At 65.5% G+C, this 111,855-nt stretch carries 112 protein-coding genes and 3 tRNA genes; 52 read left to right on the plus strand and 63 right to left on the minus strand.

The features are described from left to right. Positions 1–584: GTP-binding protein (locus ACLB6G_RS15790; RefSeq protein ID WP_410357172.1), on the minus strand; the 584-nt coding region annotated here is incomplete at its 3' end. A 210-nt stretch (positions 585–794) separates the two neighbouring features. On the opposite strand from ACLB6G_RS15790, the gene ACLB6G_RS15795 reads away from it, so the two are divergent. Beyond that, complete coding sequence (locus ACLB6G_RS15795; protein ID WP_410357173.1) at positions 795–1,610, plus strand: ion transporter; 816 nt, start codon at positions 795–797, stop codon at positions 1,608–1,610. Positions 1,611–1,626: 16 nt separating this feature from the next. Here ACLB6G_RS15795 and ACLB6G_RS15800 read toward each other — a convergent pair. Together ACLB6G_RS15800 and ACLB6G_RS15805 are read right to left on the minus strand one after the other, a co-directional pair. Next, positions 1,627–1,700 (minus strand) — tRNA-Gly (locus ACLB6G_RS15800). Between the two features lie 16 nt (positions 1,701–1,716). After that, positions 1,717–1,801: transfer RNA gene (locus ACLB6G_RS15805), tRNA-Tyr, on the minus strand. Between the two features lie 202 nt (positions 1,802–2,003). On the opposite strand from ACLB6G_RS15805, the gene ACLB6G_RS15810 reads away from it, so the two are divergent. The 7 genes from ACLB6G_RS15810 to ACLB6G_RS15840 all read left to right on the plus strand — a co-directional run bounded on the left by ACLB6G_RS15810 (position 2,004) and on the right by ACLB6G_RS15840 (position 7,761). Next, positions 2,004–2,861: a TrmH family RNA methyltransferase gene (locus ACLB6G_RS15810; RefSeq protein WP_410357174.1), complete on the plus strand. Its 858-nt coding sequence runs from the start codon at positions 2,004–2,006 to the stop codon at positions 2,859–2,861. A gap of 177 nt (positions 2,862–3,038) precedes the next feature. Then, on the plus strand, positions 3,039–4,448 hold the full coding sequence (locus ACLB6G_RS15815; RefSeq protein ID WP_410357175.1) for a circularly permuted type 2 ATP-grasp protein: 1,410 nt from the start codon (positions 3,039–3,041) through the stop codon (positions 4,446–4,448). Position 4,449: 1 nt separating this feature from the next. Beyond that, positions 4,450–5,391 carry an alpha-E domain-containing protein gene (locus ACLB6G_RS15820; protein ID WP_410357176.1) on the plus strand — a complete coding sequence of 314 codons (942 nt, stop codon included), beginning with the start codon at positions 4,450–4,452 and terminating at the stop codon, positions 5,389–5,391. Between the two features lie 5 nt (positions 5,392–5,396). Then, complete coding sequence (locus tag ACLB6G_RS15825; RefSeq protein WP_410357177.1) at positions 5,397–6,191, plus strand: transglutaminase family protein; 795 nt, start codon at positions 5,397–5,399, stop codon at positions 6,189–6,191. Positions 6,192–6,229: 38 nt separating this feature from the next. After that, positions 6,230–6,964: a peptidase gene (locus tag ACLB6G_RS15830; RefSeq protein ID WP_410357178.1), complete on the plus strand. Its 735-nt coding sequence runs from the start codon at positions 6,230–6,232 to the stop codon at positions 6,962–6,964. A gap of 60 nt (positions 6,965–7,024) precedes the next feature. After that, a tRNA-Thr gene (locus tag ACLB6G_RS15835) sits at positions 7,025–7,100 on the plus strand. Positions 7,101–7,611: 511 nt separating this feature from the next. Continuing rightward, positions 7,612–7,761 carry a hypothetical protein gene (locus tag ACLB6G_RS15840; RefSeq protein ID WP_410357179.1) on the plus strand — a complete coding sequence of 50 codons (150 nt, stop codon included), beginning with the start codon at positions 7,612–7,614 and terminating at the stop codon, positions 7,759–7,761. 75 nt (positions 7,762–7,836) lie between these two features. On the opposite strand, the gene ACLB6G_RS15845 is transcribed toward ACLB6G_RS15840, so the two are convergent. Beyond that, positions 7,837–8,151, minus strand: a complete 315-nt coding sequence (locus ACLB6G_RS15845; RefSeq protein ID WP_410357180.1) for an antibiotic biosynthesis monooxygenase family protein — start codon at positions 8,149–8,151, stop codon at positions 7,837–7,839. A gap of 146 nt (positions 8,152–8,297) precedes the next feature. Here ACLB6G_RS15845 and ACLB6G_RS15850 point away from each other — a divergent pair, with 146 nt between their 5' ends. Continuing rightward, positions 8,298–9,989 carry a tetratricopeptide repeat-containing sulfotransferase family protein gene (locus ACLB6G_RS15850; protein WP_410357181.1) on the plus strand — a complete coding sequence of 564 codons (1,692 nt, stop codon included), beginning with the start codon at positions 8,298–8,300 and terminating at the stop codon, positions 9,987–9,989. A 61-nt stretch (positions 9,990–10,050) separates the two neighbouring features. Here the strand turns inward: ACLB6G_RS15850 and ACLB6G_RS15855 are convergent, their stop codons facing one another. The 9 genes from ACLB6G_RS15855 to chvE all read right to left on the minus strand — a co-directional run bounded on the left by ACLB6G_RS15855 (position 10,051) and on the right by chvE (position 20,008). Continuing rightward, entirely contained in the window at positions 10,051–11,556 is a 1,506-nt protein-coding gene (locus ACLB6G_RS15855) for an aldehyde dehydrogenase (NADP(+)) (RefSeq protein WP_410357182.1), read from the minus strand. Between the two features lie 25 nt (positions 11,557–11,581). Then, a complete protein-coding gene (locus ACLB6G_RS15860) occupies positions 11,582–12,478 on the minus strand; it encodes an SMP-30/gluconolactonase/LRE family protein (RefSeq protein WP_410357183.1) in 897 nt (298 codons plus the stop codon). Between the two features lie 17 nt (positions 12,479–12,495). Beyond that, positions 12,496–13,413, minus strand: coding sequence for a dihydrodipicolinate synthase family protein (locus ACLB6G_RS15865; protein ID WP_410357184.1), 918 nt, complete (start codon positions 13,411–13,413; stop codon positions 12,496–12,498). Positions 13,414–13,502: 89 nt separating this feature from the next. After that, complete coding sequence (locus ACLB6G_RS15870; protein ID WP_410357185.1) at positions 13,503–14,105, minus strand: 2-dehydro-3-deoxy-6-phosphogalactonate aldolase; 603 nt, start codon at positions 14,103–14,105, stop codon at positions 13,503–13,505. Continuing rightward, on the minus strand, positions 14,105–15,022 hold the full coding sequence (locus ACLB6G_RS15875; protein ID WP_410357186.1) for a 2-dehydro-3-deoxygalactonokinase: 918 nt from the start codon (positions 15,020–15,022) through the stop codon (positions 14,105–14,107). The genes ACLB6G_RS15870 and ACLB6G_RS15875 overlap by 1 nt, the downstream gene beginning before the upstream one ends. 22 nt (positions 15,023–15,044) lie before the next feature. After that, positions 15,045–16,004 carry a Gfo/Idh/MocA family protein gene (locus tag ACLB6G_RS15880; RefSeq protein WP_410357187.1) on the minus strand — a complete coding sequence of 320 codons (960 nt, stop codon included), beginning with the start codon at positions 16,002–16,004 and terminating at the stop codon, positions 15,045–15,047. 58 nt (positions 16,005–16,062) lie between these two features. Further along, positions 16,063–17,313 (minus strand): multiple monosaccharide ABC transporter permease, encoded by a 1,251-nt coding sequence (gene mmsB / locus ACLB6G_RS15885; protein WP_410357188.1) that lies wholly within the window; start codon positions 17,311–17,313, stop codon positions 16,063–16,065. A gap of 15 nt (positions 17,314–17,328) precedes the next feature. Beyond that, a complete protein-coding gene (gene mmsA, locus ACLB6G_RS15890) occupies positions 17,329–18,849 on the minus strand; it encodes a multiple monosaccharide ABC transporter ATP-binding protein (RefSeq protein WP_410357189.1) in 1,521 nt (506 codons plus the stop codon). A gap of 91 nt (positions 18,850–18,940) precedes the next feature. After that, positions 18,941–20,008 (minus strand): multiple monosaccharide ABC transporter substrate-binding protein, encoded by a 1,068-nt coding sequence (chvE, locus tag ACLB6G_RS15895; protein WP_410357190.1) that lies wholly within the window; start codon positions 20,006–20,008, stop codon positions 18,941–18,943. A gap of 165 nt (positions 20,009–20,173) precedes the next feature. On the opposite strand from chvE, the gene ACLB6G_RS15900 reads away from it, so the two are divergent. The 6 genes from ACLB6G_RS15900 to ACLB6G_RS15925 all read left to right on the plus strand — a co-directional run bounded on the left by ACLB6G_RS15900 (position 20,174) and on the right by ACLB6G_RS15925 (position 26,041). After that, positions 20,174–21,121, plus strand: coding sequence for a LysR family transcriptional regulator (locus ACLB6G_RS15900; RefSeq protein ID WP_410357191.1), 948 nt, complete (start codon positions 20,174–20,176; stop codon positions 21,119–21,121). A gap of 99 nt (positions 21,122–21,220) precedes the next feature. Continuing rightward, positions 21,221–21,658: a type II 3-dehydroquinate dehydratase gene (aroQ, locus tag ACLB6G_RS15905; RefSeq protein ID WP_410357192.1), complete on the plus strand. Its 438-nt coding sequence runs from the start codon at positions 21,221–21,223 to the stop codon at positions 21,656–21,658. A gap of 30 nt (positions 21,659–21,688) precedes the next feature. Next, positions 21,689–22,522 (plus strand): shikimate dehydrogenase family protein, encoded by an 834-nt coding sequence (locus ACLB6G_RS15910; protein WP_410357440.1) that lies wholly within the window; start codon positions 21,689–21,691, stop codon positions 22,520–22,522. Positions 22,523–22,635: 113 nt separating this feature from the next. Beyond that, positions 22,636–24,363 (plus strand): AMP-binding protein, encoded by a 1,728-nt coding sequence (locus ACLB6G_RS15915; RefSeq protein WP_410357193.1) that lies wholly within the window; start codon positions 22,636–22,638, stop codon positions 24,361–24,363. Between the two features lie 161 nt (positions 24,364–24,524). Next, on the plus strand, positions 24,525–24,668 hold the full coding sequence (locus tag ACLB6G_RS15920; RefSeq protein ID WP_410357194.1) for a DUF3563 family protein: 144 nt from the start codon (positions 24,525–24,527) through the stop codon (positions 24,666–24,668). A gap of 350 nt (positions 24,669–25,018) precedes the next feature. Further along, the gene (locus tag ACLB6G_RS15925) at positions 25,019–26,041 is read left to right on the plus strand and encodes a DUF1176 domain-containing protein (RefSeq protein ID WP_410357195.1); all 1,023 of its coding nucleotides are present in this window, start codon (positions 25,019–25,021) and stop codon (positions 26,039–26,041) included. A gap of 48 nt (positions 26,042–26,089) precedes the next feature. Here the strand turns inward: ACLB6G_RS15925 and ACLB6G_RS15930 are convergent, their stop codons facing one another. The 16 genes from ACLB6G_RS15930 to ACLB6G_RS16005 all read right to left on the minus strand — a co-directional run bounded on the left by ACLB6G_RS15930 (position 26,090) and on the right by ACLB6G_RS16005 (position 37,376). Further along, positions 26,090–26,509: a DUF1330 domain-containing protein gene (locus ACLB6G_RS15930; RefSeq protein ID WP_410357196.1), complete on the minus strand. Its 420-nt coding sequence runs from the start codon at positions 26,507–26,509 to the stop codon at positions 26,090–26,092. Between the two features lie 19 nt (positions 26,510–26,528). Continuing rightward, a complete protein-coding gene (locus tag ACLB6G_RS15935) occupies positions 26,529–27,404 on the minus strand; it encodes an alpha/beta hydrolase (RefSeq protein WP_410357197.1) in 876 nt (291 codons plus the stop codon). Positions 27,405–27,456: 52 nt separating this feature from the next. After that, the gene (locus ACLB6G_RS15940; protein ID WP_410357198.1) at positions 27,457–27,957 is read right to left on the minus strand and encodes a hypothetical protein; all 501 of its coding nucleotides are present in this window, start codon (positions 27,955–27,957) and stop codon (positions 27,457–27,459) included. Between the two features lie 25 nt (positions 27,958–27,982). Continuing rightward, positions 27,983–28,558 (minus strand): hypothetical protein, encoded by a 576-nt coding sequence (locus tag ACLB6G_RS15945; protein WP_410357199.1) that lies wholly within the window; start codon positions 28,556–28,558, stop codon positions 27,983–27,985. 5 nt (positions 28,559–28,563) lie between these two features. Next, positions 28,564–29,100, minus strand: a complete 537-nt coding sequence (locus ACLB6G_RS15950; protein WP_410357200.1) for a hypothetical protein — start codon at positions 29,098–29,100, stop codon at positions 28,564–28,566. Further along, positions 29,097–29,492, minus strand: a complete 396-nt coding sequence (locus ACLB6G_RS15955) for a hypothetical protein (protein ID WP_410357201.1) — start codon at positions 29,490–29,492, stop codon at positions 29,097–29,099. The genes ACLB6G_RS15950 and ACLB6G_RS15955 overlap by 4 nt, the downstream gene beginning before the upstream one ends. A 48-nt stretch (positions 29,493–29,540) precedes the next feature. Then, positions 29,541–30,008, minus strand: coding sequence for a hypothetical protein (locus ACLB6G_RS15960; RefSeq protein WP_410357202.1), 468 nt, complete (start codon positions 30,006–30,008; stop codon positions 29,541–29,543). Positions 30,009–30,280: 272 nt separating this feature from the next. Beyond that, positions 30,281–30,790 (minus strand): hypothetical protein, encoded by a 510-nt coding sequence (locus ACLB6G_RS15965; RefSeq protein ID WP_410357203.1) that lies wholly within the window; start codon positions 30,788–30,790, stop codon positions 30,281–30,283. Between the two features lie 20 nt (positions 30,791–30,810). Continuing rightward, the gene (locus ACLB6G_RS15970) at positions 30,811–31,206 is read right to left on the minus strand and encodes a hypothetical protein (protein WP_410357204.1); all 396 of its coding nucleotides are present in this window, start codon (positions 31,204–31,206) and stop codon (positions 30,811–30,813) included. 46 nt (positions 31,207–31,252) lie between these two features. Then, entirely contained in the window at positions 31,253–31,720 is a 468-nt protein-coding gene (locus tag ACLB6G_RS15975) for a hypothetical protein (RefSeq protein ID WP_410357205.1), read from the minus strand. Between the two features lie 255 nt (positions 31,721–31,975). Further along, positions 31,976–33,586, minus strand: a complete 1,611-nt coding sequence (locus tag ACLB6G_RS15980; RefSeq protein WP_410357206.1) for an NTP transferase domain-containing protein — start codon at positions 33,584–33,586, stop codon at positions 31,976–31,978. Further along, positions 33,583–34,299, minus strand: coding sequence for an XdhC family protein (locus ACLB6G_RS15985; protein ID WP_410357207.1), 717 nt, complete (start codon positions 34,297–34,299; stop codon positions 33,583–33,585). Before ACLB6G_RS15985 ends, ACLB6G_RS15980 begins: the two co-directional genes overlap by 4 nt. 6 nt (positions 34,300–34,305) lie before the next feature. Beyond that, positions 34,306–34,644: an XdhC family protein gene (locus tag ACLB6G_RS15990; protein ID WP_410357208.1), complete on the minus strand. Its 339-nt coding sequence runs from the start codon at positions 34,642–34,644 to the stop codon at positions 34,306–34,308. A 3-nt stretch (positions 34,645–34,647) separates the two neighbouring features. After that, the gene (locus ACLB6G_RS15995; RefSeq protein ID WP_410357209.1) at positions 34,648–35,925 is read right to left on the minus strand and encodes a vWA domain-containing protein; all 1,278 of its coding nucleotides are present in this window, start codon (positions 35,923–35,925) and stop codon (positions 34,648–34,650) included. 4 nt (positions 35,926–35,929) lie between these two features. Beyond that, positions 35,930–36,850 (minus strand): AAA family ATPase, encoded by a 921-nt coding sequence (locus tag ACLB6G_RS16000; RefSeq protein ID WP_410357210.1) that lies wholly within the window; start codon positions 36,848–36,850, stop codon positions 35,930–35,932. 34 nt (positions 36,851–36,884) lie between these two features. Beyond that, a complete protein-coding gene (locus tag ACLB6G_RS16005) occupies positions 36,885–37,376 on the minus strand; it encodes a flavin reductase (protein WP_410357211.1) in 492 nt (163 codons plus the stop codon). Positions 37,377–37,534: 158 nt separating this feature from the next. On the opposite strand from ACLB6G_RS16005, the gene ACLB6G_RS16010 reads away from it, so the two are divergent. The 5 genes from ACLB6G_RS16010 (at position 37,535) to purB (ending at position 42,296) form a co-directional block, all read left to right on the plus strand. Continuing rightward, positions 37,535–38,605 carry a branched-chain amino acid ABC transporter substrate-binding protein gene (locus ACLB6G_RS16010; RefSeq protein ID WP_410357212.1) on the plus strand — a complete coding sequence of 357 codons (1,071 nt, stop codon included), beginning with the start codon at positions 37,535–37,537 and terminating at the stop codon, positions 38,603–38,605. A 2-nt stretch (positions 38,606–38,607) separates the two neighbouring features. Next, complete coding sequence (locus ACLB6G_RS16015; RefSeq protein WP_410357441.1) at positions 38,608–39,624, plus strand: P1 family peptidase; 1,017 nt, start codon at positions 38,608–38,610, stop codon at positions 39,622–39,624. A gap of 79 nt (positions 39,625–39,703) precedes the next feature. After that, entirely contained in the window at positions 39,704–40,381 is a 678-nt protein-coding gene (rpe, locus tag ACLB6G_RS16020; protein ID WP_410357213.1) for a ribulose-phosphate 3-epimerase, read from the plus strand. Then, positions 40,381–40,965: a hypothetical protein gene (locus ACLB6G_RS16025; RefSeq protein ID WP_410357214.1), complete on the plus strand. Its 585-nt coding sequence runs from the start codon at positions 40,381–40,383 to the stop codon at positions 40,963–40,965. The genes rpe and ACLB6G_RS16025 overlap by 1 nt, the downstream gene beginning before the upstream one ends. Further along, complete coding sequence (gene purB / locus ACLB6G_RS16030; protein WP_410357215.1) at positions 40,962–42,296, plus strand: adenylosuccinate lyase; 1,335 nt, start codon at positions 40,962–40,964, stop codon at positions 42,294–42,296. The genes ACLB6G_RS16025 and purB overlap by 4 nt, the downstream gene beginning before the upstream one ends. A gap of 22 nt (positions 42,297–42,318) precedes the next feature. Here the strand turns inward: purB and ACLB6G_RS16035 are convergent, their stop codons facing one another. Further along, positions 42,319–43,122 (minus strand): DUF2189 domain-containing protein, encoded by an 804-nt coding sequence (locus tag ACLB6G_RS16035; protein WP_410357216.1) that lies wholly within the window; start codon positions 43,120–43,122, stop codon positions 42,319–42,321. Positions 43,123–43,331: 209 nt separating this feature from the next. Here ACLB6G_RS16035 and ACLB6G_RS16040 point away from each other — a divergent pair, with 209 nt between their 5' ends. Beyond that, a complete protein-coding gene (locus tag ACLB6G_RS16040; protein ID WP_410357217.1) occupies positions 43,332–43,886 on the plus strand; it encodes an RBBP9/YdeN family alpha/beta hydrolase in 555 nt (184 codons plus the stop codon). A 30-nt stretch (positions 43,887–43,916) separates the two neighbouring features. Here the strand turns inward: ACLB6G_RS16040 and ACLB6G_RS16045 are convergent, their stop codons facing one another. Then, positions 43,917–44,705 carry an HpcH/HpaI aldolase family protein gene (locus ACLB6G_RS16045; protein ID WP_410357218.1) on the minus strand — a complete coding sequence of 263 codons (789 nt, stop codon included), beginning with the start codon at positions 44,703–44,705 and terminating at the stop codon, positions 43,917–43,919. Between the two features lie 106 nt (positions 44,706–44,811). Further along, positions 44,812–45,132: a DUF1476 domain-containing protein gene (locus ACLB6G_RS16050; protein ID WP_410357219.1), complete on the minus strand. Its 321-nt coding sequence runs from the start codon at positions 45,130–45,132 to the stop codon at positions 44,812–44,814. A gap of 299 nt (positions 45,133–45,431) precedes the next feature. Between ACLB6G_RS16050 and purC the strand changes: the two genes are divergently transcribed. Genes purC through ACLB6G_RS16095 form a run of 9 tightly spaced genes read left to right on the plus strand, consistent with a single transcriptional unit; the run spans position 45,432 to position 51,319 of the window. Next, on the plus strand, positions 45,432–46,229 hold the full coding sequence (gene purC / locus ACLB6G_RS16055) for a phosphoribosylaminoimidazolesuccinocarboxamide synthase (RefSeq protein WP_410357220.1): 798 nt from the start codon (positions 45,432–45,434) through the stop codon (positions 46,227–46,229). A 41-nt stretch (positions 46,230–46,270) separates the two neighbouring features. Beyond that, complete coding sequence (gene purS / locus ACLB6G_RS16060; protein ID WP_410357221.1) at positions 46,271–46,513, plus strand: phosphoribosylformylglycinamidine synthase subunit PurS; 243 nt, start codon at positions 46,271–46,273, stop codon at positions 46,511–46,513. Positions 46,514–46,530: 17 nt separating this feature from the next. Further along, on the plus strand, positions 46,531–46,764 hold the full coding sequence (locus ACLB6G_RS16065; RefSeq protein ID WP_410357222.1) for a hypothetical protein: 234 nt from the start codon (positions 46,531–46,533) through the stop codon (positions 46,762–46,764). Between the two features lie 20 nt (positions 46,765–46,784). Continuing rightward, positions 46,785–47,462 (plus strand): phosphoribosylformylglycinamidine synthase subunit PurQ, encoded by a 678-nt coding sequence (purQ, locus tag ACLB6G_RS16070; RefSeq protein WP_410357223.1) that lies wholly within the window; start codon positions 46,785–46,787, stop codon positions 47,460–47,462. Continuing rightward, positions 47,459–48,121 carry a hypothetical protein gene (locus tag ACLB6G_RS16075; RefSeq protein ID WP_410357224.1) on the plus strand — a complete coding sequence of 221 codons (663 nt, stop codon included), beginning with the start codon at positions 47,459–47,461 and terminating at the stop codon, positions 48,119–48,121. The genes purQ and ACLB6G_RS16075 overlap by 4 nt, the downstream gene beginning before the upstream one ends. 4 nt (positions 48,122–48,125) lie before the next feature. Continuing rightward, a complete protein-coding gene (locus ACLB6G_RS16080; protein WP_410357225.1) occupies positions 48,126–48,548 on the plus strand; it encodes a hypothetical protein in 423 nt (140 codons plus the stop codon). 20 nt (positions 48,549–48,568) lie between these two features. Further along, a complete protein-coding gene (purL, locus tag ACLB6G_RS16085) occupies positions 48,569–50,800 on the plus strand; it encodes a phosphoribosylformylglycinamidine synthase subunit PurL (protein ID WP_410357226.1) in 2,232 nt (743 codons plus the stop codon). Between the two features lie 12 nt (positions 50,801–50,812). Beyond that, complete coding sequence (locus ACLB6G_RS16090) at positions 50,813–51,046, plus strand: BolA/IbaG family iron-sulfur metabolism protein (protein ID WP_410357227.1); 234 nt, start codon at positions 50,813–50,815, stop codon at positions 51,044–51,046. Between the two features lie 12 nt (positions 51,047–51,058). Continuing rightward, positions 51,059–51,319, plus strand: a complete 261-nt coding sequence (locus tag ACLB6G_RS16095) for a hypothetical protein (RefSeq protein WP_410357228.1) — start codon at positions 51,059–51,061, stop codon at positions 51,317–51,319. Positions 51,320–51,344: 25 nt separating this feature from the next. Here ACLB6G_RS16095 and ACLB6G_RS16100 read toward each other — a convergent pair whose 3' ends face one another. Next, positions 51,345–52,169 (minus strand): phosphodiester glycosidase family protein, encoded by an 825-nt coding sequence (locus ACLB6G_RS16100; RefSeq protein WP_410357229.1) that lies wholly within the window; start codon positions 52,167–52,169, stop codon positions 51,345–51,347. Positions 52,170–52,282: 113 nt separating this feature from the next. On the opposite strand from ACLB6G_RS16100, the gene grxD reads away from it, so the two are divergent. The 5 genes from grxD (at position 52,283) to ACLB6G_RS16125 (ending at position 56,116) form a co-directional block, all read left to right on the plus strand. Continuing rightward, positions 52,283–52,618 carry a Grx4 family monothiol glutaredoxin gene (gene grxD, locus ACLB6G_RS16105; protein WP_410357230.1) on the plus strand — a complete coding sequence of 112 codons (336 nt, stop codon included), beginning with the start codon at positions 52,283–52,285 and terminating at the stop codon, positions 52,616–52,618. 95 nt (positions 52,619–52,713) lie between these two features. Beyond that, positions 52,714–53,961, plus strand: a complete 1,248-nt coding sequence (locus tag ACLB6G_RS16110; RefSeq protein ID WP_410357231.1) for a multidrug effflux MFS transporter — start codon at positions 52,714–52,716, stop codon at positions 53,959–53,961. Positions 53,962–54,113: 152 nt separating this feature from the next. Then, positions 54,114–54,380 carry a BufA2 family periplasmic bufferin-type metallophore gene (bufA2, locus tag ACLB6G_RS16115; protein ID WP_410357232.1) on the plus strand — a complete coding sequence of 89 codons (267 nt, stop codon included), beginning with the start codon at positions 54,114–54,116 and terminating at the stop codon, positions 54,378–54,380. Positions 54,381–54,461: 81 nt separating this feature from the next. Next, positions 54,462–55,322, plus strand: coding sequence for an MNIO family bufferin maturase (gene bufB, locus ACLB6G_RS16120; protein WP_410357233.1), 861 nt, complete (start codon positions 54,462–54,464; stop codon positions 55,320–55,322). Beyond that, positions 55,319–56,116: an HvfC/BufC family peptide modification chaperone gene (locus tag ACLB6G_RS16125; RefSeq protein WP_410357234.1), complete on the plus strand. Its 798-nt coding sequence runs from the start codon at positions 55,319–55,321 to the stop codon at positions 56,114–56,116. Before bufB ends, ACLB6G_RS16125 begins: the two co-directional genes overlap by 4 nt. 10 nt (positions 56,117–56,126) lie before the next feature. On the opposite strand, the gene ACLB6G_RS16130 is transcribed toward ACLB6G_RS16125, so the two are convergent. The 4 genes from ACLB6G_RS16130 to rpsD form a co-directional block, all read right to left on the minus strand. Further along, positions 56,127–56,954 carry an inositol monophosphatase family protein gene (locus ACLB6G_RS16130; RefSeq protein WP_410357235.1) on the minus strand — a complete coding sequence of 276 codons (828 nt, stop codon included), beginning with the start codon at positions 56,952–56,954 and terminating at the stop codon, positions 56,127–56,129. Further along, positions 56,954–57,814 (minus strand): tRNA 2-thiocytidine(32) synthetase TtcA, encoded by an 861-nt coding sequence (gene ttcA, locus ACLB6G_RS16135; protein WP_410357236.1) that lies wholly within the window; start codon positions 57,812–57,814, stop codon positions 56,954–56,956. The genes ACLB6G_RS16130 and ttcA overlap by 1 nt, the downstream gene beginning before the upstream one ends. Before the next feature lie 11 nt (positions 57,815–57,825). Next, positions 57,826–58,785: a class I SAM-dependent methyltransferase gene (locus tag ACLB6G_RS16140; RefSeq protein ID WP_410357237.1), complete on the minus strand. Its 960-nt coding sequence runs from the start codon at positions 58,783–58,785 to the stop codon at positions 57,826–57,828. A 158-nt stretch (positions 58,786–58,943) separates the two neighbouring features. Beyond that, positions 58,944–59,561 (minus strand): 30S ribosomal protein S4, encoded by a 618-nt coding sequence (rpsD, locus tag ACLB6G_RS16145; RefSeq protein ID WP_410357238.1) that lies wholly within the window; start codon positions 59,559–59,561, stop codon positions 58,944–58,946. A gap of 308 nt (positions 59,562–59,869) precedes the next feature. Between rpsD and ACLB6G_RS16150 the strand changes: the two genes are divergently transcribed. Then, positions 59,870–60,760, plus strand: a complete 891-nt coding sequence (locus tag ACLB6G_RS16150; RefSeq protein WP_410357239.1) for a DMT family transporter — start codon at positions 59,870–59,872, stop codon at positions 60,758–60,760. Between the two features lie 58 nt (positions 60,761–60,818). Here ACLB6G_RS16150 and ACLB6G_RS16155 read toward each other — a convergent pair whose 3' ends face one another. The 4 genes from ACLB6G_RS16155 to ACLB6G_RS16170 form a co-directional block, all read right to left on the minus strand. Then, complete coding sequence (locus tag ACLB6G_RS16155; protein WP_410357240.1) at positions 60,819–62,795, minus strand: PhoX family protein; 1,977 nt, start codon at positions 62,793–62,795, stop codon at positions 60,819–60,821. Positions 62,796–62,909: 114 nt separating this feature from the next. After that, positions 62,910–63,707, minus strand: a complete 798-nt coding sequence (murI, locus tag ACLB6G_RS16160; protein WP_410357241.1) for a glutamate racemase — start codon at positions 63,705–63,707, stop codon at positions 62,910–62,912. A gap of 27 nt (positions 63,708–63,734) precedes the next feature. Continuing rightward, complete coding sequence (locus ACLB6G_RS16165; protein ID WP_410357242.1) at positions 63,735–64,529, minus strand: RNA methyltransferase; 795 nt, start codon at positions 64,527–64,529, stop codon at positions 63,735–63,737. A gap of 41 nt (positions 64,530–64,570) precedes the next feature. Next, complete coding sequence (locus tag ACLB6G_RS16170) at positions 64,571–65,470, minus strand: alpha/beta fold hydrolase (protein WP_410357243.1); 900 nt, start codon at positions 65,468–65,470, stop codon at positions 64,571–64,573. Between the two features lie 155 nt (positions 65,471–65,625). Between ACLB6G_RS16170 and ACLB6G_RS16175 the strand changes: the two genes are divergently transcribed. Then, the gene (locus ACLB6G_RS16175) at positions 65,626–66,837 is read left to right on the plus strand and encodes an NADP-dependent isocitrate dehydrogenase (RefSeq protein ID WP_410357244.1); all 1,212 of its coding nucleotides are present in this window, start codon (positions 65,626–65,628) and stop codon (positions 66,835–66,837) included. A gap of 500 nt (positions 66,838–67,337) precedes the next feature. On the opposite strand, the gene alaS is transcribed toward ACLB6G_RS16175, so the two are convergent. Together alaS and recA are read right to left on the minus strand one after the other, a co-directional pair. Then, on the minus strand, positions 67,338–69,992 hold the full coding sequence (gene alaS, locus ACLB6G_RS16180; RefSeq protein ID WP_410357245.1) for an alanine--tRNA ligase: 2,655 nt from the start codon (positions 69,990–69,992) through the stop codon (positions 67,338–67,340). Positions 69,993–70,170: 178 nt separating this feature from the next. Then, positions 70,171–71,253, minus strand: a complete 1,083-nt coding sequence (gene recA / locus ACLB6G_RS16185; protein ID WP_410357246.1) for a recombinase RecA — start codon at positions 71,251–71,253, stop codon at positions 70,171–70,173. Between the two features lie 261 nt (positions 71,254–71,514). On the opposite strand from recA, the gene ACLB6G_RS16190 reads away from it, so the two are divergent. Both ACLB6G_RS16190 and ACLB6G_RS16195 read left to right on the plus strand, forming a co-directional pair. Then, positions 71,515–72,456 carry a PfkB family carbohydrate kinase gene (locus ACLB6G_RS16190; RefSeq protein WP_410357247.1) on the plus strand — a complete coding sequence of 314 codons (942 nt, stop codon included), beginning with the start codon at positions 71,515–71,517 and terminating at the stop codon, positions 72,454–72,456. After that, the gene (locus ACLB6G_RS16195; protein ID WP_410357248.1) at positions 72,453–73,370 is read left to right on the plus strand and encodes a pseudouridine-5'-phosphate glycosidase; all 918 of its coding nucleotides are present in this window, start codon (positions 72,453–72,455) and stop codon (positions 73,368–73,370) included. The genes ACLB6G_RS16190 and ACLB6G_RS16195 overlap by 4 nt, the downstream gene beginning before the upstream one ends. 19 nt (positions 73,371–73,389) lie before the next feature. On the opposite strand, the gene ACLB6G_RS16200 is transcribed toward ACLB6G_RS16195, so the two are convergent. Next, complete coding sequence (locus ACLB6G_RS16200; RefSeq protein WP_410357249.1) at positions 73,390–73,596, minus strand: LuxR C-terminal-related transcriptional regulator; 207 nt, start codon at positions 73,594–73,596, stop codon at positions 73,390–73,392. Positions 73,597–73,875: 279 nt separating this feature from the next. Between ACLB6G_RS16200 and ACLB6G_RS16205 the strand changes: the two genes are divergently transcribed. Further along, the gene (locus ACLB6G_RS16205) at positions 73,876–74,160 is read left to right on the plus strand and encodes a hypothetical protein (protein ID WP_410357250.1); all 285 of its coding nucleotides are present in this window, start codon (positions 73,876–73,878) and stop codon (positions 74,158–74,160) included. A 61-nt stretch (positions 74,161–74,221) separates the two neighbouring features. Here the strand turns inward: ACLB6G_RS16205 and ACLB6G_RS16210 are convergent, their stop codons facing one another. Together ACLB6G_RS16210 and cckA are read right to left on the minus strand one after the other, a co-directional pair. After that, on the minus strand, positions 74,222–74,998 hold the full coding sequence (locus tag ACLB6G_RS16210; protein ID WP_410357251.1) for a LuxR C-terminal-related transcriptional regulator: 777 nt from the start codon (positions 74,996–74,998) through the stop codon (positions 74,222–74,224). Between the two features lie 171 nt (positions 74,999–75,169). Next, complete coding sequence (cckA, locus tag ACLB6G_RS16215) at positions 75,170–77,773, minus strand: cell cycle histidine kinase CckA (RefSeq protein WP_410357252.1); 2,604 nt, start codon at positions 77,771–77,773, stop codon at positions 75,170–75,172. 242 nt (positions 77,774–78,015) lie between these two features. Here cckA and ACLB6G_RS16220 point away from each other — a divergent pair, with 242 nt between their 5' ends. Then, a complete protein-coding gene (locus ACLB6G_RS16220) occupies positions 78,016–78,948 on the plus strand; it encodes a hypothetical protein (protein WP_410357253.1) in 933 nt (310 codons plus the stop codon). Positions 78,949–79,080: 132 nt separating this feature from the next. Here ACLB6G_RS16220 and dksA read toward each other — a convergent pair whose 3' ends face one another. Next, positions 79,081–79,497, minus strand: a complete 417-nt coding sequence (gene dksA, locus ACLB6G_RS16225) for an RNA polymerase-binding protein DksA (RefSeq protein ID WP_410357254.1) — start codon at positions 79,495–79,497, stop codon at positions 79,081–79,083. A 539-nt stretch (positions 79,498–80,036) separates the two neighbouring features. On the opposite strand from dksA, the gene ACLB6G_RS16230 reads away from it, so the two are divergent. The 4 genes from ACLB6G_RS16230 (at position 80,037) to ACLB6G_RS16245 (ending at position 83,865) form a co-directional block, all read left to right on the plus strand. Continuing rightward, the gene (locus tag ACLB6G_RS16230) at positions 80,037–80,546 is read left to right on the plus strand and encodes a SixA phosphatase family protein (RefSeq protein ID WP_410357255.1); all 510 of its coding nucleotides are present in this window, start codon (positions 80,037–80,039) and stop codon (positions 80,544–80,546) included. Between the two features lie 93 nt (positions 80,547–80,639). Continuing rightward, positions 80,640–82,115: a YcjX family GTP-binding protein gene (locus tag ACLB6G_RS16235; protein WP_410357256.1), complete on the plus strand. Its 1,476-nt coding sequence runs from the start codon at positions 80,640–80,642 to the stop codon at positions 82,113–82,115. Beyond that, entirely contained in the window at positions 82,112–83,212 is a 1,101-nt protein-coding gene (locus ACLB6G_RS16240) for a YcjF family protein (protein WP_410357257.1), read from the plus strand. Before ACLB6G_RS16235 ends, ACLB6G_RS16240 begins: the two co-directional genes overlap by 4 nt. Before the next feature lie 98 nt (positions 83,213–83,310). Continuing rightward, the gene (locus tag ACLB6G_RS16245; protein WP_410357258.1) at positions 83,311–83,865 is read left to right on the plus strand and encodes a hypothetical protein; all 555 of its coding nucleotides are present in this window, start codon (positions 83,311–83,313) and stop codon (positions 83,863–83,865) included. A gap of 36 nt (positions 83,866–83,901) precedes the next feature. Here ACLB6G_RS16245 and folK read toward each other — a convergent pair whose 3' ends face one another. From folK to folP, 3 genes are read right to left on the minus strand one after another with little or no spacing between them, the layout of a single operon-like run. Further along, the gene (gene folK, locus ACLB6G_RS16250) at positions 83,902–84,453 is read right to left on the minus strand and encodes a 2-amino-4-hydroxy-6-hydroxymethyldihydropteridine diphosphokinase (protein ID WP_410357259.1); all 552 of its coding nucleotides are present in this window, start codon (positions 84,451–84,453) and stop codon (positions 83,902–83,904) included. After that, positions 84,434–84,802 carry a dihydroneopterin aldolase gene (gene folB, locus ACLB6G_RS16255; RefSeq protein WP_410357260.1) on the minus strand — a complete coding sequence of 123 codons (369 nt, stop codon included), beginning with the start codon at positions 84,800–84,802 and terminating at the stop codon, positions 84,434–84,436. Before folB ends, folK begins: the two co-directional genes overlap by 20 nt. Continuing rightward, complete coding sequence (gene folP / locus ACLB6G_RS16260; RefSeq protein ID WP_410357261.1) at positions 84,799–85,656, minus strand: dihydropteroate synthase; 858 nt, start codon at positions 85,654–85,656, stop codon at positions 84,799–84,801. The genes folB and folP overlap by 4 nt, the downstream gene beginning before the upstream one ends. A gap of 173 nt (positions 85,657–85,829) precedes the next feature. On the opposite strand from folP, the gene ACLB6G_RS16265 reads away from it, so the two are divergent. Together ACLB6G_RS16265 and ACLB6G_RS16270 are read left to right on the plus strand one after the other, a co-directional pair. Next, positions 85,830–86,429: a DUF922 domain-containing Zn-dependent protease gene (locus tag ACLB6G_RS16265; RefSeq protein WP_410357262.1), complete on the plus strand. Its 600-nt coding sequence runs from the start codon at positions 85,830–85,832 to the stop codon at positions 86,427–86,429. Positions 86,430–86,566: 137 nt separating this feature from the next. Continuing rightward, complete coding sequence (locus ACLB6G_RS16270) at positions 86,567–88,087, plus strand: AAA family ATPase (RefSeq protein WP_410357442.1); 1,521 nt, start codon at positions 86,567–86,569, stop codon at positions 88,085–88,087. A 16-nt stretch (positions 88,088–88,103) separates the two neighbouring features. Here ACLB6G_RS16270 and ACLB6G_RS16275 read toward each other — a convergent pair whose 3' ends face one another. Beyond that, positions 88,104–88,424: a 2Fe-2S iron-sulfur cluster-binding protein gene (locus tag ACLB6G_RS16275; protein ID WP_410357263.1), complete on the minus strand. Its 321-nt coding sequence runs from the start codon at positions 88,422–88,424 to the stop codon at positions 88,104–88,106. 100 nt (positions 88,425–88,524) lie between these two features. Continuing rightward, a complete protein-coding gene (locus tag ACLB6G_RS16280; protein ID WP_410357264.1) occupies positions 88,525–88,899 on the minus strand; it encodes an Hpt domain-containing protein in 375 nt (124 codons plus the stop codon). 323 nt (positions 88,900–89,222) lie between these two features. Here ACLB6G_RS16280 and ACLB6G_RS16285 point away from each other — a divergent pair, with 323 nt between their 5' ends. After that, positions 89,223–94,604, plus strand: coding sequence for an apolipoprotein A-IV repeat region-like domain-containing protein (locus ACLB6G_RS16285; protein ID WP_410357265.1), 5,382 nt, complete (start codon positions 89,223–89,225; stop codon positions 94,602–94,604). Between the two features lie 107 nt (positions 94,605–94,711). Here ACLB6G_RS16285 and ACLB6G_RS16290 read toward each other — a convergent pair whose 3' ends face one another. The 4 genes from ACLB6G_RS16290 to ACLB6G_RS16305 all read right to left on the minus strand — a co-directional run bounded on the left by ACLB6G_RS16290 (position 94,712) and on the right by ACLB6G_RS16305 (position 98,833). Beyond that, positions 94,712–95,293 (minus strand): ABC-type transport auxiliary lipoprotein family protein, encoded by a 582-nt coding sequence (locus tag ACLB6G_RS16290; RefSeq protein ID WP_410357266.1) that lies wholly within the window; start codon positions 95,291–95,293, stop codon positions 94,712–94,714. 169 nt (positions 95,294–95,462) lie between these two features. Beyond that, the gene (locus ACLB6G_RS16295) at positions 95,463–96,815 is read right to left on the minus strand and encodes an MCE family protein (protein WP_410357267.1); all 1,353 of its coding nucleotides are present in this window, start codon (positions 96,813–96,815) and stop codon (positions 95,463–95,465) included. 4 nt (positions 96,816–96,819) lie between these two features. Next, positions 96,820–97,614 (minus strand): ABC transporter ATP-binding protein, encoded by a 795-nt coding sequence (locus tag ACLB6G_RS16300; protein ID WP_410357268.1) that lies wholly within the window; start codon positions 97,612–97,614, stop codon positions 96,820–96,822. Positions 97,615–97,651: 37 nt separating this feature from the next. After that, complete coding sequence (locus tag ACLB6G_RS16305) at positions 97,652–98,833, minus strand: ABC transporter permease (protein ID WP_410357269.1); 1,182 nt, start codon at positions 98,831–98,833, stop codon at positions 97,652–97,654. 77 nt (positions 98,834–98,910) lie between these two features. Between ACLB6G_RS16305 and dgcA the strand changes: the two genes are divergently transcribed. From dgcA to ACLB6G_RS16325, 4 genes are all read left to right on the plus strand, one after another. Further along, complete coding sequence (dgcA, locus tag ACLB6G_RS16310) at positions 98,911–99,894, plus strand: N-acetyl-D-Glu racemase DgcA (RefSeq protein ID WP_410357270.1); 984 nt, start codon at positions 98,911–98,913, stop codon at positions 99,892–99,894. A gap of 64 nt (positions 99,895–99,958) precedes the next feature. Continuing rightward, entirely contained in the window at positions 99,959–100,738 is a 780-nt protein-coding gene (locus ACLB6G_RS16315) for an SDR family oxidoreductase (RefSeq protein ID WP_410357271.1), read from the plus strand. A gap of 187 nt (positions 100,739–100,925) precedes the next feature. Then, positions 100,926–103,238, plus strand: coding sequence for an NADP-dependent malic enzyme (locus ACLB6G_RS16320; RefSeq protein WP_410357443.1), 2,313 nt, complete (start codon positions 100,926–100,928; stop codon positions 103,236–103,238). A 113-nt stretch (positions 103,239–103,351) separates the two neighbouring features. Further along, positions 103,352–104,521: a DUF2865 domain-containing protein gene (locus tag ACLB6G_RS16325; RefSeq protein WP_410357272.1), complete on the plus strand. Its 1,170-nt coding sequence runs from the start codon at positions 103,352–103,354 to the stop codon at positions 104,519–104,521. Here the strand turns inward: ACLB6G_RS16325 and gltX are convergent. The 7 genes from gltX to ACLB6G_RS16360 form a co-directional block, all read right to left on the minus strand. Further along, entirely contained in the window at positions 104,439–105,812 is a 1,374-nt protein-coding gene (gene gltX / locus ACLB6G_RS16330) for a glutamate--tRNA ligase (RefSeq protein WP_410357273.1), read from the minus strand. The two genes, ACLB6G_RS16325 and gltX, sit on opposite strands and share 83 nt — an antisense overlap. A gap of 40 nt (positions 105,813–105,852) precedes the next feature. Continuing rightward, positions 105,853–107,094: an MFS transporter gene (locus ACLB6G_RS16335; RefSeq protein WP_410357274.1), complete on the minus strand. Its 1,242-nt coding sequence runs from the start codon at positions 107,092–107,094 to the stop codon at positions 105,853–105,855. A gap of 116 nt (positions 107,095–107,210) precedes the next feature. After that, positions 107,211–108,884 carry an NAD+ synthase gene (locus ACLB6G_RS16340; RefSeq protein ID WP_410357275.1) on the minus strand — a complete coding sequence of 558 codons (1,674 nt, stop codon included), beginning with the start codon at positions 108,882–108,884 and terminating at the stop codon, positions 107,211–107,213. 66 nt (positions 108,885–108,950) lie between these two features. After that, entirely contained in the window at positions 108,951–109,529 is a 579-nt protein-coding gene (locus tag ACLB6G_RS16345) for a hemerythrin domain-containing protein (RefSeq protein WP_410357276.1), read from the minus strand. Then, positions 109,529–110,428: a dienelactone hydrolase family protein gene (locus tag ACLB6G_RS16350; protein WP_410357277.1), complete on the minus strand. Its 900-nt coding sequence runs from the start codon at positions 110,426–110,428 to the stop codon at positions 109,529–109,531. The genes ACLB6G_RS16345 and ACLB6G_RS16350 overlap by 1 nt, the downstream gene beginning before the upstream one ends. 55 nt (positions 110,429–110,483) lie before the next feature. Beyond that, on the minus strand, positions 110,484–110,843 hold the full coding sequence (locus ACLB6G_RS16355; RefSeq protein WP_410357278.1) for a diacylglycerol kinase: 360 nt from the start codon (positions 110,841–110,843) through the stop codon (positions 110,484–110,486). A gap of 55 nt (positions 110,844–110,898) precedes the next feature. Then, positions 110,899–111,696 carry a DODA-type extradiol aromatic ring-opening family dioxygenase gene (locus ACLB6G_RS16360; protein WP_410357279.1) on the minus strand — a complete coding sequence of 266 codons (798 nt, stop codon included), beginning with the start codon at positions 111,694–111,696 and terminating at the stop codon, positions 110,899–110,901. Positions 111,697–111,855: the final 159 nt, after the last annotated feature.

The following is a 111,855-nucleotide window of genomic DNA, read 5'->3' on the forward strand; positions in this document are numbered from 1 at the left end:
GCGTCGACGGCGGCCATCAGCTCGCGGATCGCGTCCTCGCCGATCTTCTTGTCGCTGTCTTCAAGAGCGGCAAGCGCAGAACCCTTGATGATCGGAATGTCGTCGCCCGGGAACTCGTAGCTCGAAAGAAGCTCGCGCACTTCCAGCTCGACCAGTTCCAGAAGCTCCTCGTCGTCGACCTGGTCGACCTTGTTCAGGAACACCACGATCGCCGGAACGCCGACCTGGCGGGCCAGAAGGATGTGCTCGCGCGTCTGCGGCATCGGGCCGTCGGCGGCCGAGCACACCAGGATCGCGCCGTCCATCTGCGCCGCGCCCGTGATCATGTTCTTCACGTAGTCGGCGTGGCCGGGGCAGTCGACGTGTGCGTAGTGACGGTTCTCCGTCTCGTACTCGACATGCGCCGTCGAGATCGTGATGCCGCGCGCCTTCTCTTCCGGAGCCGCGTCAATCTGGTCATACGCCTTGAACTCGCCGAAGAACTTCGTGATCGCGGCCGTCAGAGACGTCTTGCCATGGTCAACGTGGCCGATCGTGCCAATGTTCACATGCGGCTTGTTGCGCTCGAATTTACCCTTCGCCATCGATATGTCTTCCCGTGATGATTTGGCTTGCTTACCCGGCGGCCCGGAACGATGAGTGCGCCAAATAAGGCTTTAACGGTTTGGACGCAAGCTTCAATTTGGCTTGGCCCGGGCTCTTTTCGAGCTTTGCCGCGCCGCAGGACCGGCCGGACTTGAAAACCGCCATCGCCGCCTGCATCTGATTGCCGTTCGCATCAATGGAGCCACGCGATGATTGCCGCGATTCGCCGCGCCGTCACCTCCCCCCTCTTCGACCAGGCCATCATGGCCATCATCGTCGTCAACGCCGTGACCCTGGGCCTTGAAACCAGCGCGAGCGCCATGGCTGCCGCCGGCGGGTTGCTGAAGACGCTGGACCAGATCTTTCTCTGGATCTTCACCGTTGAACTGTCGTTGAAGCTGCTCGTCCACGGCCGCCAGTTTCCGCGCGACCCCTGGCGGATCTTCGACCTCGCCGTGGTCGCCATCGCGTGGATTCCCGCCGCCGGGCCATTATCCGTGCTGCGCGCGCTGCGCATCCTGCGCGTCCTGCGGCTTGTCGGCATGGTGCCGTCGCTGCGCCGGGTGATCGGCGGCCTGCTTGCCGCCCTGCCCGGTATGGGCTCGATCATGGGCCTGCTCGCCCTTGTCTTCTACATCTTCTCGGTCATCGCCACGAAGCTGTTCGGCGCGTCATTTCCCGAATGGTTCGGTTCGCTCGGCGCCTCGGCCTACACGCTGTTCCAGGTGATGACGCTGGAAAGCTGGTCGATGGGCATCGTACGCCCCGTCATGGAAGCGTACCCGGCGGCCTGGCTCTTCTTCATCCCGTTCATCGTGGCGACCACCTTCACCGTCCTGAACCTGTTCATCGGTATCATTGTCTCCGCCATGCAGTCCGAGCACGAGCAAAGCGCCGCCGAGCAGCGCGAAACGCTGCATGCCGATCAGGAGCAGATGCTCAATGAAATCCGGATGCTGGCAAGCGAGGTCAAGGCGTTGCGCGAACAGGTTTCGGCGCGGCGATCCGCCGATACGGCCGATTGACGTCCTGGAGGGAGACTGGAGCGGGTAGCGGGAATCGAACCCGCATATTCAGCTTGGAAGGCTGCTGCTCTACCATTGAGCTATACCCGCACATCTGCCAGGCCGGTGGTGGAGGGGGCTGGATTCGAACCAGCGTACGCATAGCGAACGGATTTACAGTCCGTCTCCTTTAACCACTCGGACACCCCTCCGGAACCGGTCCTGAGGCAGAGCCACGAGGCATTTCGCAAGACCAGCAAGCGTCTGGAAAACCTTCGCCGCCGAACCGCGAGTGGCCTTATGGCGATTGCGTCCAAGCCTGTCAACCGGGCCGGATGCATTCTCGTGCGGATTTTTTCCCGGCCGCGGCAAACCCCATAGGCAGCGCCGGCGGGCGCTGATAAAGGAACCCCCATGAGCGATGACGACAAATCTTCCCGCAGCGACCGCGACAGCCATTACGCCAAGCTGCGCCGCGCCCACCGCGATGCCAAGAGGGGCGGCCCGCCGCCCCGCCGCAAGCCGGCGCCGGTGGCAGGCGACATGCCGGACGACGGCCTCGTGCGCCTGTATGGCCTCCATACCGTGCGCGAGGCGCTGGCCAATCCTGCGCGCCGTTGCGAGCGGCTGCTGGCAACGCGCAATGCCCTCTCGCGCCTCGGCGTGGAAGACGAAAAGGCCCTGCCCTTCCCAGTGGAAATCGTGGAGCCGAAAATCATCGACCGCATCACCGGTTCCGAGGCCGTCCACCAGGGCGCATTGCTCGAGGTTCGCCCGCTGGACTCCAAGCCCCTCGACGCCCTTGGCGACACAAGGCTTGTCCTCGTCCTCGACCAGGTCACCGATCCGCACAATGTCGGCGCGATCATGCGCTCGGCGGTCGCCTTCGGCGCGGGTGCGCTCATTACCACGGCGCGCCACAGTCCCGCCGAAAGCGGCGTGCTGGCCAAGTCGGCCTCAGGCGCGCTCGAACACATCGACCATATCACCGTGCGCAACCTTGCTGAGGGACTGGAGACACTGGCCGCGGCCGGCTTCCAGACGATCGGGCTGGATTCGGACGGTCCGCTGGAACTGGAAGCGACGCTCGCGGGCGGGCGCATCGCCCTGGTGCTCGGCGCCGAAGGCAAGGGCTTGCGCCAGAAGACGCGCGACACCGTCACTGCACTGGCACGCCTCGACATGCCGGGAGCCATCCGCTCGCTCAACGTCTCCAACGCCGCCGCGATCGCCCTCTACGCGGCCACGCGGCACCTGTCGGCCACCCCCTGACTGCCTGCCGCGCAGGCACATTGCCCAGGATGCAGGCAGACGCCGCGCAATCGCGATGGTGCGAACCGGCCGCGCCGCAGCGACGCCAACTGGCTTGCCTTTTGCTTTGCAAAATCGTGAAATGGTTCAGCCAAGCCTGATACTTGAAGGCCGGATTGGAAGGAGGGCAGCGTTTCCGTGACAGCGTTCGACGAGATGCGAAAGGACGAGACAACCCGCTGGCCCTACCTGAGCTACGATGACTGGTACGCGCGCCAGACCGCCGAGGACCTGAAGCGCAAGAGCGCCGACGCCGAGCAGGTCTTCCGGCGCACCGGCATCACCTTCAACGTCTACGGCGAGGCGGAAGCAGCCGAACGCCTGATCCCCTTCGATATCGTTCCCCGCATCCTGTCGGGTGCCGAATGGCGCCGCCTGGCCCAGGGCATCGAACAGCGCGTCGTCGCCCTCAACGCCTTTCTCGACGACATCTACAACCGCCAGGAAATCGTCAAGGCCGGCCGCCTGCCGGTCGAACTGATCGCCCGCAACAAGGCCTTCCTGCCCGAAATGCTCGGCATGAAGCCCCCGGGCGGGGTCTATACCCACATCATCGGCACCGACATCGTGCGCACCGGCGAGCATGATTTCTACGTACTGGAGGACAATGCGCGCACGCCGTCCGGCGTCTCCTACATGCTGGAGAACCGCGAGACGATGATGCAGCTTTTCCCCGAACTGTTCCGCGACATCCGCGTGCGCCCGGTTGAGAACTATCCCGAATTGCTGCGCCGCTCGCTGGAGGCGGTCGCCCCGCCGGTCTGCGACGGCCCGCCCACGGTCGCCGTGCTGACGCCCGGGATCTACAATTCGGCCTATTTCGAACACGCCTTCCTTGCCGACCAGATGGGCTGCGAACTGGTGGAAGGCTCGGACCTGCGCATCGAGAACGGACGCGTGGCGATGCGCACGACGGCCGGATACAAGCCGATCGACGTCCTCTACCGCCGCGTCGACGACGATTTCCTCGATCCCCTCACCTTCCGGCCCGATTCCGCGCTCGGCGTCGCCGGCATCATGGATGTCTATCGCGCCGGCGGTATCACCATCGCCAATGCGCCGGGCACCGGCATTTCCGACGACAAGGCGATCTACTCCTACATGCCGGAGATCGTCGAATTCTATACCGGCCGCAAGGCGATCCTTCCCAACGTGCCGACCTGGCGCTGTTCGGAGGCCGACAGCCTGTCCTATGTGCTGGAGCATCTGGGCAGCCTCGTGGTCAAGGAGGTGCACGGTTCCGGCGGTTACGGCATGCTGGTCGGCCCGGCTGCCAGCAAGAAGGAACGCGAGGCGTTCGCCGCCAAGCTGAAGGCCAATCCCGCCAACTACATCGCGCAGCCGACCCTGGCGCTGTCCACCTGTCCCATCCTGACCGAAAAGGGCCTTGCGCCGCGCCATGTGGACCTGCGCCCCTTCGTGCTCGTCTCCGACCAGGTGCGCATCGTGCCGGGCGGACTGACGCGCGTGGCGCTGAAGGAGGGCTCGCTCGTGGTCAATTCCAGCCAGGGCGGCGGCACCAAGGACACCTGGGTACTGGACGACTGACATGCTATTGGGACGCACCGCCAACGGCCTCTACTGGATGCACCGCTACATCGAGCGGGCCGAGAACATCGCCCGCCTTGTCGATACCGGCCATCACGTCGCCCTGACCGGCGACGGCGACCAGATCGATTCGTGGACATCCATCCTGCAAAGCGCCGGCGCTGCAGGCGCCTTCCAGGCGGTGCACGGCCAGGTCGACGCGCAGAAGGCGATCGACTTCATGCTGCGCGACGAATCGAACTCCTCCTCGGTGCTGCAATGCTTCGAGACCGCGCGCAGCAATGGGCGCATGGTGCGCACCGCGCTGACCCGCGAGGTGTGGGAGAACATCAACACCGCCTGGATGAACCTGAAGGCGGCCCTGTCCAGTCCTGTCGACGAGAAGCGGCTTCCCGAACTGCTGAACCTGATCAAGCGGGAAACCGCGCTCATCCGCGGCGCCTTCGTCGGCACCATGCTGCGCGACGAGCGCTTCGATTTCGCCCGCCTCGGCACGTTCATCGAGCGGGCCGACAACACCGCGCGCATCCTCGACGTGAAATACTACGTGCTGCTGCCCGGTACTTCCTGGGTCGGATCGGCGCTGGATACCCAGCAGTGGGAATCGATCCTGCGCTCGGTCTCCGCCCACCGCTCCTACCGCTGGGTCTATGACGTGCGCTACAAGCCGGCCAACATCATCGACTTCCTTGTCCTCAATCCGCGCATGCCGCGCTCGCTGGCCTTCTGCGCCACGAACATCGTCGACAACCTGGACTATCTCGAACGCGACTACGGTGTGCGCCATGCCTGCCACGACACCGCCGGGGAAACGCTTGCCCGGCTCAAGGCGACATCGGCGGCCGACATCATCGACAAGGGACTTCACGAATTCCTCATCGAATTCATTTCCGGCAACAACAAGCTCGGCAACGACATCGCCGACGCCTACCGTTTCTATTGACCGCCATGCGACTGACGATCCGCCATCACACGGAATACCTCTACGACCGGGCAGTGCCCTATGCGCTGCAGCGTCTGCGCCTTGTCCCGCGTGACGACGCGGCCCAGACGGTCGCGTCCTGGACGCTGGACATAACCGGCGGCCTGGTCGAGGCGCGCTATGTCGACGGCTACGGCAACGAAACCTGGCTGGTCAGCGCCCGCGACGGCACCGACCACCTGTCGATCGAGGCCACGGGCGTGATCGAGACCCGCGACACTTCCGGCGTGCTCGGGATCAACAGGGGCCCCGCGCCACTCTGGCTTTACGTCGGCCCCACCACGCTGACGGAACCCGACGAGGCCATCCTCGCGCTGGCCGCCGAGACAGGCGGGCGCGGCGATCTCGACGGCCTTCACAGGCTGATGCACCTGATCGCCGACCGGGTCGCCTACCAATCCGGCCGGACGAGTTCCGTCACGACCGCGGCCGAGGCGCTCGCCGGCGGCCAGGGCGTCTGCCAGGACCACGCCCATGTGTTCTGCGCCGCGGCCCGGACCATGGGCGTGCCCGCGCGTTACGTGTCGGGCTATCTCTACATGGAAGGCAGCGAGCAGCAGGTCGCCAGCCATGCCTGGGCCGATGCCCATGTCGACGGGCTGGGCTGGGTCGGTTTCGACTGCGCCAACCGGATGTGCCCGGACGAGCGCTATGCGCGCATCGCCCATGGCCGCGACTACACCGAGGCCGGCCCCGTCTCGGGCATTCGCTTCGGCCACGCCGAAGAAACGCTTGCGGTCAACATAAACGTGGAGCAGTAATCGCAGCGTGTGCAATCACGCACGGACCGATTCCCGCCATGACCTATTGCGTCGCCCTGAAGATGAAACGCGGCCTGGCCTTCATGTCCGACACGCGGACAAACGCCGGCGTCGACAACGTGTCAGTCATGCGCAAGATGTTCTCCTGGGAGGTCGAGGGCGAACGCTCCATCGTGCTCCTGTCGGCCGGCAACCTGGCCACGACCCAGGCCGTTGTGAGCCTGCTGGACGAGCGCTCCAAGGCACCCGGCGAGCGCCGCTCCACCCTGCTCGACACGCCCTCGATGTTCCAGACCGCCCGCCTTGTCGGCGATACGCTGAAGGAGGTGATCGCCTCCACGGCCCAGGGCGGCCAGAAGGCGGAATCGACGTTTCATGCCAATTTCATTGTCGGCGGACAGATCCGGGGCAGCGAACCGCGCCTGTTCATGATCTACCCGGAGGGCAATTTCATCGAGACGAGCGACGAGACGCCCTTCTTCCAGATTGGCGAGCACAAGTATGGCCGGCCCATCATCGTGCGCGCCTATGATCCGGAGATGACCTTCGCGGAAGCCGCGAAGCTGCTGATCGTGTCCTTCGATTCGACCCTGCGCTCCAATCTTTCCGTGGGCATGCCGCTCGACCTGATGTTCTATGACAGGGACAGTTTCCGGCTTCGCCAGCGCCACCGCTTCACCGCCGACGACCCCTACTACCGGACGATTTCGGAAGGCTGGTCGGAAGCGCTGCGCGCAGCCTTCGCCCGCTTGCCCGATTACGACCAGGCGTGACAGCGCTGCCCCACCAAAATGCTTGCAGCCCGCGCCGATTGTGGTAGGCATGGCGCCAGCGCCCTTGTAGCTCAGTTGGTAGAGCACCTGATTTGTAATCAGGGGGTCGGCGGTTCGAGTCCGTCCGGGGGCACCAAGGCTTTCAATGACTTGAGCGTGCTTCGAACCGATCCGGCCGGGTTCCGGAGTCCAGATGCGTGGCGGGATCCGCCACTCGAACTCCGGCCGATATCCGCTTTCCGGATGTGACGTCGCCAGGCCGGCAGCCCCTTCGGCCACAATCCGGTTCCTCACTGCCCACCGGTTACACACTCCACCGCTTTGGCAAAGGCGCGCGGAGCGTTTTTTCCAAGAACCGTCCGCTTCAGCCGGAACTGTTCGCACCGGTTTCAAGTTGTCTGTCAGCAAAGGCCATCGGACGCAGGGATCCTCGAAGTGCGGGAGCCATCAAGCACGACAGATGCCGGCCACACCTCCGCGTCGGGGTCGCTCCAAAGTGTACCGGTTTTGCGTCCGGAACGACGCGGAGATGACGAGACAGGGCATTGGACCGATCCAAGGAAAACCGGAAATGCCCCGGCGCAGGCCATCTCGCCATCTCATGGCGGTGCTGCGCCGCTGACCATCAGGCCTCGACAGGAGAACCCATGACCAAGACATCCAAGCCCATTACCGAGGAACAGCCTTCACCTGGCGAACACGGCGACACCCAAACGCGAAAAAAGCCAAACCCGTCCAAGCCGGTCACGGAAGAGCAACCGCGTACCGACACACGAAGGGAAAGCCGGGATAGCTGAGTTGCATAACTCGCCGGTCTGCGCCGTGAACTTCACGGATGTGAATTGCGCGCGGACGGGTCCGCAACCCGCCCCTCAGACGCCTTCGATGGCGGTGAACCCCTCGAACTGGGGCGGCCCCTTGTACATCACCTTGTGCTGGCCGGCATTCTTGTGGGCATTGCGGAAGTTTTCCGATTTCGTCCAGGCAAGGAAATCCGCCTCGCTCTTCCAGATCGTGTGCGACGCGTAGAGGCGATAGCCCTCCGCCTCGTTTTCCGGGCCACGCAAGAGGTTGAAATCGACGAATCCGTCCATCTCGTGAAGCGTGGACTTGCGGTTCTTCCAGATGGCCTCGAAGGCGTCCTCGCAACCCTTTTCGACCTTGAACCGGTTCATGGCGATGAACATGGGGTGGTTTCTCCTTTCAGATGCGCAGCGGTGAGAGAACCTTTGCTTGACCACGCCGCAAGACGCAACAACCGGCCTCGGGCAAGGTTGGTCCGTCACCATGGCGGTCAGACCACCGGAACGTCCAGACAGACGCGACACTTGCCATGACGATTCCCATCCGCTCCGCCGATCAGGCACTCAAGAAGGCAGCCGGGCTGATCCGGAAGGGCGACCGTCCCGGCGCGGAAGCCCTCTATGCGGCAATCCTGGAGCGCTTTCCGGAAAACCGGCGGGCCGCCGATGCCCTCGCCGCCCTGCGGACCGTCCGGCCGAAAACGCCGGTGCTTGATCGCGCCACCGCCGAATCCGTGCTGGCGTTATGGCGCGCCGGACGCACAGGCGACGCACTGGCGCGCGCGCAGGCACTCCTCGTCCGGTTCCCGGACACAGCCTTCCTGCACACGTTGTGCGGGGCCTGCCACGCCGCTGCGGGGGCGCCCTTGCTGGCACTGGAAGCCCATCGCCAGGCTCTTGCGCTGGCGCCGGGTGTGGCCGGCCATCACAACAATGTCGGCGATGCGCTCAACACGCTCGGCCATCATGGTGAAGCCGTTGCGCATGTGCAAAGGGCACTCGCCCTGCAGCCGGATTTCCCCGAGGCGCTGAACAACCTCGGCAACGCCATGATCGGCTTGAACAAACCGCTGCAAGCCATTGCCTTTCTGGAGAAAGCCCTGGTACTGCGGCCCGGTTTCGCCGAAGCCCTGAACAACCTCGGCATTGCCTTGTCCGCACTCGGTCGCCATGAGGAGGCCATCGCCCGGTACAGGGCCGCCTTGCAGGCCAGGCCGGACTATGCGCAGGCCTGGCGCAACCTTGCCAACGAGATCCGCTTCGGCGCGGGAGATCCGTCGATCGCGGTCATGGAAGAGGCGCTCGCCGCCGCGACCAGCGACAGCGACCGCATGCACCTCACCTTTGCCCTCGGCAAGGCGCTGGATGACAGCGGCGACCCTGCGCGCGCCTTCGCATTCTTTGCCGAGGGCAACCGGATCGCCCGCATTGGCGCCGGAGACGTGATGGCGGAACACCACGCCCTGTTTGCCCGTATCCGCGGCCAGTTCGCGCAGGGCATGCCCGCACCGCTCGATGTGCCGCCCGGCCCGCGCCGGCCCGTTTTCATCGTCGGAATGCCGCGGTCGGGAACGTCGCTGGCAGAGCAGATCCTCGCCAGCCACGCGGACGTGTACGGCGCCGGTGAATTGCAGGCCCTGAGGCTGGCCGTCGCGCCGGCGCTTGCGCAAGGCAGCATCAGCCAGGACGGGATCGCAGCGATCCGGCGAAGCTACCTTGACCAACTCGCGGCACTTGACACGGACCGGCCCGTCATCGTCGACAAGATGCCGCTCAATTTCCGCTGGATCGGCCATGCCGCCGCCGCCCTGCCCGAGGCCGTCTTCATCCACACCCGCCGCGATGCCGTGGCGACAGGCTGGTCAGTCTTCCGGACCTTCTTCCCGGCCCGCGGGCTGGAATTCTCGTTCGATCTCGCCGATATAGCGGCCTATACGCGCCTTCACGACGATCTCATGGCGTTCTGGAAGGAGCTCCTCCCCGGCCGCATTCACGAATTGGACTACGAGGCGCTGACCGAAAACCAGGAGGCGCAAACCCGCCGCCTGCTGGATATCTGCGCCCTGCCCTGGGACGACGCATGCCTGCGCTTCCACGAAACCGGGCGCAGCGTGCGCACCGCGAGTGCGGCACAGGTACGCCAACCGCTCTACAGGGGCAGTTCACAGGCCTGGCGGAAATACGAGCCCTGGCTGGGTCCGCTCATTGACGGTCTTGCCTGATCGGGCGGGTCTTCCCCGCGGGCAACCGGCCCGGCAGCGTTCTGCCGGGCCGGGAGCTTTCTTACTTCAGGTCGCCCGGCAACAGGGCTTCCGGCATGTTCTGGTAGCTGACGGGGCGCAGGAAACGCCGGATCGACAGCGTGCCGACCGAGGTGGCGCCGAAATTCGTCGAGGCCGGGTAAGGTCCGCCATGCACCATGGCGTCGCACACCTCCACCCCCGTCGGGAAGCCGTTGGCGAGGATGCGGCCGGCCTTGCGTTCCAGCACCGGCATCAGCGCCTGGCCATGCGCCGTGTCGCCCTCATCCATGTGGATGGTGCAGGTCAGCTGGCCATGCAGCGAGCGCGCGATCTTGAGCATCTCGTCGAAATCGGAAACGCGCACGATCAGGCCGAGCGGGCCGAACACTTCCTCGCCCAGCGCCTCGTTCTCCAGCCATTCCTTGCCCGTGGTGGCGAACAGGTAGGGCGTGGCGTTGCGCAGGTCGCACATGCTGGTGAGCACTTCCTGAACGCCCGCCGTCCCGGCGATCCGGTCGCGGCCGGCGCGATAGGCCGCGGCAATGCCGTCGGTCAGCATGGTTTGCGCGCCGACGGGCTCCAGCGCCGCCGTCGCCGCCTCGATGAAACCATCCGCCTCCGGTCCGTCGAGGACAACGCAGATGCCGGGATTGGTGCAGAACTGCCCGGCGCCCATGGTCAGCGAACCGGCCCAGCCCCTGGCGATCTCGCCGCCGCGCGCCTTCATGGCTTCTGGCAGCAGGAACATCGGGTTGACCGAGCCCAGTTCGCCAAAGAAGGGGATCGGCTCGGGCCGCTGGGCGCACAGGTCGAACAGCGCCCGCCCGCCGGCCAGCGATCCTGTGAAGCCCACCGCCTTGATCAGCGGATGCTGGACAAGTGCCGTGCCGACGTCGCGCTTGCCGCCCTGGATGAGCGAGAAGACGCCCGGATGGAGGCCGCAGGCCTTGATCGCCGCGTCAATGGCCTGGGCGACGATCTCGCCCGTGCCCGGATGCGCCGAATGGCCCTTGACCACCACGGGACAACCGGCCGCCAGTGCCGCCGCCGTGTCGCCGCCCGCCGTCGAGAAGGCCAGCGGGAAGTTGGAGGCGCCAAACACGGCCACAGGGCCGATCGGCCGCTGCACCAGCCTGATGTCGGGCCGCGGCAGCGGCTGGCGGTCTGGCAGCGCCTCGTCATGGCGCCGGTCGAGATAATCGCCCTTCAGGATATGGCTTGCGAAAAGGCGAAGCTGGCCGGTCGTGCGCCCCCGCTCGCCGTTGAGGCGCGCTTCCGGCAGGCCGGTTTCCTGCGTGCCGATTTCCGTGATGGCCTCTCCCCGCGCCTCGATCTCGTCGGCGATGGCGTTGAGGAAGGCGGCGCGCTCTTCGCGCGAGGAGTAGCCGTAGGACCAGAAGGCTTCTTCCGCCGCCTTCGCCGCCCGGTCCACCAGATCCGGCGTGCCCACGGCGAAATCGTGCGCCGGCCCGTGCGCCGGTTCCGAGGTGAACGTGGTTTGCGTGGCGACCCAGTCGCCGGCAACGAGGTGCTTGCCTGTCAGCATTTCAAAGTGTCCCTGTGTTTGCGTTTCAGGCGTCGAGACGGAAATCGGTATCCGCGATGCCCTTGAACTGTCCGTCGACCAGATAGGTGTAACCCGCTCCGGGATCCGCGGCGCGTTTGGCTTCCGAATACCCCTGCCAGGCCGTTGTCACAAGGAGTCGGTCCAGTCTGCCCCCGACAAAGCACGGACAACTGGTTTGTCCGGCGGGTATTTCATAGGTCGCCACGAGCGAACCGTCGGGCGCGAAGCCGGAGACCGAGCCGCCGCCCCAGGCCGCGTTCCACAAGACCCCCTTGGCATCCATGACGGAACCGTCGAACCATCCGCCCAGCGGCAGGTCGCTGCCTTTGAGGAACAGTTCCGGCTCGCCCCTTGGCATGCCGGTTTCGGGATTGAGCGCGACCCGCCAGACCTTGTTGGCGCCTGTATCGGCGAAATGCCCGACACTGCCGTCGGGCGAGAAGCAGATCGAATTGGGAATGGAGATACCGTCCCAGAGCCGCCGCACCGCGCGCCCGTCCGACCAGTAGATCGCGCCGGCCGCCCGTTCGGCCGTCTTGCTCATCGTGCCGATCCAGAGCCGGCCCGAGGGATGCACCCGCCCGTCATTGGAACGGTTGGAGGGCTTGTCGGCCTCCAGTGCCACCAGCAGGTCCAGTGCGCCCGACTCCACGTCGCGCAGATAGAGCCCGTCCTCCATGGCCAGCATCTGGCGGTGATCGTCGATGCGCGCGATGACCGACCCCATGCGCGGCAGCTCATGGGCGACCGTCTCGCCGGAGGCAAAACGGTGCTCGTGCAGCCGGCAACCCACAATGTCGAACCAGAAGACCTTGTCACGCATCCGGTCGTAATGCGGTCCCTCGCCCAGTTCGCAGCAGTCCGAAGCCAGCTTCACCGTATTCGCCTTGACGATGGTCATCGCGCGTCCCTCCCGCCTTATTTGCCCCACTTGAGCGCAAGGATGTCCAGGTCGCGCGCCAGTTGCAGCAACCGCTCGCGCGTACGCGACGACATGGGCTTGAGCGGGTGGCGCACGTGGTCCGAACCGATCACGCCGCCTTCCTTCATCACCACCTTGGCCGCGCGAAGCCCGCATTGCCGGTTTTCGTGGTTGATGAGCGGCAGGCAGCGCGTCCAGTGCGCCAGCGCGGCATCCTTGTTGCCGGCCAGGTGTTCGGTGACAATCGGCTTGATCCGGTCGGGGAACATGGCCGAGGTCATGCTGCCCGTGCAGCCGGCATCCAGGTCGGCCAGCAGCGTCACCGCCTCCTCGCCGTCGAACGGTCCCGCGATGTGCTCGCCGCCCGCCTCGATCAGCGCCGCCAGCTTGTCGGCGGCAAACGGCACCTCGATCTTGAAATAGGAGACGTTTTCCAGTTCGCGCGCCATGCGCACCAGCAGATCGACCGGCAGCGGCGCACCGGACAAGGGCGCATCCTGCACCATGATGGGTATGGAAATGGCGTCGCTGACCGCCTGGAAATGCTCGAAAATGCCCTGCGCCGCGGGCACCAGTCCGACGCCGTGGTAAGGCGGCATCATCATGACCATGGATGCCCCCATGGCCTGTGCATCGCGCGCGCGGCGCACGACGATATCCGTGTAGAAATGGCTGATCGTCACGATCACCGGCACGCGGCCGGCGGCATGCTCCAGGCTCAGCTTCATCAGCGTTGCCCGTTCATCGTCGGACAGCAGGAACTGCTCGGAATAATTGGCGAGGATGCAGATGGCATCGACACCCTGGTCGATCATGCAGTCGATGACGCGCTTCATGCCTTCCGTGTCGAGGCTGCCGTCGTCGTGGAAGGGTGTCGGCGCGACCGGAAGAATGCCGGAAAGCGGGGTTTTCATCTGTCATGTCCTCTCTGCGAAAAGGTGCCGCCAGCGCATGGAAGCGGCAAGGAGTTGGTCGCGATGCGGCCCTGCCGGCCTGAAAAAAGTCATCGCACCGCACCGTCACAGGCGGCGACAATGGCCTGCGCCCGTTCGCCAACGGTCGCGGCATCGTCGCCCGGCCGGTAGAGCGCCGAACCGATGCCGAACCCGGCAGCGCCTGCAGCCAGCCAGTCACCGAAATTATCTGCCGATGCGCCGCCCACCGCGAAGACCTCGACATCCGGCGGCAGCACCGCCTTGATCGCTTTCAATCCGTCCGGTCCGGCAAGCGATGCAGGGAACAGCTTCAACGCCTTCGCGCCGGCCCGGATCGCGGCAAAGCACTCCGTCGGGGTAAAGACGCCGGGCATGGAGACCATCCCGTGCTCCAGTGTGCGCGCGATCACCGCAGGCTCGCAATTGGGCGAGACGACAAGGCGCCCGCCCGCACCGCGCACATGGTCAACCTGTTCGGGAGTCAGCACGGTCCCCGCACCGATCAGCGCCCGGTCGCCGAAGGCGCCGGCCAGGCGGGCGATGCTGTCCAGCGGATCGGGCGAATTGAGCGGAACCTCGATCATGGAAAAGCCGGCCTCGATGAGCGCCGCGCCGATATCCACCGACTCGTCCGGACGGATACCCCGCAGGATGGCCACAAGTCTTCGCATTATCCCTCACCCCCGCCAAGGGCCGCCCGCACGGCTGTGAGGCCAGCCAGCGTCAACGCCTCTCCGTCTTCCGGCACGGCTTGCGCACCGGCGATATCCATGGCTTGCGCATAGCGCGCGACAAGCGGTCCCGCGCCAACGACATGGACCTTTCCTGTCTTCCGGTAATCGCGCATCGCCGCGAGTTCCGCGCCGATCAGCAAGCCGGAAAGGCGCGCCCGGCACACAGCCGGCGACGCCTCGTCGAGCAGCGCCATGGCCCGCACCGAGAACAGCGCCGCCGTCAACGTTTCGGGTGCGGCGATCATCTCGCGCACCGCAGCGGCAAACGCCGCCTCGTCATGCCCGTCGCCCGCGGCCGAATGGCGCAGCACGGAATGTCCGGCCATGAGCGCGAACATCTCGCCCGTCATCACGGTGGAAAAGGCGGTCACCCGGCCGCCGGCCAGCCGCACCCATTTGCTGTGCGTGCCCGGCATGCAGACGATGCCATCGCTGACACCGATGGCCGAGACGAGGCCTGCCAGTTGCGTTTCCTCGCCGCGCATCACGTCGGCAGGATCGTCCTGGCAGATGCCCGGCACGATCTTGACCGCGATACGCCGGTCACGCGTGGAGACGGCGGTCAGCCCCGTGCCGCTCGCCGGCCTGCATGGCGCCTTGCGGTAGGCAGCTTCCTTCCAGCCCTGGCGTGCGCCGGCCATGCCGCAGACGATCACGGGCACCGGCTTTTCCCGCCCGTCAAGCCAGCCGTCCGCCAGGCGAAGCAGCGCATCCTCGTAGGCGTCCGGCCCGGACAGGGTGCCCATGCCTTCCGGCGACGAGACCCGATCCAGCACCCGGCCCTTTGCATCGAGCGCCCAGACGCGCAGCGCACTGGTGCCCCAGTCCACCGCGATCCAGTCCAGTCCGGCCATTGTCTCTTTCTGCGGCATCGTCCTACTCGATGAACGGTTCGACGGTCACGCGCCGGCCGAGCAGGAAGGCGTCGGCCACATGCGCCATCGGCGTCAGATCCATGTCGATGCCGCCTGCGCGCACCAGCGCGGCCATCCTGGCGTAAAGCCGGGCATATTCGCCGCCCAGCAACGGATTGCTGCCGTCTCCCTTATCCTCTGGTGCCGCCGACGCTGCCTGCAGCGTTCCGTCGACGGAAAGCTCCGCCCCGCCTTCCAAAAGGACCAGCAAGCCTTGATCCGTTTCAATCTCGATGGTCCAGATCTGTTCGCCCTGCTGCCGGAAGTCCATCTCCGCCGTCACTGTCCCCTGCGGGTGATGGAATGCCACATTCGCGGCAATCGGCGTCTCGCAGTTCTCCGGAAAGAACAGCTCTGCGCCGGTCACGTGGATCGGGTCGGCCAGGATCTCTGTGACGATGGACAGCGCGTTGATGCCCGGATCGAACACGCCGAGCCCGCCGGCCTGCCAGATCCACGCCTGGCCCGGATGCCAGCGCCGGACATCCTCCTTCCACACCACGCGCAGGCTCTTCAGCCGCTTGTCCTTGAGCCAGGCCTTGGCTGGCGCCACCATGGCCGCCTCGCGCGAATGCCATGTGGCATAGATCGACACGCCTGCGTCGCGCGCCATGGCTTCCAGCGCGTGCGCCTCCGAAAGCGATGCGCCGGGCGGCTTCTCCAGCATGACGTTGCGCCCGGCCCGGATGGCTTGGGCGGCGAAGTCGAAGCGCGGCACCGGCGGCAGGCAGAGCGACACGGTTTCGATATCCGGCCGCTCGGCCAGAAGCTGCGCGAAATCGCGATAGGAGGGCACGCCCTCGACCTCGCCTTCCCGCGAGAAAGTCGCAGCCAGTTCCCACTCGGGCGATGCAGCGATCATCGGCACATGCTGGTCGCGGGCAATCTTGCCGATGCCCAGGAGGGCGATCTTCATGGTCATGCGATAGCGTCCTTGTCGTTTCAGTGCCGCCGGCCTGCCGTGGCTGGCGGCACGCCGGTCAGCCCTGCTTCTGCTTGTTGTAGACGTCGAAGATGACGGCTGCGAGCAGCACGAGGCCCTTGATCATCTGCTGGTAATCGATGCCGATGCCCATGATCGACATGCCGTTGTTGAGCACACCCATCAGGAAGGCGCCGACCACCGCGCCGATGATCGTGCCGACACCGCCGGACATGGATGCCCCACCGATGAAAACGGCCGCGATCACGTCGAGTTCCAGCGCGAAACCGGCCTTCGGTGTGGCGGTGTTCAGTCGCGCCGCAAAGACGAGGCCGGCGATGGCCGCCAGAACGCCCATGTTGACGAAGGCCAGGAAGGTCAGCCGCTCCGTCTTGATGCCCGACAGCTTGGCCGCCTTCTCATTGCCGCCCAGCGCATAGACCCGCCGGCCGATGACCGTCTTTTCGGTGATGAAGGCGTATATGATGGTCAGCACGCCCATGGTCAGCAGCACGTTCGGCAGGCCGCGGAAGGTCGACAGCTTGTACATGATGAAGATCAGCGCGAAGGCGACGATGGCATTGCGCGCGATGAAGAAGCTGCGCGGTTCGTCCTCGATGCCATAGGCCTTGTTGCGCGCCCGCTGGCGCAGGCCGAGCCAAAGGATGACCGCCACGATGACGGCGCCGGAAAACAGCGCCAGAACATTGACCTTGCGCGCGTCGAAAAGGCCGGCCAGGCTCTCGCCCATTCCCGCGGGGAAGATGTCCGGCACGAAACCGTTGGCGATGACCTGGAACTCGCGCGGGAACGGGCCGACCGACTGGCCTTCCAGCAGCCAGAGCGAGAGCCCGCGAAAGACCAGCATGCCTGCCAGCGTGACGATGAAGGACGGGATCTTCCAGTAGGCCACCCAGTAGCCCTGTGCCGCGCCGATGAGCCCGCCTGCCACGATGCAGGTGATGATGGTGACCGACACCGGCTGATCGAAATTGACGATCATCACCGCGGCCAGCGCGCCGATGAAGCCCATGACCGAGCCGACCGACAGGTCGATATTGCCCGACACGATGACGATCAGCATCCCGAGCGCCATGATGACGATGTAGGAGTTCTGCAGCAGGAGGTTGGTGATGTTGACAGGCTTGAGCAGCGTTCCGTCCGTCACGATCTGGAAGAACACCATGATCGCGATGAGCGCGAACAGAAGGCCGTATTCGCGCATGTGCCTGACAAGATAGGCCCCGATGCCCATGGGTTTTGCCTTTGGTGCGGCAGCTTCGCCGCCGGAGCCGTGAACCGAGTCCATCGATACTGCCTCCCCTTAATCCGTGACGATGAGCGACATGATGCGCTCCTGGCTTGCTTCCGCCGCATCCAGTTCGCCGACGAATTCGCCCTCGTTCATCACATAGATGCGGTCGCACATGCCCAGCATTTCCGGCATTTCCGAAGAGATCATCAGCACGCCCTTGCCCTGCGCCGACAGTGCGTTGATGATGCCGTAGATCTCGAATTTCGCACCCACGTCGATGCCGCGCGTCGGCTCGTCGAGGATCAGCACTTCCGGTCCGGCGAAGAGCCACTTCGAAAGCACCACCTTCTGCTGGTTGCCGCCCGACAGGTTGACCACCTTCTGGAACACCGACGGCGTGCGGATGTTCATGGCGCCACGGTAGTTCTCCGCCACGCGCGTTTCCGCCGATTCCGAGATCACCCCCCGGGCCGAGACCGCCGGAAGGTTGGTCAGCGTGATGTTGCGCTGGATCGTCTCTTCCAGCACCAGGCCGAGCGACTTGCGGTCCTCGGTGACATAGGCAAGCCCGGCCGCGATCGCCCGGTCGACACGCGAGACATCCGCGGGCTTGCCGCGAATGAACACCTCACCGGAAATGTTGCGGCCGTAGGACCGGCCGAAAATGCTCATCGCCAGTTCGGTCCGCCCTGCCCCCATCAGCCCGGCTATGCCGACGACCTCGCCGGCCCGCACAGTCAGGCTCGCGTCGCGGATCACCTGCCGGTCGGCATGTTCGGGATGCCAGACGTTCCAGCCGCGCACCTCGAAGATGACCTCGCCGGCGCGCCGCTCGCGCTCCGGATAGCGGTGCGCCATGTCGCGCCCCACCATGTCGCGCACGATGCGGTCCTCCGTGATCGCCTCGCGGCGGGCGTCGAGGGTGGAGATGGTCGTTCCGTCGCGGATCACCGTGACACGATCGGCGATGCGGCGCACCTCGTTGAGCTTGTGGCTGATGATGATCGAGGTCACGCCCTGGCCTTTCAGTTCCAGCAGCAGGTCGAGCAGCGCCTGGCTGTCGCTCTCCGAAAGCGCTGCCGTCGGCTCGTCGAGGATGAGCAGGCGCACGTCCTTGGACAGCGCCTTGGCGATCTCGACCAGTTGCTGCTTGCCGACGCCCAGCTTGTCGACAAGCGTGCCCGGCGGCTCCGACAGGCCGACCTTCTTCAGAAGACCCTCGGTGAGCCGGAAGGTCTCGCGCCAGTCGATCATGCCGCCCCTGGCGCGTTCGTTGCCGAGGAAGATGTTCTCGGCGATGGACAGCAGCGGGACCAGCGCCAGTTCCTGGTGAATGATGATGATGCCGACGCGCTCGCTGTCGGCGATGCCCGAAAAGGCAGCCACAGCGCCGTCATAGACGATGTCGCCGTCATAGGAGCCGGCGGGATAAACCCCGGAAAGGACCTTCATCAGGGTCGATTTTCCCGCCCCGTTTTCCCCGACGAGCGCGTGGATCTCGCCTTCCTCGACGGTCAGGTTGACCGTGTCCAGCGCCTTGACGCCGGGAAAGGTCTTGGTGATCGACCGCATTTCGAGCAGCGTCGCCATGGTTCGGGCCCCGAATGGATGGATGAAGCCGTGGACGTTGAACCCGCGCGGCAGGGCCGCGCGGGCGTCCGCATTCCTCAGGATGAGGACGTCACTTGATCTGGTCCATCGTGTAGTAGCCGGACCCGATCAGGATCGTCTCCCAGTTCGACGCATCGACCGCCACCGGTTCCAGCAGGTAGGAAGGCACCACCTTGACGCCGTTGTCGTAGGTCGAGGTGTCGTTGATTTCCGGCTCGCCGCCCTGCAGCAGGGCTTCCACCATGCCCACCGTGACGCGGGCCAGTTCGCGGGTGTCCTTGAAGATCGTGGAATACTGCTCGCCCGCGAGGATCGACTTGACCGACGGCACTTCCGCGTCCTGGCCGGTCACGATCGGCATCTTGAGATCGCCGGAACCGTAGCCGACACCCTTCAGCGAGGACAGGATGCCGATGGAGAGGCCGTCATAGGGCGAGAGCACGCCGTGGACCTGCTTGTCGGTGTAGTTGGCCGACAGCAGGTTGTCCATGCGCGCCTGCGCCACCGCGCCGTCCCAGCGCAGCGTGCCGACCGTGTCCATGCCCATCTGGCCCGACACGATCTCGATTTCGCCGGCGTCGATCATCGGTTGCAGCACGCTCATCGCGCCGTTGTAGAAGAAGTAGGCATTGTTGTCGTCCGGCGAACCGCCGAACAGTTCCACGTTCCAGGGCTTGGTGTCGGGGAAGCGCTCCTTCAGGCCCTGGACCAGGGACGACGCCTGCTGCACACCGACCTTGAAGTTGTCGAACGTGGCGTAATAGTCGACGTTCCCGCTGTCGCGGATGAGGCGGTCATAGGCGATGACCTTGATCCCGGAAGCCGCCGCGTTTTCAAGCGCGTTGGAAAGGGTCGTGCCGTCGATGGCCGCGATCACCAGCACGTCCACGCCCTTGGTGATCATGTTCTCGATCTGGGCAAGCTGGTTGGGAATGTCATCTTCGGCATATTGCAGATCGGTCGTGTAGCCCGCCGCCTCGAACTGCTTGACCATCGAATCGCCGTCGGAAATCCAGCGCGCCGACGATTTGGTCGGCATGGCAATGCCGACAGTGCCCTTGTCCTGCGCCACGGCCGGGCTGGCCAGGACGCCGGCGCCGATGACAAGCGACGCCATTGCGGAAATCAGTTTCCTCATCGAATTCCTCCCGAGAGAACGATGCGCGCCGCCGGCAATTTTGGGCTCCGGCATGCGCGCCCTGTTGGCGGACCGTCACGATCCGCCGGCAGGTTACGGAGCGGATGGCTTGCATTTCAATTGCGCAAATTGACATTCTGCATATCAGATTCGATAAGTCACGAAATGCAGAACCTCGCCAACCGCCTCCAGATCCGCGATTTCCGCCTTGTCCGCGCCATTGCGCAGACAGGCCAGCTCGCCCTTGCGGCCGAACAGCTCGGTATGACGCAGCCGGCCGCCTCGCGCCTGCTTGCCGCCATCGAGCGCACCATGGGCGCGCCCGCCTTCCTGCGCCATCCAAGGGGCATGACCATGACGCCGCTGGGCGAAATCCTGGCCCGCAACGCCGTTCCGCTCCTCAACGGAATGGAACAGACCGCACGCGAAGTGGAAGCGGTCGGCGCGGGCCGTGCCGGCACCATCCGCGTCGGCTCGGTCACCGGGGGTGCCGTCGCCCATGTCGTTCCCGCCATCCAGCGGCTCAAGCGCGATGCGGCCCATGCCGACATCCATATCGATGTCGCCCCCAGCGACGTGCTGATCGACGGCCTTTTGCGTGGTGACTATGATTTCGTGCTTTCGCGCGTGCCGCCGGGCACGGACGCCCGCCAGTTCATCGTCCGGCGCGGCCGGGTCGAGGTGATCCACTTCATGATCCGCCGCGATCACCCGCTCAACAACGCGCGGCCCGTGGCTCTCGATGCGCTGGAAGGCTATGAATGGGTGGTTCAGGCGCCGCACACCCCGATGCGCCAGGCCGTCGAGGAAGCCTTCATCGCAAGGGGCATTCCCCTTCCCGGCGAGATCGTAAATTCCACCTCCCTGCTCGTGATGATCGCCTATCTTGCCTCGACGGATGCCATTGCCCCGGTTTCGCGCGAGGTGGCCGACCTCATCGGCGCCGGCGGCGCGGCCAGCGGCTTCGCGCGCCTCGAACCCGCCGAACCCATCATCGTCAATCCCTATCACCTGATCGCCCGCAAGAACCATGCGCCAAGCCCGCTGGCCGCCAGGCTCTGGGACCTGATCCGCGCCGGCCTGGCCGGCGAGACGGAAGAGGACCTTGCCTGACGCGCCGCGCCATATTGGAAATCGCGCCGATTGCGGCTATGCCGTCTGGAACCGCGGCCCTGCCGCGCAACCTGGCCCAAGCGGTGAAAGGCGTCGTCCGTGTCCAAGCTCGTCTACATTCTAAACGGTCCGAACCTGAACCTGCTCGGCAAGCGGCAGCCGGAGATCTACGGCCGCGAGACGCTCGCCGACGTGGAGGCGCGCTGCCGCGAGGTGGCCGCCGGTTTCGGTCTTGAGATCCGCCTCCTGCAGTCCAATGCCGAGCACCAGATCATCGACTGGATCCACGAGGCCCGCGAGCAGGCCGGAGGCATCGTCATCAACCCGGCCGCATTCACCCATACGTCGGTCGCCATCCTCGACGCGCTCAACGCCTTCGACGGCCCCGTGATCGAGATCCACATCTCGCAGGTGCACAAGCGCGAGGCCTTCCGCCACCATTCCTATGTGTCGCACCGCGCCGACGCGGTGATGGCCGGTTTCGGCGTGGAGGGCTACGAACTGGCCGTGCGCCGCATGGGCACGCTGCTCGCCTGAGCACCGGTCGGAAGACGAGCGATCCGGATGATCATTTCAGGCCACACCCGCTTTCTCGCCCATCTCGGCGTTCCCACCGAAAGCTTCAAGGCGCCGATGATCTACAATCCGTGGTTCGAGGCGCGCGGCATCGACGCCGTCGTCGTTCCCATGGGTTGCGAGGCGGAGGATTTCGCGGCCTTCCTGCCGCTCCTGTTCCGCATGCGCAACATCGCCGGAGCGCTCATCACCATGCCGCACAAGGTGTCCGTGGTCAGTCTCCTCGATGACACAAGCACCACCGTGAAGGTCTGTGGCGCCTGCAATGCCGTGAAGCGTGACCGTTCCGGACGCCTTGTCGGCGACATGTTCGACGGCGAGGGTTTCGTACGCGGGGTGCTGGCAAAGGGCCGCGCGATCGAGGGCGTCTCGGCGCTGGTGGTCGGCGCCGGCGGCGTCGGCTCGACCATTGCAGCATCCCTTGCCGGTGCCGGTGCCGCGCGCCTCTGCGTTTTCGACACGCGCGCCGAAAGCGCCGAACGGCTGGCGGCCAGCCTGAAGGCGCACTATCCGGCGATGACCATTGTCACCGGCTCCCGCGATCCTGCGGGCCATGACATCGTGGTCAACGCCACGCCGCTCGGCATGCAGGCAGGCGACCCCCTGCCCATGGACATCGACCGCTTGGCGCCCACCACCTTTGTCGGCGAAGTGGTAATGAAACAGGAGGAAACGCCCTTTCTGGCCGCTGCCCGGGCACGCGGCTGCATGACCCAGGTCGGCACGGACATGCTGTTCGAGCAAATCCCTGCCTATCTGGAATTCTTCGGCTTTCCATCCGCCACCGCCAGTGAACTGCGCGCCCTCGCCACCATCCGCTACTGAAGGGGTTCCGGCTTCAACGGTACTGGACAACACCGCCTCGCGACCGCAACATCCCTGCCAGCCAGAAGCGCGGACCGGAAGCATCCGGCCGCGCAATGCCGGGAGGAAAGCACATGAATCACATCGTTGCGGATGCGACTGAAACCGCGCGCCCCTTCGGCGCGCCGCTGGATGGTCTCTCGCATGTGGTCGGCCCCGTGGACGAACCCCTCTGGGAAAAGACGATCCCGCAGGTGCTCGCCGAGACTGCCACCCGTTTCCCGGACCGCGAGGCCGTGATCTTTCGCGCCCAGGGCATCCGCCGCACCTGGTCGCAATTCGCGGCAGAGGTCGACCGCTTGGCCGCCGGCTTTCTGGCGCTCGGCCTCGAAAAGGGCGACCGCGTCGGCGTCTGGTCGCCCAACCGCCACGAATGGGTGCTGACCCAGTTCGCCACCGCGCGCATCGGCGTCATCCTCGTCAACATCAATCCGGCCTACCGGCTGTCCGAACTGGAGTTCGCCCTCAACAAGGTCGGATGCAAGGCGCTGGTGACAGCGCAAAGCTTCAAGACATCCGATTATATCGGCATGATCCGCACGCTTGCCCCGGAACTGGAGACGAGCGAACCGGGCCGGCTGCAATCGAAGACCTTGCCGCACCTCAAATGGGTCATCGCGATGGCCGAAGAGGCAGGCCCCGGCATCCTGTCCTTTCCCGGTCTGATGGCCAAGGGCGGCGACGCGGAAGCCGCACGCCTCGATGCCATCACCGCGGCGCTGGACCCGAACGATCCCATCAACATCCAGTTCACCTCCGGCACGACGGGCGCGCCCAAGGGCGCCACGCTCACCCATCGCAACATTGTCAACAATGGCCGCTTCGTCACCGGGCGCATCAATTTCACCGAGGCCGACCGGCTCTGCATCCCCGTTCCGCTCTATCATTGCTTCGGCATGGTCATGGGCGTGCTCGGCTGCACCGCCTGGGGTTCGGCGATGATCTTCCCGGGTGAAGGCTTCGACGCCGAACCCACCCTCGACGCCCTCGAGGCCGAAAGCTGCACGGCCTGCTACGGCGTGCCGACCATGTTCATCGCCATGCTCGAAGCTCTGAAGACGCGGCCGCGCGATCTGTCGGCCATGCGCACCGGCGTCATGGCCGGCGCACCTTGCCCCGAACAGGTCATGCGCCGGGTCAACGCCGACATGAACATGCCCGAAGTCACCATCTGTTATGGCATGACGGAAACTTCGCCGGTCTCGTTCCAGAGTTTCGTCGACGATCCGACGGACAAGCGCTGCGCCACGGTCGGGCGCATCCATCCGCATCTGGAAGTGAAGATCGTGGACGAGAAAGGCGACACGCTGCCGGTCGGCGAACAGGGCGAACTGTGCACCAGGGGCTATTCGGTGATGCTCGGCTACTGGGATGAACCGGAACGTACCGCCGAATCCCTGCGCGACGGCTGGATGCATACCGGCGACCTCGCCCGCATCGACGCGGAAGGCTTCTGCTCGATTACCGGACGCGTCAAGGACATGATCATCCGCGGCGGTGAAAACATCTACCCGCGCGAGATCGAGGAGTTCCTCTTTCGCCATCCCAAGGTCAGCGCCGTCCAGGTCTTCGGGGTGCCGGACGAGAAGTATGGCGAAATCGTCTGCGCATGGATCATCCCGGCGCCTGGCGAAGCCGTCGATCCGGAGGAAATCCGCGCCTTCTGCCAGGGCCAGATCGCCCACTACAAGATCCCGGCCCATGTCCGCGTCGTCGAGGAACTGCCGATGACGATCACCGGCAAGCCGCAGAAGTTCATCATGCGCGACCGGATGGCGGACATGCTCTCATCCGGCGGTTGAACTGCGGACCGGTTCCCAGCGACGGCCGGACGGTGAGACGGAACATGGACAGAACCATGCATCGCCATGCGGCATTTGCATGCCTGATGTGCAGAAACCGCTCTTGTTGCAGCGCAGCATAAGGACTATCTCCGCCTCTATCACGAGAAGGAAGAAATCCGATGTTCATGAAACGCATCTCGGCCCTGTTCACCAACGCCCGCGCCCGCTCCACACAGGATGCCTGGCTTGCGCAGTCGAGTTCCATTGAAGATCTGGAGCGCCGCCAGCGCGAGATCCTGCGCGCACGCTTCTGCGGCTGGTAAGGCGTCCGTAACGGCCTGGCCAAGCCATGCACTTCACGCATGGCTGCATTGCACAATCAGCTATTGTTGCAATGCACAACAATGGACATATTCAACATAACAAAGCGGCGGCCAAACGCTGCCGCTTCAGGGTTCTCCTCCGGTCCATCCTCCTCCCAGGACCGGTGAGACCAGACGGCCCGACCTCCTCCCAGGGCCGTGTGCGAAAAGCGGCGTCAGCGAACCTCCTCCCTCGCTGGCGCCGTTTTCGTTTTCCGTCTGCCCGTCATCGGCGAAAGAAAGCGGCCGCCGCTCTTGCAAAGGAGCCGGACAGGTCTGACACTTCGCCGGCCGATGACCGGAGAAGCCCCATGCACCGCCTTCGCAGCCCCCTTCTTGCCGCCACCGTGTCCGTTCTGGCTCTCACTGGCGCCCGGGCAGATTATCTCGACGACCGGTCGACACCTGAACGGCTGGTCGAAAGCCTGTACAATGCCCTTGCCAACAAGGAATTTGCGCGCGCCTGGTCCTATTTCGAAACCAAGCCTTCGGCGGATTTCGAGACCTATGTCGCCGGCTTCGATGAAACCGCAACCGTCGAGGTGCGGACAGCGCCGGCCGAAACCGACGCTGCCGCGGGCACGACGCGCTGGCACGTGCCCGTCGCGATCCGGGCCACCGCGACCGATGGCAGCGAGATGGTCTTCGCCGGTTGCTACGTCGTGCGCCTCGCCAATCCGCAGGTCCAGGGCGAACCCTATCGCCCGATGGCCTTCGAGGGCGCCCGGCTCGCGCTGTCCGATGCTCCCTTCGAGGAGGCCCTGCCCGCCGGCTGCGGCGCCGGCGAGACATTGAGCGAGGACGACAGGCGGCTGCGGACGGTGCGCGATCGCTACCGCGCCGAATGGGCCGGCGATTGCGACATGGAAGCCTCGTCAGACGGTCCGAAGGCCTGGCCGATCGATTTCAACTACATGAGCGACCTGGCCGAAGCCCCCAGGCGCCGCGCATGGCTTTACGGCTTCACCTGCCGGTATGCCGCCTACAATGTCGTTGACGTCTTTTACCTCTGGGAAGAATCGGAAGGCCTGCATCACCTGGCCTTCGCGGAGCCGGAACTCGATATCCGGTATGTGGATGACGATACCGCCAGGCTCGATTCGATGGAGATCATCGGTTTCCAGACCGCAACGCAGCTCATCAATGCGCAATACGATCCGGACACCTACACCATCACGTCCTACTCCAAGTGGCGCGGCTTGGGGGATTCCTGGTCAGCCGGCAAATGGATCTTCCGGAGCGGTTCCTTTTCGCTCGTTCGCTTCGAGGTGGACCCGACCATGGATGAGAAGGACGAGGGCGTGATCGTCTTCGACAAGGATTCCGCTCCCTGAATCGAATTCTTCACGAACGGCTTCATCCAACTGGAAATCAAACGTTTTTCATTCGCCGAAACCGGCGCCGCCCGGCCGCGGCTCAAGCCGGATGAGGCGGGAATCGAGAACGGCGGCCTGCCGGTGGACGACCGCTTTCTGGTAGTCAGGGTTCTTCACCATGTCGACGAAGGCCTGCACGGAAGGGTACTCGGCGATGAAGCAGATGTCCCAGCGCTCCTCCGCCGGCCCGATCAGCATCAGTTCGAAGGATCCGCTCCAGGCGATACGGCCGCCGACGCCGCGGAAGATCGGGCCACTCTCCCGGCCATAGGCCGCATAGGCCTCCGCGCCCGTCGCCTCGCGCCCGTCCGGATAGCCCGCCCTGTCGCGCAGGCGCACGAGATTGAGCATGTGAACCGGTCCTTCGCGGTCCATCCGCCGGAATTCGCCGAATGTCTCGCGCGTCGGATCGATATGGCCAGTCATGGTCTCTCCTTTTCCGGGTTCATTGGTCCAGCATCCAGTTCAGCGTTTCCCGCCAGTCCGTCATGCGGATCGGCGTGCCATGCGTACCGGTCTCGAACCGGGCAAAGCGGACCGGATAATCGGGTGCTGCCTTCAGGATCGAGCGGAAAAAGGCTTCCTGCCGCGCGATGGGGAACACCGTGTCGCGGCTGCCATGCCCGAAGAACAGCGGGATGCGTGCCTTGAATGCCGGGCCTGCGATGTAGCCGTCATCCCACATGGAGCCCAGCAGCAGCATTCCGTCCAGCGTCCGCGCAAAACCCGGATCGTTCGCCAGGCGCCAGCACAACTGGCCGCCCATGGAGCCGCAGGCCAGAATCAGGCGCGCACCGGGCGATGCCGCGCGATAATGGCGCGCCAGCGTTTGCACATGCGCCGCGCCGCGTTCGGTAAAGTCCGGCAGGTCGAGCGAGAGGTAAAGCCCGCCGGCAGCGGCCACAAGGTTCTGCACACGATTGAAATTGCCGCCAAAGGTATAGTCGGACACGCCCTGGATACGGTTGCCGCCCTGCCCGTGCAGGTAGATCACGATCAGGCTTGCCTTCTCGCGCCGGCCTGCCGCCACATGCGCGATCTCCAGCCCCTCGGCCTTCAGCACCAGGTCGGCACGCTGACGGGCGACCGCGAGCGAGACATAATCGTCCTTGACGCGCCGTTCCGGTATCGCGTCACGGCCGTTGATGTCGCGCATTTCACGGTAGTCGACGATTCGATAGACGGGCGGTTCGCTGCCCTCGAGCAAGGCCGGATAGGCAAAGAGCCTGTCCTTGTGGGGCGCGATCTCCAGCGCATTCGCCGCGAAAGCAACCGCGAAGGCGGAACAAAGGACAAGCAGAAAGGAAAATGCGCGCGCCATGGGCCGCCATGTTGACCCGATCGCCGCGCCATGTGCAACCGTCACGAATGCGTTATTCGCAACGCACGATGGTCAGCGCCGTGTAGTCGCCTGCCGCGAACGCGCTGGCCCGCGAGACTTCCAGGTCGATGGTCAGGTCGGTGACGGAATAGCGCCGCGGCAGCGTGACGGCATTGGCTCCGTCTCGTTCGGGAAAATCGATGCCACGGTAGACCGATTGGCCGGAGAAAGACGCCACGAAACTCGAACCCACGCTCATCCCGCCTGGCTCGCTCAGGAAGAAGGGAACATCATCGACGGTGACCTGGTAATTGGTCAGCGCCGTGACACGCGCCTTGCCGGGGGCGCCACCGGCTTCCCTGGAACTGAGCACCTGGTTTGAGGAATCCGGCGCAATGGCGCCCGCCTCCTGCAGCACGATGGAGCAGAAATTGATCCGGGTGATGTTGACCCCGAAATGGACATCCCCGCTTGCTGTCTCTGCCGGTACCGGCGACATCACGGATGCCAGAGTCATGAAAGCCGAGCCGGCAAGGATTTTTCTGCCCGTCATTGTTCCGTCCCCCTGGTTCTTTCGCCTACTCGCATCGCAATACCGCTTCGGCGCGATAATCCCCGGAAGCGAATGTGGACCCGTTCATGGTTGCGGTCAGGTCGAGACTGACCTCAGTCGTTCCCCGCTTGATCCGCACTTCCTGGGAAGCGGGAAAATCCAGGAAGTCCGTGGCTCCGTTGCCCGAGAACGAACCCGTGAAGCTGATGGCCGCGGAATTGCCGGACGGCATGAGCGCGAACCCCGCCGGCACGTCATAGGAAAGCCGGTAAGAACTGTTTGTTGCCAGGACTTGCGCCCTGCCCGGATATCCGCCGATCAGCTTCGAACTCATCCGGTCGCGCCCGATGCTTGGCGCCATGGCCCCCGGGGCGCCGATGATGATCGTACAGCTATGGTTGCGGCTTGCGGCCGGCGGCAGGAATTCCTCATCGAGAAGCGATGGCAGCGGCCGGTGTTTTCCTTCCGCATCCGTTTCTGCGGCGTTCCCCGTCGTGACGGAAAGCAGCAGCGCAAGGACGGACATGACCCGGGCAAAGGCATGCGTACGGTTCGGGACCGTTATGCCGCCGTCGCGCCGGAACGCTGCGAGCCCGGCCACCGGCTTCAGTCCTTGCCCGACGTCGTCCAGCCTTCATCGGCCCAGGACGATCCGCCTGATCGGGATGGTTGCGGCTCATGGCCGCCTTCGCGCGCACCTGCAGCCTGTGCGGCCGGCTGCCCGCCGGCCGTCGAGGCCGTTGTCGTCATGTCCGCCGGGCGTCCCTGCGTCCCGAGCCCCATCTGCATGAGGCGCAGTTCCATCTTAAGCCGCTCCACTTCCAGCGCATAGAGTTGCGAGCAGTCCAGCCGCTTCGGGCTGCGCCCCAGCGGAATGACGATCCGCCCGTAGGCCGAGGCCGTGGACCCGCCAGCGCCGGACGATTTCGGCGTGCCGATCACGCCGACATCGAGATAGGCCCCGTTGCCGGAGACCGCCGACCGGCATGTCGTGCCGTCCGCCGCGCGCACCTCGTCCGCGCCCTGCGGCAATTGCACGCCCGGCAGGTTGAAGCCCTGGATGTTCTGCGAGATGAAATTGACGTCATCGGCCCGCAAGGGCTGCGCACCGAGCGCGAGCAGCCCTGCGGCGATGACCGTCAAAGCCGTTTGCCGAGGAATTTTCCGCATATCTGAGCCTTGATTCTGGTCGTCTGTCCCGGGAACGGCACGGATTCGGTGCAGATGCGCACCTTGCGCTGCGCTTCGCCGTCAAAGGGCACCATCACGGTGACCGGACGGGCGAAACGCGAGCCGAGGGTGAAGACGGCAGGCGAAGCGACAGCACCGGGTATCTCGCGGAAATGCTGGTCATAGACCTTCACCTCGATGCGGATTCGATGCTGGTACGGGTTCGCCGGATAGACGCGCACGGCAAAGGTGTCGGTAAAACTCTGCACCTCGGCGCGCATCGGCGACATGGATTGCGCTACGGCCGCGCACGGCAGCAGCGCCAGCGCGAAGACGCCGGTCGACAGTTTCATTGCGAATTTCATGATGATCCCCGAAAAAGTTCCGGCGTCTTCGCGCCCCTTGCGACCCGCTTACTCGCAGCGCAGCACGACGGTTGCGGCATAGGTGCCGGATTCGTACGTGCCCGACGGGAGCGACGCGGTCAGGTCGATGTTCACACTGGTCGACCCGTGCGAAATCGCCGTCTGCGTGTTGCCGGAGACATTCGTTGCCGAGTTTGCGCCCGAGAGGTCATACTCGGCGGCAAAGGTCGTGGCGGGCGTGGAAGCCGGCGCGGCAGACCAGGCGCTCGGCGCATCGGCGCTGACGGAATAGCCGTTGCCTGTGGCAAGGATCGTGGCCGTACCGGCCGCGCCGCCCGCCTCTTTCGAGCTCAGCACGGTATAGGCGGTGTTCGGCATGATCGTACCGGCGGAACCGACCGTGATGACGCAGGTATCCGTGACGGAACCATTGAACGGAATGTTGCCGGTGGCAGAATAAGCCTGCACCGGTGCGATGAAGGCAACGGCGGCAAGCACTTTGAGAGCGTTCTTCATTGTGTAACTCCTTTGACAGCCCTGTTGGGTTCCCCGGTTATCCCGGGTTTGTTGCTGGCAGAGGAGTGGGCACACGCTGCCCATGCCCGGCCTTGCCGCCGGACCTATGCAAAATTCCCCAATTCCCTGCCGTAAATGAACATATTCGGATGCTCTTAAGTTGGACTTAGGAATCGTGGTTAAGGCAGCCTTAATACAGGCCGCGGCCTTTTATGCTTTACGAACGGTAAACGGGATGCGGGCAACGGCATGCGCCGCTGCTCCGCACCCGGTCATTTCCGCCCGTCGGTCGACCAGCCTTCGTCGGCCCAGGACGAAGGCTTCGATCGCGATGGTGCGGCGTTGGCCCGAACATCGTCAGCCTTTTCCAGGGTTTTTGCCGGGACGGCGGCTGTCGATGCGGTCGTCACCGGATCAGGCGTGACGGCCTGGGCGCCCAGCCCCATCTGCATGAGGCGCAGTTCCATCTTCAGCCGCTCCACTTCGAGCGCATAGAGTTGCGAGCAGTCCAGCCGCTTCGGGCTGCGCCCCAGCGGAATGACGATCCGCCCGTAGGCCGAGGCCGTGGAACCGCCAGCGCCGGTGGATTTCGGCGTGCCGATCACGCCGACATCGAGATAGGCCCCGTTGCCGGAGACCGCCGACCGGCATGTCGTGCCGTCCGCCGCGCGCACCTCGTCCGCGCCCTGCGGCAATTGCACACCCGGCAGGTTGAAGCCCTGGATGTTCTGCGAGATGTAATTGACGTCATCGGCCCGTGACGCCTGCGCACCGAACGCCAACAGTCCGGCGGCGAAGGCGGTCAGAGCCGTTTGCCGAGGAATTTTCCGCATATCTGAGCCTTGATACTTGTCGTCTGTCCCGGGAACGGCACGGATTCGGTGCAGATGCGCACCTTGCGCCGCGCTTCGCCGTCAAAGGGCACCATCACGGTGACCGGACGGGCGAAACGCGAGCCGAGGGTGAAGACGGCAGGCGAAGCGACAGCACCGGGTATCTCGCGGAAATGCTGGTCATAGACCTTCACCTCGATGCGAATTCGATGCCGGTACGGGTTCGCCGGATAGACGCGCACGGCAAAGGTGTCGGTAAAACTCTGCACCTCGGCGCGCATCGGCGACATGGATTGCGCCACCGCCGCGCACGGCGCCAGCGCCAGCGCGAAGACGCCGGTCGAAAGGATGAGTGTATTCTTCATGATGATTGCCCCCAAACAACGCCGGGCGTCTTCGCGCCCAGCCCGATTACTCGCAGCGCAGGACGACGACCGCGCGGTAGGTACCGGCTTCGTAGGTCCCTGACGGAAGCGCCGCGGTCAGGTCGACATCCACATTCGTCGTGCCGTTCGCCAGCGGCGTCGCCGTGGCGCCGGGTACATTGGCCGCCGTGTTGGCACCGGACAGGTCGTATTCGGACGCGAATGTCGCCGCCGAAGCCGAAGCCGGTGCGGTCGACCAGGCCGCCGGCGCTTCGGCGGTGACCGAATAGGCAGTGCCGGTGACAAGCAGTGTCGCCTTGCCTGCCGAACCCGCCGCTTCCTTGGAACTCAGCACGGTGTAGGACCCGTTCGGCGCTATCGTGCCACCGGAACCGACCGTGATCACGCAGGTATCGACGATGGTTCCGTTGAACGGGATGTCACCTGACGCGGCGAACGCCTGCACCGGGGCAAGAATGGCCGCAACAACCGTAAATTTCAGAAAGTTCTTCACTATCATGCTCCTTTGACCGCCCATCAGGGCTCCCCGGTCTTGTCCGGGGTTCATTGACGGCAGAAGAGCAGGCGCGATGAATCAGGTCCGGCCTTGCCGCCGGATACCTCCATTTGCCCCATTCCCTGCCTGCTGGTTTGCTACAGGGTTTATCGTGAACGGGACCTTGAAATTCATGGTGAACGAAAGGTTTATGCAACCGCAAATGGTTTATGCTTTGCCGTTCGTTAACTTTGTTTAGCAATGACTGACGGGTCAGCCGTCCGCCTGGACGCCCCCGGCTGCAGCGAGCGCCTCGGGCGTATCCACATCCGCCAGCGCCGCCTCTCCGAGTTCCACGTCGAGCACGGCCATGCCGGATGCCTCGATCAGGTGCCGCGCGCCTGTATCGCCGGAAATCAGCGGCACGCGCGCGATCACCTGGGCCGGCAGGATGACCGGGTTCCCGCGCCGGCCGCCATGGGCGGCACGCACCACCTGTGTTCCGTCATGGGCCTGCGCCAGCGTCCGGATTTCGGCCGCGCCGATTCCCGGCATGTCGCCAAGCAGGATCATGACGCTCGCCTCGTCGTCACCGCCCCGCCCGGCAAGACCGGCCTTCAGCGAGGACGCCAGGCCGGTGGCATGGCCGGGATTGTGGACGACGCGAACATCAAGGCCGTTGAGCGCGGCAGCGATCCGCTCGGCCTCGTGACCGGTGACCACGCACACGCTGCGCAACACGCCGGACTCCAGCGCCGCCCGAACGCTGCGCCGGACCAGCGGTTCGCCATCGAACAACGCCATGAGCTTGTTGGACCGGCCCATCCGGGTCGATTGGCCGGCAGCCAGGACGATGCCGTCGATTGCCGGACGCGCCGGGGAAGGCTTTCGCTCGCGCGGTTGCGGACGGCTGGCGATCTCCATGAGCAGGCCGCCCACCCCCATGCCCGCGATCACCGCATCGGTCACCGGCAGGCCCGCCATCAGCCGGTCGAGCACCCAGTCGAAGCCGTTTTCCTTGGGGCTGCGCGCGCATCCGGGCGCCCCGATGACGGGCGTGTCTCCGATCCGGCCGATCACCAGCAGGTTGCCCGGATCGACCGGCATGCCGGCACGCTCGACCGCTCCGCCCGCCATCCGGATCGCCGCCGGGATGACATCGTCGAAATCGGCCATGGCCGAGGCTCCGAAGACGATGATGAGATCGTGGTCGGCCATCAGGCCGCGCATGGCATCCGCGACGGCGCCAGCGTCATGCGCGCAACGCACCTCGCGTCCGAGACGCGAGCCGGACCGCGCAAGCCGTCCCGCCGTCAGGCCGGCCGTCTTGGCAAGGACGGAGTCCTTGACGGTGGGCAATTCCGTCTGGATCAGGCCTGCCACGCGCGGGGTGAAGCCATGCACCATGAACACTGTCTCGCCCGACGCGATGGCCTCCGCTTTTTCCAGGTGCACCCCGTCCACCGAAAAGGGGATCATCTTGACGGTCGCCACCATCTGCCCTTCCTGCACGGCGGAAAATTCGGCGACGGTCGCCAGCGTGATCGCCGGATCCACCCGGTTGATCGCATCCACCAGCGCCCTGGACACCGTGAAGACGCCGTCGCGATCGGCATGGATGTTGACGCGGCCCGTCGCAGGCGGTTTCGCCGTGCAGCCGTTCATGCGCAGGGCGGCCGCCAGACGCGCGGCGGCTTCGTCCTCGCCAATGTCGCCGGGTCCCGGAACGGCGGCAATCACCGTCTCGATGCCGGCATCCAGAAGAACAGCCTGGACGTCGCCGTCAATCACCGTTCCCTTGCGCAGCCGCTTGTTCCCGGCCTGCACCCCATGGGCCAGCACCGCGCCGCGCGCTTGCGCCACGGCGATGGCGCCGAAGGTCACGCCGCTTCCCCTTTCGGCGCGCGCGGCCCGGCCAGCCCGCGGGTCCGCAGTGCCCGGATGATCTGCGCCAGGACGGCAACCGCGATCTCGGCGGGGCTTGCCGCGCCGATATCGAGCCCGATCGGCGCGGCGATCCGTTCGATCTGCCCGGACGTGAAGCCGGCCTCCGTGAGGCGCTCGACGCGCCGCGCATGCGTTTTCCGGCTGCCCAGCGCCCCGATATAGAAGCAGCCGGCCTTGAGCGCCGCCTCCAGCGCCGGATCGTCGATCTTGGGATCGTGGGTCACCGCGGCAACCGCCGTCCATGCGTCGAAGGGGCGTTCGGGCAGCACGTTCTGCGGCCAGTCGGCATGAAGGGTCACGCCCTCGAAGCGCTCCGGGCTGGCAAAGGCCGTGCGCGGGTCGATGATCTCGACATCGAAGCCCGCGATCTTGGCCATGGGCGCCAGCGCCTGCGAGATATGGACCGCGCCGATGACGACGATGCGCGCCGGCGGCAGGTGGACATTGAGGAAGAACTCCCCGCCGTCCGCCGTCACCATGGCGGACTTGCCCGACCGGAACGCCTTGCCGAGCGCCTCGCCCAGTTCACCGCCCACCGGGTCGCCCTCGAGCACGATCCGGTCGCGCCCGTCGGCGATGGAAGTCACCAGTGCGACCGCCTGGCGGGCACGCCGGGCGGCATTGAGCTTCTTCAGGTTCAACGGATCCATGACGCCTCAGCCCAGCCGTTCGACATAGACGCGGATACGCCCGCCGCAGGACAGGCCGACCCGCCACGCCGTTTCATCCGCGACACCGAATTCCAGCATTTTCGGCTCGCCGCTTTCCAGGATGTCCATCGCCTCGGCCACCACCGCGCCTTCCACGCAGCCGCCCGACACCGATCCCTCGAAGTCGGCATCCTCGTTGATGACGAGATGGCTGCCCACGGGACGCGGCGCCGAGCCCCAGGTTTCCATGACCGTGGCAATGGCCACCGCCTTGCCGTCGCTCATCCACTTTTCCGCGATGACCAGCGGATCGCGGAATTCGTCCAGAACCGTCGTTTCGCTCATCGTTTATCCTCCCTGGCCCTGTTCTGCCGCCATTTGCCCGACGGTCTGGAGCCAGCGGCGCGGATCGGCGTCGCGCACGCGCCCGGCGCCGAGGCTCTCGACCAGGTCGCCCAGGGCTTCCAGATTGTGCACCGCGCGGAACTCGTCGACATGCGGGAGCATGGCCTTCACGCCGCGCGCCTTCGCCTCGAAGCCGTCGAAACGCAGCAGCGGGTTGAGCCAGACCAGCCGCCGGCACGACTTGTGAAGGCGCTCCATTTCCACCTCCAGGCTGCCGATCTCGTCGCGCTCCAGCCCGTCGGTGATCAGCAGCACCACCGCGCCCTGGGATAGCACGCGGCGCGACCACAGCCGGTTGAACACATGCAGCGCCTCGCCGATGCGCGTGCCGCCCGACCAGTCCTTGACAAGGTCCGAACATTCGGCCAGCGCCTCGTCGGGATCGCGATAGCGCATGGACCGCGTCAGGTTGGTCAGCCGCGTGCCGAACACGAAGGTATGCACCTTGCGCCGCTTGGCCGTCAGGGCATGCATGAAATGCAGGAAAATGCGCGTGTACTGGCTCATCGAGCCGGAGATGTCGGCCAGCACCACCAAGGGCGGATGCACCTCGCGCTGCGAGCGGAACTTGGGCAGGATGAAATCGCCGCCGGTGCGCATGGCGGCCCTCATGGTCGCCCGCGGATCGTGCCGGCGGCCCCGTGCATCCGCCCTGTAGCGGCGCGTCTTGACCGTGTCGAAGGGCATTTGCAGGCTCATCAGCGCCTTGCGCGCCTCGTCCAGTTCCTTGGCGGTCATCTGCGCGAAGTCCTTCTGGCGCAGCACCTCGTTGCCGGAAAAGGTGAAGCGCGCATCGACCTCGATTTCCGGCTGCTCCTGCAGCGGACGGTCCTTCTCGCGGCCTTCGAACATGGCCTGCGAGACGCGGCTTTCGCCCGGACGCGGTTTTTCCGGTTTACGGTTGGGCGCGGCCTGCGGCGAGAACATGGCGATCATCTTCTCGATCAGTTCGCGCGAGCGCCAGTAGAGACGGAACGCCTCGTCGAAGACCGGCCTGTCTTCCCGCCGCTTCACGAAGACCGCATGCAGCGTCCAGTAGAAGTCGTCCCGCGAGCCGATGCCCGCCGCCTCCACCGCCGCGATGGCTTCCACGATGGACGCCGGCCCGACACGCATGCCCGCCTTGCGCAGCGTGCGCGCGAAATAGACGATATTGTCGGCAATCCGACCATCCGGCTTGGCGGCGTTCGGCAGTCGCTTCTCGGCGGGGGCGTCGCTCATGGCATCAATCCGCGTTGGAAAGTTCCTGCTTGACCTCCTTGAGGATGCGGTGGCCTTCGCCCTGCTGGATGCGCGCGATGTCGTCCTGGTATTTCAGCAGCACGCCGATCGTGTCGGACACGGTTTCGGGATCCAGCGCCACCTTGTCCAGTTCGGTCAGCGCCGAGGCCCAGTCGATGGTCTCCGCCACGCCCGGCACCTTGAACAGGTCCATCTCGCGCAGTTTCTGGATGAAGGCGACGACTTCGGCCGAAAGGCGCCGGTTTGCGCCGGGCGCCTTGCGCGCCACGATTTCCAGTTCGCGCTCGGCGGTCGGATAATCGACCCAGTGATAGAGGCAGCGCCGCTTCAGCGCGTCATGGATTTCGCGGGTACGGTTGGTGGTGATGATGACGATGGGCGGCTCGGCGGCCTTGATCGTTCCCAGTTCCGGAACCGTCACCTGGTAGTCCGACAGGATTTCCAGCAGGAAGGCCTCGAAGGCCTCGTCGGTGCGGTCCAGTTCGTCGATCAGGAAGACAGGGGCGCCGTTGATGCCCTGTTCGAGCGCCTGCAGCACGGGCCGGCGGATCAGGTGCTTCTCGGAAAAGACATTCTTCTCCATTTCGCCGCGATCGGTCTCGCCGGCCGCCTCGTCCATGCGGATCTCGATCATCTGCGCGGCATAGTTCCATTCGTAGACCGCCGAGGAGACGTCCAGCCCTTCGTAGCATTGCAGGCGGATGAGGTCGCGTCCGAGCGCCTGTGCCAGGACCTTGGCGATCTCGGTCTTGCCGACGCCCGCCTCGCCTTCCAGGAAAAGCGGCCGCTTCATGCGCAGCGCAAGGAACAGCACCGTCGCCAGCGCCCGGTCCGCCACGTAGTTCTCGTTCTGGAGCAACTCCAGCGTTTCGTCGATGGATTGCGGCTGCTTGGGCGCCTTCATGACCCTCCTCCCAGGGGGTTCGGTCGCGAGCGCATCAGGAGCGGTACGACCTGTTGAAATAGATGAGTGGATCGACACTATCGCCGGTGGCAAGGCCTGTCACCTTGCCAAAAAGCACACGATGGGTGGCGAAGTCCCGGGCATCCTCGACGATGCAGTCGAACACGGCCATGGCGCCCTTCAGCACCGGGGACCCGGTGGAAAGCGTGGTCCATTCGCCCAGCGAAAAGCGTTCGTCCTGGTTCATCCCGCCCAGTCCGGCGAAGGCCTGCGAGAGCGCCTGGTGCGGCTTGGCCAGAGTGTTGAGCGCGAACACGCCGTTCTCGAAGATCGTGCCATTGTTCGGATTGTGACGGTTCAGGCAGACCAGCACCGTCGGCGGATCGTCCGAAACCGAACAGGCCGCGATCACCGTGGTCCCGCGCCGGCCGGCCGGGCCGTCGCTGGTGATGAGGTGGACCTGGCCGGCGAACCGCGCCATGGCGTCGCGATAGGCCTGACCATCGACTGGCAGAGGATGCAGCAAGGAAGGAAACCCGCCCGGAACTGATGAATGGCGGCGGCAGCGCCGCCGGTTTGAACCCGGCAATATAGGCGCAAGGTCCACTCATGCAAGGCAAACCGGTTGCGCCCGCCTGTCACGGCGGCTAACGGTGAGCCTGGAAGCCCATTCGGAGCCGCAAAGTGCTGTTGCGCCAGTTTCATATCGTCTTCGCCCTCGTCCTGGCGGCCGCGTCCGGCCTTCCCGGACAGGCCGGCGCGGCGACCCTCGGCTTCGCTGCGCCTCTCTCGGGCTTTGCCGAAAGGCTGGGCAGGCAGATGGAGGCTGGCGTCCGCGCCGCGGGCGCAGGCCACACGATCGTCGCCGCCGACACGGCCTGCACCGCGGAGGGGGGCACGCAGGCCGCGCGCGACCTGATCCGTGGCGGCGTTTCCATTGCCGTCGGCTTCCTGTGCACCGAGGCGCTGGAGGCAGCGCTTCCCCTGCTCAAGGACGCCGGCGTACCCGTCATCACGCCGGGCGTGCGCACCGACGCGCTGACCGATGCGCGCGAAAGGACCGGCTGGCTCGTCTGGCGCACCGCGCCGCGCGCCGACGCGGAACGGAGGGCGGCCGGCGAGATCATCCCCCGGCACTGGCGCAAGGACTTCTTCGCCATCGTCGATGACGGCACCATCGCGGCCCGCGAACTGGCCGAGACGGTGCGTTTGCAGGCCGAACTGGCCGGCCTCGAACCGGTCTTCACCGACACGTTCCGTCCCCAGATGCCCAATCAGATCGGGCTGGCGGGCCGCCTGAAACGCTCCGGCGCGACCCACGTCTTCATCGGCGGCGACCGTCAGGACGCCGCGATCCTGGCCCGCGACCTCGCCGGCCTCGATGCGCCGATGACCATGGCTGGTGGCGAGGCCCTCGTGAAGGACACGTCGGATGTGCCGTTGCCCGCCGGAACACTGGCCATCGCCATGCCCGACGCCAATGATGCCTTGCCCGAAGGCATCCTGACCGCGCTCGCCTCGAACGGCGTCATCGCCGAAGGCTATGTCGCGCCCGGCTTCATCGCCGCTTCCATCGCCCTGCAGGCCCTTGGCGGCACGGCACCCGGAACGGCTGCCGAGTGGCACACGCGCCTTGACGGCCGCACCTTCGAAACGCCCGCCGGCGCGCTGACCTTCGACGGCAAGGGCGACCGCGCCGAAAACCCCTACCGCCTCCTGCGGTTCGATGGCGAAAACTGGGAGATGGCACAATGAGCATGTTCAGGAGCGGCCCGGCCAATTCGCTGGCCGACATTGCCGGCCTGAAAGTGGGCAATGCCGGTGACGAACGCCTGCGCTCCGGCGTCACGGTCGTCGTTCCGGATGAGCCCGTCACCGCGTCGGTCATGGTGCTGGGCGGCGCGCCGGGCACGCGCGAGACCGACCTTCTCGATCCCCAGAACAGCGTGGAGAAGGTGCATGCGCTGGTCCTTTCCGGCGGGTCCGCCTTCGGGCTCGACGCCGCCTCCGGCGTTCAGGCCGCGCTGCGCGAACAGGGCCGCGGCTTTGCCATCGGCCCGCACATCATCCCCATCGTGCCCGCAGCCATCATTTTCGACCTTGCCAATGGCGCGCCGAAGGACTGGGGCCGCTATCCGCCCTATCGCGACCTGGGCTACGAAGCCGCGCTTGCTGCCTCGGCACGGTTTGAAACCGGTTCGGTGGGCGCCGGGCTGGGCGCGCTGACAGCCACCGTCAAGGGCGGCCTCGGCACGGCATCCACGGTCCTCGGCGACGGAACGACCGTTGCAGCCCTCGTCATCGCCAATCCGGTGGGCTCTCCGCTCGTCGGCAACACAAATCATTTCTGGGCCGCGCCCTTCGAGATCGGCGGCGAATTCGGCGGCCTTGGCCTGCCCTCGCCCATGCCCGGAGATGCCGACGGCTTGCGCATCAAGTTCCGCGACATGCGCAGGCACGGCATCGAGAACACGACCATCGCCGTCATCGCCACCGACGCCGCGCTGACCAAGGCTGAATGCAAGCGCCTGGCCGTGGCTGCCCATGACGGCTTTGCCCGTGCCATCTGGCCCGTGCATACGCCGCTTGACGGCGATCTGGTCTTTTCGCTCGCCACGGGAAGCCGCCCGCGCCCCGTCGATGGCGATGCCTTCATCGACCTGTGCGCCGCCGCCTCGGCCAACATGGCCCGCGCCATCGCCCGCGGCGTTCACGACGCCAGCCCGGCCGACGGCGATTTCTATCCGGCCTGGCGCACCCTTGGCCGTGGGTAACGTTGGCGCGCACATTGTTTCCGCCCCCCCTTTCTGCTAGGCGGGGCGCCATCGTCCAATCCACCCGGAACCACCCGACATGACCCGTCCGCTCGCCATCGCGCCCTCCATTCTCGCCTCCGACTTTTCCCGCCTCGGCGAGGAAGTCCGCGATGTCATCGCCCAGGGCGCGGACTGGGTGCACCTGGACGTGATGGACGGCCATTTCGTGCCCAACATCACCTTCGGCCCGGACGTGGTGAAGTCGATCCGCAAATACACAGGCGCCACCTTCGACTGCCACCTGATGATCGCGCCTTGCGACCCCTACCTGGAAGCCTTCGCCAAGGCAGGCGCCGACATCATCACCGTGCATGCCGAGGCCGGCCCGCACCTTCACCGTTCGCTTCAGGCCATTCGCGCGCTGGGCAAGAAGGCCGGGGTCTCGCTCAATCCGTCCACGCCGGAAAGCGTCATTGAATACTGTCTCGATGAACTGGACCTTATCCTCGTCATGAGCGTCAATCCGGGCTTTGGCGGCCAGAAATTCATTCCCTCCGCGCTCGACAAGATCGCCCGCGTCAAGGCCATGGTCGGCGACCGGCCCATCGACATCGAGGTCGATGGCGGCGTGACCGCCGGCAATGCCGAGGCCATCGCCCGCGCCGGCGCCAATGCGCTGGTCGCCGGTTCAGCCGTCTTCAAGGGCGGCACGCCGGAAGCCTATGCCGAAAACATCGCCGCCATCCGCGCCGCTGCGGAACGCGGGCGCGCCTGATGCGGGGCAAGGGCCGCCGGCCATTCATGGCGGCCCTGCGCGCCGGCCTGCCCGGCTGGCCAATGGCGATCGGTGGCGCGCTTGCCTGGGGCGCAATCCTGCTGGCGAGCGCCGCACTGACGCTTTTCCTGCGCGGCTGGGCGCCGGCCGACATGCCGCCGCCCCTGATGATCTTCTTTTTCGGCGGCGCGGCCGCCTTTCCGCTCGCCCTCTGGCTGGCCGGCATTCTCGATCATTGGCTGGGCTTTCGCCGCGGCCAGCGTTTCGCCGCCGTGTTCGTGTTGCTGGGCGTTGGCTCGGTCGGTGTCACGGCACTGATCTTCTCACAGGTTTTCCGCCACTATTTCGCCGAGTTCCACGCTCCGTTCGCAAGCCGCCAATGGGTCGTGGAAACCGTCTTCACGACCGCGGCCGCGATCTACCACTTCCTCGTCAACGGCCTGCGGCTTTTCGTTCCGCTCGGCCTTCCGGCACTCGCCGCCACTGCTTTCCTGCTGGCACGAAGGCCGAAGTTGAGCAATCCGCCGCCCGGTGCTAACAGCACGCATCCGCAAGAACCCCCGAAGGACAGGTTTTCCCGATGATCCCGCGCTACTCGCGGCCCGACATGGTCGCCATCTGGTCTCCCGAAACGAAATTCCGCATCTGGTTCGAGATCGAGGCCCATGCCTGCGATGCCCTGGCGCAGATCGGCGTCATCCCCGAGGAATCGGCCCGGACCATCTGGGAGAAGGGCGGCGCGGCGAAGTTCGACATTGACCGCATCGACGAGATCGAGCGCGAGACAAAGCACGATGTCATCGCCTTCCTCACCCACCTGGCGGAATTCATCGGCCCCGACAGCCGCTTCGTCCACCAGGGCATGACCTCGTCGGATGTGCTCGACACCTGCTTCAACGTCCAGCTCGTGCGCGCCACCGACCTGCTTCTGGCCGACATGGACAAGCTGCTGGCAGCGTTGAAGAGACGCGCCTTCGAGCACAAGGACACCATCACCATTGGCCGCTCGCATGGCATCCATGCGGAGCCGACGACCTTCGGCGTCAAGCTCGCCCAGGCCTATGCCGAGTTCGACCGCTGCCGCGCGCGCCTTGTCAATGCGCGTGAAGAGGTGGCCACCGTGGCCATTTCCGGCGCCGTCGGCACCTTCGCCAATATCGATCCGCGCGTCGAGGAACACGTGGCCGAAAAGATGGGCCTGAAGCCGGAGCCGGTCTCCACGCAGGTCGTCCCGCGCGACCGCCATGCCATGTATTTCGCCACGCTGGGTGTCGTCGCCTCGTCCATAGAGCGCCTGGCAACCGAAATCCGCCACCTCCAGCGCACGGAAGTCCTTGAAGCCGAGGAGTATTTCTCCAAGGGCCAGAAGGGTTCCTCGGCCATGCCACACAAGCGCAATCCGGTCCTGACCGAGAACTTGACCGGCCTTGCCCGCATGGTCCGCGCCTATGCCATGCCCGCCATGGAGAACGTGGCGCTCTGGCACGAGCGCGACATTTCACACTCGTCGGTGGAACGCATGATCGGCCCGGATGCCACCGTGACATTGGATTTCGCGCTCGCCCGCCTGACCAATGTTGTTGAAAACCTCGTCGTCTATCCCGAACGCATGATGGGCAACATGGACCGCCTCAGCGGGCTCGTCCATTCGCAGCGCATCCTGCTTGCCCTCACCCAGGCCGGCGTGTCGCGCGAGGACGCCTACCGTCTCGTCCAGCGCAACGCCATGAAGGTCTGGGACAGCTACCAGAAAAGCGGCCAGGCCGACGTCGATTTCCTTGAGGAACTGCTGAACGACGAAGATGTGCGCAAGGCGCTGTCCGAAGAGGAAATCCGCTCGCGTTTCGACCTCGGCTACCACACCAAGCACGCCGACACGATTTTCAGGCGCGTGTTCGGCACGGACAACACCTGACTGACCTGGTGAGAGCCGGCGTTCAGCCGGCTCCTTCCGCCACCGCCCGCCGGTAGAGATGCCATGTCGCATGGCCCAGCACCGGCAGGACCACGGCGAGACCGGCGAAGAACGGCACCGTGCCGATCACCAGCAAACCGGCCACGATCAATCCCCATGCTGCCACCGGCACCGGATTGGCCAACGTCACGCGCATGGACGTATCCAGCGCTGCGAGCGCGCCAAGGTCGCGGTCGAGGAGCAGCGGAAAGGCGACAACCGTTGTCGCCAGCACCAGCACCGCGAAGCCGAACCCGGCCAGGTTGCCCCACAGCATCACCGACCGCCCAGCCTCCGTTGCCAGCATCATTTGCACCATGTCGGTCAGGCCTTGCGGCTGCGTGTCGCCGAAATGGGCGGAAAAGATCGCCTGCGCCGTCAGCAGCCATGCGACGAAGAGGGCGAACAGCCACGCGGCAACGCCGATGATCGAGGGCAGCGCCGGCGAATGACGCACGTCAAGGGCGTGCCACCACGACGTGTCCATGCCCGCCTCGCGTCTCCGGCTGATCTCGTAGAGCCCGATGGCGGCCACGGGACCCACCAGCGCGAAACCCGACACCAGCGGAAACAGGAGCGTGAGAATGTTCGCGCCTGTCATCCAAGCCGACAGGACGAGACCCGCGACGGGATAGATCAGGCACAGGAAGACGTAATGCGACGGCTTCTCGAAGAAATCCTCAAGGCCCAGCCGCAGGGCCGTTCGCAGGTCCGCAAAGGTCAGGCGCCTGATTGCCGGGCGCTCGAACGTCTCGTTGGCGCCGGCGACGACATGAAATCCGCTCATGGCAGCACCTCCATGCTTGTGGCGGGGCTGCTGCGGAACCGGTCATGCCGGGGGCAGCGCGAGATACCGCAGCAAGACCCCTCAAAAGCAGAGTATAGCGCAGATTGGTCCGTTTTCACACCGGGCGGCCTGTACATCATGGCAAGAGGCGCCGTGACGGCACGGATTGCGCCTTGCAGGGCGAAAGCGGCTGCATTACATGCGCGCCCATGAAATCATCCGAATGCGAAATCCTGATCGTCCCCGGCTATACCGGTTCCGGCCCCGATCACTGGCAGTCCCGCTGGCAGGGCAGGCTCTCCACGGCGCGGCGCGTCGAGCAGGACGCCTGGAGCAAGCCGGTGCGCGAGGACTGGGTGGGCCGCCTTGTCGAAGAGGTGGAACGCGCGGAAAAACCGGTCGTGCTTGTCGGCCATTCACTGGGGGCCGCGATTTGCGTGCTGGGCGCGCAGGCGATTCGCGGCAAGGTCGCCGGCGCCTTCTTCGCCGCGCCGCCGGATACCGCCAATCCGGCCATCCGGCCGAAGCACCTGATGACCTTCGGCCCCTATCCGCGCGATCCCCTGCCCTTTCCCGCGGTGGTGATTGCCAGCCGCAACGACCCGTTCTGCGCCTTCGACGTGGCCGAAGACCTGGCAGCAAGCTGGGGCGCGCTCTTTCTCGATGGCGGCGAAAGCGGCCACATCAACGCCGAATCCGGGCACGGTCCCTGGCCGGAGGGGTCCATGGTGTTCGCCAAGTTCCTGTCCCACCTGAAAGCCTGACCGGAAGCCGGGAACAAGGCCCGGCCTGTTTCAGCCCTTGTCCATGGCCTCGCGGGCCTCGGCAACCATCTGCGCCGCGCCGGCGGCCATGTAGAGCCCTTCCGTCGCCACCGCCATCAGGCGGTAGCCCATGGCGGCATAGGTCGCGCAGATCGCCGTGTTGATGGCGTAGATGGCGGAGAGCTTGCCGCGTGCCGTCGCCTTTGCGGCGATCGCGCCGATGGCCTCCATCATGTCGTCCATCAGCGGGTCGATCCGGTGGCCGCCCGACCATGCAATGGAAAAGTCCGACGGACCGACAAACACCCCGTCGATCCCGTCCACGTCGAGAATGTCGTCGGCGATCTCGAAGGCTTCGCGCGTCTCGATCATGGCAAAGGCCAGCGTCTGCGCATTGGCGCATTCCAGGTAGGCCTGACCGCCGGCCATGCCACGCCGGGCGGTACCGATGGTCGGTCCCCACGACCGCCCCCCGGCGGGCGGATACTTCATCGCCGCGGCAAAGCGGCGGGCATCGTCGAGCGTGTTGATCATCGGCGCGATGACGGCGTCGGCGCCGAAATCCAGCGCACGGCTGGCCATGTCGAAACGGCCGACGGGAATGCGCACGATGGCCGGCTTTCCTGCCGCGAGCACCGGCGGCAGGCAGCGCAGCACCGAACCGTCGTCATGGCCACCATGCTGCATGTCGAGAATGACCGTGTCGAACGCCGTCGCGGCCACCGCCTCCATCGTCACCGGATCGGGAATGGCCGACCATGCGCTGAGCAGGGTTTCGCCGGCCCGCATGCGGTCGGCCAGGCTGGTAAGTCTCGACATCTCTTCCTCCTCGCCGCCATTGGCCGGCATGAGCGCCATCCTTGCAAGCAAAACGGCCGCCCGGCAAGACCGGACGGCCGTCAATCCCCGCGGGAAACGTCCCGCCTTATTCCTTGGTCACCTGCTCGGCCGCCGTGGCAAGCAGTTCGTCCATGGTGCGGCGGATCTGGTGGTCGGACTGGTCCACGCCGGCGGCGTCGAAGTCACCACGGATCTTGCGGAACACGTCCTCGTCGCCGGCTTCCTCGAAATCGGCGAGTACCACTTCCTTGGCATAGGCCTCGGCGGCGTCGCCGGTCTTGCCCATCTTCTCCGCGGCCCACAGGCCAAGCAGCTTGTTGCGGCGCGCCATGGCCCTGAACTTCAGTTCCTCGTCATGGGCAAACTTGTTCTCGAAGGCCTTTTCGCGGTCACTCATCTGGCTCATTGAAACGATCCTTGTGTCTGGGCGCGCCGGACAAGCCGGCGGGGCATGATTGAGGCTACCCCAATATGGGTTTTGCGTTCTCTTAGCAAAAGGCTTTCCACTTGAAAACGCGACCATCGCCGCGTTCGGCGCAAATTCTGCGGGCAGAAAGCGGTTGATGGCGTGCGACGGCCATTGAGCAAAACCCGGCTTTGGTTTAGAGACGCCGGCAAGGACGGTGCGCGATTGCGTGCCGCCAAACTGATTCCGCGTTCGCGCGCCGCGCCCCTGAGCGCGCAAGGTCTTGAAGAGAAAAGCCCATGAACCGTCGCCGCCGCATCTACGAAGGCAAGGCAAAGATCCTTTATGAAGGCCCCGAGCCGGGCACGCTGATCCAGTTCTTCAAGGACGACGCCACTGCGTTCAATGCCAAGAAGCACGAGATCGTCGATGGCAAGGGCGTGCTCAACAACCGGATCTCGGAGCACATATTCACCAATCTCAACCGCATGGGCATTCCCACCCACTTCATCCGCCGCCTCAACATGCGTGAGCAGCTGATCAAGGAAGTCGAGATCATCCCGCTCGAGATCGTGGTGCGCAACGTGGCCGCGGGCTCGCTGTCCAAGCGGCTCGGCATCGAGGAAGGCACGGTCCTGCCGCGCTCCATCATCGAGTTCTACTACAAGGCCGACGCGCTCGACGACCCCATGGTCTCCGAGGAGCATATCACGGCCTTCGGCTGGGCTTCGCCGCAGGAGATCGACGACATCATGGCGCTGGCCATCCGCATCAACGACTTCCTGTCGGGCATGTTCCTGGGCGTCGGCATCCAGCTTGTCGACTTCAAGATCGAATGCGGCCGGCTCTGGGAAGGCGACATGATGCGCATCGTGCTCGCCGACGAGATCTCGCCGGATTCCTGCCGCCTCTGGGATGTCGCCACCCAGGACAAGCTGGACAAGGACCGCTTCCGCCGCGACATGGGCGGCCTCGTCGAGGCCTATCAGGAAGTGGCCCGGCGCCTGGGCATCATCAACGAGAACGAGCCGCCGCGTTCCTCCGGTCCGGTGCTCGTTTCCAGCAAGGACGACAAGGACGGCGGCTCGGTCCACTGAGCCGCCGCCGCGACAGTCAGGCAAGCAAGGACAGACAACAAGTGATCAAGGCACGCGTCACCGTCACATTGAAGAACGGCGTTCTGGACCCGCAGGGCAAGGCCATCGAGGGCGCGCTCGGAACGCTGGGCTTTTCCGGCGTCGGCCATGTGCGCCAGGGCAAGGTCTTCGACATCGAACTCGATCATGATGATCGGGCCCGTGCCGAGACCGAATTGAAGGCCATGGCCGAAAAGCTGCTCGCCAACACGGTGATTGAGGACTACACTGTCGCCATCACCTGAGGTTGCAGGAAACTGCCATGACGGAAGTGACGAACGCGTTGATGGTTGAACTGCCGAAGCGGTTTGCTTCCCGTTTCGACTTGATCGACACGACTCCCAACGGGACAGAGGCCGGGATCAGCAACATGCGCGCAGCCGTGGTGTCCGTTCAGGCCGGCATGCACAACACCCACGGCATCCTCGCCCGCCAGGACGGTTGCCGCGCACGGATCGGGTATCAGCTCGAACCGCGCGAACCGGCCGGGGCTTGAGAAAGGTTCAGGTTCGACGAATGAAAGCAGCGGTCATCCTCCTCCCCGGCCTCAATCGCGACCGCGACATGATCGCGGCGCTGACGAAGATATCCGGAACGCCCCCCGTCACCGTCTGGCAGACCGACACGTCCATTCCCGATGTCGATCTCGTCGTCATTCCCGGCGGATTCTCCTACGGCGACTACCTGCGCTGCGGCGCCATCGCGGCGCGCATGCCCGTGCTCGATGCCGTGCGGGAGAAGGCGGCGAAGGGCGTGCGCGTGATGGGCGTTTGCAACGGGTTCCAGATCCTGCTGGAAGCCGGCCTCCTGCCCGGCGCGCTGATGCGCAATGCATCGCTGCATTTCGTCTGCCGCGAGGTGAAGCTGGAAGTGGCCAATGCCGCGACCGTGTTCACCAGCGGCTACGCACAGGGGCAGGTCATCCGCTGCCCCGTCGCCCATCACGATGGCAACTATTTCGCCGATCCCGAAACGCTCAAGCGTATCGAGGACAAGGGACAGGTCGTCTTCCGCTATGCCGAAGGCACCAATCCGAACGGCTCGGTCAACGACATTGCCGGCATCGTCAACGAAGCGGGCAACGTGCTGGGCATGATGCCGCATCCGGAAAACCTGATCGAGCCGGCCCATGGCGGCGAAGACGGCCGCGCGCTCTTCGAAAGCGCACTGGGCATGGCCGGGATCGCCGCATGAGGCAGGCGGCGGCCAGGGCAGGAGACCGCACGCGCGGCTGGACGCGCCGCGCCGCGATGCTGACCCTGTTTCTGGCCATGGCTGCCGCCTTTCCGGCCTCGTTGGCGCCGTCGCACGCCATGCCGGCGCAGGCCGCCCAGGTCTATTTCTTCCGCGGCTTCTTCGGCGGTGCCTTTTCCAGGGGCCTGGACGACATTGCCGGACGGCTGGCACAACAGGGGATCACCGCGCGCGTCTTTTCCTGGCGGGAAAAAGGCGATGCGCAGAACGAGATCCTGTCTTCCACGCTCAGCGGTCCGATCATCTTCGTCGGCCATTCCTTTGGTGCCAACGCCGCGCTTTCGCTCGCCAGCGACCTTGCGGCAAGGGGCGTGCCGATCAGTCTCGTCATCACGATGGACCCGACACTGGGCGGCCCCGTTTCGCCATCCGTGGGCCGCTACCGCAACTACTACCTGTCGGTGAACGCGTTGGTCACGGAGGTAAATGCCTTCGGCAAGGCGCTGGATGTGCCCGACGGCATGGCCGGACGCGTCGAGAACATCGACATCCGCGACCGCGCCGACATCACCTATATTTCCGAAAGCCACTGGAACATGACGGAGAACTGGGTCATTGCGCGCGAGGTCCACAGCCAGATCATCAAGGCGTTGCGGTGAAGCCATGGTGCGAACCAGCCCCGCCCGTACCGCCGTTCTCCTCCCCGCGATGATCGCGGCTGCGGCACTGGCCGCCTGCCAGACGGAACCGGCCGGCGGCCCGTTGATCGCCACGGTGGACAATAACGCCGCCGTGGCCGTCTTGCAGAAGGTCAACGGCGAAGCCCATGCCTGCTGGATCCGTTCGAACGACCGGGCCTTCTCGGACTACCGCCTGATCCCCGAACTGGATACGCGCGTCGGCAAGCCACGGCTTCTGCTCGTGCGCGCCCGGGCAGCGCAGGGCCTGCCGCAACTGGTGATCGAGGCCGAGGGCAGCCCGGTGAGACTGACAACCTACGGGCCGCTGGCACAGGGGCAGCTTTCGGCCCGCATCAACACCGACGTGACGCGCTGGGCGACCGGCGGCACCGGCTGCAAGGCCTGACAGGAACTGGCAGAGACAAGATGAGCATTCCCAACGACATCCGCATCACCGACGACCTGGTTGCCGCCCATGGCCTGAAGCCGGACGAGTACCAGCGCATCCTCGCCCTGATCGGCCGCGAACCGACCTTCACCGAGCTTGGCATCTTTTCCGCCATGTGGAACGAGCACTGCTCCTACAAGTCATCCAAGAAATGGCTGCGCACCTTGCCGACCTCCGGCCCGCAGGTCATCCAGGGCCCGGGCGAGAATGCCGGCGTGGTCGATATCGGCGACGGCGATTGCGTGGTCTTCAAGATGGAGAGCCACAACCACCCGTCCTACATCGAGCCCTACCAGGGTGCCGCGACGGGCGTCGGCGGAATCCTGCGCGATGTCTTCACCATGGGCGCGCGCCCGGTGGCGGCGATGAACGCGCTGCGCTTCGGCGAACCGGATCATCCCAAGACCCGCCACCTTGTCTCCGGCGTCGTCGCCGGCGTCGGCGGCTACGGCAATTCCTTCGGTGTTCCGACCGTCGGCGGTGAAGTCGAGTTCGACCCCCGCTACAACGGCAACTGCCTTGTCAATGCCTTCGCGGCAGGCCTGGCGAAGACCGACGCCATCTTCTACTCAAAGGCCGAGGGCGTCGGCCTGCCCGTGGTCTATCTCGGCGCCAAGACCGGCCGCGACGGCGTCGGCGGCGCGACCATGGCCTCCGCGGAATTCGACGATTCCATCGACGAGAAGCGCCCGACCGTTCAGGTCGGCGATCCCTTCACCGAGAAATGCCTGCTGGAGGCCTGCCTCGAACTCATGCAGACCGGGGCCGTCATCGCCATCCAGGACATGGGCGCGGCCGGCCTCACCTGCTCGGCGGTGGAAATGGGCGCCAAGGGCGATCTGGGCATCGAACTGGACCTGGACCGCGTGCCGGTGCGCGAGGAGCGCATGAGCGCCTACGAGATGATGCTGTCGGAAAGCCAGGAGCGCATGCTCATGGTGCTGCGCCCGGAAAAGGAAGACGAGGCCAAGGCGATCTTCGTCAAGTGGGGGCTCGACTTCGCCATTGTCGGCAAGACGACAGACGACCTGCGCTTCCGCATCCTGCACCAGGGCGAGGAAGTGGCGAACCTGCCGATCAAGGAACTGGGCGACGAGGCGCCCGAATACGACCGCCCGTGGATGGAGCCCGGGCGCCACGCGCCGCTGCACGCCTCCAATGTCGCCGAACCGGACGACTATGGCGCGGCGGTGCTCCGGCTGCTGGGCTCGGCCAACGGTTCGTCGCGGCGCTGGGTCTGGGAGCAGTATGACACGCTGATCCAGGGCAATTCCCTCCAGATCCCCGGCGGCGATGCCGGCGTCATCCGCGTCGACGGGCACGAGACCAAGGCGCTCGCCTTTTCCTCCGACGTCACGCCCCGCTATGTCGAGGCGGACCCCTATGAAGGCGGCAAGCAGGCCGTGGCCGAATGCTGGCGCAACCTGACCGCCACGGGTGCCCTGCCGCTGGCCGCCACCGACAACCTGAATTTCGGCAATCCGGAAAAGCCGGAGATCATGGGCCAGCTCGTCAAGGCCATCGAAGGCATCGGCGAGGCCTGCGCGGCCCTCGACATGCCGATCGTCTCGGGCAACGTCTCTCTCTACAACGAGACCAACGGCGTGGCGATCCTGCCCACCCCCACCATTGGCGGTGTCGGCCTGATCCCCGACTGGGGCAAGATGACCCGGATCGGGACTTTCGCCGAGGGCGACGTGCTGATCCTGCTTGGCGGCGACGGCACGCATCTGGGCCAGTCGGTCTATCTTCGCGACGTGCTGGGCGAGGCCTATGGTCCGCCGCCGGCCGTCGATCTCGCCATCGAGAAGCGCAACGGCGAATTCCTGCGTTCGGCCATTTCCAATGGCCAGATCAAGGCCTGCCACGACATTTCCGATGGCGGCCTCATCATCGCGGTCGCGGAAATGTGCCTGGCGGCTGGAGTCGGCGCCGATATCGACATCGGCGATGGCCAGGCCCATGCGCTGCTCTTCGGCGAGGATCAGGCCCGTTATGTCGTGGCTGTCGGCGCGGACATGGCCAACTGGCTCACCATCAACGCCGAAGGTGCCGGCTTGCCTTTCCGCATCCTTGGCAAGGCCGGCGGGTCTGCGTTGACGGCGGGCTCCATCCTGTCCATATCCTTGGACGAGATGAAACAGGCGCACGAATCGTGGTTCCCGGACTTCATGGCCGGCGAGTTCGTCGAAAGCGCCGACGCAGCCTGAGGAGGCCTCCCCATGCCGATGGACGCCGGCGACATCAAGAAGCTCATCCAGGAAGCCATTCCCGACGCGAAGGTGACGATTCGCGATCTGGCCGGCGACGGCGACCACTATGCCGCCGAGGTCGTCTCGGAGAGCTTCCGCGGCAAGAGCCGCGTGCAGCAGCACCAGATGGTCTACGAGGCGCTGAAGGGCAACATGGGCGGCGTCCTCCACGCGCTCGCCCTGCAGACATCCGCACCGGATTGAGGCGGCCCGGTCATGGCGAACATCCTTTCGGACCTCATTTCCGAAACCGTCGACGGCGCCTTGCGGGAAATCATGAGGAAACCGCGCCGCACGGCGCGCCGGCGCCGCAAGGCTTCCGGCGGCGTCACCGGCGCCATTGTCAGCGAACTGGAAAAACTGATCGCGCCGGCAAAAAAGCAGACCAGCCGCAAGGCGACCGCGCGCCGCCGCTCCAAGACCGCGCAACGCAAGACCCGCGCGAAATCCGCTGCGCGGCGGCGCACGAAACGTTGATCGCCGCGGCCGCGGGCCTGCCTCGCTACCTGGCGAAGACCGCGAGGATCGGTCCGGCGGGCTCCTTGCCGCCGACCACGATCCGCCCATTGGCCGCGAAGGCCGAAATGCCGCCGTCGAGGAAGAGTGCGTCGGGACACGAGAACTTGTCCCGGAACGCGCGGGCGAACAGGCCGAGCGAGACCGGATCGCGGCTGATCGCCAGCACCACCGCGCCATCGGCGGCGACGCCGACGCCATTGCGGATGAAGCGGGACGAGCCGTCAGGCAGGAAGCGCGGATGCACCGCGCCATCGATCACCAGCATCGGCCCGGATTGCGTGGCCAGCCAGGGCCGGATGCCCGACTGGGCGAAGGCCTGCGTCTCCATCACGCCTGCACGGCCTTCGGCATCGATGAAGAAGACCCCGTTCGGCTTGAGATAGAAGTTCCCCTCGCCTTCTCCCGTGTCCAGCGGGGCAATTTCCCTGCCCTGCTCCACGTGCAGGCCGACCGGGCGCATGTCCGGGTGATACATGCCCGCATTCATGGCGGCCACGGGCATGGCTCCGGCCTGCCCGGTGTCTTCAAGATAGGCTGAAAGCGAACCATGGACGCTTCCGTCGGGCCGCGCATGGGCAAGCTCGAACCGCACGGCACGCGGGTCGAACCTGCAGGCGATGAATCCCTCGCCCTCGTGGACGGCAAAGCGGCATGCGGGCGGCAGAAGCGGGTCGATGTCCACGCGGCTCTCCATGACAGGTCCGGCCCGGTCACGCGACCGGATGCTGTAGATGGCCGCGCCTGCCACGGCCAGGAGCAGCACGATGAAGGTGACGGCGCGCCATGCCCTTTCATGTCCCTGATTCATGGCCGCATGGTGCTTTCGGAAGATGGCAACGCTTGTGCAGGCGAAGCTTGCGCGCTATTTGAGGGGTCAGGAAACCGCCGGACCTTGAATCCGGCAGGAAGAGGATAGAAGCAATGAGCGACATCAGGGAATTGATTGACCAGGAAGTGAAGTCCAGTGACGTTGTGCTGTTCATGAAGGGCACTCCGGGCTTTCCGCAATGCGGCTTTTCCGGTCAGGTGGTCCAGATTCTCGACTATCTGGGCGTCGAGTACAAGGGCATCAACGTGCTGGCCTCCGACGAGATGCGTCAGGGCATCAAGGACTATTCCAACTGGCCGACCATCCCGCAGCTTTACGTGAAGGGCGAATTCGTCGGCGGATGCGACATCATCCGCGAGATGTTCCAGGCCGGCGAACTGCAGCAGCACCTGTCCGAAAAGGGCATCGAAACCACCTCGGCCGCGTGATTTCCCAGGAAATACCCGCAAGTTCTTGCGGCGCGCCTGACCGGCGCGCCGTTTTCATTTGATTGATTCCCTGACCGGCAACAGACAGGTGCGCCATGTCGCTGACCCGTGAAACCGCATGGCCGCTTGCCGTTGGCCGCGCCGAATTCGTTGCCGTCATGGCCGCCCTCATGGCGCTGAACGCGCTGGCCATCGACATCATGCTGCCCGGCATGCAGGAGATCGGCGCCTCGCTCGGCGTGGCTGACGAGAACGAGCGGCAATTCGTCATCACCGCCTATCTGCTCGGCTTCGGCTCCATGCAACTCGTCTTCGGTCCGCTTTCGGACCGGTTCGGGCGAAAGGGTCCGCTGATGGCGGGCCTGACGATCTATGTGCTCGCCGCGCTTGCCGCCGCCTACGCCCCGGATTTCGAGACGCTGCTCCTGCTTCGCCTGTTGCAGGGCGCCGGCGCGGCATCCACCCGCGTGCTGACCGTCGCCATGGTGCGCGATGTCGCCGGCGGACGCGCCATGGCGGAAATCATGTCGCTGGTCTTCATGGTCTTCATGATCATGCCGGTGATCGCGCCCGCGCTTGGCCAGGCGATCCTGCTGGCTGGCGAATGGCACACCATTTTCCTGTTCATGGGCTTTGGCGGTGCTGCCGTGATCGCCTGGATGGGCTTGCGCATTCCCGAAACGCTGGCGCCGGACAACCGCCGGCCGGTATCCTTCCGCGCCATCGCGGCGGGCTTCCGAGCCGTCGTCACCAACCGCATGTCGCTCTGGTACACGCTCGCCATGACGGCGATCCTGTCGGCGCTGTTCGGTTTCATCAATACCGTCCAGCAGATCTATGTCGGCATCTACGGGCTCGGCAACGCCTTTCCCCTGGTCTTTGCCCTCGTTGCCGGCTCCATGGCCTTCTTCTCCTGGCTCAACTCCCGCATCGTGCAGCGCCATGGCATGCGCCGCGTCTCCCATACCGCGCTGTTCGTGTTCCTCTCCATGAGCATGACGCTGCTGCTCCTGTCGCTGGGCGGCACGGTTCCGCTGCCGCTCTTCCTCGCCCTGTTCACCGTCGCCATGTGCGCCTTCGGCATGCTGACGTCCAATTTCAGCTCCATCGCCATGGAACCGCTCGGCCGCGTCGCCGGCATTGCGTCCTCGGCGCAGGGCTTCTTCCAGACCACCGGCAGCGCGCTCATCGGCGCGGGGATAGGCCAGTCCTTCAACGGCACGATCACGCCCGTCATGGCCGGCTTCGCGGTGGTTTCCGCCGCAGCCCTTGTTTTCGTGCTGATCGCCGAGAAAGGCCGGCTATTCTCGGTCGGCCCGTCGACGGCTGATTCTGCTATTTAAGCGCTAACTCATATTCCTTGATGCAACCAATTTTCCGTCACTGGCGCGCACGCAACGCTCACGACATCGTGCCTTCCCATTGAACACAGTGTTCAGTCTTATCTCCCTGCACGCAAGACGCGTGAGGCTTCAACCCAGATGGGAGAGACAACATGAAACATATCGGCAAGTCCGGTGCGGCGCTCGCCGCCGCTGCGTTCACCCTGGCGATTTCCGGCATGGCTCCGGTTGCCGTCACCACGGCCCAGGCCGCGGACGGCATGGTCAAGTGCTCAGGCGTGAATTCCTGCAAGGGAACCAGCGAGTGCGCCACCGCTTCCAATTCCTGCAAGGGCCAGAACTCCTGCAAGGGCCATGGCTTCATTTCGCTGACCAAGTCGGAATGCGAAGCCAAGGGCGGCAAGGTCCTCGATAGCTGAGGATCGAGCCGTCGGCAGGTGGAATGCGGGGGCCTTCCACCTGCCCGTTTCCGGTGACATCCCTTGCTTCTGGAGCAATTCATGACGCTTCATGACGAAAAACCGGAATATCTGGGTTTTGGCCTCGGCCTGCGCCCGAAGCACTACGCCGAGATCCTCGAAGGCGAACCGGAGATCGACTGGTTCGAAATCATTTCGGAAAACTATTTCGTGCGCGGCGGGCAACCGATGCGCATGCTTGAGCGCGTCCGCGAACGCTATCCGCTCGTCATGCATGGCGTCTCGCTTTCCATCGCCTCCACCGCGCCGCTCGACATGGAGTATCTCGGGCAGTTGAAGGCTCTGGCCGACCGGGTCGATCCGCGCTGGGTATCCGACCATCTTTGCTGGACGGGCGTCCATGGCGTGAACCTGCACGACTTGCTGCCCGTGCCCTACACGGAAGAGGCGCTGACCCATGTCTGCGACCGCATTTCCCGTGTCCAGGATTTCCTCGGCCGGCGCATCGCCATCGAGAACGTGTCCTCCTACATCGAATATGCCGGCAGCGAGATGAGCGAATGGGAGTTCGTGGCCGAAATGGCCCGGCGCGCCGACTGCTGGCTACTCCTCGACCTCAACAACGTCTTCGTCTCCGGCGAGAACCACGCCTTCGACACCGCGCGCTTCGTCGATGCCATTCCCGTCGACCGGGTCGTCCAGTTCCATCTCGCGGGCCATTCCGAAGGCAACGGCCATCTGATCGACACCCATGACCAGCCCGTCTGCGACGAGGTCTTCGACCTCTATGGCGAGGCACTGCGACGCTTCGGTCCTGTCTCCACCATGATCGAGCGCGACGACAACATCCCGCCACTGGCCGATCTCCTCGCCGAACTGGATCGCGCCCGCGCCATCGCGCGGGACGTCCTCGGCGATGCTGCGAAGGCGCGCGCCGCATGACCGGCCCGACGCTCGCGCAATTGCAGGCAAGCATGCAGGCCGCCATCAAGGACGGCGACGACGCTGCCCTGGCGCTGATCGCCGCGCCGCCGCACAACAGCCGGGCCGAGCGGCTGGCAACCTATCGCGAGGCCTACCGTTTGCGCCTCGCCGGCATCCTGCGCGACGACTACGACGCCCTGCATGCCTTCCTCGGCGACGAGCAGTTCGACCTCCTTTCGCAGGCCTATATCGACGCCTGCCCCTCAACCACCCGCAATGCCCGCTGGTATGGCGAACGCTTCGCCGCCTTTGCCGGCGGAACGGAACCATGGAGCCGGCATCCCGTCATTGGCGACCTCGCGGCCCTGCAATGGGCGCTGTCATGCGCCTTCGACGCACCCGATGGCGCGGCCGCCGGGCTCGATGACATGGCACGCGTGCCGCCGGAAGCGGCGATGGGCATGCGCTTGCATCTGCATCCCTCGTTGCAGCTACTCGATCTTTCGACCAACGCGGCAAGCATCTTCGGTGCCCTGCGGCAGGACGAACCGCCGCCGGCGCCTGAATTTTCTGAGGGCGGCGCACCCGTCCTCGTCTGGCGCATGGAGATGCAGGCGCGCTATCGCCCGCTGGACCCGGAAGAGGCCATGCTGCTGCGCGAAACCCGGGCTGGCGCCCATTTCGGCCTGCTGTGCGAAATGGCGGCCATGATGGACGATCCGGACAACGCCGCCATGCGCGTCGCGGGTTATCTGCGCGGCTGGGTCGAGACCGGCCTTGTCAGCCGCTTCGCCCTGGCCAATCCGTCCTGACCGTCCCGGTTCAGCGGCCAAGCAGGACCGCGCGGATCTCCTGCCAGCTATCGGGATCGGGTGCGGCCAGCAGGTGCCCGTCCAGATCATCCGCGCGATAGGGCGTGCCATCGAGCTTGGCGACATGGCCGCCGGCTTCCATGTGCGCCAGCGCACCGCCCGGATGGTCCCACGGCGTCAGCTTCGAGTAGTAGGAAAAATGCATGTGACCGTCGGCCAGCATCCGGTAGTCCAGCGCCGCGCAGCGGTAACAGACCGGCGCCTCGAAGCGCGCATGGCCGGACGCCAGCCGGATGCGCTCCTCCAGCGTGGCATTCTGCCATGAGACCGCGCCGATCATGCGTTCGACAGGAAGTGCAGTTGCCGCCTTGAGCCGCCGGTCCGGCGCGCCATCGCGGCGCACGAAGGTTCCCCCGCCCCGCGTCGTGACCATCGTGTCGCCGCCGATCGGATCGTGGATCACGCCAGCCACCGTCTCGCCGTCCAGCACCACCGCCGCCATCACCCCAAACACCGCGACGCCGGAGGCGAAATTGAACGTGCCGTCCACCGGGTCGATGGTCACAGCCAGCCCCTCGCCGGCAAAGCCGTGCTGCAGGCTCTCATCGGCCGAAACGGCCTCCTCGCCGACCACCCGCACGCCGGGAAACCGCGCCTTCAGTTCAGCGGTGATGACGCGCTCGGCATTCACGTCCGCCTCGGTCACGAGATCGGAGCCGGATGTCTTCTCGCGAATGTCGCTGCTCCCAAGCTGGCGGAAACGCGGCAGGATTTCCTGGCGGGCGGCGCGTTGCAGGCATTCCGCCAGCCAGTCCAGATCATTGTCGGAAAAGCGCATCAATCGTCCTTTGACGGTTTGGCCGCGAGCGCGGCGAAATCGAAGAGCTTGCGGTCCAACAGATGGCTCGGCCGCACATTGGCGAGCGCCCGGATCATGGTGTCCTTTCGGCCCGGCATGCGCGTCTCGATATCGTTGAGCATGGCCTTCATGGCATTGCGTTGCAGCCCGTCCTGGCTTCCGCACAGGTCGCACGGGATGATCGGAAACGCCATGTGACGCGCGAACTTCTCCAGGTCGGCCTCGGCGCAGAAGGCGAGCGGACGCAACACCTCAACGTCGCCCTCGTCGTTGACGAGCCTCGGCGGCATGGCGGCCAGGCGACCGCCATGGAAAAGGTTCATGAAGAAGGTTTCCAGGATGTCCTCGCGGTGGTGACCCAGCACCAGCGCCGAACACCCCTCCTCCCGCGCGATGCGGTAGAGATGGCCGCGCCTCAGCCGCGAGCAGAGCGAGCAGTATGTGGCGCTCTCCGGCAGCTTGTCCGTCACCACCGAATAGGTGTCCTGGTATTCGATGCGGTGCGCGATGCCATGCGCGTTGAGCCAGTCCGGCAGCACATGCTTAGGAAAGTTCGGCTGCCCCTGGTCGAGATTGCAGGCGAGAAGGTCGACCGGAAGCAGGCCGCGCCACTTCAGGTCGAGCAGCACCGCCAGCAAGCCGTAGGAATCCTTGCCGCCGGACAGCGCGACGAGCCAGCGCTCCCCGGCCCGCGCCATGGCGTAATCGTCGATGGCCTGGCGCGTTTGGCGCAGCAGGCGCTTGCGCAGCTTGTTGAATTCGACGGATGTCGCGATGCCGGAAAACAGCGGATGGCAGGCCGCGCCATCCTCTTCCACGATGTCAGCGTGAACCGTCATGGGCCCTCCCGTCAGATACGGTTGCCGAAATGGTCCGCGATCTGCCGGTGCGTGGCAAACCGCCGGGCAGCGAGCACTTCCGAGACCCGCTGCCGGTTGATCCGAAAGAAGCGCCCGAGGGCCGTTCCCTCTTTCGGCCTGGGCAGGGTGCGTGCATTGTGGCTGTCCATGGCTGCCTTCATGCGCCGGGCATTGGCTTCGAGGTCGGCGTCCGGCGTGAACGGCGCCGCGGCCTTGACGAAGAAGGTGCCGCAGGTGTCCGCGTTGCGCGCGCGCACGGCGGGCAATTCCTCCAGCCCGGCCAGCCCGGCGGCCAGCCGCAACGTGACCGGGTTGTAGTTGAAGATGTGGCCGAAGTGGAACATCCTGCCGCGCATCTTGAGGTCGGCCTCGCGCTCGATGTTCGGCACCTCGATGTAGATGACCCCGTCATCGGCCAGCCAGCCGCGCAGCACCTTGAGCGAGCGGACCGGGTCACGCATGTGCTCCAGCACGTGGGAAAGCCGGATCAGGTCGAAGGCGCCTTCCGGGAAATCCGTCTCCTCAAGCGTCTGCGTGGCCACGTTCAGGCCCAGTTCCTCGCGGCTGTAGGCGGCGTAGTCCTCGTTCGGTTCGACACCGTGGCATTCCATGCCCAGCCGGCTTGCCAGGAAGGAAAACTCGCCCGAACCGGATCCGAGATCGAGAAGCCTCTTTCGCCCGGCATAGATGTCGCGATTGGCATTCACATGCTGTTCGAGGCGCTGGAAATTGCGCCAGACCTGGCGCATCCGCGGCTTTTCGGCACCCTTGTAGTCCTTGCGGTAGTCAGTCCTGTAGAAGGCGGCGAGTTCCGCGTCGCTGGGGATAGGATCGTTGGTGATGATGCCGCAGCCCATGCAAAGCACGGTCGTTAGCGGATTTCCGTGCCGGTCCTTTGTGGAAACCGTCTCGTGGCGGGTCGATCCGCAAAGCATGCAAGGCTCGGTCATTTGGGGAACTCGTCCGATAGTGTCAGCCGTCGCGCCCGTATAGACGCATCGCCGCGCCATGTCAGCACCGGGCGCGGATCAATGCACCGGCCCCTACGCAAAAAGGCGGCCCCGAAGAGCCGCCTTTCGATCGTGACCGGCAGAAACCGGCAAACCCGTCAGCGCGAATAGAATTCGACGACCAGGTTCGGCTCCATCTGCACCGCATAGGGCACATCGGCCAGGCCCGGGATGCGGGTATAGGTGGCGACCATCTTGTTGTGATCGACGTCGATGTAGTCCGGCACGTCACGCTCGGCGAGCTGCGTGGCTTCCAGCACGAGCGCGAGCTGCTTGGACTTCTCGCGCACCTCGATGACGTCGCCCGGACGGCAGCGATAGGACTGGATGTTGGTGCGCTTGCCATTGACCATGACATGGCCGTGGTTGACGAACTGGCGCGCGGCGAAGATCGTCGGCACGAACTTGGCACGGTAGACGATGGCGTCGAGGCGCGATTCCAGCAGGCCGATCAGGTTGTCCGGCGTATCGCCCTTGCGGCGCACGGCCTCGTCATAGACAGCGCGGAACTGCTTCTCGGAGATGTCGCCGTAATGGCCCTTCAGCTTCTGCTTTGCGCGCAGCTGGACGCCGAAGTCCGACATCTTGCCCTTGCGGCGCTGGCCGTGCTGGCCGGGGCCGTATTCGCGCTTGTTGACCGGGGACTTCGGGCGGCCCCAGATGTTTTCGCCCATGCGGCGGTCGAGTTTGTACTTGGCGGATTCGCGCTTGCTCATCGCATTCCCTTTCAAAGTGGTACAACCGGCGCTTCACGCACCGGATGAAGGAAACACGCCCTCCTCTGGGAGCCTTTTTCGCTCCCTGACAGGGCCGCCCACGCACGCATTGCGGAACCGGCCCACGGGACATGTCAAATGAAACACCGGGCGTTTCGGCCCGGCGCTGGCGGTTCACTAGGCCCTGGCGCGCCAACTGTCAAGCCTCACGTCCCAAAGGCACCCACGCGGACCGCATCGGCGGCTTCCGCCCGCCGCCGCCAAGGGCTATAAGCCGCGCCGCCATCCCGGCGCCGGACACCGCTTCCATGATCTACGAACTCGCCGCCCTGGCCACGGCCCTCACCTGGGCGCTCACCAGCGTCATCTCGCCCGTACCCGCCCAGGCGCTCGGTCCCATCGCCTTCGTGCGGGCGCGCATGACCATCGTCTTCGTGCTGTTCGCGGCATGGCTGACGGTCACCGGCGGCTGGCAGGACCTTGACGGGCAGACCGCCTGGCTTCTCTTCCTGTCGGGGTTCATCGGGATCTTTCTCGGCGACACGGCGCTCTTCGCGACCATGAACCGGCTCGGGCCGCGCCGGTCGAACATCCTGTTCTCGCTCAATGCACCCATGTCTGCCGTGCTGGGCTGGCTCGTGCTTGGCGAAGTGCTGTCACGCTGGACGCTCGCAGGCATCGCCATCGTCTTCGCCGGCGTCACGCTCGCCATTCTCTATGGCAAGCGGCCATCGCAATTGCACCAGTGGGAAAGCGTCCGGGGCCCGCTCTGGGTCGGCATCGGCTTCGGCCTTGCCGCCGCCCTGTCTCAATCGGCCGGATCGCTGATCGCCCGCCCTGTCATGGCGGCGGGAACGGACCCTGTCGTGGCCTCGACCATCCGGATCGGCGTGGCGGCCGCGGCCCTGTCCCTTGTCATGGCCACCGGCGCGCCCTTCGCCCGCCAGCGCGCACCCTGGACGCCGTCGCTCTTCGCCCTGACGGCGGCCTCGGGCATCATCGGCATGGCGCTGGGCGTCACCCTGCTGCTCTTTGCCCTGTCTGGCGGCAAGGTCGGCATTGTCTCGATCCTGTCGGCCACAACGCCGGCCCTGCTGCTGCCGCTTCTGTGGATCCGCACTGGCGAGCGCCCGGCCGCCGGTGCCTGGATCGGCGCCGCACTCGTCGTCATCGGCTCGGCCTTGATCATCACCCGTTGAAGGCAAAACGGCCGCGGGCGCACCCGCGGCCGAAGTCATGTCCCGCCGAAGTCGACGGTCAGCCGACCTTGCCGCCGCCCTGCTTCGTCACAACGACGACAGACGGCCTGACCGGCAGCTTTTCGCTGAAATCCGGCCAGCGGGTCGCCGGGTTCTCGAAGGTGGCAAGCCCCTCGTCGCCCGGATGCTGGACGGCGCAGAAGGCCGTGGTGCCATCGGGCGAGAACAGCGGGCCGCACAGTTCCGCACCCACCGGAACACGGAAGAACAGCCGCGACGTGCCGCGTGCCTCGCCTTCGGTGTCGACCGCCCACAGCCCGTCGGTGCGGCCGGTCTTCTTGCCCGAATTGCCGTCGGTGGACACCCAGAGGCGTCCGTCGGCATCGATGGCGCAATTGTCCGGCATGCCGAACCAGCCATTCGCCGTGGTGGCCGACGAAAAGGTCGCGCCCACCTCGGCAATCGACGGATCGCCGCACTTGACCAGGATTTCCCAGGTCGAACGGGTCGCGGCGAAGTCGCCACCGGTCTCGGTGATCTCGATGATGTGGCCGAAAGCGTTGTTGGCGCGCGGATTGGCGGCGTTCTCGTCGCCTTCCTTGCGCTTGGTGTTGTTGGTCAGCATCACGTAGACCTTGCCGGTCTTTTCGTTGGGCTGCACGTCCTCCGGACGGTCCATCTTCGTGGCGCCAAGAAGATCGGCGGCGCGGCGCGTCTCGATCACCACGTCGGCCTGGCTTTCGAAACCGTTTTCCGCCGTCAGCGGGCCTTCGCCATGGGTCAGCGGCAACCAGTCCAGCGAACCGTCGTCGTTGAAGCGCGCAACGTAGAGCGTGCCCTCGTCAAGCAGGTCCATGTTGGCGGCGCGGTCATCCGCGTTGAACGTGCCGGCGGTCACGAACTTGTAGACATAGTCGAAACGCTCGTCGTCGCCCGAATAGAGAACGACGCGGCCGTCCCTGTTGACGATCGTCTCGCAGCCCTCGTGCTTGACGCGGCCGATGGCCGTGCGCTTCTTCGGTGTCGAGGACGGGTCCATGACGTCGACTTCGACCACCCAGCCGAAGCGGTTGGCCTCGTTCGGCTCCTTGGTCACGTCGAAACGGTCGTGGAACTTGCCCCAGTTGTACCAGCCGGCCGGCACGCCGATGCGCTTGTAGTTGGCGGCCTCGCGGTGGCCTTCCGGGAGTTCGCCCAGGAAGTAGCCGTGGAAATTCTCTTCCGCCATCAGGTAGGTGCCCCAGGGGGTCACGCCGCCGGCGCAATTGTTGATCGTGCCGAACACCCTGGTGCCGGTGGCGTCGGCAGCCGTCTTCATGCGGTCATGGCCGGCGGCAGGTCCGGTCAGCACCATTTCGGTCATCGGCGTGATGCGGCGGTTCATCCGGCCGTCGAGCACCGGCGCCCACTTGCCGTTTTCCTTGCGGATCTCGATGACCGTGCCGCCATGGGCCGCCATCTCGATGTCGACGAGTTCCTTCGTGTACTCGCCCATCTTCACCTTTTCCTTGCCTTCGGCGTCCTTTTCGACGCGGGCAAAGCCCGGGAACATCAGTTCCGCGTTGGTGTATTCGTGATTGACGACCAGCAGGCCGTGCTCGGGATTTCCGTCCAGCGGAATGAAGCCGACATAGTCGTTGTTGTAGCCGAACTGACGTGCCTGGTCGGCAGCCGTCTGGTTCATCGGGTCGAAGTCCGGCGAATCAGCGAACACCTTGTCGCCCCAGCGCAGGAGAATGTCGGCGTCATAGCCCTCGGCGACATGATGCGTCTCATCGACGCCGGCTTCCACTTCCGGGAAGTTGAAGGCGCTGGCGCCGGCCGCGCGGGCTTCGTCGGCCATCATGAGTGCCACCGGGCTGACCGTCGCGGCAATCGCGCTGACCGCCAGCGTGCCCTGGAGGAAGGACCGGCGCGAGAAACGGGCGTTGATGACGTCGCCCAGCGTCGGATTGGCACTCTGGTTGCGCCCGATATCCTCCGATTCCTCGCGGATGTCGGTCGGCGTCTTGATGTCATGCGAATGGATCGTCATGGCTGGCCCTTCATGTCTGCTTGCGGGTTGGCTTGATCGCTTCCGCCCGGCGGGGGGCGGAAAGTCGGCGGACGCTAGCCGCCATTCGTAACAGTTGCATGACGCCCGCCGGCCTCAGACGATGGCGAAAAAGCCGAAGCCGCGCATCAGGCGCGCAAGCGCCGGATCGGGATTTCCGGAGGTAAAGTGGGCAAGGTCGGCAAGCCCTGCCCGCGCCGCCGGATCGCCGCTTCCCTGTCCGTCCAGAACCGCGGCCGCGCGCCGGGCGATGGCCTCGGATGGATCGATCCAGTCCACCGGCCAGGGCGCGGTCTTTCGCATCCGGTTGACGAGGAACGGGTAGTGCGTGCAGGCCAGCACGATGATGTCGGTTCGCCGCCCGTCCTGCTCGATGAAGCAGGGCGCGATCTCGGCGCGCACCGCCGCCTCGTCGACGAAGCCCTTGCGCATGTAGGTCTCGGCCAGTTCCGCCAGCACCTGTGAGCCAACCAGCCGCACATGGCACTTCGATGCCCATTTGGCGATCAGGTCGCGGGTATATTGCCGTTTCACGGTTCCCGGTGTCGCCAGGACCGAGACCAGCCCGGACGCGGTGCGTTCCGCCGCCGGCTTGATCGCGGGAACGGTCCCGACAAAGGCCTGTTCCGGATAGACCGCGCGCAGGTGGTCGATCACCAGCGTGGAGGCGGTATTGCACGCGATCACCGCCACATCGGGGGAAAAGCGCGCCAGCAGGTCGCCGAACAGGCCGGTCAACCGGTCCTTCAGCGCCGCTTCCTCCCATGCGCCATAGGGGAAGGCCGCATCGTCGGCGACATAGACATGGCGATGGTCCGGCAGCAGCACGCGCGCCTCCTTCACCACGGAAAGCCCGCCAATGCCGCTGTCGAAGAAAAGGACCGTCCCGCTCATGCCTGCCCGTGGGCTCCCGCCGCCCGCTCAGCCTTCCGGCGGACCGTCGCCACGCTTGCGGTCGGGCGTGAACTTGTCAAGCGAGGTGACGATCCCGCGCAGAACGTCGATCTCCGGCGCGAAGAAGCCCGGCCGGGTGAAGACCGCGCGCAGGTTGTCGATCATCCGCGCCCGCTTCTCTGGCGGCCGGAAATAGCCGCGCTTGTCGAGCGCGTTTTCCAGGTAGTCGAGGAAGCTGACCAGTTGTCCGCGCCGGGCCGGCTCCATCTCCGGGCCGGTGAAATTGGTCCATGTCTCGCTTTCCAGCCCGCTCTTCATCCACTCATAGCTCATCAGCAGCACCGCCTGCGCGATGTTGAGGGATGCAAAGGCGGGATTGACGGGAAAGGTGACGATCTCGTCGGCAAGACTGACTTCCTCGTTCGAAAGCCCGAACCGCTCGCGTCCGAAGAGAATGGCCGTGCGCTGGCCGGCGGCATGGCGCGGCCGCAGCATGCGGCAGGCTTCCACCGGTCCGCGCACCGTCTTGAACCCGTCGCGCAGGCGCGCGGTGGTGGCGAAGACGAACTCCATGTCGCCGATGGCGTCTGCCAGCGTGTCGAAGACAAGCACGCCGTCGATCACGTGATCGGCCTTGCTCGCCGCCGCCCGCGCCTTTTCAGAAGGCCATCCGTCGCGCGGATTGACCAGCCTGAGTTCCGCAAGCCCGAAATTCGCCATGGCGCGTGCCACCATGCCGATGTTTTCGCCCAGTTGCGGCTCCACCAGCACGACCACGGGGCCGTCGGCGATGAGGTCCTGATGTCTGTCTGTTCCAGCCATGGCCGTCGCGTTAGCCTGAAAGCGCGGCCCGGTCAAAGCCTTCAGTCGCGCCCGCCGGCAAAAGCGATGATCGCTTGCGCCACGCGCTCCGGCTGCTCGTGCAGGATCCAGTGGCTCGCGCCCGCGATGCGCTTGATCGAGAGGTCCGGCACGAAGCGTTCGATGCCCGTCAGGCAGGCCGGCGTGAGCGCCACATCCGCCTCCCCCCAGAGGATGAGATGCGGCATGCGCACGGTCAGCATCTCTTCCGGCATGGCCAGCAGCGGCGCCTCCACGGTTTCCGCTTCAAGGTCGGGTACGACGACCGGCGAGGCACGATACCAGTTCAGCATCCCCTCCAGCGCCCCCGGCTGGCGCCATTGCGCCTTGTAGGCCGCGCGCAGGTCGTCATCCAGCCAGTCGGCCGCCGAGAAACCGGCCATCATGTTCATCAGTTTCTCGAAATCATTGGCCGACAACAGCCCGGTCGCGTCTGCCGCCCGCAGCCGGTTCATGTACTGGCTGGCGGCCCGCTGGCCCGGGTCGTTGACGATTGCGTTCTGGAAACACCAGGGATGAACACCATTGGCCACGATCAGCCGCCGGATGCGGTCCGGCTGGGCAAAGGCCATGGCATAGGCGACCGCCGAACCCCAGTCGTGGCCCGCCAGATGAAAAGTCTGTCCCGGCGAAACCCGGTCAGCCAGTTCGAACATGTCGGCCACGAGGTGGCGCGTCTGGTAGGCATCGGCACCGGCCGGTTTCGGCGAGCGGTTGAAGCCGCGCTGGTCCGGCGCCACGACATGGAAACGCTCGGTCAGCAGTTCCATGACCGCCTCCCAGGCCAGCCATGATTCCGGAAAGCCGTGGAGGCAGAGCAGCAGCGGCTTCCCGGCCTCCCCCGCCTCGGCGAAATGGAACATGCCGGCGGTCAGTTCTGCTTGCGAAAACCGTATGCTCATGCTGCTTTTCCTCCCGTCAGCGCGGTGCGAACCTGTTTTGGCCGCATGCGCCAAGAGCATGACTTTGCCTTGGCGGATGCCGGTGCTATAGGGGCGTCAAAATTGACCCGTCAGCACCGCGGCGCCCTGCCGCATCTCCAATACGAGGAAATATCATGGCGAAGATCAAGGTGGCCAACCCCGTCGTCGAACTGGACGGCGACGAGATGACCCGGATTATCTGGCATTTCATCAAGGAAAAGCTGATCCATCCCTATCTCGACATCGATCTCAAATACTATGATCTCGGCATCGAGAAGCGCGACGAGACAGATGACCAGATCACCGTCGATGCCGCCAACGCGATCAAGGAATACGGCGTCGGTGTGAAATGCGCCACCATCACCCCTGACGAGGCCCGCGTCGAGGAATTCGGCCTGAAGCGCATGTACCGCTCGCCGAACGGCACCATCCGCAACATCCTCGGCGGCGTCATCTTCCGCGAACCCATCATCTGCAAGAACGTGCCGCGCCTGGTGCCGGGCTGGACCCAACCGATCATCGTCGGCCGCCACGCCTTTGGCGACCAGTATCGCGCCACCGATTTCCGCTTCCCCGGCAAGGGCCGGCTGACGATCAAGTTCGTCGGCGACGACGGCACCGAGATCGAGCACGAGGTCTTCAAGTCGCCGGGCGCCGGCGTGGCCATGGCCATGTACAACCTCGACGAATCGATCCGCGACTTCGCCCGCGCCTCGATGAACTACGCCCTGCAGCGCAAGGTTCCCTGCTACCTCTCCACCAAGAACACGATCCTCAAGGCCTATGACGGCCGCTTCAAGGACATCTTCCAGGAGATCTACGAGGCCGAATTCGTCGGGAAGTTCAAGGAAGCCAAGATCTGGTACGAGCACCGCCTGATCGATGACATGGTCGCCGCTTCGCTGAAGTGGTCCGGCGGCTATGTCTGGGCCTGCAAGAACTATGACGGCGACGTGCAGTCCGACACCGTGGCCCAGGGCTTCGGCTCGCTCGGCCTGATGACCTCGGTCCTGATGACGCCGGATGGCAAGACGGTGGAAGCCGAAGCCGCCCACGGCACCGTGACGCGCCACTATCGCCAGCATCAGAAGGGCGAGGAAACCTCGACCAACTCCATCGCTTCCATCTTCGCATGGACACGCGGCCTGGCACACCGCGCCAAGCTGGATGACAATGCAGAGCTGGCGCGTTTTGCCGACACGCTGGAGAAGGTCTGCGTCAACACCGTCGAATCGGGTTACATGACCAAGGACCTGGCGCTGCTGATCGGACCGGACCAGCCCTGGCTGTCGACCACCGGCTTCCTCGACAAGATCGACGAGAACCTGCAGAAGGCCATGGGCTGACCATCTCCTTTGCCAGCAGGCCAGAAAACCGGCGTCCCGCGGCGCCGGTTTTTTCATGCCCGGAAACCTCCGGCTGCATCTTACGCAGCCCGGACACCGGCCCGTCACCTGCCATTGCGAAGTGAAATCCGCCTGTTCGGGTTAGGCAGGAATCATGCCGGAAGACGCGCGGAAATTTTCACATTCCGGTGAGATAACACTGGAATTCATTAGCGTTTCATTGTTAATTGCAGCTGCACGACGAGGTCACCGCACACATCCGGCCTCGACGTGAAGCGCTGCCGTTGCCACCGCCCCCGGTCTTCGGCAGCGCGCCCTTGCGGGGCCTTCCCCGGCCTGACGGGCGCATTTCCGGGATGGTTTTCTTCAATGCATGTCTTGCCGGCCGCCGGGAAATCCCCGGCTGTTCAAAACGCGATTCGCATCCGGCTGCCTGAATCGAAAAGGCGCCACCGGTAACGGCGGCGCCCTTCGAGGACTGAATTCGGGGACGCGAGGCGTTACCCCAGAGCTTCGCGCACCGCCGCGACGGCATCACCGGCCTTGGAGGCATCGGGCCCGCCGGCCTGCGCCATGTCCGGCCGGCCGCCGCCGCCCTTGCCGCCCAGCGCCTCGGACGCGATGCGCACCAGGTCGACCGCCGAGAAGCGTTCCGTCATGTCCGCCGTGACGGCAACGACAACGCTCGCCTTGCCGTCCTCGCCCTTGCCGGCAAAGACCACGACGCCCGAACCGAGCGCCTGCTTGCCTTCATCGGCCAGCGGCTTGAGATCGCGCGGCGAGACACCCTCGACCACACGGCCCATGAACTTCACGCCGTTCACCTCTTCCACGCCGCCATCGCCCGAACCGCCGCCGCCCAGCGCCAGCTTGCGCCGCGCTTCGGTCAGCTCGCGCTCCAGTTTCCTGCGCTCGTCGAGCACCTGTTCGAGACGCGAAACCACATCCGCCGGCGCAACCTTCAGCGCAGCCGCCATGTCGCGCACACGCCGGTCCTGTTCGTCCAGATAGCGGCGGGCATCCTCCCCGGTCAGGGCTTCGATACGGCGGACGCCGGCGGCCACCGCATTCTCCGCAACCAGCCGCACCAGACCGATGTCGCCGGTGGCGCGCACATGGGTGCCGCCGCAAAGCTCGACCGAATAGGGCTTGCCTGCCCGCTCGCCATGCAGCGCCGTGCCCATCGACACCACGCGGACCTCGTCGCCGTACTTTTCCCCGAACAGCGCCATGGCGCCCTCGGCAATGGCGTCATCGACCGCCATCAGGCGGGTTGAGACGGGCGCATTCTGCACCACGATCTCGTTGGCCAGGTGCTCGATACGCTCCAGTTCCTCGTCGCTGATGGGCTTGGGATGGGAAAAGTCGAACCGCAGACGGTCCGGCGCGACCAGCGACCCCTTCTGCGCCACATGCGTGCCCAGCACCTCGCGCAGCGCCTCGTGGACAAGGTGGGTTGCGGAATGGTTCGCCCGCAGACGCGAGCGGCGCGCCGAATCGACCATCAGCTCAACCTCGGCGCCAGTGCGAACCTCGCCCTCGCTGACGGTGCCGAAGTGCACGAACAGGCCATCCGCCCGCTTCTGCGTATCGGTGACGCGCACGACAAAGCCGTCGCCCGTGATGACGCCCGTGTCGCCCATCTGTCCGCCGGACTCGCCATAGAAGGGCGTCTGGTTGACCACCACGGCAACGTTCCCGCCCTCGGCAACCCGGTCAACGGGCTTGCCATCCTGGACGAGCGCCTGGATCACACCCTCTGCGCTTTCGGTTTCATAGCCGAGGAATTCACTCGCCCCGAACTTTTCACGGAGTTCGAACCAGACGGTCTCGGTCTTCGCCTCGCCCGATCCTGCCCAATTGGCCCGTGCCTCGGCCTTCTGGCGCGCCATGGCGGCATTGAAACCGTCCGTATCGACGCCGATGCCACGCTGGCGCAGCGCGTCCTGGGTCAGGTCCAGCGGAAAGCCGTAGGTGTCGTAAAGCTTGAAGGCGGTCTCGCCGTCGAGTTCGCCGCCGGCGCCAATGTCCGACGTGGCATCCTCCAGCAGCGACAGGCCGCGGGCAAGCGTCTTGCGGAAGCGGCTCTCCTCCAGCTTGAGCGTCTCGGTGATCAGATCCCTGCCGCGCACCAGTTCCGGATAGGCCTGTCCCATTTCGCGCAGCAACGCGGGCACGAGACGCCACATCAGCGGCTCCTCGGCGCCCAGAAGCTGGGCATGGCGCATGGCGCGGCGCATGATCCGGCGCAGCACATAGCCGCGCCCCTCATTGGACGGCAGCACGCCATCGGCGATCAGGAAGCTGGAAGCGCGCAGATGGTCCGCGATCACCCTGTGGCTCGCGCGGAACCTGCCCTCGGCCTCCACGCCCGTCGCCTCTTCCGACGCCCTGATCAGCGCCTTGAACAGGTCGATGTCGTAATTGTCGTGCTCGCCCTGCAACACCGCCGCGATGCGTTCCAGCCCCATGCCGGTGTCGATGGAAGGCCGCGGCAGTTCGACCCGTTCTTCCTTCGTCACCTGCTCGTATTGCATGAAGACGAGGTTCCAGATCTCGATGAAGCGGTCGCCGTCCTCGTCCGGACTTCCGGGCGGGCCGCCCGGGATCTTGTCGCCATGATCGTAGAAGATTTCCGAGCACGGACCGCATGGGCCGGTATCGCCCATGGCCCAGAAATTGTCCGATGTGGCGATGCGGATGATGCGGTCGTCGGAAAGGCCGGCAATCTTCTTCCAGTGACCCGCTGCCTCGTCATCGGTGTGATAGACCGTGACGAGCAGCCTGTCCTTCGCCAGGCCGAATTCCTTGGTGATCAGTTCCCAGGCAAGGCGGATCGCCTCTTCCTTGAAATAATCGCCGAAGGAGAAATTCCCCAGCATCTCGAAGAAGGTATGGTGGCGGGCGGTATAGCCCACATTGTCGAGATCGTTGTGCTTGCCGCCGGCGCGGACGCATTTCTGCGACGTGGCCGCGCGGTTGTAGTCGCGCTTCTCCAGGCCGGTGAAAACGTTCTTGAACTGCACCATGCCGGCATTGGTGAACATCAGCGTGGGATCGTTGCGCGGCACCAGCGGACTGGACGCGACAGTCTCGTGTCCGTTCCTGGCAAAGAAGTCGAGAAAAGCCGACCGGATCTCGTTTACGCCACTCATGGTTCCTGTCCTGCTGAGAAGGGGCCGCCGGGCCGGCGGGTTGCGCGAACCCGCCTTTTATCTTTCGCCACCGGCACTGTCCAGAATGTCGGCGGAGACCGCCGCGTCAGGAAACGAAAAACGCCGCACTGCCTGGTGAAGGGCCGCGCGGCGATCCATCGACGGGTGCGATCGGCCGTTACATGCCGTTCGCTTCGTCTCCCGCGTCGCCCTCGCCATTGTCGAGAAACCCGTCGGCGATGAGCCCGGCATTCTGGCGCAGCGCCGTCTCGATCTCGTTGGCGAGTTCAGGGTTGTCACGCAGGAACTGCTTGGCGTTCTCGCGGCCCTGGCCCAGGCGCTGGGAATTGTAGGAGAACCAGGCGCCGGACTTCTCCACGATGCCGGCCTTGACGCCCAGGTCGATCAGCTCGCCCGTCTTGGAAACGCCTTCGCCATACATGATGTCGAACTCGACCTGCTTGAATGGCGGCGCCATCTTGTTCTTGACCACCTTCACGCGTGTCTGGTTGCCCACCACCTCGTCACGGTCCTTGACCGAACCGATGCGGCGGATGTCGAGACGGACCGAGGCATAGAACTTCAGCGCATTGCCACCCGTCGTCGTCTCCGGCGAACCGAACATGACCCCGATCTTCATGCGGATCTGGTTGATGAAGATCACCATGGTGTTGGAACGCGAGATCGATGCGGTCAGCTTGCGCAGTGCCTGGCTCATCAGCCGGGCCTGCATGCCCGGCAGCGAATCGCCCATCTCGCCCTCGATCTCGGCACGCGGCGTCAGGGCCGCCACCGAATCCACGACGAGCACGTCCACAGCGCCCGACCGCACCAGGGTATCGGCGATTTCCAGCGCCTGCTCACCGGTATCCGGCTGGGAAATCAGCAGGTTCTCCAGATCCACGCCGAGCTTTCGCGCATAGACCGGATCCAGCGCGTGCTCCGCGTCCACGAAGGCGCAGATGCCGCCCTTCTTCTGCGCCTCGGCAATGGTCTGCAGGGCCATCGTCGTCTTGCCGGAACTTTCCGGCCCGTAGATCTCGATGATGCGCCCCTTGGGAAGGCCGCCAATGCCGAGCGCGATGTCCAGGCCGAGCGAACCGGTCGACACCGTCTCGATCTCGACCACCTGCTCGTTCTGGCCGAGCCGCATGATCGACCCCTTGCCGAATGCCCTTTCGATCTGCGAAAGCGCAGCGTCGAGCGCCTTTGACTTGTCCACTGATTTGTCCTCAACGAGCCGTAACGAATTCTGCGCCATGATATACACCTTGTTCCCCGACTTGAACGATCGGGCGCCGCAACGCCATGAATTATTTGTACGCCATTTGTTCCGCATTGACAAGGGTCACAACATGTTGTTTTCAAAGCATGTTCAAATTTTGTTCCGCAACGGGCGCGAAGGCATGAAACGGATTTCTTTCTGTTCGTTTCCACGGCGGCCGGGCGAGCGCCGGCGCCGCGGCCCCCGTTGCGATTCGCCGCCCCCCTTCATTCCGTCCGCCGGTTTGTTGGTCGCAGGATGACATTGCCGATCCCCACCCTGCTGGCCATTGGCGGTGCCCATGTCGACCGCCGGGGACGCTTGTCGGTCCCGTTCTCGCCAGGCGCTTCGCATCCGGGCGCCATGCGCGAGACTGTCGGCGGCGGCGCCTTCAATGCCGCCCGTGCGGCAGCCGGGCGGGGCGTGCGGGCGGCGCTGGTTTCCGCACGCGGTGGCGACGCGGCCGGCAGCACCGTGGCCGAGACCATCGCCCGGGCGGGCATCCGCGACCTTTCGGCCACCTTCCTGGACCGCACCACTCCGTCCTATACGTCCCTGCTCGACCAGGATGGCGAACAGATCGTCGGCCTGGCCGACATGGCGCTCTACGAAGCGGTCTTCGACCGTCTTTTGCGCCGGCGTCCGCTGCGCGATGCCGTTCGGGCCGCCGATGCGATCCTCGCCGATGCCAACCTGCCTGGCTCCGCCCTGCGCCGGCTGGCTGAACTTGCCGATGGCCGTCCGCTTCACGCCATGGCGGTCTCACCTGCCAAGGCACTGCGCTGGACGCCGCTTCTGGAGCGTGTGGCCTGTCTCTTCTGCAACAGGGCCGAGGCCGTGGCGCTGACCGGCCTGCCCGCGGGCGCGCAAGGCGGGGAACTGGCCCGGGCACTTGCCTCCCGCGGCCTCGCGCAGGCCGTCATCACGTCGGGCGGCGAGCCGCTCGTCCTCCTCGACAACGGCGCGATCCGCTCCCTCCGGCCACTGCCCGTCCGCCCGGTCGATGTCACGGGCGCCGGTGACGCGCTGACCGGCGCCACCCTCGCCGCCCTGATGAGCGGACGCGACTTGCACAGCGCCGCCCTTGAAGGTCTTGCTGCCGCCGCGCTTGCCATGGAAACTGCCGATTCGGCGCCGGACCTGACAGACACCACCTTCCAGACCCGTCTCGCCGAAGCCCGGAGGCTCAACACGCCATGACAGACCTGCCGCTCGACATCGCCCCGGACGTGAGCGCCGCGCTGGCCGCCCGGCGTCCGGTCGTGGCGCTCGAATCGACCATCATCACACATGGCATGCCCTACCCGGACAACGCGGCGATGGCGCAGTCTGTGGAAGATGTCGTCCGGGAAAACGGCGCGGTGCCAGCCACCATCGCCGTCATCGGCGGGCGGCTGAAGATCGGCCTGTCGGCGGCAGAACGCAGTGCGCTGGCCCAGACAGCCGGCGCCATGAAACTGAGCCGCGCCGACCTGGCTTTCGCCATGGCGACCGGCGCCACCGGTGGAACGACGGTCGCCGCCACCATGATTGCGGCTGCCCGGGCCGGCATCGTCGTTTTCGCCACTGGCGGCATCGGAGGCGTCCACAAGGGCGCGGAGCAGACTTTCGACGTGTCCGCCGACCTGGCCGAACTGGCCCGCACACCCGTCATCGTGGTCAGCGCGGGAGCAAAAGCCATCCTCGACGTGGCGAAGACGCTGGAGGTGCTGGAAACCCACGGCGTGCCCGTGGTCGGTTTCGCCACCCGCACCATGCCGGCCTTCTGGTCGCGGACATCGCCTTTTCCAGCGCCGCTGACCATCGACACGCCCGAGGGCATTGCCCGTTTCCAGGCCATGCGCAGCGCGCTCGGTATCGAAGGCGGCATGCTTGTGGCCAATCCGGTGCCCGAGGCCGACGAAATCCCTGCCGGCGAGATGAACCGCCATATCGCTGCAGCACAGGCGGAGGCAGAGGCGCAGGGCGTTTCCGGCAAGGCTGTCACGCCTTTTCTGCTCGCCAGGATCGTGGAACTGACCGGCGGGCGCAGCCTGGCCACGAACATCGCCCTGGTGAAGAACAACGCGAAGCTGGCCGCCCGTATCGCCTCAGCCCTTGCAGCGACGGCCTGACGCCCGGTGGCTGCGCCGATCAACGGCCGCCCGACTGCCGGTCATAGAGAATCACCGCCTGTATTTCCGATCGGGCTCCCAGCATGTCCCTTGCACAGCGCAGCATCACCGCAACGGCATGTTCGCTGAAACCCAGTTCAGCAGCAAGTTGTCGCGGAGAAAGCCCGTTGGCCAATCCTTTCAGAATGGTGATCTGGGCCGGTCCAAGCTCTGCCTGAAAATTCATGTGATCGTCCCGGGGGCCTTCCTGCAAGACTCTCCGGCAGGATGGCGTGTTGTGCGCAACATCGAAGCACAAGTCCTAGCGAGCAAAACTTTAACCCGAATGAAACCGACTTTAGTATTTCATGTAAAAATTGAACGATCATATTAAGCATGAAACGGTTTGATGCGTGACACAAGCCGCTGGTTTCCATAGGTTTCAGCGCGCGGAACGTCAGAGTTTCAGGTTGGGGGTTTCACCACGGTGAAGATATCGTATCGCCGGAGCAATGGTAAGCACGCAATGGTTTCCGAACTGGTCAGGGCATTTCATGCGACTTCGACGGCCATGGATGAAGCCATCGAGGCCAATGATACCGCAATGATCGGCGAGATCGACCGACAGCTCTCCGCGTTGTGGAGCGAACTCATGGCCGTTGAACCGAAGACGAAGGCGGAAGCGCGCGAACTCGTCGCCTTCCTTCTCCACACGCTCGCCCCGAACGCCAGCGCATCTGAGATCCAGACCGAAGCCCTGTCGGGGATCCTGCGGCTGTTCGAGGAACACTGTCACAGCTTCGAGGTCTGACCGGGGTATTCGCACCAAGGCTTGTCCGGGCCGGCGGCCGCTTGCCGCGTCGCCGGAAATGTCAGTCTCCGGAAAGCCCCATCCTGCCTGCCTTGTAGAGGGCTTCGTACAGCGATCCCGCTTCCAGCTTGCGCGTCAGGGAGCGCGCCAGCGCCATCACGGCGGTTTCGCTCAGCGCCACTTCCGTGGCCAGATCCTGCATGGAAAGGCCTCTCGCCAGGCCGTTGAGACATGCGAGTTCAAGAGCCGACAAGCCCGCGCCCGTCCCTTTTGCGATCCCGCGCTGGCAGATGGCATCAAATGTCTCGATCGTGTCGATCACGAGGCCCGGATAGCGGCTGTTCATTTCCTCGCGCACACCGAAATACATCACCACGCTGCGCCGCGCATCGGGGTCGCAGACCGGCACACAGTAGCCGCCGCGCAGACCGAACATGTTGAGCAGCGTGTCCAGCTTGTCGTCCAGCAGCGACGGGTCCGGCTGTTCGTTCGTGCGGCAATCGAGACCGGTCGTGAAGGGAAAGGGAATGTTCGTTTCACCGAGCATCAGGAAAACGGAACATTGCGTCAGGTCGGCGATCCGCCCGATCTGCGCGGCAAGTTCGTCCTCCAGGTTGTGAAAGCGCATTCTGGGAAAGACCAGTCCGCCGCGCCTTTCGCCGATATCGAGCACGGCATAGGCTTCGAAACCGTGCGTGCGGGCGACACCGCCCAGGTCGGCATGTTTCGGCCGAACGGGAAAGGCCGACCCGCCCGCATCGTCCCCGGGCCTGAGGTCGGGAGGCTTGGCGGACCTGCCACCGCCGGCAAGTGGAACCAGACGAATGACGTTGCTCATGCGAATTCCCCGAATGACAGCGGTCATCATGTCGTAAAACCGGCCCGGGATTCAAATCCTGATGTTGACAATCCACAGGTTCGGCCTGGAACCATGACCGTCCGTCAAGGAGGCGCAACCATGCCGGCCGCGCGAGGGCGGCGCCCTGTGTCCGCCTTAAGGCCGTTCGTTTCAGGTCTCGCTTTCCAGCATGTCCTTCACCGTCTGCGCCAGTTGCTTGAGCGAGAAGGGCTTTGGCAGGAAGCCGAAGCGGGCATCGGCGGGAAGGTTCTTGGCGAAGGCTTCCTCCGCATAGCCGGAAACGAAGATGAACTTGATGTCGGGACGGCGCTTGCGCAATTCACGCAGCAGGGTCGGCCCGTCCATCTCCGGCATCACCACATCGGAGACGACGATGTCCACCGCCCCCTCAAGTTCCTCGAACACGTCCAGCGCCTCGATGCCCGAAGACGCCTCGTGCACGGTGTAGCCGCGCGCGGTCAGCGCGCGCAGGCTTCCCATGCGAACAGCGTCCTCATCCTCCACCAGCAGCACCGTGGCCGACCCCGACAGGTCGGTCTGGCCCTGTTTCGCGGCCTGGGCGCCGGCATCCGAATCCGCCTTGCCGGACGCCGCGGCATTGTCGCCACCGGGCCCGGCGGCCGCTTCCGCGGGCACGTGGCGCGGCAGCAGGATGGTGAACCGCGTCCCTTCGCCGACCTCTGAATCGCAGTAGATGAAGCCGCCGGTCTGCTTGATGATCCCGTAGACCATGGAAAGGCCGAGGCCCGTGCCCTTGCCGACTTCCTTGGTCGTGAAGAAAGGCTCGAATATCTTCTTCAGGACATCGGGTTCTATCCCGGTCCCCGTGTCGGTCACCTCGACGGCCACGTAGTCGCCCGGCGTCAACCCCTTCCATCCCGAAGCGGCCGCTTCGTCCGAATCGACATTGCGCGTCGAAACCGTGATCGTGCCACCGCCGGGCATGGCGTCGCGTGCATTGACGACAAGATTGACGATCACCTGCTCGAACTGGCCGAGGTCCGCCTTGACCGGCCACAGGTCCCGCCCGTGTTCCACCTTCAGGTCAACCTCGTTGCCGGCAAGCCGCGCCAGCAGCATGCGCAGGTCCGCCAGAACGTCCGTCAGGTTCAGCACCTGAGGCCGCAGTGTCTGACGCCGGGAAAAGGCCAGGAGCTGGCGCACCAGCGAGGCTGCCCGGTTCGCATTCTGCTTGATGTTCATGATGTCCGGGAAGGAAGGATCGGAGGCACGGTGATTGATCAGCAGCAGGTCGGAGGCCATGATGATGGCCGTCAGCACGTTGTTGAAATCATGCGCGATGCCGCCGGCCAGTTGTCCCACCGCCTGCATCTTCTGGCTCTGCGCCATCTGCGCTTCCAGTGCCTTCTGCTCGGTCGTCTCGACGGCATAGACGATGGCCGCCTCCTCGGCCTCATCGCTGCCCGTGTCCACCACCGCATTGACATAGAAGCGCATGTGGCGTTCCGGGTCGTCCGGCAGCGTCGTGTCGATGGGCGCGATCTCCGCCTTGCCCTGTTTGGCGGCTTCGAGCGCGCGCGCGAAATCGTCACGCTGGTCCGGCGCGATCACGGCATCGAGGGTGGCATGGGCGTCCACCGTGTCGCGGTCGACGATGCCGGTGAACAGCGACAGGAACGGCGCATTGGTGCGCAGGATCCGCCCTTCCCCGTCGATCCCGGCAATCGCCATCGGCGTGGAATTGAAGAAACGGGTGAACCGGATCTCGGCGGCACGCGCATCGAGGCCGGCATGGTCGCCCTGCGCCCGGTTGAGGACGATGGAGCGCATCGGTCCGGGCCGGCCGTCGCGGCTGGCCGTCACCCGGTGCATGAAGCGTACCGGCAGGGCCTCCCCGTTCTCGGTCGTGATGTCCAGGTCGATCACCGCGTCGCGGCTGGCGCCCGGCTCGGCCTTGACGGCATTGATCTGCGCCATGCCGTCGCCCGCCACGATGCCCGACAGCGACAGCGACCCCGGCGCGAAGCGCGCGAGATCCACGCCCAGCCACTCGGCCAGCGTGGCGTTGAGATAGGTCACCCGGCCATCGGAATCGGCGGCGAAGAAGCCAGCCGGCGCGTGATCGAGATGGTCGATGGCCTGCTGGAGATCTTGGAAATAGCGTTCCTGTTCGGCCCGCTCTGCCGTGATGTCGGCGATCTGCCAGGATGAAAAGGGCTGGCGGTGGCCGGGCATGGTAACCGGCCTGACCCGCAGCCGGTACCAGCGCGCGCCGGCCTCGGCGCCCGGCCGGATGGCCGTCGTCAGCCGGAATTCCGCATCCGCCTCCTGTCCGTCGGCCAGGCTCTGGGAGAGCCGCGCCACAGGTTCCGCCGATTCCGGATTGTCCGACAGCAGGCTGCGTGGCGTGCGGATGTCCGAGATCGACGTCGCCCCGGTGATGTCGGCATAGGCGCGGTTGGCGTAGATCACCCGCTGGCGCGCATCCGTCACGATCATGCCTTGCGGCATGGAATCGATGAAGGCCTTGGCAAGGTCATTGCCCGATGCCTGCGGTGCCGCGCGCACCACGCCGGTCACCGTGGCGAAGAGGAAGCCGACGCCGATCATCGCCAGCAGGCCGAGGAAGCCGAGCAGCAGCGGCTCGCTGATCCGGTCGCGGAAGATCACGAAGGCGAAGGCGGCGACGGTCAGCGCCGCGGCGAAGATCAGCAACCGCGTCACCGGACCGGGTCCGGGCCCCTTGTCGATGACCGGTACCGGATAGAACTCGCCCTGTTTGTCCCGCGCCATCGCCTCTGCCGTCCGCGTATGCTTCCATGGAATCCGCCGTACCCCGGCTGGTTGAATCACATTCCGCCGCCAACCGGAAGCCCCGGCGCCGGATATGCCCCGGAAATCGCCCGAATGACGTGCATAAAGGCGATGATCTCCATCTTGTCCCTTGCAGCCCCGCCAATGCCGCCTAATGTTCCGGGGAAGGCGTGCCGGGCGGCAAGGGACGTCAACAGGGGGAACAGGGAAGGAATGGCCTGATGGCTTGGCTTGTCGACGGAATCGGACCGGCAGCGGCGACAGCGGTGACCTGGATCGTCGCTGTCCTTGTTGTCGTCCTTCTCTTCCTCCTGGTCCTGCGGATGCTGCGCAGCCTCCTGCCCGGCACCTATGTCCGGGGCGGCAAGAGCCGCCACCGCCTCGCCGTTGTCGATGCCGCGCCGGTCGATGCCCGGCGCAGGCTCATCCTCGTGCGCCGCGACGGTGTGGAACACCTTCTGCTGATCGGCGGTGCCGGCGATGTGGTCGTGGAGTCCGGCATCGGTGCGCCGGTCATGGCTGCCGCGCCGGACCGCCCGGTCGCGGCGGACAAGGCGCCCGCACGCGAAGGCGAACCCGGAACCGGCAGGAAGCCGGGCGAACAGGCCGCCCGCCGCGCCATGGGCGCGATTGCTGTCACCACCGCCGCGCCAGTCGCGGCCGCGCCGCGCCGGGACGAATCCGAATCTCCGCCGATGGCGCCAGCCCCTCGCCCGGCCCCGCCGGCCCGCCCTGCCGCCGAAGACCGCGCCCCGCGCCAGCCGGAACCGGATCGGCGGGACGAAATCCCCACGGCGCCGTCCGCGCCGGAACGCACGCTTCCCCGGGAAGCCGCCGGACAGCCCGTCCTTACTGAGCCGCCCGTTTCGCCCGCACCACCGGCGCCACGGCCCGAACCGCCCCACCAGCCTGACGTCGCCCGGCAGACGGACCTTGGGTCATCGGCGACCGGGAACCCGGCACCGGACGAAGATGAATGGACCGACGAAGCGCTGATGCGCGAACTGCAGGAGACGCTTGCACCTGTGCGGCAGACGCCCCCGCCTGCCCAGGCACGGCCCACGCAACCTTTGCCGCCCGGCCGTGAAATGTCGCTGGAAGAGGAAATGTCGCAATTGCTGCAGGACCTCACCCGCGACGGCAACAAGCCCTGACCCCATCGGAGACCCCGCGCCCGGCCGCGACCGGGCCAGGCGGCGGCGTATAAACGGCCACAAAAAAGAGCGGCCGCAAGGGGCCGCTCTCCAGGCAGGATGATGGACGCCGGGGCGTCTGTGCTGCCCTCATCAATCGTCGCGATAGACCTTCTCGCGCCGTTCGTGCCGCTCCTGCGCCTCGATCGACAGCGTGGCGATCGGGCGCGCATCGAGCCGCCGCAGGGAAATCGGTTCGCCCGTCTCCTCGCAATAACCGTAGGTGCCTTCGTCGATACGCATCAACGCCGCATCGATCTTCGAGATCAGCTTGCGCTGGCGGTCACGGGCCCTCAGTTCGATGGCGCGATCGGTTTCCGAAGAGGCCCGGTCCGCCAGGTCCGGGTGGTTCTCGCTCTCCTGCTGGAGGGTTTCCAGCGTCTCGCGCGCCTCGCGCAGGATGTCGTTTTTCCAGTTGATGAGCTTTTCGCGGAAATAGGCCTTCTGCCGCTCATTCATGAAAGGCTCGTTATCCGACGGCACGTAGTCCGTATCAATCAGATCCGCCATGCAATTCACCCGTTTTCCTTGACCAGAGATATGAACGCCCTTCCTCGCGGCAAGCCGCTAACGCGCTTTCGCGAAGGATTTGCGACAAATCCTTCCACATTCCAGATGCAAGTGCCGTGCCATAGGTCCTCCCATTCGCATTCGCCCCAGTCCGCCGGTCTCCGGCTTGTTGCGAGAGCAGACAGCGCCAACCGTCATTCAGTTGCCGCTCTTTTGGGCAAGTCCGGCCAGGAATCGCCGAACCGCGGCACGCCTGCCTCGCGATTGCGGGTGCTTTATCCCAGCAAGTTCGGAAAAACAATACAAGGTGTTCAAATTGTTGGTAATTTTGCTGCCCAAATCCGCACACGCAAGCCTCGGATGCTTGCCGAAACACCAATGCCTGGCGGTTCTGCAAGGGTCTATCATCCATCCGGCCAATTGCACCGGCTTTTCGCCGTTCCTAATTTGGCGGGCGGACCATTACCAGATTTTTCCGGATCGGAACAGTTTTTGTCTCAAGCCCGGAAACCGGCGGCACAGCCGCGAAAGGAGCGCCGATGAGTCGGCTGTACTTGATGCGCCATGCCCGCGCGGCCTGGCCTGCGCCCGGGATGCGCGATTTCGACCGCCCCCTCGAACGGGGCGCGGAGAATGACGCACAGGCGATCGGGCTTGCGATGCGCGCCAACGGCCAGCGTCCCGAAAGCGTTCTTTGCTCGTCCTCGCGGCGGACCCGCGAGACATGGGAACGCCTGGCCGACGGTCTTGAGATGGATCCGGCCACGGCCGAGTACCGCGATGAACTCTACAGCAATGACGCCGCCGGCTATGTCGACATCATCCGGGAGTGCGGCCGGCGCGATTCGGTGATGGTGATCGGACACAATCCGATGCTGGAGGATCTGGCCTTCGCCCTGTCCAAGCGCGGCGGTGAAAGCGACAGTGCCACGATGGAAGACGGTTTTGCGCCTTGCGGGCTCGCCGTCATCGATTTCGAGACGCCGCTCAGCGAAATCGCGCCGGGCAAGGGCCGGCTGCGCCTTTTCATGACGCCCGAGGATCTCTGAAACCGCCGGCCCGGTTCTTCCTTCCGCTCCCTTCCTTTCAATGCGCGAGCCGTGCGCCTATATCCGGCGCGTGAGAGAAAAGGGCGCGCCGGCATGGCAAGTTCAATGACGACGATCACCGACGAGGCGCGCATCGCGTTCGACACGCTGGGAGAGCGCATCGCCGGCCTCGGTCATCCCTCGCTCAGGCTCGGCGTGACCGGGCTGTCGCGCTCGGGCAAGACCGTCTTCATCACCGCCCTGGTTCACAATCTCGTCCACGGCGGCCGCCTGCCGATGTTCGAGCCGCACAAGTCCGGCCGCATCGAGCGGGCCTATCTCCAGCCGCAGCCGGATGACCAGGTGCCGCGCTTCCAGTACGAGGACCACGTCCGCGCGCTGGTCGAGGACCGTTCCTGGCCGCAATCCACCCGCGCCGTCTCGCAATTGCGCCTGACCGTCGAGTACGAATCGGCAGGCGGCTGGGGCCGCCTTTTCTCTGGCGGGCGCCTGTCGATCGACATCGTCGACTATCCCGGCGAATGGCTGCTCGACCTTCCCCTGCTGGCGCAGGATTACCATGCCTTCGCGCGCGAATCGCTTGACCTTGCCGCCACCCCGGTCCGCCGCGACCTGTCGGCCGCGTGGCTTGCCATGGCGGGCGACGTCGATCCCCATGCCCCGGCCGACGAGCAGCAGGCCCTGCAACTCGCCCAGGCCTTTACCGCCTATCTTCGAGCCTGCCGGGCCGATGACCGCGCCCTGTCCACGCTGCCGCCCGGCCGCTTCCTGATGCCCGGAGACCTGGAGGGATCACCCGCGCTCACCTTCGCACCGCTGCCGCTGGAAGACGGAAAGCCCCTGGCCAGGGAAAGCCTCGCCGGGATGATGCAAAGGCGCTACGAGGCCTACAAGACCCATGTCGTCAAGCCGTTCTTCCGCGAGCACATCACCCGCCTCGACCGCCAGATCGTGCTGGTCGACGCCATGCAGGCGCTGAACGCCGGCCCGGCCGCACTGGCCGATCTGGAACGCGCGCTGACCGGCGTGATGGCCTGCTTCCGGCAGGGCAGCGGCAATCTTCTCACCAGCCTGTTCTCGCGGCGCATCGAGCGCATTCTCGTCGCCGCGACCAAGGCCGACCACATTCACCACGAGAGCCATGACCGGTTGCAGGCCATCGTCCGCCGCCTCGTCGACCGCGCGGCCGAACGCGCCCGCTTCTCCGGTGCCGAGGTCGACGTGCTTGCCATGGCGGCCGTGCGCGCAACCCGCGAGGGCACTGTCAGGCAGGACGGCGAAACCCTTCCGGTGATCATCGGCCAGCCCCTGGCCGGGGAGCGGATCGGCGACGAAACATTCGACGGCGTGCGCGAAACAGCTGTTTTTCCCGGCGACTTGCCGGAAAATCCCGATCCGGTTTTCGAACAGGCCGGGACCGATGAAGACCGGAACAACGGTGACATGCTGCGTTTCGTACGCTTTCGCCCGCCCCGGCTCGAACGCACCGCCGAGGGGATCACGCTGTCCCTGCCCCATATCCGCCTCGACCGGGCCCTCCAGTTCCTGATCGGAGACAAGCTGGCATGACAGACCCAAGGCGCAAGCCGGCCGCGTTTTCCGTCGCGGCCGAACCGGACGAGGCCCCGTCCAGGCCCCGCGAAGGCGCTTCGCGCGATGCCGGGCGAAAGCGCAAGCCCGCAGCCGTCAGCGGCGATGCCCTGGCGCAAGTGACGCCTGAAGCCGAAGATCCCTTCCTGGCCGAGGCGCTGGAGGACGAGGTGGTGCCGGTGCCGCCGCCCCCGGCCCGTGGCTTTTCCTTCGCCCGCCTGTTTGCTGCCGCCTTCGGCATGCTCGTCGCATTGGCTGCCGGCCTCTGGATCGACGGTCTCGTTCGCGACCTTTTCTCCCGGGCAGACTGGCTCGGCTGGACGGCGGCAGGTCTCGCCGCCCTCGCCGTGCTTGCCCTTTTGGGAATTGTCCTGCGGGAAATGCTGGCGCTTGGCAGGCTTTCGAGCATTGCCCGGCTTCAGGCGGAAGCCGCCGACGCGCTGGTCCATCGCGACACAAAGAAGGCCAGGGCCGTGATCGACGGTCTTGTCGCGCTCCTTAAGGACAAGCCCGAAACCCGGGCCGGCCGCGCCCTGCTTGCCAGTCAGGAAAGGGAAATCGTCGATGGCCCGGACCTTCTGGCACTTGCCGAAACCGATCTCCTTGGCCCGCTCGACGACGAGGCGACCCGTCTCGTCGTCGAGGCGGCGCGGCGCGTCTCGGTCGTCACCGCCGTCAGCCCGCGCGCGCTCGTCGATCTCGGCTATGTCCTGTTTGAAGCCGCGCGGCTCATCCGGCGCATTTCCGTGACCTATGGCGGCCGACCTGGCACGCTCGGCTTCTTCAGGCTCGCCCGCTCGGTGGTGTCGCATCTGGCCGTGACCGGCACACTCGCTGCCACCGACAGCATCGTCGGCCAGGTACTCGGCCACGGCCTGGCATCGCGCCTGTCGGCCCGTCTCGGAGAAGGCATCGTCAACGGACTGATGACCGCGCGAATCGGCCTGGCCGCCATGGATGCCTGCCGGCCAATGCCCTTTTCGGCCCGCAAGCGGCCCGGCCTGAGTGGCATCCTCGCAACACTGACGCGCCTTTCCGGTCCGGCGTCCGGAGCCGGAACCGGTGGAAAGTCGTGAAAGGATTGCGCAAGGCCGGGGACTCGCTCACTGTGAGAGCATCCGGACAAGAAAGCCTTAACCATTCTTGGTGATCATCCGGCCCATCTGCTTTCGCCATGCCAACAGGGTGTTCCATGCTCAGAAGCGCTGCCGCCATTGCCACGATCCTGCTGGCCGCCACCTCCGCCACGATGGACGGCGCGGTGGCCGCGGACCGCGACCATGCGTTCTTCCGTTCGCTGGCCGGCGAGTGGTCCGGTCCCGGCGAGATTGTCGCGGGCAAGTACAAGGGCACGAAATTCGTCTGCAACTTCACCGGCGAGGCGCCCGGTTCGCGCGTCGGCGTCACGCTGGACGGCAGCTGCCGGGTCGGCGTCTTCTCACAGAAGATGCAGGCCAGCATCGAGAAGCGCGGACGTGGCTATCGCGGCAAGTTCCTCGACGGCGCCGAGGGCAAGGGCCTTGATGTCGTCTCGGGCAATGTCGACGGCGAGCGCGTCGTACTTTCCCTGGTCCGCAACAAGCTGCGCGGCGCCATGCTGGCGCGCCTTTCCGGCAAGGACGCCATGAACGTCACCGTTTCCGTCAAGGTCGACAAGGAAATGGTCCCTGTCATCGGCATCAGCCTCAAGCGCACCGACACCGCGACGACCGGTTCGATCAAGCGCTGACAGCGCCCGGCGGCCGCGGTACAGGACAAGCCGGCCTCACGCGCCGGCTTTTTCCTTTGCGCAACCGCCGAGCCACCAGTCACCGGGGCGCGCAAGGCGCTCCATGCCCTGGCGGTCTGTCCTTGCGGCCAGCGCCACGACGGCAACGCCGTCGAGCAGAAGATCCGGCGCCAGTTCCGCAAGGGGCACGACCACGAAGGCGCGTTCCGCGGCGCGCGGATGGGGGATGGCAAGGCCGGGTTCATCCACCGGCGGACCTTCATGGGCCAGGATGTCGATGTCGATGGTGCGCGGTCCCCAGCGGCGCGTGCGTTCGCGCCGCCAGTCACGCTCCAGCGAAAGACAGGTTTCCAGCAGGGCGCGGGGTTCCAGCGAAGTCTGGATGGCGGCACAGCAATTCAGGAAGTCCGGCTGGTCGGTGACACCCCAGGGCGGCGTCCGGTAAAGCCCGGAGACAGCCGTCACGCAGGTATCGCCACGCGCGTCCAGCGCCTGCAGGACACCGGCCATGGCCGTCTCGACATCGCCGACATTGCCGCCAAGGCCAAGCCAGACGGCGTGCCGGGGGTCAGTCCTGAGGCCAGGCAACCGTCACCTCGACATGGTCCAGAACGCCGGGCACCGGCGCGTTGGGCTTGCGCACCGTGATCTCGGCATGGCTGATCTGCGGGAAGTGCTCGCACATGGATTTGGCGCATTCCAGCGCCAGTGCCTCGATCAGGTAGCGCCGCTTGCCGGTGATGATCTTTTCGATGGCCGAGAATGCCGTTCCGTAATCGACCGTGTTGCCGATGGAATCGCGGACCAGCGCATCGCCGGCATTCACCGTCAGCGTGGCGTCGACATAGAAACGCTGGCCGAGCGCCTCCTCCTCGTCATGGACGCCATGACGGGCGAAGAACGCGCAATTCTTCATGCGTATCGTGTAGACGCTCATGGCTGGCTCTTTTTCCTCATTTCTGGATCCTCGGCCATCATCGCATCCGCGATGCGCATCGCATCCCGATTGATTGCGACATCGTGCACCCGGATTACGGCAGCGCCCTTCATCCGCAGGATCGCCGTCGTGGCGGCCGTGCCAGGATCGCGTTCATCCGCTTCCCGCCCCGTCGCGTGGCCGATGAACCGCTTGCGCGATGTGCCCGCCAGCAGCGGATAGCCCAGCGCATGCAGTTCCTCGAACCGCGCCATCAGCGCGAAATTCTCGTGCGGGTCCTTGGCGAAGCCGAAACCCGGATCGAGCATGATCTGTTCCCTGGCGACGCCGGCCGCTCGTGCGATGCCAAGGGACCTTTCCAGAAAAACATGCTGGTCGGCGATCACGTCGGCCAGGCGCTTGCGCCCGCGCCCGGTATGCATGATGACGAGGCCCGCACCGGTTTCGGCCGCCAGCCGGGCGATATCCGGCTCGCGCTGCAAACCCCACACATCGTTGACGACATGCGCGCCGGCCGCCACCGCCAGCCGTGCCGTCTCCTCGCGATAGGTATCGACCGACAGCACCGGCCCGTCCGCGTCCGCCAGCGCCTCGATGACCGGCAGCACCCGGTCCTGCTCCTGGGCCGCGCTGATCGCTTCGGCGCCCGGACGGGTCGACTCACCGCCGATGTCGATGATCGCCGCACCAGCCTCGATCATCCGCAAGGCCTCTTCGACAGCGGCGTCCGGCCCGCGGAAACGCCCCCCGTCGGAAAAGGAATCCGGCGTGACATTGAGGATTCCCATCAGCAGGCCCTCGCCGGCAAGACAAAGGCTGCGGCCATGGGCCAGCTGCCAGGTTCTCGGTTTCATGGCGGGTTCCTTGTCGCGGCAAGACCGGCTCGCGGTGAGTTACGCCATCCTTTTGGGGGCGGCCGCGACGAAAATCAAATCCTTTTGCGCCTGCGGCGAAACGGCCTCCGCCCGCCAAAGCGTTTGCTTTTGAAACCCGGCCGGACCACATTGGCGGTTCCGGGGAGCCATCCATGACGCTTCGTTCCTTCGCCGTTTCCGTTCTGCTTGCCATGGCGTGGTCCGGGCAGGCGCCGGCCGCTGACATCCGCATGATCGAACGCCACTACGACATCGGTGGCGCCACGGTGCAGGCCATTGAACGCCAGCTTGCCAGCCGGGGTCCCAGGCTTGGCGGCCACAAGGGCCACCCGGCCGCAACCCGGATGGAGTTCAACACGCGGGTCGACTACGTCGAGACCCAACGTGGCTGCCGCGTCTCCGGCGCCCATGTCCGCCTCGTTGCGACCATGACGCTGCCGCGCTGGAAGCGGCCAGCGGGCGCAAGCGCCGATACCGCGCGCTTCTGGCATGCGCTCGACGCCGACATACGCCGCCACGAGAAGCACCACGCCGACATCGCCGCCGGTCATGCGCGCCAGCTCGAACGCGCGCTGACCGGTTTGTCCTCGCCGGATGGCTGCAAGGCTCTCGAAGCGCGCGTCGAGACCATCACCACCCGTATCATGAAGCGCAACGACGATGCTCACGCCGCGTTTGATCGCAAGGAAGGCAACGAATTCGAACGGCGGCTCAGAAAGCTCATTGCCGAGCGCAAGCGCGCGGTGAACTGAGCCGAAATCGTCTGTGGGTTAGCGCGGCCGCCGATACGGGCACGGGTTGAACGGCGCCGGCGGCCTTGGCAACAGGAGGGGTGAAACCGGGCACCGCCGATTCGGCAAGGCCCCTGACCGAAACGACCTGTTCGCCGATGAAGATCGAAATCGACATGGGAACCGCGCCGGCGGGCGCGTCCGCACTGATCGACCTGGAAGAGCTTCTGGCCACGCGCCTGCTGGTGCAGGGCAATTCCGGCTCGGGCAAGTCGCACCTTTTGCGCAGGCTGCTCGAACAGAGCGCGCCCTGGGTGCAGCAAAGCATCGTCGACCCGGAGGGCGATTTCGTCACGCTGGCCGACCGGTTCGGCCATCTCGTCGTCGATGCCAACCGTCCGCTGGAGGAACTCGACGTCATCGCCCAGCGGGTGCGCCAGCATCGCGTCTCCACCGTGCTCAATCTCGAAGGCCTCGAGATCGAGGGACAGATGCGCGCCGCCGCCGCCTTCCTCAACGCCCTGTTCGATGCCGACCGCGATCACTGGTATCCCATGCTCGTCGTTGTGGACGAGGCGCAGATGTTCGCACCCGTCGCAGCCGGGGAATTCTCCGACGATGCCCGCCGGGCATCGCTTGGCGCCATGACCAACCTGATGTGCCGGGGCCGCAAGCGCGGGCTGGCCGGCGTCATCGCCACGCAGCGCCTCGCCAAGCTGGCCAAGAACGTCGCCGCGGAAGCCTCGAACTTCCTGATGGGCCGCACCTTCCTCGATATCGACATGGCCCGCGCCGCCGACCTGCTCGGCATGGAGCGCCGCCAGGCGGAGATGTTCCGGGACCTGAAGCGCGGCCATTTCGTGGCTCTCGGCCCTGCCCTGTCGCGCCGCCCGGTGCCCTATGTCATCGGCGCCGTGGAAACGGCGGCCCGCTCGTCCAGCCCGAAACTCGTGCCGTTACCCGACACACCGGCCGATGCCCGCGATCTCATCCTGAAGGACGCGGCCATGGAGGCCGCCCGGCCCGTCCGCAGGACGGTGCGTCCTGCCCCGCCCCCTCCGTCAGAAGGCATCCTGGAGCAGCTTGCCCGTGCCGCCGCCCAGGCCGGCGGGGACGCGGTTGCTGGCGACGGTCCGCCATCCCCCGTGGATGAAGCCGCGCGCGAGGCCGGTCTCGATGCCGTCATGGCCGAAATCATGGCCGATCCGGAAGCAGGTTTCCGCACCGATGCGGAGCTGTACCAGGACTTTCTCGTGCGCTGCCGCATCCGCCGCATTCCCGGCGAGGCGCCCGCCATGGGGGCTTTCCGCAACCGGCTGGCCGTGGCGCGCGCCGGCGCTGGAACAACGACGGCGGCGACAGAGGAATGGGCGACGGCCGTGAACCTGTCCCGCAACATTCCCGAGGACTTGCAAGGGGTTTTCCTGCTCGTCGCGCGCGCGGCGATCGAGCGCGAGCCCTGCCCGTCGGACGCGACGCTGGCACGGGCTTACGGCACCCATTCGCCGCGCCGCGCGCGGCGTTTCCTGACCTATTTCGAGGAAAACGGACTCGTGGTGCTGCGCAACGACCTCAAGGGCCGCCGCATCGTCGCATTTCCGGACCTCGATGCCGAAACCGCGCCCGGTGACCCCGAAGGCCCGGATCTTTTCGCCACCGCGCGGACGGCCGCCGAGTGACGCGCAGGCCTGGACGTCAGGCCTGCCGTTCCGGAACGTGTACGACCAAGCCGCCGAGGGCGTCGGACACGATGATCTGGCAGGACAGCCGGGAGGTCGGCTTGGGCTCATAGGCAAAGTCGAGCATGTCTTCTTCCATGGCCTGCGGCGCGCCGGTCACACCCGACCAGGCCTCGTCCACATAGACATGGCAGGTTGCGCAGGCGCAGGCGCCGCCGCACTCGGCCTCGATGCCGGGGACGGAATGCTTGATCGCGTTTTCCATCACGGTCGTGCCGTTTTCGGCGTCGATCTCGTGGCGCACACCGTCATGGGTGACGAAGATGATCTGGGTCATGGCCTCCGGGTCCATCGTTCGAATTTCGACTTGCCGAACGCTCTAACCCATCAAGGCCGCAAGTCAACTCGCGCCGCGGCCGCAGGCGTTGAATTCCGCGTCAACGGGAGATGGAGGCGATGAAATCGCGCACGGCGCCCACTTCGCGCGCAAGCGCGGCGATCGTCCGCCTGTCGGTCGGCGCGGTTTCGAGCCGCTCGCAAAGGACTGCCAGGCCCGATGCGCCAATGCTTCGCGCCGACCCCTTGAGCGTATGGGCCAGCCGCTTGCGTGCCGCCGCGTCCGACGTGGCGATGGTCTCCAGCACCAGTCCGGCCTGGTGTGTGAACAGGGTCAGCACTTCCTGCTCAAGGGCCCTGTCGCCGAACGTCTGCTTGTGAAGCTGATCCATGTCGATCGGCCTCCTGCAGGCCTTGGGGGATGTCTCTCCGCCAGGCCGGTCGAAGGCCACGGTTTCCATCCTGGAAGCTGCCATCACGCTGTCCCCGCTAGTCCGTTCTCCGGGCATTGTCTCCCGATGGCTGTGGACATCGGGTTAACGGCGCCAATGCGCTGCACCTCTTTCATGCTTTTGCCCGAATTGGCCGGGAAAAAATCCGCTCCGGCAGTGGCGGGGGACATGGGCTGTTAACCTTATGTTTAAACATTTAAGCATCGCCGCGTTTGGCGGTTTCAATTCCGGTGGTGTGCCACTACGATACGAAAGGTTGAGTAACGTGGGGCTCGAAATGCGTCCGGATTCAGGCTCCGGCTGCATCGGACCGGCAAACGGACCCTGCAAGAAAGAAAGTATGCGTTATGGCGACGACACCCAAGCAGACGGCTGATCTGGACAAGGCAGTGGATTCGGCGCTGGAAGACGAATTCGACATCGATTTCGATCTCGATGCCGATGATGTCGGCGATATCGACCTGGACCTGGGCGATTCCCTCGATGAATTCGAGGCGCGAATCGATGCCGCTGCCGGCGAGATCGTTTCGGCGGGCCAGGCCGAAAGCGGCACCGGGATTGGTGGCGAGGCTGCAGCCGCCGCTGCAGGGGCGGCGGCCGGTGCGGCCGCTGCAAAGGCGCGAAGCGGACCGGAGCCGGTCATGGACCCGGCCGCCGATGCCGCCCTGAAGCCCAAGCCGTCGGCGCAGGCCGAAACCGTCCGCCAGGAAACCGCGCCGCGCCAGCCCTCGGGCATCGCCGCGGCCAACGACGACCGCCAGCGCGACCATCGCGCATTGATCAAGGCCATGAACCGGCGCTCCTCCACGGCGATCTACTGGGTCATCGCCGGTCTCTGCGTGATCTGGATTCTCGGCGGCATGGCCATCGGCGACATGCTCTTCTCGCCGCAGATCTGGCAGATCGCCTCGTTCCAGGAATTCGCCACGACGCCCTATGCAATCGGGCTTGCGGTCGCGATCATCGTGCCCTGCATGATGTTCTGGGCATTCGGCGTCATGGTGCGCCGCGCCCAGGACATGCGCCTGGCCGCCCAGAGCATGACCGAGATCGCCTACCGGCTGGCCGAACCCGAGAACCTTGCGACCGACCGCGTGGCCACGGTCGGCCAGGCTGTCCGCCGCGAGGTGCAGGCGCTCGGCGAGGGTATCGAGCGTACACTGGCGCGCGCTGTCGAACTGGAGACGCTGGTTCATTCCGAGGTGAATGAACTGGAGCGTGCCTATTCGGACAACGAGATCCGCATCCGCACCCTGGTCGACGGTCTCGGAAACGAGCGCGAGGCGGTGATTTCCCACGCCGAGCGGGTCCGCTCCTCCATTGCCGGCACGCACGAGCAGTTGAAGGAGGAGATGTCGCGGTCCTCCGAAGTCATCCGCACGAATGTTCTCGAAGCTGCACGCGAACTTGCCACGCAGATCAACCTGTCGGGCGAGAACCTGGTCAGCCGCATCAATGACAGCGGTTCGTCGATCTTCCGCTCCATCGACGAGCGCACCGACGACATCACCAACCGCATTTCGACCTCTGGCGAGGCCTTCGCGAGCCTTCTCGACACGCGGATCGCCACCCTGAGCGAACGCACGGAAGCCGCTGCCGGAACGTTGACCGCCTCGCTCGACGAGCGCACCCGTGCGCTCGTTGAACGCCTGAACCAGAGCGCCGCGACGCTGACGAGCGCGCTCGATGAACGCGCCGGCACGCTGGGTTCCGTCATCGAGGAAAAGACGGGCCGCCTCTCGTCGGTTCTGGAGGAGCGCACCGGCTCGCTGTCGTCCGCGCTGGACGAACGCGCCGGCACGCTGGGGTCCGTCATCGAGGAAAAGACGGGCCGCCTCTCGTCGGTTCTGGAGGAGCGCACCGGTTCGCTGTCGTCCGCGTTGGACGACCGGACCAACAGCCTTTCGGCGGCGCTGGAAGAACGCACGAATGCCCTCAACGCCATGCTCGAGCAGCGCGGGTCCGGCCTGGTCTCCCTGCTCGGCGACACCTCCGCTTCGCTCAACAGCGAGTTCGACCGCCGCCTGGGCGAAATCCAGGCCACGCTGGCAGAACGCGGCCAGGCCCTGATCGGCGAATTCGAGACCCGTGCCCAGGCGCTCGATACCGGCACCCAGCGCCTCAACGATGCGCTCGAAGCCCGGGCGCGCCAGATCAACGAATCGCTCCTGGAGCGCACCCGCGAGATCGCCGGCACATTCACTGCCGGGCGCGACGAGGTGTCCGCGCTCATCGAACAGGGCAAGACCGCCATCGGCGAGGACATGAGCGGCCTCGTGTCCTCCACCGGCGCCTTGCTGGACGAGAAGACGGCAGCCCTGCGCAGCCGCCTGGAGGAGAACGCGGCAGCCATCACCGGCAGCCTTGAAGAGCGCACCGCCGCCATTTCCGGCACCTTCGAGGAAAAGACCGCGGCGATTGCCGGGCGTTTCGAGGAGACGACGGGCGCGTTGTCGGACCGGCTGGACGGTGCCGCGCAGGCAGCGGCAGGACGGGTGGAGGAAACATCCGGCAATCTGGTGTCGCGCGTCGAAGCGGCAGCCGATACCATCCGCAACAATCTCGCCGAGACGGCCGGTTCCGTCACCCGGCAGATAGACGAGGCCGGGAATACGCTCGCCGAACGGATGTCGGGAACGGCCGACGCCGTGCGCGGCCAGCTCGATTCGACAGCCACCGGAATCACCGGCCGGCTGGAGGAAACGTCTGGCACGATCCGCGGGCGCTTCGATTCGGTGGCTGACGAGGTGATTGCAAGGCTTTCGGAGAATACCGAGGTCATCCGCGTTCGCCTCGACGAGACGGCGAGCGAGGTTTCCGGGCGCCTCGACCAGACCAGCACATCCATGGCCGGCCGTCTCAACGAGACCTTCAACCTCTTGTCCGGGCAGCTTGACGAGACCGCCAATCGCCTGGCCGTCCGGCTTGACGATGCGCGCCAGCAGATCGGCGGTTTGCTTGCCGACGATGTGGAGAAGGCCGCCGCCGCGCGCGACCGGCTGGCCGAGCAACTGTCTGCCGATTTCGCCCGCACCGCCGAGAGCCGCGACCAGCTTGCACGCTTCATCTCCGACGAGATTTCCCGTGCCGAGGCCGACCGTGCCCGCATCGCGGCCCTTGTCGGCGAGGAAGTGTCGAAGATCGAAGGTCATCGCCAGCAGATCCTCGACGCCATGGCCGGCGAATTCGCCCGTGCCGGTGACGATCGCGACGCCTTCCGCGATGCGATCTCGCGCCACCTGGAGAACTTCCAGGCCATTCGCGGCCAGATCACTGCCGATGTCGAGAAGGACGTGGAGAAACTGGAACAGGCTTTCCTGCGCCAGTCGGGCGTCATCGAGGAACGCACCTCCACCATGGAGCGGGCGCTTTCGATCGGCGTGGACAATGTGCGCAAGGCGCTCGAACAGAGCGCCGGGACCGTGGCCCAGGCGCTGCGTGACCGTATCGTGGAAGCGACCGCCCATCTCCAGACCGAGACCGGCAAGAGCTTCGAGGAAGCCGAGCGCCGCATTGCCGAGCGCACGGCGGAACTGGAGCGCGTGTTCTCCGAGGCCACGCAGCGTTTCGACGGCCAGACCAGCCAGACGGTCGCCCGTGTGGAACAGGCGCTGAGCGATGCCGATCGCGTCCTGGCCGACACGGTCGGCAATTCCTCCAACGCGCTTCAGCAGCGCATCGACGCGATCATGACCGCGCTGGCGGAGAAGGATGCCCATATCGGCGCGATGATCGACCGCAATGCGGAACAGGTGCGCACCGCCATCGGCGATATCGAAAACGCCTTCATGAGCGTCGATGGCCGCCTGCTCGACCGCGCAACCGCCACGGCGGAACAGCTTGAAAGCCGTTCGCAGGCCATCGCCGGCATCTTCTCCGACCTGCAGGCGCGCATGGCGGAAGAAGCCGACGCCGTTGTCCGCCGGCTTGGCAACCAGGTCAGCGATGCCGAACGCCGTCTTGCCGACGGCGCCGAGCAGATCGCTGTCCGCCTCGGCGAGAAGGTCGCCGAATCCGAAAGCCAGCTTGCTGCCAAGGCCGATGCGATTGCCGGCACGTTCCGGGCCGTCAACCAGCACATCACCCAGGGCACGAGCGATGCGGCGAACACCATCTCGGCCCGCGCCGAGGAACTCAACGCCACACTGTCGCAGCGCACGGCGGATATTTCGCGCATCCTCGACGAGGAAGCCCGTCCGCTGGTCGACCGTTTTGCCGCCAGCGGCGATTCGATGAAACGGACGCTGGAACAGGCCACGGCGGAAGCGTCGGAGCGCCTGCGGGCTGAAAACCAGGCGCTCGTCAGCGCGCTTCAGGCCCGCACGGCGGAGACGCTGTCGGCCGTCGAAAGCGCCAGCAGCGCCCTGACGGAGAATGTCGACTCGCTGATCGGGCGCCTGACAGCCTCCAACGCCCGTCTCGGCCAGCTCATCGACATGGCCCGCAGCAATCTCGGCGAGGTGGATGAGAAGCTTGCCGCGACGACGGAATCCTTCTCCACTCGCGCCGAACGCGCGGCCCAGACGTTCAACACCTCCGCATCCATCCTGGAAAACTCCACCGCCAAGCTTGGCGAACTGTCCACGGGCGCGTTGACCCAGATCGCCTCTCTGGCCCGCCGTCTCGAGGAACACGGCGAACTCCTGAACAACGCCTCTTCGGTCATCGGCTCCGCCCAGGGCACGCTCGACAGCACGCTGACGGAACGCCAGCAGGCGTTGGAAAGCCTGTCCTCGGGGCTGATCGCCAAGTCCGAGGAAATCCAGAAGGCCATGCGCGGCTTCGAGGCTCTCGTTTCCCGCTCCGCCAGCATGGCGGAAGGACGCACCCGCGAGACGGCAGAACAGATGCGCGAGACCATCCAGCAGGTCATCGACGCGGCGACGGAACGTTTCTCTGGCGCGACCGAGGAGATCCGGCGCACCGCGGGCGCGATCCGTTCCGAACTCGAGGTCACACGCGAGGAACTGCGCCGCGGCGTTCTCGACATGCCGGAAGAAGCCCGCGAATCGACCACGGCCATGCGCCGGGCCGTTTCCGAGCAGATCAACGCGTTGAAGGAACTTTCCGAGATCGTCACCCGCTCCGGCCGCGCCTTCGGCGTGTCGCAGCAACCCGCCCAGCCGGCGCCGCGGCCCGCTCCTCCGGCCCGCGCCGAAAGCGTCGCGCCGCCGGCCCCACCGGCCGCGCCGGTGCCGTCGGAAACGCGCTATCGCGCCCCGGCGGACTATGCGCGCAGCGAGCCCGCACAGCCGGCAGCGCCGGCGCGCGAAACGGCATCCGCCGGTCAGTCGGGTGGCTGGGTGCAGGACCTGCTGCGCCGGGCTTCCACCGACGAGGCACCGGCGCCGCGCCGCCCTGCCACCGACACCCGTTCGCCGCGCCAGGTGGTCGATTCGCTGAACTCGATCTCTGTCGACATCGCCCGCGCGATCGACCACGAGGCGGCAATGGATTTGTGGAAGCGCTATTCCAACGGCGAACGCAATGTCTTTACCCGCCGGCTCTATACGCTGAAGGGCCAGCAGACCTTCGATGAAATCCGCAGCAAGTACCAGTCCAGCGGCGAATTCCGCACCGTCGTGGACCGCTATTGCGACGATTTCGAGCGTCTCTTGGCCGACGTGACCCGCAATGAGCGCGACCCCGCGGTCGCCCAGAGCTACCTCGCCTCCGAACAGGGCAAGGTCTACACCATGCTGGCCCATGCCAGCGGCCGCTTGCGCTGATTGACAGGGCCCGGTACGGCAAACGGAAAAGGCGGCTTTGAAGGCCGCCTTTTTTCATTTCCGGGCAATGTCCAGGCGGCGGGAACCGCAGGCGCACGCGGATCCGTTCAGATCGCGCGCAGCACCCATTCGACGATCCCGGAGGCGACTTCGTTGAAGGCGGCGTCCAGCGCACGCACATAATCGCCGTTGCTCGAACCGGCCAGCGGGGCTTCGGCCTCGAACACCTGCTGGCGCGCGACGACGCCGCTGCGGTCGTTGAGCAGGCGCACCGACAGCGCGACCCGGGCCCGGGCGGCGCCATTGTCGAGGACCACCTCGAAGCTGCGCACATCGGTGATAAGCTGGAAATCGATGGCCAGGCCTTCGCCCGGACGGCCGACCCCGCGTATGCGCCCCGATCGCTGGAAGCTCTCGATGAGCCGCGCCTGGATCACTTTCGGCAGACGGTCGCTCCACTGCGCGCCGCCGAGATAGGCGATCTCGCCTGGCGCCGGGCGCAGCATGATGTTTTCCCCGTCGAGTGCCTTCAGGGCGACGGGTTCGGTCACGAGGACCTGGCGGCGCAATGTGCGCGGGCCGCTCTCCGGTGGCCGGGCTGCGGAAAGATCGAAGGTATCGAGCGGCTTTGGCGTGCCACCGACAAGGGCGCAGGACGACAGTCCTGCTGCCAGCATGACTGCACCCATGCCTCGAAGGACCGCTCTCCCGGCGGGGCGGAATGTGTCAGCGCTCATGCCGGACCTTGTCAACCACCCGGATACCCTCACGCCACAATTACGGACCTCTACACCGGTCCGTCCCCCTGTCCCCACATGATCGCGCCCTCCGTCCTTGTGCGCCCGCGGGACGCCGGAGTCAACGTCGTGTACGGCCATCGATCGTCCGCACCTCCCCTGCTCCGCCCGTGATGATGCGCTGGGGATTGCGTTCCAGGCTGGTGATTGCCGATTCGATGCGGCCAATGGCTCGCCGGCCGTCGCGCACAAAGGCTTCCACGTCGCGCAGGCCGGTGGTCGAAAACTGGGACAGGCCAGCCGTGATCGGCCCGAGCCGCTGGTTGAGCGTATCTGCCACCTGGCGGAACGACTTGAAGGTCTCGCGGGCCTCGGCGAACAGTCCCTCGCCCTCTTCGCTGTCCAGCAACCCGTCCACCTTGGCCAACAGGCCGTCGACGCGGGCCGAGGCGGCGTTCAGCCGCTCCATCGTCTGGCGCGCATCCGTGATGATCCTGTCGATATCCTCGCCCTTCGCGGCCACCCGGCCGGAGAGTGCCGAAATGTCCTCGCTGGCCTTGCGGAAATTCCCGGTCATGACCTCGATATCCTCCGGCTTCACGCCGGCAACGATCCGGTCGACCTTGTCGAAGGTTCGCGAGGCCTTGCCGCCAAGATCGGCGAGCGACGCGGATGCCTTGGAAATGTCGGCCATGATCCTGTCGAGATCGCCGGTCGATTCGTTCAGGCGCTTCATGAAACCGTCGGCATTGTCGACGATGCTCGTCACCTTCTCGGGCTCGACCGCGTCGAGGATCCTCTCGGCGGCGGCGAGCGTCGTGTCGAGGCGTCCGGAGACGCCTTTCAGGCTTTCCGAAAGCGAACCGACGCTTTCCAGGAAATCGTCGACACCCTGCGCGTTGTCGGCCAGCGCCTTTGAGAAGGTCTCGGCGTTCTTCACGGTATTGGTAACCGGCTCGCGCACCTCCTCGACCACCTCTTCGAGCCGGGCAAGCATCTTGTCGGCACGCACCATCAGCTGTTGCGCGGTGTCGGTCAGGTTTGTGACGCTCGACGGATTGGCGCTGATCTGCGCCACCGTGCCCTTCTCGGCGGCTTCCTCCAGCAGGTTCGGTTCAGCCGTGTTGCCGCCCTTCAGGTCGATGTTTGCCGCAAAGGACAAACCGGCGATCACGATGTTGGCCGTCGTGGATTTGGTCAGCGGCGTGAGGCGGTCGACCTTGGCCTCCGCGATCGCCAGTCCGGGCTGGTTGGGATCGATGAAGACACGCTCCACCTGCCCGACGCGCACGCCGTTGAACATCACGGACGATCCCCTGTCCAGGCCGGCCGCGGAACCGGGAATGAGGATCTGCAGCGGCGCGGTGTCCCCGTACTGGTTCGGGCGCGCCGTCCAGTAGACGAAACCGAAGGCCGCCGCGATGAGCAGCAGCGTGATGATGCCGACGGTGACGTAGTTGGCTTTCGTTTCCATCGCTTCAGGCGTCCTGTCCTGCCGGCCGCCTGACGATCTGGCGTGCCCGCTTGCCCCGGAAATAGGCCTTCACCCAAGGGTGGTCCACTTCCAGCATGCTTTCAACCGTTCCCTCCACCAGCACCCTGCGGTCACCGAGTACCGCGACGCGGTCGCAAACGGAGAAGAGACTGTCGAGGTCATGGGTGACCATGTAGACGGTCAGGCCCATCGTGTCGCGCAGGTTGGCGACGAGTTCGTCGAATTCCGCCGCCCCGATCGGGTCGAGACCGGAGGTCGGCTCGTCGAGAAAGACGATGGCCGGGTCCAGGGCCAGCGCCCGCGCCAGCGCGGCGCGCTTGATCATGCCGCCCGAAAGTTCCGACGGCCGCTTGTCCGCCGCGTCCGGGGCCAGCCCGACGAGCTCGATCTTGAGATGCGCCAGTTCGTCCATCAGTCCCTTCGGCATGTCGAGATATTCGCGCATCGGTACCTGGATGTTCTCCTTGACCGTCAGTGCGGAGAACAGCGCGCCATGCTGGAACAGCACACCCATGTTCGTGTCGATGGAAAAACGCTCCTCCTCCGTGAGATGATCGAGATCGTGCCCGAACAGGGTGATCGTACCGGCCTGTTTCGCCGTCAGCCCGAGAATGGTGCGCAGCAGCACGGACTTTCCCGCGCCCGACGCGCCGACAAAGCCGAGGATTTCGCCGCGTCGGACATCCAGGTCGAGATTTTCCAGCACCAGTTTCTCGCCGAAACCGACCGTGACACCGCGCGCGGTGAGGATCACCTCGTGCCCGCGCGCCCGCGCCATCCCGTCCGCTCCCCTGCCGGCTTCCGTCATCGCCGCCTCAATAGTCGATCGCGGCGTAGAACATGGCGAACAGGCCGTCCACCACGATGACGCAGAAGATTGCCTTGACCACGGAGGCGGTGACCTGGCGGCCGAGCGATTCGGCGCTGCCCTGGACACGCAGGCCTTCCATGGCGGCGATGACGCCGATGATCAGGCCCATGAAAGGCGCCTTGATGAGCCCTGAAAAGATGGTCGACAGGTCGATCCCGTCATGCATCCGCTGGATGAACGTCTCCGGCTCGATGCCCGAATAGAACCAGGCCGTCACGATGGCGCCGCCAAGGGCAGCGGCATTGGCCGCCACCGTCAGCAGCGGCATGGCGATCACCAGCGCCACAAGGCGGGGAAAGACCAGCACGCCGACGGGATTGAGGCCGATCACCGTCAGCGCGTCGATCTCCTCGCGCATCTTCATCGACCCGATCTCGGCGGTGATCGCGCTGCCGGAGCGGCCAGCCACCATGATGGCGGTCAGCAGCACGCCGATCTCGCGCAGCACGAGGATCGAGACGAGGTTCACGACGAAGATCTCGGTGCCGAAATAGCGCATCTGGAAGGCGCCCTGCTGGGCGATGATCGCGCCGACGATGCCCGACATCAGCATCACGATGGGAATGGCGCCGACCCCGACCCGGTCGATCTGGTGCACGATGGCGGTCATGGAAATGGCATGGCCGCGGCCGAACTTCATCTGCGCCCCGCGGATCGTCGCGCCCAGGATATGCATCGACAGCATGAACTGGTCGGCAAACCGGTAGACGATGACCCCGACTTGGCGGAACAGCGAGGACAGGCCGAACCGCGCCCGGCGTGCGGGCGCATGGTCGATGCCGGCCGCGTCGCGGACCGCCGTCAGGAGGACGCCGAATTCTTCGCGCGCCCCCGTGATCTCGACTGTCTTCCCCGATTTTCCCGATGCCGTGGCCAGGCGTTCGATCAGCCATGCGCCGGCGGTGTCCATATGGCCGATGCCGGAGAGATCGATGAGCAGCGAACCGGCCTGCTCACCCTCAAGTTTGCGCATTTCCCTGTCGACCGAGGCCACGCTGCGCGTCACCCAGTCGCCTGTCAGTTCCGCCCTGATGCGCCCGCCCTCGCGCAACACGGACACGCCCGGCGCGGAGGGCCGCGCGGCAACCGATTCCTTCCCTGCTTGCCCGTCGGCCTCGTTCAACATAGGACTGTTTTAAGGGCGCTATTCGTCCTTGTCACTTCGCCCGCACAACAGGTTGGACAGCCCGAAGAAAGAAAACCATGGCGCGTAGTCTTTCCGTCACACAGGAACGCTTCCCCATAGCGGGAACATTCACCATTTCGCGCGGATCGAAGACCGACGCGGATGTCGTTACCGTGCGAATCGAGGAGGACGGACTGCATGGTTGGGCCGAATGCGTCCCCTATGCCCGCTACGGCGAGACCATCGAGAGCGTCATGGACGAGATCGCCGCCATTGCTGGCACGGTGAGCGAGGGGCTTGCCCGCATGGAGCTTCTTTCCGCCATGCGCCCGGGCGCTGCCCGCAATGCCGTCGATTGCGCCCTTTGGGACCTGGAAGCAAAGCAGAGCGGCGTGCCGGTTCACCGGCGGGCCTGCCGGCTGCCGCCCCGGCCGGTCGAAACGGCCTATACCATCTCCCTGGGTCATCCGGAGGACATGGCCGACCGCGCGCGGGCCGCCGCCCATCGCCGCGTCATCAAGGTGAAGGTCGGCGGCAAGGACGACATCAAGCGCCTTCACGCCGTCGCCGCCGCCGCGCCCAATTCCCATTTCATCCTCGACGCCAACGAAGGCTGGACCGCGGACAACATTCGCGAAAACATGCTCGCCGCCGCCCACTACCGCGCGGTGCTGGTCGAACAGCCCCTGCCGGCCGGCGAGGACGCCCTGCTTCGCGAAATTCCGCACCCGGTTCCCGTCTGTGCCGACGAAAGCGTGCACACGGTCGACGACCTGGCGTCTTTGACCGGCCTCTATGACGCGATCAACGTCAAGCTCGACAAGACGGGCGGCCTCACCGCGGCCCTGCAATTGCGCGATGCCGCGCACGCCATGGGCTTCGCCGTGATGGTCGGCTGCATGGTCGGCACGTCGCTCGCCATGGCGCCGGCCGTTCTGCTGGCGCAGGAGGCCGAATATGTGGATCTCGACGGGCCGCTTCTGCTCGCCCGTGACCGGAATCACGCCTTGCGCTATTCCGGGTCGATCATTTCACCGCCCGAGGCCAGCCTTTGGGGTTAGTCCCGAAAGGCGCGGCGATACGGCCGCCGCGGCGTGGTCCGGCATGAACAGGAAGGAGCAATTCATGGATCTCGGAATTTCAGGCCGCAAGGCCATCGTCTGCGCCTCCAGCCGGGGGCTCGGCAAGGGCTGCGCATGGGCGCTTGCCGAAGCCGGTTGCGAGGTCACGGTCAATGGCCGCGACAAGGCCGTGCTGAACGCCACCGCCGACGAGATCCGCCAGGCGACCGGCGCCACCGTCCATGTCATCGCGGCCGACGTGTCGACGCCCGAGGGCCAGAAGGCCCTGCTCCGCGCCTGTCCGCAGCCCGACATTCTCGTCAACAACAATGGCGGCCCACCGCGCAAGGATTTCCGTGAACTCGATCGCGGCGCCATGATCGACGGCGTCATCCAGAACATGATCACGCCGCTCGAACTCATTCAGGCAGTCATGGACGGCATGGCGGAGCGCGGCTTCGGACGCATCGTCAACATCACCTCGCTTTCGGTCTACATGCCGATCGAGGGGCTCGACCTGTCATCGGGCGCACGCGCCGGCCTGACCTCTTTCCTGGCAGGCGTCTCGCGCGGCGTGGCGGGCAAGGGTGTGACGATCAACAACCTGCTGCCCGGCAAGATGGACACGGACCGCCTGCGCGGCGGTTTCCGCATGGCCGCGCAGCGCACCGGGCGAAGCGAGGACGACATCGCCGCCGCCCAGGCCGCCGAGATTCCGTCGCGCCGGTTCGGCAATGCCGAGGAGTTCGGAAAGGTCTGCGCCTTCCTGTGTTCGAGCCATGCCGGCTATGTCACGGGGCAGAACATCCTCGTCGACGGCGGACTCTACACCAGCGCCTTCTGACCGGACCGGTGTGCCGGAAAACCTGTCTCCGTTTGTGAAGCAGTAGAAACAGATTGCTGAAATCCTTGGCAATCTGTCACGGACAATGGTGTAGGATAAACTGATTTGAATTGCCTCGGCGTGGGACATTGCAGCTTTGGCGCAATGATGCGGCAGCATGATCGCCCCGGACGAGCGGGAGGACGCGATGGAAAACAGCAGCAACAAGGCGGATCTCGAGGAGAATGCCCTCTTCTTTCACCAGTATCCCGTCCCGGGAAAACTGGAGATCCAGGCAACCAAGCCGCTCGGCAACCAGCGCGACCTTGCGCTGGCCTATTCGCCCGGCGTGGCCGCACCCTGCCTCGCCATCAGGGATGATCCGGGCAAGGCAGCCCTCTATACCGCCCGCTCCAATCTCGTCGGCGTCGTCTCCAACGGCTCGGCCGTGCTCGGTCTTGGCAATATCGGGCCGCTCGCCTCCAAGCCCGTGATGGAGGGCAAGGCCGTCCTGTTCAAGAAGTTCGCCGGCATCGACGTCTTCGACATCGAGATCGACGCGCCCGACGTGGAGCGGATGGTCTGCACCATCGAGGCTCTGGAGCCCACCTTCGGCGGCATCAACCTGGAGGACATCAAGGCGCCGGAATGTTTCGAGGTCGAGGAGACCCTGAAGGAGCGCATGGGCATTCCGGTCTTTCACGACGACCAGCACGGCACCGCCATCATCGTCGCGGCCGCCGTCCTCAACGGGCTGGAACTGGCCGGCAAGCGGCTTGCGGACGTCAAGATCGTCACCTCCGGCGCTGGCGCGGCGGCTTTGGCGTGCCTCAACCTGCTGGTGGGCCTGGGCGCCAACCGGGACAACATCTGGATCACCGACCGCCATGGCGTCGCCTTCAAGGGCCGCCAGGAGGAAATGGACCGCTGGAAGGAGCCATACTGCAAGGACACGCCGATGCGCACCCTGGCACAGGTGATCCCGGGTGCCGACGTCTTCCTCGGACTCTCGGCCGCCGGCGTGCTCAAGCCTGAATATCTTGAAGACATGGCCGAGCGCCCGCTCGTCATGGCGCTGGCCAATCCGACACCCGAGATCATGCCGGACGTGGCGCGCGATGCCCGGCCCGATGCCATGATCTGCACCGGCCGGTCCGATTTCCCCAACCAGGTCAACAACGTCCTGTGCTTCCCCTACATCTTTCGCGGCGCGCTGGATTGTGGCGCGCGCGCCATCAACGAGGAAATGAAGCTGGCCGCCGTGCGCGCCATCGCGGCCCTGGCGCGGGAGGAAGTCTCCGACGTCGCCGCCCGTGCCTACAGCGGCGACACGCCGAAATTCGGGCCTGAATTCCTCATTCCCTCGCCTTTCGATCCGCGCCTGATCCTGCGCATCGCGCCGGCCGTGGCCAGGGCCGCCGCCGAGACCGGCGTCGCCGCCCGTCCGATCGAGGACATGGATGCCTATATCGACAAGCTGAACCGCTTCGTCTTCCGTTCCGGCCTGGTGATGAAACCGGTCTTCTCCGCCGCGAAGCGGGCGGCCGCCAAGCGCGTCATCTATGCCGAGGGCGAGGATGAGCGCGTTCTGCGCGCAGCGCAGGTCGTGCTGGAGGAAGGCATCGCCACGCCGGTCCTGATCGGCCGTCCGCAGGTGGTGGAGCGCCGGCTGGAGCGGTTCGGCCTGAAGATCAGGCCCGGCACGGATTTCGAACTCATCAATCCGGAAGACGATCCGCGCTACCGCGACTATGTCAACGAACTGATTGCGCGCACCGGCCGGCAGGGCGTCACCGTGGAGGCGGCGCGCACGCTGGTGCGCACCAACAACACCGTCATCGCCTGCATCGCACTGGCCCGCTCGGAGGCGGATGCCATGATCTGCGGCCTTGAAGGCCGTTTTGAACGGCATCTGCGCCAGGTGCGGTCCATCATCGGCCTGCGCGAGGGGGTGGAGGATTATTCCGCGCTCTCAATGCTGATCTCGCAGCGCGGCGTCACCTTTTTCACCGATACCTATGTCAGTGTCGATCCGACCGCCGGCGAAGTGGCGGAAATGACGCTGCTGGCCGCCGAGGAGATCCGCCGCTTCGGCATCGAGCCGAAGGCCGCGCTGCTGTCGCATTCCGATTTCGGCTCGCGCGATTCGGCCTCCGCGCTGAAGATGCGCAACGCAGCCGAGATCCTGCGCCGGGCCGCACCCGACCTGGAATGCGATGGCGAGATGCATGGCGACAGCGCACTCTCCGAACTCCTGCGACAGCGTGTCTATCCCCATTCTACGCTATCGGGAGAAGCCAACCTGCTGGTCTTCCCGGACCTCGACGCCGCGAACATCACGCTGACCACTGTCAAGACCATGATGGACGCGCTGCATGTGGGGCCCATCCTGCTCGGAACGGCCCGGCCGGCGCATATCCTGACCCCCTCCGTCACATCGCGCGGCGTGGTCAACATGACCGCGCTTGCCGTGGTCGAGGCCTCGCATCCTGCCCGCGACCTGTCGGAGGCGGCCGAATAGCGCGGCGGCGTGATTTCGCCTGATTTGGCGTGAAGGCTGAAAGCAGCGATTAACCTTGTCCGGGCATTGTGGCCGGACGGTTCCGGCCCTGTCTGGCCGGCAAGGAGCGGCTTGTGCTTTCACGGAAACCGATCGCCGGTGTCATGGCAACGGCCCTGCTGGGAGCCCTCCTTGCCATGGCTGCGCCCGGGCAAGGCGAAGCCGCCAGCGCCTTGTGCCAGCGGCTGGAGGCCCGGCTCGCTTCCGTGGAGCGCGGCAATGGCCGCAGCCCCGCCCTCATGCGCCGCTACCGCGTCGCCATCGCCGAGCAGAAACGCCAGATGCAGATCGCCACAAGGCGCGCCCGCCAGGTTGGATGCGGTGGCGGGGTGTTTCCGTTGCGCCGGGGGGACGGCGACCAGTGCGCGCGCATCAACCGGTCGCTGCGCGACATGCGCGCCAATCTCGCCGACCTGCAGCGCCAGCTCGCATCGTCGGGACCGGGCGGTGCCCGTGCCGATGCCGCGGAACGGCGACGTATCCTGGCTGCGATCAGGGCCAATCGCTGCCGCGAGGAACCGGAGCAGCGGGTCGTCAGGCGGCTGCCCGAAGCCATCGAGAGCGCCAGGCGCGATTTCGAATTGCGCAAGCGCCTGTTCGAACGCCAGGAACAGGAGGATCCGCAGGACCGCAATGTGATGATCCTGCGCCCCGGCCTGTCCGGCCAGTTCGATGGCGGAACCTACCGGACGCTTTGCGTGCGCACCTGCGACGGCTATTATTTTCCGCTGTCCTTCTCCACCACGCCGGATTTCTTCTACCGCGACCAGGATGCCTGCCAGGCCATGTGCCCTGGCGTCGACGTTCGCCTCTATGCCCATCGCAGCGGCATCGAGGAACCCGAAGACATGGTGTCGATCGCCGGCGAGCCCTACACCGCCCTGCCCACGGCATTTGCCTATCGGGATCCGAAGTTCACCAGTCCGGCGGGATGCGCCTGCAATCCGGCGAAGGATTTCGCGGTCATCGGCGGTGGCGAAAAGACGGATGAGCCGGGCGGAGCGGAACCGGCGGAACCGGTGGCGCCGGCCCCGTGGCCGCGGCCCGATCCCGCGGCAGATCCGGAAACGGAGGCAAACGCAGCCGGCGGCCTCACGGCAGGGCGCCTTCAAAGCCTTCTGGAGCCAGGGGAAAAAACCGCCGAGGACGGCGAGCGGCGGATCAGGGTCGTCGGGCCAACGTTTCTTCCCGACCCAGAAGAGGCATTAGATCTGAAAGCTCCGGGCCGGAACGCCGTCCGGTGATTGCAATGCGCAACGGCATGAACAAGGCCCGTCCCTTGCGCCCGGTGGCCTGTTTCACCGCATCCGTCCATTGTTTCCACGTGGTGCCGTCCCATGGTTCCGGCGGCAGCAGATCGAAGGCGGCCCGCACGAAATCCAGGTCGTCCGCCTCGACCCGTCCGGCCGTGTCCGGCCCCTGCGCCAGGATGCGCCACCAGTCCGCAGCCTCGTTCACGCGGATGATGTTCGCGCGCACGGCAAGCCAAAAGGCCTCGGCCTTGTCCCCCGTGATCCCAAGGGCGGCAAGCCGGTCGCGCGCGGTGGCGTAGTCCATCTGGTGCACCAGCGACGCATTGAGCGTGTCCAGTTCGGACGGATCGAATTTCGCTGCCGATCTCGATGCGCTGGCCAGGTCGAAATCCTGCACGAGGTCAGCCATGGCGGGCACCGGGCGCACGGCTTCCGACGTGCCGATCAGCACGGCCAGCGAGGCGACCGCCATCGGCTCGTAGCCATCCGCGGCCAATTGGTGGATCGACAGCGCCCCGGTGCGCTTGGACAGTCCCTCGCCGCTGGCCGTCGTCAGCAGGTTGTGATGGCCGAAGGCCGGAGCGGATGCCCCCAGCGCCTCGAACAGCGCGATCTGCGCGCCGGTATTGGTCACGTGATCGTCGCCGCGAATGACATGGGTGACGCCCATGGCTATGTCGTCGGCCACAGAGGGCAGCGTGTAGAGATAGCTGCCATCCTCACGGATCAGAACCGGATCGGACATCGAGGCCAGATCGACCGTCTGCGGCCCCCGGATGACGTCGTCCCAATGCACCTCGGTGCGCCGCGTCGTGAAGGGGTCGCCGCCGTGGTTGGGCAGGAGGAAGCGCCAGTGCGGCTGGCGGCCTTCCGCCTCGAACGCCGCCTTCTCTTCCTCCGTCAGCTTCAGCGCCTCGCGGCCATAGACCGGAGGCAGGCGGCGCGAAAGCCGGATCTTGCGGCGCCGTTCCAGTTCGTCGGCCGTTTCATAGCAGGGGTAAAGGAGCCCCGCCGCCTTCAGCTTTTCCGCCGCTTCGAGATGCGCCTGCGCCCGCTCCGACTGCCGCTCCACCAAGTCGGGCCGGATGCCGAGCCATGCAAGGTCGGCCTCGATCTGGTCGGCGAAACGCCGCTCGGAACGCGCCGTGTCGGTATCGTCGAAGCGCAGGATGAAACGCCCGCCCTGCTGCTGCGCCAGGATCCAGTTGAACAGCGCGGTGCGGGCATTGCCGATATGGATGAAGCCGGTCGGCGACGGTGCGAAGCGCACGGTAACGGTCATGGTGTAGGCACCTTGGCAAGAAGGACGGATGGCGAAGGGCCTACCCTTGGCTGGCAGCCAGATCAAGGCCAGAACGCGTGCGCGCCGAAAGCCGCCGCGAAACCAGCGTCAGCATGACGGCGGCGGCGATGCAATAGAGGCCCATGGCCATGATCTGCGCCGGATAGGGGACGCCGAGATCGATCAGGAACCCGGTCAGGCCCGGCCCCATGGCGGTGGCGAAGACCATGAAGGCAACGATGACCGAGCGGACCGCGCCAAGATGCTTCAGCCCGTAGATCTCCGGCCAGAGCGCGCCGAACAGCGTGGCCGAAAAGCCGTAGGAGACGCCGAGCAGTGCCATGAACGCAAATGCGCTCCAGACGCCCTCGAAGGCGGCGAGCACGAAGCAGGCCCCGGCCAGCGGCAACAGGAAGCTTGGCAGCACCGCGACAGCCGAGAAGCGGTCGATCAGTGCCCCGCAGATCAGCGAAAAGATGATCACGGTGCCGGACATCACCGCGAAGGAGGCCGCGAAATCGGTCATCGCCCAGCCGCGCAATTCCACCAGATAGACCTGGTGGAAGAAGACCGTCGTACCGATGAAAGGCGGCGCCAGCACGCCGGTCAGCAGCAGCCAGAACAGCGGATCGCGCAGCACCTGCCCGCGCGTCCAGTCCGCCACCTGCGGCTTGCGCATGACCGGATCGGACGAGTGCGGCTGGCGCTCCACGCGCACCAGCGACCAGATGGCCGGCAGCCCCACCACGAGAAGCAGGGCGGCCGCCGCCACCCAGCTCATCCGCCAGCCGATCAGGCCCGCCATCGCGACGAACAGGAACGGGAAGACGGCCTCGCCGGCATTGTGGCCGAGGCTGACAAGCGAGACCGCCCTGCCCCGGTTGGCCGCGTACCAGCGCCCCGTCGCCGTCAGGGCGTTCTGAGTCATCATCCCCTGGCCGAACAGGCGCAGCATGTAGACCGTGACGAAAAGCAGCGCGATATGGGTGGAAAAGGCCATGGCCAGCGCGGCGGCCGCCAGCGCGGGCATGATGATGAGCGCCACCTGCGCCGGGCCGTATCGGTCCACGATCCTCCCCAGCCAGGGCAGCGTCAGGGCGCTCGCCAGCGTCGCGCCCATGTAGAGCGTCCCGAAACCGCCATGGCTCAACCCGTATTCCGACCGGATTTCGCCCGCCGACAGCGAGATGAAGAAGGTCTGGCCGAAGGAGGAGAAGAAGGTCAGCAGGAAACAGCCGCCGATCCAGCGGATGTTGCGGGCGAGGAAGGAGAGCATGTCCATCTCCCGGCTATATCCTGCGGCCCGGCGCGACGAAAGCGCGCGGGATGGAATTCCGCACCAATCTTTTCGAACCGTGAGATCAGCCGGCCGTGCCCAGCCCCGCCGGTGCGCGCGGATCAGCTCCTGTCGCGGAACCGGTTGGTGATGGGATAGCGCCGGTCGCGGCCGAAATTCTTGCGCGTGATCTTCACGCCGGGCGCCGATTGACGGCGCTTGTATTCGGCAATGTAGAGGAGGTGCTCGATGCGGTGGACGAGTTGCCGGTCATGGCCGCGCGCCACGATCTCGTCCACGCCCATCTCATGCTCGACGAGGCATTCCAGGATATCGTCCAGCACGGGGTAAGGCGGCAGCGAATCCTCGTCCTTCTGGTCGGGCCTGAGTTCGGCCGAGGGCGCCTTGTCGATGATGTTCTGCGGGATCACCATGCCCGTCGGGCCGAGCGCGGTCGGCGGGACATGCGCATTGCGCCAGCGCGACAGCGCATAGACCTGCATCTTGTACAGGTCCTTGATCGGGTTGAAGCCGCCGTTCATGTCGCCGTAGAGGGTGGCATAGCCGACGCTCATCTCGCTCTTGTTGCCCGTCGTCACGACCATGGAGCCGAACTTGTTGGAAATCGCCATGAGGATGGTGCCGCGCGTCCGGCTCTGCAGGTTTTCTTCCGTGATGCCCTCATTGGTGCCCTCGAACATCTCCGAAAGCGATGACAGGAAACCCTGCACCGGTGCCTCGATCGGCACGATGTCGTAGTGGCAGCCAAGTGCGCGGGCACAAGCCTCCGCATCGGCAAAGGATTCCTCCGACGTGTAGCGGTAGGGCAGCATCACGCAGCGCACCCGCTCCTCGCCAAGCGCATCCACCGCCAGTGCCGCGCAGATCGCCGAATCGATGCCGCCCGACAGGCCGAGCACGACGTTCTTGAACCCGTTCTTGTCCACATAGTCGCGCAGGCCCAGCATGCAGGCCCGGTAATCGGCTTCCTCGCGGTCGGGAATGCGTGACATCGGCCCGCGCTCACAGCGCCAGGCCTCTCCCTCGCGCTTCCAGGTCGTGACCATGACCTGCGCCTCGAACTGGCTCATCTGGAACGCCAGCGACCTGTCGGCCTGGATGCCGAAACTGGCGCCATCGAAGACAAGCTCGTCCTGTCCGCCGCAGAAATTGGCGTAGAGGATCGGCAGGCCGCTTTCGATCACCTGGCGGATGACCACCTGCTGGCGCACGTCCACCTTGCCACGGTAGTAGGGCGAACCGTTTGGCACGAGCAGGATTTCCGCCCCGCTTTCGGCCAGCGTCTCGCACACGCCGAGATCGCCCCAGATATCCTCGCAGACCGGAAGGCCGAGGCGGATGCCGCGAAAATTCACCGGTCCCGGCATGGGGCCCGGCTGGAACACCCGCTTCTCGTCGAATTCGCCGTAATTGGGCAGGTCCACCTTGTGGCGCTCGGCCTTCACCGCGCCGCCATCGAGCAGAACCACCGAATTATGCAGGCCCGTTTCACGCCTGAGCGGCAGGCCGATCACAACGCCCGGACCTCCATCGCCGGTCTCCGCCGCCAGTTCGCGCATCGCCCGTTCGCAGGCATCCACGAAGGCAGGCTTGAGAACCAGGTCCTCGGGCGGATAGCCGGCAAGGAAAAGCTCGGGGAACAGCACCAGGTCCGCGCCATGGCGGCGCGCATCGGCGCGCGCCTCGCGGGCCAGCCGCAGGTTCCCGGCTATGTCGCCAACGGTCGGATTGAGCTGGGCGACGGCGATGCGGAGTGTCTCGGGTGCGTCGGTCATGGCGAAAGGCTTAGCCCGCGTTTTCGCGATAGGCAATCCGCCAGATTGCATCGCGGCACGCCGCGTTCAGCTTACCCCGATCCTCCGCTCGCCCTGGTCGAGGATGACTGGAATGATCAGATCCTCCTCGTCATCCAGGTGACGCATCAGCATGGCGACCAGCCGTCCGCATTCCCCCGCATAGACGTCTCCGGCCCGCTTGAGCCGGTCGCCGCCTTCCTGTATCGCCTGAAGCAGGCTGTTGGCCGCGCCGGCATTGGCTTCCAGCGCCGCATGGATCACGTGATGATCGCGGTCGAGAATGTCGAAACCCCGGTCCAGACGCGGTTCGGCGCGCCGGAAAACCGGAAAATAGTGATGATCCTCGATCTGGTGATGACCCTCCAGCTGGCCGAGGAAGAAGTTCAGCCGCGGCACGAAGAACTGGACAAAAGCCCCTGTTTCGATTCGCCCATTGCGCCATTCGCCGACAGCGCCTTCCAGCATTCCTCCCAGGTCGCGGAACATGTCGTGACGCTGAAGCCAGAATTGCGCCATGCCACCGAGATTCTCATGCGCCTGCCAGTCCTCGCGCGGATAGCGGGCCAGCAGCACACGCAGGTCATCCGGAAGGCCCAGCCGGGTTTGCAGTTCGGTTTCGCTCATCAGCCGTCCAGCTTGTCCCTGAAAAAGGTCACGGTGCGCTCCCATGCCAGTTTCGCGGCCGTCTCGTCATAGCGCGCCGCCGACGTGTCGTTGTTGAAGGCGTGGTTCACACCCTCGTAGACATGGATCGTGAAGTCCTTGCCAGCGGCTTCGAGCGCCGCCCGGTAGGCGTCGATCCCGGCATTGATGCGCTCGTCGAGACCGGCATAGTGCAGGAGCAGCGGCGCTTCGATGGAAGGCACGCCGCCCGCATCGGGCTGGCGTCCGTAATAGGCCACCGCCGCCTTGAGATCGTCCGGCGCCGCCACCGCCAACTGGTTGACAAGGCCGCCGCCCCAGCAGAATCCGACGGCGCCGACGGGACCGGCGGTCTCCGCATGGCCGCTCAGCCAGCCGACGGCCGCCACGGCCCGCGCAACCGTCTGTCCGCTATCGAGCGCACGGATCATCTCGCGCGCCCTGTCCTCGTCCTCCGGCGTGCCGCCGTCGGCAGACAGGAAATCCGGCGCGAAGGCGGCAAAGCCCTCAAGCGCAAGGCGCCGCGCCACGTCACGGATATGCTCGTTGAGGCCCCGGTTCTCGTGGATCACGATCACAGCAGGCAGCGCGCCCTGCGCATCCGACGGCATGACGAGATAGCCGCGCATCTCCTTTTCACCGGCGGGCCAAGGCACATCACCGCCACGGATGCGCCCGTCATCCGCCGCCACCATGGCCGCGCTTGCCTGGTTTGCCGCCAGCAGCGGAGCGATGGCCGCCGCCGCGGCACCGGAGCCGGCCAGGCGCGTCAGCTTCTGCATGAAGCCGCGCCGGTCGAGCGTCAGGTGGGTGTACTCGTCATAGGCGTCGATCATCGCCTGCGTGATGCCGGGCGTTCCGGCGGACTTGTCGCTGCTCATCGTGATCTCCCTGTCCAGGTTCCTTGGCGTGGAAATGACGCCCGGACCGCCGGTTTCAAGAGCCGCTGCCGGCGAACCGGTCGTGGATGGTCACGATCCAGATGCACGCGACGATGACGATCGTCAGCAGGACCGCGAGCGAACCGGCATCCTTGGCAAGCTGGATATTCTTGTCGAACTCGCGCGTTATGGCGTTGCAGGTTGCCTCGATGGCCGTGTTGAGCACTTCCACGACGATGAGGAACACGACCGACAGCACAAGCAGGAAATAGGTGTCCCACGTCCTGGCGATGAGCCATGCCGACGGTATCGACAGGACCAGCAGCGCCATCTCCTGTTGAACCGCCTTTTCCGTGGCGGTAAGCCGCCGGAACGCCCTGAACGAATTGAGCAATGCTTTCCAGAGCCGTTCCATCCCGCCAGCCTCCCTGATTCGGTGACCGGGATGATGACGCCACCGCCGCACGATGTCAGCGGAAAACCCAGCTATCCCAGGCAAACATGCCGTACTGCATGTAGTCGCAGGCCCGTTCCGGCTTCGGGTTGTCCCCGGCAGCACCATAGGCAAAGAACAGTGGCATGAGGTGCTCGTCTGTCGGATGGTTCTCTTCCACGAACGGCGCCTGTTCGGTCCAGTTCAGGATGGCGTCGCGGTCACCGTCGGCGAAACGGTCCGCGAACCAGTCCGTGAAGGCCTTCACCTTGCCCGGAAAGTCCGGCTCGACCGCCCGCCCGTGGCGCATCGCCCCCATGACGACGCGCAGATTGTGGGTCATGTGTCCGGAGCCGATCAGCAGCACGCCCTCCTCGCGCAAGGGCGCCAGCGCCTGGCCGAGCCTGTAGTGATAGGCGGCATCGCGGTTGGGATCGATGGACACCATGACGACCGGAATGTCGGCTTCGGGAAAACCAAGGAGCAATGTGTTCCAGACCCCATGGTCGAAGCCGCGCTCCGGCGCGATGCGCGGTGTGAGCCCGGCATCGTTCAGCATGTGCGCAACCCGCATGGCGAGTTCCGGCTCGCCGGGTGCGGGATAAACCATCTCGTAGAGTTCCTGCGGGAAGCCGCCGAAATCGTAGATCATCTTCGGCGCCGGGTCGGTGACGACAACAGGGCCATCGGTCTCGAAATGGGCTGACACGATGACGATGGCCTTCGTGTCCGGGAAGCGGTCGTGCAGGCTCTTCAGGTAGTCGCGTGCCGGCGTGTCCTCGATGACGACATTGGGCCCGCCGTGCGAAACGAAAATGGTCGGCATGGCTGTCATGGCATTTCTCCTTTGCCGGAACAGATAATATGCAGGAACGGCAAGGGCGAGCGAACAATCAGAGACTTATTGTTTTTGTGAAGTGAACGCGGAACGCCCTCACGTTCAAACGAAAAACCGCCCGGCGGCAGGGATGCGCCGGACGGTTCGACGGGAGGA

Source organism: Zhengella sedimenti, assembly GCF_046506625.1.
Classification (GTDB): Bacteria; Pseudomonadota; Alphaproteobacteria; order Rhizobiales; family Rhizobiaceae; genus Zhengella; species Zhengella sedimenti.

Coding starts and splice junctions, on each gene's coding strand:
- ACLB6G_RS15795 (WP_410357173.1), top strand. CDS start 795: ATGATTGCCGCGATTCGCCGCGCCGTCACCTCCCCCCTCTTCGACCAG.
- ACLB6G_RS15810 (WP_410357174.1), top strand. CDS start 2,004: ATGAGCGATGACGACAAATCTTCCCGCAGCGACCGCGACAGCCATTAC.
- ACLB6G_RS15820 (WP_410357176.1), top strand. CDS start 4,450: ATGCTATTGGGACGCACCGCCAACGGCCTCTACTGGATGCACCGCTAC.
- ACLB6G_RS15825 (WP_410357177.1), top strand. CDS start 5,397: ATGCGACTGACGATCCGCCATCACACGGAATACCTCTACGACCGGGCA.
- ACLB6G_RS15830 (WP_410357178.1), top strand. CDS start 6,230: ATGACCTATTGCGTCGCCCTGAAGATGAAACGCGGCCTGGCCTTCATG.
- ACLB6G_RS15840 (WP_410357179.1), top strand. CDS start 7,612: ATGACCAAGACATCCAAGCCCATTACCGAGGAACAGCCTTCACCTGGC.
- ACLB6G_RS15845 (WP_410357180.1), bottom strand. CDS start 8,151: ATGTTCATCGCCATGAACCGGTTCAAGGTCGAAAAGGGTTGCGAGGAC.
- ACLB6G_RS15850 (WP_410357181.1), top strand. CDS start 8,298: ATGACGATTCCCATCCGCTCCGCCGATCAGGCACTCAAGAAGGCAGCC.
- ACLB6G_RS15855 (WP_410357182.1), bottom strand. CDS start 11,556: ATGCTGACAGGCAAGCACCTCGTTGCCGGCGACTGGGTCGCCACGCAA.
- ACLB6G_RS15860 (WP_410357183.1), bottom strand. CDS start 12,478: ATGACCATCGTCAAGGCGAATACGGTGAAGCTGGCTTCGGACTGCTGC.
- ACLB6G_RS15865 (WP_410357184.1), bottom strand. CDS start 13,413: ATGAAAACCCCGCTTTCCGGCATTCTTCCGGTCGCGCCGACACCCTTC.
- ACLB6G_RS15870 (WP_410357185.1), bottom strand. CDS start 14,105: ATGCGAAGACTTGTGGCCATCCTGCGGGGTATCCGTCCGGACGAGTCG.
- ACLB6G_RS15875 (WP_410357186.1), bottom strand. CDS start 15,022: ATGGCCGGACTGGACTGGATCGCGGTGGACTGGGGCACCAGTGCGCTG.
- ACLB6G_RS15880 (WP_410357187.1), bottom strand. CDS start 16,004: ATGACCATGAAGATCGCCCTCCTGGGCATCGGCAAGATTGCCCGCGAC.
- mmsB (WP_410357188.1), bottom strand. CDS start 17,313: ATGGACTCGGTTCACGGCTCCGGCGGCGAAGCTGCCGCACCAAAGGCA.
- mmsA (WP_410357189.1), bottom strand. CDS start 18,849: ATGGCGACGCTGCTCGAAATGCGGTCGATCACCAAGACCTTTCCCGGC.
- chvE (WP_410357190.1), bottom strand. CDS start 20,008: ATGAGGAAACTGATTTCCGCAATGGCGTCGCTTGTCATCGGCGCCGGC.
- ACLB6G_RS15900 (WP_410357191.1), top strand. CDS start 20,174: ATGCAGAACCTCGCCAACCGCCTCCAGATCCGCGATTTCCGCCTTGTC.
- ACLB6G_RS15915 (WP_410357193.1), top strand. CDS start 22,636: ATGAATCACATCGTTGCGGATGCGACTGAAACCGCGCGCCCCTTCGGC.
- ACLB6G_RS15920 (WP_410357194.1), top strand. CDS start 24,525: ATGTTCATGAAACGCATCTCGGCCCTGTTCACCAACGCCCGCGCCCGC.
- ACLB6G_RS15925 (WP_410357195.1), top strand. CDS start 25,019: ATGCACCGCCTTCGCAGCCCCCTTCTTGCCGCCACCGTGTCCGTTCTG.
- ACLB6G_RS15930 (WP_410357196.1), bottom strand. CDS start 26,509: ATGACTGGCCATATCGATCCGACGCGCGAGACATTCGGCGAATTCCGG.
- ACLB6G_RS15935 (WP_410357197.1), bottom strand. CDS start 27,404: ATGGCGCGCGCATTTTCCTTTCTGCTTGTCCTTTGTTCCGCCTTCGCG.
- ACLB6G_RS15940 (WP_410357198.1), bottom strand. CDS start 27,957: ATGACGGGCAGAAAAATCCTTGCCGGCTCGGCTTTCATGACTCTGGCA.
- ACLB6G_RS15955 (WP_410357201.1), bottom strand. CDS start 29,492: ATGAAATTCGCAATGAAACTGTCGACCGGCGTCTTCGCGCTGGCGCTG.
- ACLB6G_RS15960 (WP_410357202.1), bottom strand. CDS start 30,008: ATGAAGAACGCTCTCAAAGTGCTTGCCGCCGTTGCCTTCATCGCACCG.
- ACLB6G_RS15970 (WP_410357204.1), bottom strand. CDS start 31,206: ATGAAGAATACACTCATCCTTTCGACCGGCGTCTTCGCGCTGGCGCTG.
- ACLB6G_RS15985 (WP_410357207.1), bottom strand. CDS start 34,299: ATGGATCCGTTGAACCTGAAGAAGCTCAATGCCGCCCGGCGTGCCCGC.
- ACLB6G_RS15990 (WP_410357208.1), bottom strand. CDS start 34,644: ATGAGCGAAACGACGGTTCTGGACGAATTCCGCGATCCGCTGGTCATC.
- ACLB6G_RS15995 (WP_410357209.1), bottom strand. CDS start 35,925: ATGAGCGACGCCCCCGCCGAGAAGCGACTGCCGAACGCCGCCAAGCCG.
- ACLB6G_RS16000 (WP_410357210.1), bottom strand. CDS start 36,850: ATGAAGGCGCCCAAGCAGCCGCAATCCATCGACGAAACGCTGGAGTTG.
- ACLB6G_RS16015 (WP_410357441.1), top strand. CDS start 38,608: ATGTTCAGGAGCGGCCCGGCCAATTCGCTGGCCGACATTGCCGGCCTG.
- rpe (WP_410357213.1), top strand. CDS start 39,704: ATGACCCGTCCGCTCGCCATCGCGCCCTCCATTCTCGCCTCCGACTTT.
- ACLB6G_RS16025 (WP_410357214.1), top strand. CDS start 40,381: ATGCGGGGCAAGGGCCGCCGGCCATTCATGGCGGCCCTGCGCGCCGGC.
- purB (WP_410357215.1), top strand. CDS start 40,962: ATGATCCCGCGCTACTCGCGGCCCGACATGGTCGCCATCTGGTCTCCC.
- ACLB6G_RS16035 (WP_410357216.1), bottom strand. CDS start 43,122: ATGAGCGGATTTCATGTCGTCGCCGGCGCCAACGAGACGTTCGAGCGC.
- ACLB6G_RS16040 (WP_410357217.1), top strand. CDS start 43,332: ATGAAATCATCCGAATGCGAAATCCTGATCGTCCCCGGCTATACCGGT.
- ACLB6G_RS16045 (WP_410357218.1), bottom strand. CDS start 44,705: ATGTCGAGACTTACCAGCCTGGCCGACCGCATGCGGGCCGGCGAAACC.
- ACLB6G_RS16050 (WP_410357219.1), bottom strand. CDS start 45,132: ATGAGCCAGATGAGTGACCGCGAAAAGGCCTTCGAGAACAAGTTTGCC.
- purC (WP_410357220.1), top strand. CDS start 45,432: ATGAACCGTCGCCGCCGCATCTACGAAGGCAAGGCAAAGATCCTTTAT.
- ACLB6G_RS16065 (WP_410357222.1), top strand. CDS start 46,531: ATGACGGAAGTGACGAACGCGTTGATGGTTGAACTGCCGAAGCGGTTT.
- purQ (WP_410357223.1), top strand. CDS start 46,785: ATGAAAGCAGCGGTCATCCTCCTCCCCGGCCTCAATCGCGACCGCGAC.
- ACLB6G_RS16075 (WP_410357224.1), top strand. CDS start 47,459: ATGAGGCAGGCGGCGGCCAGGGCAGGAGACCGCACGCGCGGCTGGACG.
- ACLB6G_RS16080 (WP_410357225.1), top strand. CDS start 48,126: ATGGTGCGAACCAGCCCCGCCCGTACCGCCGTTCTCCTCCCCGCGATG.
- purL (WP_410357226.1), top strand. CDS start 48,569: ATGAGCATTCCCAACGACATCCGCATCACCGACGACCTGGTTGCCGCC.
- ACLB6G_RS16090 (WP_410357227.1), top strand. CDS start 50,813: ATGCCGATGGACGCCGGCGACATCAAGAAGCTCATCCAGGAAGCCATT.
- ACLB6G_RS16095 (WP_410357228.1), top strand. CDS start 51,059: ATGGCGAACATCCTTTCGGACCTCATTTCCGAAACCGTCGACGGCGCC.
- ACLB6G_RS16100 (WP_410357229.1), bottom strand. CDS start 52,169: ATGAATCAGGGACATGAAAGGGCATGGCGCGCCGTCACCTTCATCGTG.
- grxD (WP_410357230.1), top strand. CDS start 52,283: ATGAGCGACATCAGGGAATTGATTGACCAGGAAGTGAAGTCCAGTGAC.
- ACLB6G_RS16110 (WP_410357231.1), top strand. CDS start 52,714: ATGTCGCTGACCCGTGAAACCGCATGGCCGCTTGCCGTTGGCCGCGCC.
- bufA2 (WP_410357232.1), top strand. CDS start 54,114: ATGAAACATATCGGCAAGTCCGGTGCGGCGCTCGCCGCCGCTGCGTTC.
- bufB (WP_410357233.1), top strand. CDS start 54,462: ATGACGCTTCATGACGAAAAACCGGAATATCTGGGTTTTGGCCTCGGC.
- ACLB6G_RS16125 (WP_410357234.1), top strand. CDS start 55,319: ATGACCGGCCCGACGCTCGCGCAATTGCAGGCAAGCATGCAGGCCGCC.
- ACLB6G_RS16130 (WP_410357235.1), bottom strand. CDS start 56,954: ATGCGCTTTTCCGACAATGATCTGGACTGGCTGGCGGAATGCCTGCAA.
- ttcA (WP_410357236.1), bottom strand. CDS start 57,814: ATGACGGTTCACGCTGACATCGTGGAAGAGGATGGCGCGGCCTGCCAT.
- ACLB6G_RS16140 (WP_410357237.1), bottom strand. CDS start 58,785: ATGACCGAGCCTTGCATGCTTTGCGGATCGACCCGCCACGAGACGGTT.
- rpsD (WP_410357238.1), bottom strand. CDS start 59,561: ATGAGCAAGCGCGAATCCGCCAAGTACAAACTCGACCGCCGCATGGGC.
- ACLB6G_RS16150 (WP_410357239.1), top strand. CDS start 59,870: ATGATCTACGAACTCGCCGCCCTGGCCACGGCCCTCACCTGGGCGCTC.
- ACLB6G_RS16155 (WP_410357240.1), bottom strand. CDS start 62,795: ATGACGATCCATTCGCATGACATCAAGACGCCGACCGACATCCGCGAG.
- murI (WP_410357241.1), bottom strand. CDS start 63,707: ATGAGCGGGACGGTCCTTTTCTTCGACAGCGGCATTGGCGGGCTTTCC.
- ACLB6G_RS16165 (WP_410357242.1), bottom strand. CDS start 64,529: ATGGCTGGAACAGACAGACATCAGGACCTCATCGCCGACGGCCCCGTG.
- ACLB6G_RS16170 (WP_410357243.1), bottom strand. CDS start 65,470: ATGAGCATACGGTTTTCGCAAGCAGAACTGACCGCCGGCATGTTCCAT.
- ACLB6G_RS16175 (WP_410357244.1), top strand. CDS start 65,626: ATGGCGAAGATCAAGGTGGCCAACCCCGTCGTCGAACTGGACGGCGAC.
- alaS (WP_410357245.1), bottom strand. CDS start 69,992: ATGAGTGGCGTAAACGAGATCCGGTCGGCTTTTCTCGACTTCTTTGCC.
- recA (WP_410357246.1), bottom strand. CDS start 71,253: ATGGCGCAGAATTCGTTACGGCTCGTTGAGGACAAATCAGTGGACAAG.
- ACLB6G_RS16190 (WP_410357247.1), top strand. CDS start 71,515: ATGACATTGCCGATCCCCACCCTGCTGGCCATTGGCGGTGCCCATGTC.
- ACLB6G_RS16195 (WP_410357248.1), top strand. CDS start 72,453: ATGACAGACCTGCCGCTCGACATCGCCCCGGACGTGAGCGCCGCGCTG.
- ACLB6G_RS16200 (WP_410357249.1), bottom strand. CDS start 73,596: ATGAATTTTCAGGCAGAGCTTGGACCGGCCCAGATCACCATTCTGAAA.
- ACLB6G_RS16205 (WP_410357250.1), top strand. CDS start 73,876: ATGGTTTCCGAACTGGTCAGGGCATTTCATGCGACTTCGACGGCCATG.
- ACLB6G_RS16210 (WP_410357251.1), bottom strand. CDS start 74,998: ATGAGCAACGTCATTCGTCTGGTTCCACTTGCCGGCGGTGGCAGGTCC.
- cckA (WP_410357252.1), bottom strand. CDS start 77,773: ATGGCGCGGGACAAACAGGGCGAGTTCTATCCGGTACCGGTCATCGAC.
- ACLB6G_RS16220 (WP_410357253.1), top strand. CDS start 78,016: ATGGCTTGGCTTGTCGACGGAATCGGACCGGCAGCGGCGACAGCGGTG.
- dksA (WP_410357254.1), bottom strand. CDS start 79,497: ATGGCGGATCTGATTGATACGGACTACGTGCCGTCGGATAACGAGCCT.
- ACLB6G_RS16230 (WP_410357255.1), top strand. CDS start 80,037: ATGAGTCGGCTGTACTTGATGCGCCATGCCCGCGCGGCCTGGCCTGCG.
- ACLB6G_RS16235 (WP_410357256.1), top strand. CDS start 80,640: ATGGCAAGTTCAATGACGACGATCACCGACGAGGCGCGCATCGCGTTC.
- ACLB6G_RS16240 (WP_410357257.1), top strand. CDS start 82,112: ATGACAGACCCAAGGCGCAAGCCGGCCGCGTTTTCCGTCGCGGCCGAA.
- ACLB6G_RS16245 (WP_410357258.1), top strand. CDS start 83,311: ATGCCAACAGGGTGTTCCATGCTCAGAAGCGCTGCCGCCATTGCCACG.
- folB (WP_410357260.1), bottom strand. CDS start 84,802: ATGAGCGTCTACACGATACGCATGAAGAATTGCGCGTTCTTCGCCCGT.
- folP (WP_410357261.1), bottom strand. CDS start 85,656: ATGAAACCGAGAACCTGGCAGCTGGCCCATGGCCGCAGCCTTTGTCTT.
- ACLB6G_RS16265 (WP_410357262.1), top strand. CDS start 85,830: ATGACGCTTCGTTCCTTCGCCGTTTCCGTTCTGCTTGCCATGGCGTGG.
- ACLB6G_RS16270 (WP_410357442.1), top strand. CDS start 86,567: ATGAAGATCGAAATCGACATGGGAACCGCGCCGGCGGGCGCGTCCGCA.
- ACLB6G_RS16275 (WP_410357263.1), bottom strand. CDS start 88,424: ATGACCCAGATCATCTTCGTCACCCATGACGGTGTGCGCCACGAGATC.
- ACLB6G_RS16280 (WP_410357264.1), bottom strand. CDS start 88,899: ATGGCAGCTTCCAGGATGGAAACCGTGGCCTTCGACCGGCCTGGCGGA.
- ACLB6G_RS16285 (WP_410357265.1), top strand. CDS start 89,223: ATGGCGACGACACCCAAGCAGACGGCTGATCTGGACAAGGCAGTGGAT.
- ACLB6G_RS16290 (WP_410357266.1), bottom strand. CDS start 95,293: ATGGGTGCAGTCATGCTGGCAGCAGGACTGTCGTCCTGCGCCCTTGTC.
- ACLB6G_RS16295 (WP_410357267.1), bottom strand. CDS start 96,815: ATGGAAACGAAAGCCAACTACGTCACCGTCGGCATCATCACGCTGCTG.
- ACLB6G_RS16300 (WP_410357268.1), bottom strand. CDS start 97,614: ATGGCGCGGGCGCGCGGGCACGAGGTGATCCTCACCGCGCGCGGTGTC.
- ACLB6G_RS16305 (WP_410357269.1), bottom strand. CDS start 98,833: ATGTTGAACGAGGCCGACGGGCAAGCAGGGAAGGAATCGGTTGCCGCG.
- dgcA (WP_410357270.1), top strand. CDS start 98,911: ATGGCGCGTAGTCTTTCCGTCACACAGGAACGCTTCCCCATAGCGGGA.
- ACLB6G_RS16315 (WP_410357271.1), top strand. CDS start 99,959: ATGGATCTCGGAATTTCAGGCCGCAAGGCCATCGTCTGCGCCTCCAGC.
- ACLB6G_RS16320 (WP_410357443.1), top strand. CDS start 100,926: ATGGAAAACAGCAGCAACAAGGCGGATCTCGAGGAGAATGCCCTCTTC.
- gltX (WP_410357273.1), bottom strand. CDS start 105,812: ATGACCGTTACCGTGCGCTTCGCACCGTCGCCGACCGGCTTCATCCAT.
- ACLB6G_RS16335 (WP_410357274.1), bottom strand. CDS start 107,094: ATGGACATGCTCTCCTTCCTCGCCCGCAACATCCGCTGGATCGGCGGC.
- ACLB6G_RS16340 (WP_410357275.1), bottom strand. CDS start 108,884: ATGACCGACGCACCCGAGACACTCCGCATCGCCGTCGCCCAGCTCAAT.
- ACLB6G_RS16345 (WP_410357276.1), bottom strand. CDS start 109,529: ATGAGCGAAACCGAACTGCAAACCCGGCTGGGCCTTCCGGATGACCTG.
- ACLB6G_RS16350 (WP_410357277.1), bottom strand. CDS start 110,428: ATGAGCAGCGACAAGTCCGCCGGAACGCCCGGCATCACGCAGGCGATG.
- ACLB6G_RS16355 (WP_410357278.1), bottom strand. CDS start 110,843: ATGGAACGGCTCTGGAAAGCATTGCTCAATTCGTTCAGGGCGTTCCGG.
- ACLB6G_RS16360 (WP_410357279.1), bottom strand. CDS start 111,696: ATGACAGCCATGCCGACCATTTTCGTTTCGCACGGCGGGCCCAATGTC.